The sequence below is a fragment of the Lacticaseibacillus sp. 30 genome, assembly GCF_053819265.1.
Window position 1 is genome coordinate 1 of record NZ_JBSOQX010000010.1, and the last position, 110,529, is coordinate 110,529.

Consider the following 110,529-nt stretch of genomic DNA (forward strand, 5'->3'; position numbering starts at 1 on the left):
TAGAATAATTAACCTTGAATCATTTTTCTTTAGCAAAGATAATTGGTGAACCAAGCTAATCACCGCAAACTCCCCACTACCAGCGTGTGCCTCCGTATACGATAAATCATTCTTCGTAACTAAGGCAGTATCACCCCAATTTCGGTAAAAATGGTGTCTTATTAGTTTGCCAGCCACATACCGAACACCTAGAATTTTAGAAATGAAGTGCAATTCTTCATTCGATAGTGTAACACTTTTTTGATTCTGTTCCCTTCCATTCACACGATAAATTTTCTCGTTATCATCTAAAGCCCTTTGCAACTGAGGGGAAACGGCACGCACAAACTCTTGCTTTGTAGCGGATTTTAATCCGGAAATATCTCCGAAATAAAAAAACTTATCGTATGCACTCAGTTCTTGGCGAAAGTCTATATAAAGGTTATTCCACTCAATTGGCGGACAACGTTTCATAATCTGCATACGATACTTTTTACGAGGTTTATCGGTTTCCCAATAATCAGGATCTCGTCGCTTGGTTTTAGTCCCAGGACGTGAGGAACGCTTCATAATTACTTGATTGTAAATACCCGAGTCGTGATATGAGTACACAAAACTTTGCGACATGTTTTTCCCGTTGCCATCTTGTATTGGATCCGTTGCACTTGAGAACCAATACTTCGAGGGCGTATTGTTCAGTGGACATCCATAAAGTGCATGCAGAATAGAACTCTTACCGCTCCCATTTTTCCCAACAATAACTGTTAATGGGTACTCAAAAGTAATTTTACTGAATTGAACAAAGTTTTTATAAAAAGGGAAATATATTTCATCAATATATTTTTTAAAATCACCCGTTTCTTTCATTTCCCCAACTTCTTTTACTGCCTTATTAAGTTCCATTTTTGAATTGTCCATCATAAAGACTACCCCACTCATTGATCTCAATCCGAATTAGTGACTGATCATTCCTAAAGGCCACCATCAGTTAGTAAACACATAATACAATAAACAATGAACTTTAGAAAGCTCCGAACATTCTGTATTATTGTAGTTCAGCACCATTAGGTCAACTTGCCAATCAACAAAGCCAAAATGATCTCCTGCAACATAATCTGCGGCGTAACTCTTCTTTCCTTTGCCAACTTTCTGATGTTAGCCAAAAACTGCTTTTGGTCAACAAACCCCAGTTTCATAACAGAACCTCCATGTACATTCTAACTTCTTCCTCAACTTTGAATGTTCTTGCGTAAGTCATCAACTGACGGAGATTCTTACCTTTCTGGTGGGCATAACTATTCATAGCTTGTTTAATTGTCTCAGCATCAGACCTGTCGCGCGTTCGTAGAATATCACACAAAGTGCGCTCAATGTCATAAACTTTGACTAGATGTCCCCCTGGAGTTTTAGTGGACGTTATACCAATTTCATAAAGCTCCTGTTTCTGTCGATATATCTTAACTGGTGCATTTGTTTTAGTACTATACGCGTAAGGCAACGGGAAGTTCATTTCGTAGGTGCTTGGTGTCCGGTCAATCATCCCATAAAGGAATAAAGCTGTGTCCTTGAAAAAGATGCCTTTAGAAAGGCTATACTGCAATGCAGCAATATCGTCTCCAAACTCAAGTGGATCAATATAAACACCCGGTGCCAATCTTTCGAGCAGACCATGGGCATACATATTACGCAGTACTCTGGACGAGATTCCCATTGACTCGGATGTCTTAGATGTAATTTGACAGCCGTTTTTATTCAGGTATTTAATGATTTCATCTTGTTGACTCATTTAAATCACCTCACGGAAAAATCCGTTTTGTACTCAAATCATACCATCCATTGAGTATAAAACGGATAATTTGCTTGCATTTTAGCTCGAAATAATTTCTTACAATTTTATATTTTCCACTATTAGCACGTAAGCAAGTCAAATCTAAAAGCAGTTCACATATGGTCCACTCAATTCACCTTTTTCTCTTGCGTTTAGCAAACGTATGTTCGATAATGATTTCGAGGTGATTATTATGATTGAAAAACTTGAAGATTATCAATTTCCACTGCATGGAGAAGCAGCCACAAGCTACCTTGATTTAGTTATTCAGCAACGAACCGGGCGAAAAACCAAAAGTCACTCAATCGTTAACGCAAATTTCACGCTAACTTCGTCGCAGGACGTTGAGAATATTGTCAATGCGCTCCGGCATCCAATCGGTATCGCCGATTGCACGAGGTAATCACGATGACACAACTTGAATATCCGTTAGTCGGTTACGAAGCCCAAGCAGCTGCTCAACAGCGCATTTTTGAGCGCTACAAGGCACAGATCCATCTCTGTATTATCGATCCTGACAAGTTCAGGATTGATTCAGAAGAACGCATGCAGGCGCTAGTTGACGACTATGCGCCACTTTTTACCGAGATGAATTTTGAACAAAACATCGAGGATAGTGGTATCGATCCGAATGCCATTCATGTCGAAGTTGCCGATCCAAACGGCAATGAAGTGACCTATGCAAGAGAAGCGCTTCGAAAATTGACACGAGGGTTGCACTTAGATCTTGGTTTTTACCCAGCGCGAAATCGTCCGATGAGTTCCGGCAAGCTTGTAATCAAAGACTCACCACGCACACATCGAATTGCTTTTGAGTTTAGTCATAGTCTCAAAGACGAGAGACCAGCTACGCTAAACCCCACCGATTTTGTGATTCAAAATTTTCAGGCGTGCATTGATGAGATTACAGGAACTGAATCTTCAAAAATGACAAAGTAAAATAAACCATTTGATCTGCTCGAAAGTGTATATGGGGCGTCCGCAATGTGTGGTTGTCTGTTTTTCCTCGTCATCAAACAGTTTCATGGTCACTCCGGTTTTTATACCCTCAATTAACTGACATAATGTGCATAAAACACAAAAATAGCGGCGAATAATTCCGACGGCCAGCAGGTCATGGCTGGAATTATTTGCCGCTTTCGGCTGGTATGCTGTTGGGATAGAGCGTGTGGCGACATCGTTCATTACCACGATCTTGCCACCGCTTGGCAAAGGTCGTGACATCCCGTTTTTGATCTGCTCCTTCATGAAACAGCCTCGATTCATCTGTATTATGTTTCGCGTATCCTGCATCAACCATATAAAGAAAAGCGCAAGTCTCGAAAGTTCCGAAAACTGACGCTCACAAACATTGTGACGTCTCTATATCTTAAGTGAATTCAACTTTGAGCTTCTTCCCCAGTGCAAAAGCAATCTTGCTCATGGTATCAAAACTAATATTCTGTCCGTGTTCAATCCGTGCAATCGTTGATTGTGGAACATCTGCTCGTTCTGCCAGCTCCCGTTGCGTCAAGCCAGCACGTTCACGCTCGCTCATCAGTGCCACCGCACTCTCAAGTTTTGGCAGATTCGGAATCAAAGCCTGCCTTAAATTCAGGGTCTTTAAGTTGTTCAGCGAGATAATCGTCAAAAAGAATGTTCTTTGCCATGTTACTTACCTCCCAAATTATCGTAGTATTCTGTCCTGAGTTTTTTAGCATGATTAAGCTCGGGCACCGGAGTCTTCTGGGTCGTCTTCGTGAAACCATGTGTGATCACATAACGTGGGCCTTCAATATGAAAGTACAAGCCGTGCTGGATATTCGAGCCTGTTGTCCGAAGCTCAAAGATACAATCCGAGATTTTTCTGATCCACATTTGGCGTGCTGCCGCTTGCAAGCCAAACTTCTGCGTTTTAGCAATTACAGTGACTAATTTCTGCTTTTCCACCGGCTTCAGATTGTCCAAGAATTCCTGGAATTCATTATGTCCATTTGGACGCGTGTAAAACTCGAACTTATGATTTCCCATTAGTTCTGTATATACCTAGTCAGCGATAATATCAATATATGCTATCAGGCTGTGAAATCTAAATTCAAAATACGCTTCATTCTTTAAGATACACCAACAAAAGCTTACTTTGCCCAGGAACTCTTGTTCGTAAAAAGAACCATGTAGGTCTTCTATTCTGCTATAATACGGCTGAATCAATTAAACTTATAGACAAGGCGGAACAAATATGAAAAAAAGCCTCCCACGAAAAATCATCTACTTTGATGAAACCTCTGCTGTAGATTTATTACAGGTTCGTCAGAAAGGACATCTGACGAGAACTGAGGAAACCATTCGATCTATGTCTGGGAAAATTGGCGCAGATGCTGACATAAATGCAAAACTAGAAGAAGATGGCGGAATCAGCAAACTAGCAAGACATATCTCCGGCTTGTCTGCTGGTATCAACTCAATGATGGGAGCAAACGGATCTCTCAACGGAAGTAAAATTGCCAGAACCGTCATTGAGAATTCGTTGCTTTATGATTTCTTAGAGTCGGCCGAATCAAAACGAGGAACGCCATTATTAGACATTGAGGAAGGCTATTCACTCTCCATCCCCAAAGATTCAATGACTTACTTTGCAACCATAGCACCCTTAACTGAAATGATGGAAGGACACCAACAACTCGATAATCCGGATATTACCATGGCAATTTCAAAAATGAATAGTGGTATCCGAAATTCTAAAGGTTACTACGAAATAGTCGGCGACAAAACTGATTCAAAGTTTCGCACGAACGACACCACCACTCAAAAAGTATTTCGTTTTAACATTGATGCGTTTAAGAACAATTATCGTATTCAGGATCTGCCGAAAATGACCTTGGTTCTATATGCTATCCACGTCGGTACAACTAAATTATCCCAACTCGACTTTGAAACAGAGTTCGATCTCGATACCCACCAATCCGAAGTCGGATTTAGCGGCTTAGCCAAACAAGCTCAGACCCATCAGCATAATGATTCTAATAACGAAAAATCACTTGACGTATTCGATGTCGTATTGGCGGGGGTTCGTTAATGACAAATATTCGACTATTTTACGGATCAAGCAAAGACTTCCATTCTCTACTTATTCAAAACCAAGTAGAGAATCCCACACCATTTATGGAACTGATCCGTCAATACAATGTAAAGGTTCGCGCCAACGATACTATGGGCAACAAAGATGCCGAATTTATCCGTGATGAAATTGGAAACGTAGTAATTTCTACTGACGATTTTGCTTCGGTCACAGAACACGTAATTTCAAATTTCTCAAACATTGTGCTACTTGGGCACGACATCGAAAACTTATATATTCAGAATCCTCCAAAACGAGTTGAATATTCCATTCGGGCCAACTTTGATGAAGAGGAGATTACTGAAGCAAAATCTCCATATTTTTCGCCAAATACAACCGAGGTCACAAAACTTTACTCTCAGCTATTAACCGGAAAAGTTGTAGGGCAAAACAATGCTAAACGTGAATCATGTGTAGGATTATATAAAGCAGCGTACCATCACCAGAAAAGGCCTACGGTAATGATGTTCTATGGTCCCTCGGGCGTAGGAAAAACTGAATTAGCTAAGAATATCAGCAGTTTCTATCATGGTAAATTAACAAGGATTCAATTTTCTATGATGCAAACGGAAGAAGCCTTCAAGTATGTTTTCGGCGATGAGCACGCTCGGCCATCCATGGCTCGGGATTTACTATCTCGCGAATCAAACATCGTCTTAATTGACGAGTTCGACAAGGTATCCCCAAGCTTATATAATGTCTTTTATCAAATGTTTGATGAAGGTATTTTCGAGGATATCAACTATAGGGTGGACGTATCTAGTTGCATGTTCATCTTAACGTCTAATTTCAACAACGAAGAAACTATCGCATCAACAGTAGGTCTTCCGATATTTTCGAGAATTGATCAAAAAATTAAGTTTGAAAAACTAACCAAGGATGAAATTTCGATAGTCATCTCAAGTGCCTTCAAGCGAATCATGTCAGAACTCACCCCAACGGATCAAACATTTATTCGCAACTCTGAGCTGGAGGATCATTATCAAGAAAACTTACAGATTTTTTCAAACATTCGCATGCTTGATTCATTCATTGAAAATGATGTATACACCATGTTGCTTGAGCGACAAATAACAATTAACTCAAGCTCCGATGAATAGAGGACAAACATCACGTAAAAAGAGCCATATCTCAAGCAATTTGCTATGAGAATATGGCTCTTTGTTTGACAGGATCTTGGTAGGAAATCAAGTAAATTCTACCTATTTCAACCCGCTTCACTTCGTCTAGAATGCCGTTAAATCAAGCATTCCACTTCACATGATACCTGTATTTTATTCCCACTCAATCGTTGCCGGCGGCTTGGAAGTAATATCATAAACCACCCGATTAACGTTCTTAACCTCATTCACAATCCGGCTTGAGATCTCCTGTAAGACATCCCAGTTGATCCGGGCGAAATCGGCGGTCATGCCGTCAATTGAGGTGATGGCGCGGATGCCGATGGTGTAATCGTAGGTTCGGCCATCGCCCATGACACCGACGGATCGGAAGCCTGGTAAGACGGTAAAGTATTGCCAAATGTCCTTGTCCAAGCCGTGCTTAGCGATTTCTTCACGGAGGATATAATCGGAATCGCGCACGATTTCGAGTTTATCTTCGGTAACTTCGCCGATGACGCGGATGCCGAGGCCTGGGCCTGGGAATGGTTGGCGCCAGACGAGGGCGTGGGGCATGCCGAGTTTTTCGCCGAGTTCACGGACCTCATCCTTGAAGAGTTTGTTCAGCGGTTCGATTAGCTTGAACTTGAGGTCTTCTGGCAGGCCGCCAACGTTGTGGTGAGACTTGATGGTCTGGGCGGTGTCGGTACCAGATTCAACCACGTCGGTGTAGAGCGTGCCTTGGGCTAAGAAATCGATGCCGTTGAGCTTGGCTGCTTCTTCATTGAAAACTTCGATGAAGTCGCGACCGATGATTTTACGTTTCTTTTCAGGATCGGTAACCCCTTTGAGGTCGCCAAGGAAGCGATCTTTGGCGTTGACCTTGATGATGTTCAGACCAAACTTGCCTTTGAGGCTCTCCATGACTTGATCAGCCTCGCCTTTACGCAGCAAGCCGTGATCAACAAAAATACTGGTCAGCTGGGTGCCGATGGCTTTGTGCAGGAGCACGCCGACTACGGATGAATCAACCCCGCCAGAAAGACCGAGGAGAACGCGCTTGTCGCCGACTTCTGCCCGAATCTTGTCGATTTGTTTGGTGATGAAGTCGTCCATGCTCCAGTTAGCTTCAGCCTTGCAGATGTCGAAGGCAAAATGGTGGAGGATTTCATGGCCATATTGCGTATTTTGAACTTCAGCATGGAATTGGATGCCGTAGAATTTACGATCATCGTCATCCATGGCACTGATTGGACAGTTGATGCTGGTTGCGGTTCGCCGGAAGCCTTCTGGTACGCGGGTCACGAGGTCGCCGTGGCTCATCCAAACGGTTTGATCTTTTGGCAAATCGCGGAAAAGCTTGGCGCTGTCATCGGTGACTTCAATGTCCGCTTTGCCGTATTCACGGTTATCAGCCGGTTCAACATCCCCACCGAGCCGTTGTGCCATCAGCTGCATGCCATAACAGACACCCAGAATCGGAATGCCGAGCTTGAAAAGATCCTCATCAACACCTAACGCGCCTTCGTCATACACACTGTTAGGGCCGCCTGAGAAGATAATGCCTTTAGGCGCAATCTTCTTGACTTCCGCTGCCGTGATCGTATGAGGCTTTAATTCAGAGTAAATCCCAAATTCCCGGATTCGCCGGGTGATCAATTGATTATACTGACTGCCATAATCGAGGACGATGATCTTGTCGTAATCCTTGTTCTGGTCATTTGCCACAGTCCGCCACACTCCCTTGTTTGAATGCACTAATTTTACAGAGTTTTCACATGTCGGTCAATCACGGGTGAGAAGCCTCTCATCTAAGCGTTACCAGCGATAAGCTTCAGAAAAGCCAGGCGTGTCCGACACTGCTAGCCAGTTGTTTATCAACTGACTTATCAGCCATATCTTACCATTTTCGCAGCGAAACTTGGTCAATTTCATGTCCCGTTGTTTTGTGCAAAATAATATCAGCACGATTTTTGGTTGGCAGGATGTACTCATTCAGGTTCTTGAGGTTCACATCGCGCCAAACTTGCCGCGCCATTGCGAAGGCATCGGCTCGGTCGCCAATCGCGTATTGATAGTAATAGTTGTTCGGATCCGTGAAGGCCGTGTCGAGCAGGATGCCGAAACGCTCCAGATACCATTGTTCAATGAGGTCAGGATTGGCATCAACGTAAATCGAGAAATCAAAGTAGTCGCTGACGTAGATTGGCTGCTTGCTTGGCAGCTGGAGCACGTTGATCCCTTCGACAATCAGAATATCTGGTCGATCGATCAGCTCATATTCGCCTGGGACAATGTCGTAAATCTGGTGGCTATACTTTGGTGCACGCAAAGCGCCGCTCGCATTTTTGACGTTGTTCATGAAATGGATTAAAAGTTCCATATCATAGCTTTCAGGGAAGCCTTTACGATCAAGAATTCCCCGACGTTCTAACTCAGCATTAGGATATAAAAAGCCGTCTGTCGTCATCTGTTGCACGCGTTTTTCCGGATAAGCCCGGCTCAGCAACAGTTGCAGCAAGCGCGCGGTGGTGCTTTTACCAACTGCCACCGATCCAGCAATACCAATGATGAATGGTGTGTGCGGATTTCGTTGCATCCCTAAAAAGCGGCTCAAGGTGAACATATCGCCTTGATAATCCTCATAGCGGATGTGAATCAGATGTCGCAATGGTGAGTAGATCATTTTGACATCATCAAGACTGATTTCATCATTCAATGATCGCAACTGCGCCAACTCTTCATCAGTGACATTGGTGAAGTTCTGGGAATGGAATTGCGACCATTCTGCACGATCAAATTTATAGTAATTCATTTCGGATTGCATAACTTACCGTTTCCTTGCGTTTAATGTTCTCATTTTAGCATAGAAAGCCCCAGTTGTTCGGCCAATCCTTTTCTTGACAACAAAGAAAAAAATCTTCACAATCAACCTATCAAAACGACGCGATGCCAGCTCGAACACTGACGGAGGTGCCAGCAATGCTTGAACTAGTAGGCGAGTTTCTTCTTTCCTTTTTCATTGAACCGATTTTAGATGGCGTAATTGCCCCACTTTTAGCGCCCACTTTTAAACAAGAAAGTTCCTTACGAACTAATTCAATCAGACTGGTCATCACGCTCATCCTTAATAGCGCGATTGCAGGCAGTGGCGGCTGGTTGTTGTTCGAATCCGCGACGGCCTCACCGGTTTCTGGGGTGGCGATCATCGTCGGACTAAGCATTTTCTCGCTTGGCTTCGTCTTAATCGTGCGTGCTATCATTAAATACGGTGCTTACATTCGCAAGTTGCGTCATATTCGGACGGCCAAGCGTGATGCCGAAAAGCCTTATCAGGAACTTTAACATTGAGGGAGTACGCATTTGCCTAACATCCAAGGAGGCACGCTGAATGCTTAACCAAATTGGAAAATTTATTTTATCGATTTTGCTGGCTCTTTTCCTCGTGCCAACATTCCGCCGCAGTCCATCGGCGTTTTGGTACTGGGCATGGTATGTGTTACTGGTCATTTTTTGTGTCAGTGGCACTGGCTTTGGTATCTGGCTGCTTGTCCTCGCGCGGTTTCGCACCACGGCCGGCATTATCGTCTTTGTTGGCATCTTATTGATAGTGTTGATGCCACTCTTCTTAATTCGCGCGACCACCCAATTTAATCGGTATCGCCATCGTAGTCAAAAATAGGCAAACAAAGAGCGCTCTTCATCGAGCGCTTTTTGTCTGCCTTCAATTGGTGCCAGTCATCACCTAGTCGTGCAAGGTGAACTGTAACTTCATTTTTGGCGCAGCTGCCGCCACCATTTGACCTAACAACTCATTGCTGTTGGCCATGGCGATCGTTGCCATCTGCTCATTGGCAGCTGTCAGATGATCGGCAATATCTTTGGCATCTTTGACAGCTTCATCAGTTGTAAGCTGCAAGTGCCGGCAAGCGGCGACTGTTTTTTGTTCAAAAACATCTTCCTGATCCTTAAATAAGGAAAAGTCGTAGTCACCAAACGTTGCTAACAGGTTGCTTAGCCAGTACATTTTCGTCACATCGAACTTGTCGCCGGTTTCGCGGTATGCTGCTGGTGTGTCATTGACATTAGCGTAAAACGGCACAACAGCATTAAAGGTGTTCGGGCCAAACGCCAACCAGTGAATGCCGGCAACTGCAGCTGGCACATTGTTGCGAATCTGCAAAATGTGAAGTTCCTGATTACGGTTGATGCCGATTGGCCGATAAAGCTTCTTCTGTGCTGGCGTGCCTGTCGTGCCGTAAACATCGTATGACGTATTTTCATAGTGGGAACTTTCCACAAACTTCACGTCTTCGATGCTGATTTTTTTGCTAGTCCGGCAAATGAATGGCAGATCCTGATCGATCGGTGTCGTATCGAATTCAGGGTTGAAGTACTTCTGACCGTACCAGGCACGTGGGTTGTTGTAACGGGTATCCTTGATCGTAGCGGAGCCGAAAATGTGGCGCAAGTTGTACCCTTCCGCATCTGGATTGAGATGATAGGTTTCAATCAGATCGCGCAGATCGGCACTACTCATCGTGTCATCGCTAGCAAAATCGAAATCGGTGATATTGAAGCGGTTCGGCGCCACCACATAGGCATCGTCGGGAATTCGGATGGCTGCCCAATGATGGCCGCCTATACTTTCAAAGTACCAAACCTCATCTTTGTCAGCAAATGCGATCCCGTTGCTTTCGTATGTGCCATATTGTTCAAGCAAACTGCCCAAGCGTTGAACCCCATCCCGCGCGCTATGAATGTATGGTAGAACGATCGTTGGCATGTCTTCTTCGCCAATCCCCGCTGCCACCAGCGGATCAACACCAAGGACACGGCTATTGGTTGTAATCGTTTCGGTTGAGGTCATGGCAATATTTTCGCTATTAATCCCTGCTGCCGCCCAGATACCGTGGCCGTCTTCTGCTTCCGGGGTGGCCGTGTAGCCCAAGGGATCGGCCGGCAAATCAATCGCGAACTTGCTGAGCACGGATTGATAGTGACGCGGCTGATCTTCAGGTTTCACGTACACGAATTTCTGCGGATGCAATGGTGACTCACCGTCTTCGTTTCGGGCAATGATTGTGGAACCATCAATTGAAGCTTTCTTGCCAACAAGCACCGTGGTACATGAACCGACATATCGTTTTGCCAAAATAATCGTCCTTCTTTCAAAATGAATCCGCATATGTGCAGCACTGTGCGGGAGTTGATTTATGGTTTACTTTACCGCGCGAAAACGGGTTTGCCAAGCGTGCCCGAAAACAAATAACAAAAATAGCCATCCCTAAAGTTTAACCGCCTTGGGATGGCTATTTGTAAATTCAGAGCCGCTGTTGACGGCGTTGTTGGTTCATAGAGGCTAGTGACTGGAAAACGGTAGCTTTTTTACAGACTCATTTATCATGCATTTTAATGGTGCGTCTAGTCAAACTTTTCTGGTCTCTGGACTGACGATCTTTTTTAAACTTTTCAAAATCCAAGCTTTCAATCCAACGGCACCTCGCCGAAGCTAGCATTGATTTTTCGATAGTCGGCGCGTCGTTCGTCGTAACCGGCTAGCAAGCGCTTTTCAAACTCAGATTCTGCTTCGACCGGCGGCAGTGGGCCGTCTTCTTTGTGGCGGGCTACAAAGGTTGCAAAGGCGGTGCCGACTTGGAAGCGTTCGCCAGTGGCTAGATGTTCACCAATTAACTGAATGAAAACTTCCAGTGAACGGTGACCCACGCCGCTGACCATGCACCTAATGACCAGTGCATCCCCCATTTTAACCGGTGCTGCCAGATGCACCATGTCCAATGAGCCAGTCGCTAAACCACGGCGGCCGAGTCGTTGTGCGGCAATTGAACTAACGTCATCGATCCAAGTAAAGATCTGACCGCCAAACAATGTCTGATGCGCATTCAGCATACCTGGAAAAACACGATAACTAGAAACAGCTAAGGTGTCATGCATTTTGACCATCTGTTTACCCCCGCTCGTACAAGTCAGCCGGTACTTTGTCTAACAACGGCGTCACATCAGGACTAGCCAGCATGGTTAGTCGATGCATGGCCCGGGACGCCACCGTGTACAACAACTCACGTTCATCCTCTTCATGGTAATTGGCCGCATTGATTTGCCAAAGGACAACGGCATCGAATTCAAGCCCCTTAGCCAAAAAGCTTGGAACAACGATAACGCCGGCTGCGAGTCGTTGATTTTCAGACTTGATCAAAGTTACTTTGATACCAGCCGCCTTCATTTGTTCATAAATGGCTTCTGCGGCTTCCAGCGTTTTCGCAATGACCGCAGTTGTCTGCTTCGCTTCATTGTTAATTTTCAATTGATCCTGCAAAGCCGCCATCAACCCGGCTTCATCTGGACGAACGACCAACTTTGGCAATGGTCCTTGGCGATTGAACGCCACGATTTTTTGACCAGATGTGAGAATCGCTTTCGTAAAGTCGGTGACCTGTTTAGTAGACCGATAACTTTGGGTTAACTGCACGACGCGGGTTTTTTCTGGATCAAACAGCTTGCTGGTTTCGTTAATCAGCGTCCGCGAATCGTCTTTTGTGAAAATAGCTTGATTGAGATCGCCTAGCAACGTAAACTTCGCCCGCGGGAAGCTGTCCTTGAGGTAGGCGAGCTGGTATGGTGTGTAATCTTGAATTTCATCAATGAAAACATACCGCATCTCGCGTTCACCATGGCGACCAGTGATCAAATCATACAAGTGCAGATATGGCGTTGCGTCTGCCATTGGTAGTTGGCGTTCCTTAAATAAGGTAATAAAATGATCGACTTCTGCCTGCCAGTCATCAGCACTAATGCCCTCGGCTTCGAGGTCATAAATAGCTGGTACTTCACGCAAGAAACTAACATACTGTCCGCGAATATTAAGGAAGCGATTACGGACAATATCTTGTTGAATTTCGTTGAAGCCACGCATCACCAGTTGGCGGGCGAAGAACCGATATTCGTCATCACTATTTTTAAACTCTTTCGGGCCGTCTTGTTGCATGGAGCGAATCTCTTCACCGCTTAGATTTTCAACGGCTTCTTGCACCCACTGCGATTTCATTTCGGATTCAATTTTCCGATTGAGCATTTTGATCAGCCGTTCCTTGGTGGCGGTCAGGCGATTGCCCATGTGATAATTTTCGTTGTAGCTATAAAAGATTTCATGAATCCGCCGGCGTGAAAAGAATACCTCACCACGGAAGCGAATGTCACGGAAGCGCAAGCCTGATTTTTCAAGACTTGTCGCATATTTCTTGGCTGTCTCAAAAAAGTCTAAGCTGCCTTTGACACGTGCAATTTTCTTTTGAACTGGGGTTAGTTGTTGCTCGAACTGAGAGAAAAGGTTTTGGACATCAATGTGTGGTAACCGTCGCGTGACATATTGGTAATAAGTGAATTGCACCATGTTCTGTTCGCCAAGTTCTGGCAAAACATTGCTGATGTAGTCAGAGAAAAGTTGGTTAGGACTGAACATAATCACCTGACTACTACTCAAGTTGCCCCGGTACCGATAAAGCAGATAAGCGACCCGCTGCAACACGGCACTGGTTTTCCCGGAGCCAGCTGCGCCTTGCACAAACAATAAGTCCGCTTTGGTATCACGGATAATCTGGTTCTGTTCGCGCTGGATCGTGGTCACAATCGTCTTCATTTGGGTGTCTGACTTTTCACCTAACACTTCCAGCAGCATCTGATCGCCGATGGTTTCGGTAGTATCGAACATCGTCTGAATTTTGCCGTTTTTAATGACAAATTGACGCTTCAAAGAAACCGTGACCTGTTGCGGGCCATCAGGCGTTTGATAGGTAACCTTGCCCAAACCGCCATCATAGTAAATCGAGCTGATCGGCGCGCGCCAGTCGTAGATGAGAAACTTACCAGCTTCATTGGTGAAGGAACCTAAGCCGATATAAATCGTCTCCGGCTTTTCCCGGCCTTCTTGGAAATCAATCCGCGCAAAATACGGATTGCCCATCAACCGCTTAACAGTCGCGAGTTGCTGCGCGCTTTGTTTCCACGCATTGGTTCGCTCATCAAGCACGCGTTGCTGTTGCTGAATTGAGGCCGCAGTTTCAATCGTTTCAGCGTAGTCGGTGAAGTTCAAGGAAAAATCATTGAAGAAGTTGTCACTGATGTTCTTCTCTTCAGACTTTGTCTTAGCCATCTCTTTTGAAAGACGGCTTTCGGCACCGGAGAGCTCCTTCATGATGCCTGTCAAATGTGTCTGCTCTTTTGCTTGTTCGTTCTCAGCCACGACGTCATCCCCTTTAACGGTTACTAAATAATCGTTATAACATCTTATCACTTATGCGTCTTTGTAGCAAAAGAGCTTGAGTAGAAGAGACTGTAGCGCAATCTGATTCTATTTTAGGCGTCAGAACACCGTAAGTCCGAGTTGGCTACGCGGCGATTGGGCTGGAACGCCATGGGCACAGCTTTGAACTCGCGCAAAACCCGCGCGATTTCAAAGTCTGGCCTTGTTGTAGGCGGTAAACCGCCAACAACAATTTCACGGCTGAGCCCATCGCCGCTCCGCCAACTCGGACTATCGGGCATCCTCCGACTGAGATAGAAAGACAATTGCACATGGCCTTACTCAAACTAGCCATCAATGGAAGCGGTCTAAAGCCTTCCCCGCAACAACGGCGTCCATGCTTCAAGCACGTACCCAACCGCCAAGCCAATCGCGACGCCTAATAATATTTGCTTGAATGGTAAGCTAATCAAAAGACCCAGCAACACGCATGTACCAACGATGATGGAGCGCCGATTGAAGAACCCCTGGCCTTGTTTTTTTGATTTATTATTTTGTGACATGATATTTCCTTTCTTTTATCCGCACTTTTCGTTACCATTGACCCATCTATTATCGCTGATTGGAGGACATTATGGAATCCATTTCGTTATTAATTGTGCTCACAGCGGCGTTTTTGACGCCGCTGCTGATGGCACATTTTCATATTAATAGTATCCCGACTGCTGTTGCGGAAATTTTGGTTGGCATTGTGCTGGGCAAAAGTGTTTTAGGCTGGGTCAGGACTGGTGGTGAGATGGGCTCGCTGAGTGAGTTGGGTGTCACCATTCTGATTTTTCTTTCCGGCATGGAAATTGACTTCTCGTTGTTCAAGCCCCAGCCCAAAACAACTGATGGACCCAAGCAGCCCAACCCGGTCATGCTAGCAATCACGGGATTTTTGACTGTCATCGTGCTTAGTCTCGGGTTTAGCTACTTCCTGCAACTCATTCACTTCTTTAACTATCCGATTTTTGCTACGATTTTGTTCACCACCATCGCACTGGGTGTCGTGATTGCCGCGCTGAAGGAAAAGGAGTTGCTGCATCAGCCGATTGGCCAAACTATTTTATTAATTGCCGCCCTTGGTGAAGTGGTGCCGTTGGTAAGTTTGACGGTTTACTCAGCGTTAGCAGGCAAATCGGATCGTAATTTGTGGCTATTATTATTGTTGCTGCTTGCCGCCTTATTCCTTCTAAGCCGGTTTAAGCGCATCTACGGCTTCCTTGCCACCATTGATAAAAGTACGACGCAGTTAGACATTCGGCTGGCCTTCTTTCTGGTTTTTGCCTTAGTCACCGTGGCATCACGGGTCGGCGCCGAATCAATTCTCGGTGCTTTCCTAGCTGGCATGGTGATGAAACTGCTCGGTCCCCGGCAAGAAACGCAGGATAAGTTGACCTCATTAGGTTATGGGTTCTTCATTCCTATTTTCTTCATTGTCACCGGCGCTAATCTTGATCTAAAAGCACTGGTTGCCGACCCAAAAAGTCTTTCATTAATTCCGCTAGTTCTGATCGGCTTCTTTATTGCTAAGATTGGCTTGATCCCAGTGCTGCGCCGGCGGTTTAAGCCTCAAAATGCCTTGGCTGGCGGTTTCTTGCTGACAACAACCATCACGCTGGTCATCCCGACCCTGACAGTTGGCCGCAATCTCGATATTTTATCAGACCAGCAATCCGGCGCGTTCACCCTCGCCGCTGTCATTGCCTGTGTCGCCGGTCCAATTCTCTTCAACACCTTTTTCCAGCCAGAACCGGAACATTTTAAAAAGACAAAAGTGACCTTCATCGGTGGCAATCTGCTGACAGTACCGATTGCCCAACATCTCAGTCCTGATCGCTATGAAGTAAAACTGTTGACAGATAAGCCAGAAAATTACCACACGTATAATTCAGAAATCAACATTGCCTTGGCAGCCTATACCGAATCCGCTTTGAAAGCCGCTGGTGCTTATGACTGTGACATCATGGTTCTTGGCGATTTCGATGCGGACACCAACTACGATCTCGCGACCATGGCATTAGCCGAAAAAGTGCCACGGATCATTGCGCGATTCGCTCCAAAAGATGCTACCAGTGATCGCTATGATCGCTTGCGAGCCCAAGGTGTCGAAGTGTTTAACACCTTAGAGGCAAATGTTGCTTTGTTGCGGAGTCTCATTGAAACGCCGTCAACCTTGCAAATTCTGGATGACACCGTTGCTGGCATTTACGAAATCACCGTGCGCAACTCGCGATTTGCTGGCCTTGAATTGAAAAATCTGCCATTTATTGATGACATTACCGTTAGTCAAATCTATCGCAATAAAAAGTTCGTCGCACCGCATGGCGACACCCAAATTCATCTCGGCGATCATTTAATCTTTTCCGGTGACAAACACGTGATTCGCGACATTCGCGAACAAGTCGAGAAATTGAATTAAAGCTCACCGCATCGCGTGGTACAATGAGATTATTCTAAGAAAAAAAGGTGATCAAATGAAACAAGGGACAACAATCCTGACCTTAGACAATGGGTATCATTTGTGGACCAACACACAAGGTGAAGGCGATATCCATCTTCTTTGCTTGCATGGCGGCCCTGGTGGCACTCATGAGTATTGGGAAAACTTTGGCGAAGAGCTGGCCGATCTTGGCGTTCAGGTACATATGTACGACCAACTTGGCTCGTTTTATTCCGATCAGCCGGATTATACCGACCCGGAAATCGCTAAAAAATACCTGACCACTGACTACTTTCTTGGCGAAGTAGAAGAAGTTCGCCAAAAGCTGGGTCTGGATCATTTTTACCTCATCGGCCAAAGCTGGGGCGGTGCCTTAACCCAGCTGTATGCCCTGAAATATGGTCAGCATCTTAAAGGCGCAATTATCTCTTCAATGGTCGACAACATCAACGAATACGTTGATCATATCAACCTCGTCCGTGAAGAGGCTTTGCCGCCGTCTGCGGTTAAGTACATGAAGAAAATTGAAAAAGCTGGTAACTGGGACGACCCGCAGTATCAAAAATATGTGGATGTCCTCAATCGCGGTTATGTTGATCGCAAACAGCCACCAGCAATTTCACACCTGATTAGCACCATGGCCACGCCTGTCTACAATGCTTTCCAAGGCGACAATGAGTTTGTTGTGACCGGTAAGTTGAAGAACTGGGATATCAGTGATCAGATTCACAATATCAAGGTGCCAACCTTGCTCACATTCGGCGAACATGAAACCATGCCACTGAAGTCAGCCCAACGTATGGCTGAGGTCATCCCACATGCCCGACTGGTCACCACCCCAGACGGCGGCCACCATCACATGATTGATAACGCCCCAGTTTACTTCAAACATTTGAAGCAATTTATCTCCGATGTTGAAAATGGGACTTTTAACGACTAATATCACCGAACGCGCCGCAGTTAGCGACGCGTTTTTCTGACGAAGGAGTATGAAAGCATGGCTTATACAGTTGATTTTAAAACGGTCAGCACCATTGGTCTTGAAAGCTCGCCTGTTGCTGCAGCATTGGCAGGATTGCGCGCAAATGAAGCGCGTTACATCTGGAATAAGTATAAGGAACCTTATATCACTTATCCGGCTGCCGAAAAACCTGACAGTCTCGCGTGGGTTAATGAAATTCTCGCCGAACGCGACTTGCAAATTTCCGCCAAGCCCTTGGAAGTCAGCGATTTGAACTTACCGGATTTGCACTGGGTTGAGGTTTACTATCAAGACGGATTAGCCATCAACGTGATGTATAGCTTGTCCGACCCCAAAAAACGCGCGGTTGGCTTTAAACTTAGCGATGGCATGGCGGTGCCGACTGAGCTTGAAGGCAAGTTTAAATTTGCCCGGCAAAAGTCGAAGCTTGCTGGCACCATTCGGGGATCTTTTTTCGTCATCAAGGGCAGCCATTGAAAAAAGACAACTTTTTAACTTGATAAGCTTACACATACAAAAGACGGCCACGGTGATGTTCCTCAATAATGGAGGTATGACATCACCGTGGCCATTTTTGCGTATAATCGTTTAAACAAAGACTGAAATGGCCAGCTGAATATTTAGAACGGTGATCACACCCGTCAGAAAATAGCCGACCCACCGCACGAGTTGCGAATTAACGTGGATACCCATCAAATCACGCCGATTCGTCAAGGCCACCAGCGGGAAAAGCGTAAATGGCAAGGCAATGCTCAATGACACCTGCGCATAGACAATAACTTGCTCAAAGTTGTGTTCGCTAAAACCGATCATGAAGCCAATCACCATGATGGGAATGAGCGTCACAAGCCGCGTCAGCAACCTCCGCTCCCACAATGGCATGCGAATGTTCAGATAACCTTCCATCACAATCTGCCCTGCTAAGGTGCTTGCAATCGAGCTAATCAAGCCCGTGATGAGCAACGCAAATGCGAATAATGTACTCATTAACGGACTAGCCAGCCCGCCAACAATCATCGGATTTTTCAACCCATTATAGACACCTTGAAAAGCCGTCACATGGCCGCCCACGCCATAAAACAGTGCTGCCCCAAGAATCAATAGCAAGGCATTAATCAGAAAAGCGGCGACTAGATGCACATTGGAATCCCACTTACCAAACCGCAGTGCCTCGGTCACCTGTGCCGGAATATGCTCGTCGTATTTGCGACTCTGGGCTAGTGAAGAGTGCAGGTAAATGTTATGTGGCATGATCGTGGCGCCCATGATGCCGAGACTAAGCAGCAACATGCCATGATTCGTCAGGATGTCCGTATGTGGCACAAAACCGCCAGCAATCCCGCCAATTGACGGATCGGCTCGCGCAACTTCAATGCCGAAAATGATGCCGACTGTGAGAATCGATACCAGCACAATCAACTCAATTCGGCGAATGCCAAATCGTAAGAATAATAAAACAACCAGCACATCAGCGATGGTTAGGAGCATTCCCCACATCAAGGGCAGGCCAAACAGCAGTTTTAGCGCAATCGCCGTCCCCACAACGCCAGTCATATCCGTGGCCATCATAGCTGCCTCATTGATCAACCATAAGCAGATGCGGCTCCAGTGCGGAATAAATGCGGCAATTGCTTGGGCCAGATCTAATCGTGCGACCACGCCAAGTTTAATCGCCAGCGTTTGCATGAACATGGCCACCAAAATCGACATCAAGAGTACCGATAGCAAGGCGTAGTGATACCGACTGCCCCCTTCAAGTGCCGTTAGCCAGTTACCCGGATCCATATAACCAACAGCAACCAAGGCACCCGGCCCGCTGTATGCCAGAAACTTCTGAAAAAACGAAGATTCATAAACACTCGGCACCTGCACGCTGCGGTTAATGTCATCAAGACTGCGTTTTTCGCGTTGCACTGTTAAGCGTTCATCAGGACTTGCCATGGTTCGCCTCCGCCGCAATCTTATCCTCAGCCAACTTAGCTAAAAAGTCACAAAACGGCTCGCAACCATTCATCGGTCGGACAGTCGCAAAGTTTTTGCCGCCATTAGCACGAAATGTTTGATAATTCTGGACATTATTTTCTTCCAGTGTTTCCAAACAATCAGCCACAAAACTTGGGGTTGCCACTAACACATTGCGCTTACCCAAAGCAGCCAGTTCCATTAACCGATTGCGTAAATATGGCTTCAACCAAGGAACCGGGCCAAACTTTGACTGATAACACATCTCAACCTTAGTCTGGGGCACTTTCTTAAGATACTGCTTCACACCTGCTGTGGTCGTTTCACATTCCTGCTGATACGGATCACCATGCCGCACCATCGCTGTCGGAATGCCATGATAGCTCAGAATAACGGTATCATACGCCCCCGCTTCATAAGCATCGTCGATCTGTTGCGCAAGAATCTTTTGATAGTCTGAATGATCATAAAAACGGTCAATAACCACGGTCTTCACGCCTGAAGCCGCGACCTTATCCAAAATAGTCTTCGTCGTACTTTGCGTGTATTCAGGAAACAGCGGGATCACCACAATCGGCGCATCACCACGCGCCGCCATCGTCTGCAGCGTTTCGCCAATCGGATACTCGCCGCCATAGTTCATCGCCATCTGCACATCCCAGTCAGGCAGCCGCTCGCGAAGCCGATCCCGGGTCACCTGCGTATAGGCAATCAATGGCGAGCCAGCTTGGGTCCACTCATGCTTATAGAAAGTTGCCGACCGCCAGCTGCGAAAGGGTAAAATAAAACCGCGCAAAATCGGTTGCCACAGGGCTTTAGGCATTGTGATGACGTTCTGATCACTCAGAAACTCCCGTAAATACCGCCGTACATCCTTTGTCTCCGGCGAAACCGGCGATCCCAAATTAACAATCAACAACCCTTTTGCCATCTTGCTACCTCCGCATGTGATCCACTGAATAATTAAAGAATAGCACACGTTGGGACTGATTGCGGCGTTGTTCAAGATGCTCTTTAAGCATAACCACCATGCTTTTCTATGCTAAACTAGTCTTAGCAATTAACTTCCGAGGAGGCAGATGAATACAATGAAAGGCATCACAGTCTATCTGGTGCGCCATGGTCAGACATGGTTCAACCATTTTAATAAAATGCAGGGTTGGTGTGACTCGCCATTAACCGATAATGGGATTAAAGATGGTACTAAAACGGGTGTCATTCTACGCAACGTGGCCTTCACACACGCTTATTGCAGCGACACCATGCGAGCTACTCGCACGGCTGATCTGATTCTCAGCAAAAACGTCACTGGCAAGATTCCGCTAACCGTCACCCAATACTTTCGCGAACAATTTTATGGCTATTTTGAGGGTGAAGATTCTAGCAAAACTTGGTATGAAGTCGGCTTCCCGCATGGTGCCAAGACCTATCCGGAAATTTTGGAAAAATATGGGGTTGACGCCTCAAAAGACTTCATGCACGATGCTGATCCTTTCCACGAAGCCGAAGATGCGCGCACTTACTGGACTCGGCTGATGAAAGGCTTCCGCCAGTTGCGGGCCGAAAACCATGAAGGCGATAAAGTCCTGATGGTCAGCCACGGCACGACCATTCGCAGCATCGTCGATAAGTTCGGCAAAAATGATGGGTATGTGGTCACCGATTCGCCTCGCAACGGCTCCATTAGTAAAATTCTTTTAACTGATGAAGGAATTAAAGTATTGAGTTATAACGAGTTTGAAGCTTAGTTTGTCCAAACCGAACTTTTTGCCACTTTTGTATTGTCGAGCAAATAAAAATGCCCTTTCAGACAAAACCAGTCTCTAAGGGCATTTTTATGTTGTTCATCTGTCAATAGATGTCTGCCCACGACGTTTTAGCCGGCTAACTTTATGCGTTCAAACCTGCTATTTTTCAAGAAAACAAAGATGGTAGGCTCAAACTTCTTGCCGTGCCAAACTCCGGTCTTTAAAATCACAATAATAATCCATGAACAGGTAAAAGCGAACAACTTCCCGATATTAGGGAAATTGTTCGCTTTTAATTGTCAGCTGAGAATTATGTTCCAGCCTATAGTGCGACCTAAAGGATCTTTCCTTTAGGCTTTTTCCGCTAAGTTCTTATTGATCACAATGCTCTGGTACATCCAAACTGTCGCCAGATAATAGAGTGCATACAGAACGATGAACAAACCGAATGGTAACGCAAGATGCCCGTATGGTGCGCGCAACATGGTCTTAAAAAGCTGAAGGCCAAACAAGACGTGGATAATGCCAACGAAACCTGGGAGTAAGAACAAGGCTCCGATTTCTTGCCGAATTGAGCGTCGCAATGCACGCGGTCGTGCCCCGATTTTCTGCAACATCAGATAACGACTCTTGTCATAATTGGCCCCAGATAGAATCTTGAACATCAGCGTCGAAGCTAACATGCCGAGGAAAGCAATGCCGAGGAAGAAGCCCATAAAGGCGAGGCCAGAGAACATGCTGTTCACTAGCGCATAAATCATAAACTTCTGATCGCCGTTACTGCTCCATAATCGCGGATATTGCTTGCTTTGCAGCTCGACAATTTTCTGAATCGTGTCGTAGTTTTGACCGAAATCCTTAACTTTAAACGTGGTCAAAGTTTCTGCATTCCCGAGCTTCGCGAAGGTCGCGGCATCTGCGACTTTCATTTGTTTACCTCGATTATTGCCGATAAAAATACCAAAAGAACTTGGATAACGTTCAGTCATCTCCGCAAAGTTGCGGCTCGTGACTTTAATATTCGGCGTATCAAGTCCTCCGTCATTGGCTTTGATTTCAAGCGGATGAGCGTCGAGAGCTTGCTGGCTGATGTAAACCGTTTTGGCATCCGATTTAATCGTATAGTCTTGCTTAGCAGTGACATCCTGCAACCGACTGATTTGCGCACGGGTCGCGGCATTTGGCGAGGCAACTGTTAAATCGTAGGCGGTCGCCTGACTCGCCAAATCCGGAATATCATGCGTAAAGCCAAGGCCAACAGTAATCGCCCCTAAAGCTAAAGCAAACAGCATGGCAACCACGGATAAAATCCGCGTATAGTCCCGAATCCGGAAACTCAGCTGCGACAAGGTAAACGTATGCAACTGTTTGGCCGCAAACTTGTGGTTTCGCTTCAATAAGCCAATCAGCGCGACAAAGACTGAGTTAAACAGGAAATAGGTTCCTAGAACAATGGTAACCAAGGCCAATGGAATCGCCATAATCCCGATTTTAGCGATGGCATACATGCTGTAGTAGCCAACCGCAAGCAAAATCAGTCCCAAGACAATCTGTAAGACGAAAATCCCTTTGCGTTGTTTGATTCGATTTGGTGTCTGCGCTTGATGCAACAACCTTAACATTGGTGTTTTCAATAGCTTTCCAGCATTATAGAACGCCGACAGAATGAATAAGACAATGAAGAAGCCTAATGTCCACAATACGGCTGGTAGCCAAAACGCTGAGAAGCCAGTTGCCGGTGCATGTAGGGTGTTAATGAGCCATTGTCCCACAAAGGTTGTGCCGACCATCCCGACCAAAATACCGGCAACTGTTGCTAAAAGACCAATTGCCACGGTTTCAAGGAAAATCAGTTGCGCAATCTTTCGCCCTTTTGCACCGAGCATCATAAACATCGCATAGTCGCGTTGGCGCATGCTAAGTAGAAAACTATTGGCATAGACGATATAAACCAACGTGATAATGGCCAGTAGCACCGCGCCGAAACCAAAAATAAATGGTGTAAAGCCAATCGGCGAATTTTTCTTTAAAAAGCTTGTGTTTGTGGCAAGTGACATGAACATGTAGAAAACGGCGCTGGCGATAACCAGACCGGAAAATAAAACCGCATAGTCGCGGAAGCGGTTCTTCAGGCCGCCGAGTGCAAGTTTCGTTAACATAGACGACGCCCCTTACTTTTGAAATGTGCCGAGTGTGTCAAGAATCTCCTGATAGAAGGCTTCCTGACTCTTATCACCATGGACCAGCTCGGAACCGATTTGCCCATCTTTAATGAACAAAATACGGCTGGCATAACTAGCCGAAAACGGATCGTGGGTGACCAACAAGATAGAGACATCCTGTTCCTTATTCAACTGTTCCATGGTATCCAATAACTCACGGGCTGACTTGGAATCCAAAGCACCCGTCGGCTCATCCCCGAACAGGATATCTGGCTTCTGCACCAATGCCCGGGCAGCGGCAACTCGTTGTTTTTGACCACCAGATAACTCCGTTGGATAGTGGTCGAGCACTTCATTGATTCCTAATGTTTGGGCAATGCTATCAACAGCCGCCGCCTGCTTCTTCGCACTCACATTTTGCAACGCGAGCGGTAGGGCAATATTTTCGCGGCCAGTTAGGTTCTCCAACAAATTAAAATCTTGGAAAATGAAACCGATTTTTTTAGCTCGAAAATCTGATAAGGCATCCCCTTTTAATTTTGTGACGTCAGCACCTTTGATCAAAACGGAGCCAGAAGTCGGTGTATCTAACGTACTAAGGATATTAAGCAAGGTCGTTTTCCCTGAACCTGATGCGCCCATGATGCCGACGAATTCACCGGGTTGTACTTCGAAACTGACACCTTTCAATGCGGGTGTTTGTTTTTCCCCTTTTTTACCATAGGTTTTCGTAACGTTGTCAACAGTTACGACAGGTTGCTTGTCCATAATAGACCTCCATTTGTATCTTTGTGTTTTGTTTACAAACTTTATGATAGCGGGTTAGGCTGCCTTTTTCCTGATAATGGCCTAACGGATGGTTGTTTGTAACTTACGGCTTTGTAAGCTGCTTTAGTCTTTCTTTACCTTTTGCCGCAAAACCGCTGCAATCCCTGATATAATCACTAATGGCTTTTGAAAATATACATGAAAGTTGGGTCGCAGTGGGAAAACTCCGTAATAAGGCGCCGGGGATGAGTTTAAAAACCAGTCGTTTTTAAACCTTCAGATATTTAAGGAGCCTTTTATATGAATGAATTAGATAAACCACAGAAACAATATATTCCTTGGGTAGTTGTCGGCCTCATGGACTTTGTCACAGTCATTGGGTTCGATGACATCATTTATAACTTCCAGAATCAAGGACTGGTCGCCTTCACCAGTTGGATCATCATGACTTTCTTCTATGTGATTCCTTACAACCTGATTGTCGCGCACATGGGCTCGACTTTTTCCGAGCATGGCGGTGGCATCACCAGCTGGATGCGTGAAACCAACGGCGACACTGTCGGCTACTATGCGGCTTGGTTCTACTGGATTACCGGCCTGCCCTACGTCGTCGATGTCGCCAACTCTGTCGTCATCTCATTTGGCTGGATCGCAAATGGCAATGGCAACATTCAAGCCAACCTTGGCAATGCTTGGTTTGGAATTCTGACCGCCGTCATTTTCGTCATCTTCATCTGGCTTCAGCATTTCTTCAAAAATAAAAGTCTGGAAATCATGTCAACGATCGGCGGTGGCGCGATGTTTATCATGACCGTTCTCTTCGTGGTGATGACCTTTGTCGGTTTGTCCAAAGGTGCACCAATTGCCACGCGACCCTTTGATTTCAAAGCTTTTATTCCCAAAGATTTCTTCTCACTTAGTTTCTTATCAACTTTCGGCCTGTTCGTTTTTGCGATGAACGGCTCCGAACTTGCAGCGCCATACACCAAAGACATGCGCCATCCAGCCCGCGACTTCCCCAAGGCATTGAAAATGATTGCCATCATGACCATGTTTCTCACATTATTCGGCACTTTCTCGCTCGGCGTTTATTTCAACGCTCATCACTTGCCGAATGACTTGAAAATGAATGGTTCCTATTATGCTTTTCAGGCAATCGGTCGCCAGTTTGGATTAGGTAACAGCCTGATGTATCTTTTCGCTGTTGTCCAAGGCATCTACATGTTGGCCCAACTAGCTGTTATTCTTGACGCTTCAACCCGTGTCTTTCTATCTGACGTCGCCAAACGCTTTATGCCACGGCAATTAACGAAAATGAATGAAGACGGCTTGCCAATCAACGGCTATTGGATGACCACGATCCTTTGTGCTTTGATCATGGCGTTAGGTGCTTTGCTACCAAAAATCAACGACATCTTTAATTGGTTGTTGAACCTCAATGGCATTGTCAGCCCGTTGTCAACCTGCTTCCTTTTCTGGTCTTACACCATGGTTCGCTTACATCAGGATCGCTTCCCGACGCCAGCCTATGCTTATCTAAAAAATCGGAAGGTTGGCTTATTCGTTGGGATTTGGATGTTGGGGATTACGTTCCTGCTTGGCACGCTTGGCTTCTTCCCGACAGATGCGACTGCGGAGACGTTCGCTTTAATGCTGGTTTTAAACATTGTCGTTCCGATTGGCATGGTGGCCCTTGGTGTTTTGATGCCATGGATCGCCCAACGTCAACGAAAAGCGAGAAACGGTCTCGCATTTGGCAGAACAACTTGGCTCGGCTTCACCGTGATCATTTTGCTCGGATTGGTCAGTGCCGCCACATATGGCATGCATGTCAACCTGCTCAACCATCTCAATCCAATCTTGCAATGGAGCATCATTTTTGTCGTTGATCTCGTCATCATTGGTGTCGTTGCCAAGGTCACCGCCAACGGCCGCCGTCAAATTAGCACTGACTAACCGTTTTTAATTGAATCGTCACTAGCTGCGACCGTCAAAATCATACAGGCGGTCGTCTTTTTATCCTTAAAATTATCACCGGCCAGCATGCGCTATCGTTCACCGTGATAAACTAGTTAATAGGAGGTGCCGCCATGCTCAGCTATACGATTATCTACAACCCGGCGTCCGGGCATTCTAAAGGACCAACTGCTGCCGAACAACTCAAAACAAAACTGGAAGATCGCCAGCACCAGGTCACGATGGCGCCAACCAAAAGTGCCGATGACGCGCGCGAGTTCGCCTATCACGCCCAAGCAGACATTGTGGTGGCTGTCGGTGGTGACGGCACCATCAATCAAGTTGTCGCTGGTCTCGCACCGCGCAAAAATCCGCCACTGTTGGCCATTTTGCCTGAAGGAACCGTTAATAATCTCGCCAAGGTTTTGCATATTCCGTTACTGTTGCCGTTAGCCATCAAAAACATTTTTGAAGCTGCCCCACAGCCACTCGACGTTGCTCAGGTCAATAATCACTACATGGTCAGCACGTTGACCCTCGGTGTCTTAGCAAATGCAGCTTTATCTGTGACCCAGAAAGAAAAACAGCACTTCGGCCCGATCATCTACCTCATGAAGGGCTTTAAAGTTCTGGCTCAACATCAACATTGGATCCTGCAGTTGGATAGCGCCGATGGTAAGTGGCAAAAAGACACGCAGTTCCTATTAATCACGATGACAAACTCAGTCGGCGGCTTCACCAACGCCGTCCCTGATGCTGCCCCTGATGATGGTCGGCTGCACGTTTTCCTCGCCCCCAAACTGACCTTGTGGCGATCACTACTAGCAATCCCGTACTTCATCACCGGCAACTTCCAAAAACTGCCCGGCATGACCTACTTTGCAACCAAAGAGTTGACCATCAAGACGCCGAAAACCTTACAAAGCAGGATTGACGGCGATCCTAGTACCAAAACGCCATTGACGCTGAAAGTGATTAGCGATCATATTCAGGTCCTGGCACCGAATGTTGGGTAGATTTGGGCTACCGTGTTACACTTGGTCTAATGAATCGAAAGGGGTGAATCGCCATGCGGTTACGTCAGGCGCACCATGAATGATGATCTACTAGCACCGATCCGCGGCGACCAAGCCCGGATCAATGAAAGGAATTTATGACTGAACAATTATCCAATGAACCTCAATCAGAAAATGTTTTAATTACCGGTATCTCGCGTCAGCAGCCCGACTTCGATTACACCATGACCGAACTCGGCGAACTTGCCAAAGCGGATAACTACACCGTCGTCGGCGAAGTCCGCCAAAGTCTCGATCGCGCCGCAGCCGCCACCTATTTTGGCAGTGGCAAAGTCGACGAGATTCGCGAACTTGCTGACGTCAAAAACGCAACGACTATCATCATCAACGATGAACTGTCGCCATCACAACTCCGCAATCTCGAAAAGCAAACCAAACTGCACGTGATTGATCGAACCCAGCTGATCTTAGATATCTTCGCTGATCGTGCCCGTAGCAAGGCAGCCAAAACCCAAGTTGAAATTGCCCAACTGCAATACGCCTTACCGCGGCTGCATCCCAGCGCCAACCGGCTTGATCAGCAGGTTGGTGGTGGTGCTGGTTTTGCCACACGTGGTTCAGGGGAAACGCAACTTGAACTTGATCGACGGGTTCTCAACAAGCGGATCAGCCATCTGCGTCGCGAACTCAAAGACGCGAGTGTTGGTGATCAGGTCCGCCGCGCCCGGCGCGAAGGTAATGACATCCCCGTCGTTGCACTAGTCGGTTACACCAACGCTGGCAAAAGCACCACGATGAATGGCTTACTCAATCTTTTTGCCGACCGTCCGGAAGACAAACAAGTTTTTGAAAAAGACATGCTCTTTGCCACCTTGGACACCAGTGTCCGGCAACTCACCTTGCCAGACAATCGCAAGTTCCTGCTCAGCGACACAGTCGGCTTCGTCTCAAAACTGCCACATAATTTGATTGACAGTTTTAAAGCCACCCTCGCTGAAGCAGCCAACGCCGATCTTTTGATTCAAGTCGTGGACTACTCCGACGAAAACTATCCGGAAATGATGGCTATCACTGAAAAGACGTTGAAAGAAGTCGGCATCGAAAATATTCCGATGATCGAAGCTTACAACAAAGCCGATTTGCGTGAAGGCACCCGCTATCCTGAAGTCACTGGCCAACGCATCGTGTATTCCGCCCGCGACAAAAACTCGTTGGAAGCCCTGACCCGTCTGATCAAAGCCGACATCTTCGGCCAAGACGAAGAACACACCTACCTGATTCCATTTGATCAAGGTCAACTCGTCAGTTATCTGAATCAGGAAACTGTCGTCAAGGCCACTGACTACCGCGAAGATGGCACGCTCATTACCGCTGTCGTCAACCCAGTACAAAAAGGTAAGTTGGCCCGATTCGCTGTAAAAGAAGAAGTTTAACCCCCTTTTGCTGGGAAAGCACAAAAGAAGAGCACCAACAGCAATCAGATTGCCGTTGGTGCTCTTTTCTTTTTTTGTCTAGGTTGCTCCGGTTAGATGCATCACTAGCTGTCCGGCAAAGAAACACCTGTCTGCGTCTTTATTCCAAAACGCCAAATTTATAACCATTGTCACGATAATATTGAATGATCCGCGGCAACGTCTTGACCGTCAGATCTTTACCAAGGGCATCATGCATTAAGACAACTCGCACGTTACTGGCCGGATAAACATTCAGGGAACGTAGATGGTATTGCAGCATCGCATCCTCAGTCTTCGGCTCCTGCGCCGGACTAAGTGCATCGCCGACTGCCGCATCCCAATCAATCCAATCGAGACCAAGCCGACTAAGCGCGGCATCTGCGGCAGCCAAGCCCTTCCAGCTAAAATGACCACCCGGATATCGCCAAATATGACTGCGAAAATCCGATCCCAAAACCTGTTGGACAGCGGCTTGGGCACCCTTCGCTTCATTCTCGATTACTGCCGTGGCTCCCACCCGACTAGGATAAAGCAAACTATAATCGTGCGTCATGCTATGTAATCCAATTGCATGCCCAGCATCATATTCCGCCTTAAGAACCGGCGCTGTCTCTGGACTAACCTGCTTGCCAACGACGAAAAAAGTCCCATGAACGCCAGCCTGACTGAGAATATCCAAAACCTTAGGCGAATTAACCGTATTCGGACCATCATCGAAAGTTAAAAATACCACCTTCTCTTTAATTGGACTTGTATACGGTGCATCCATCTCTTGTTTGACTTGGGCAACTGGATAAGCATATTGATTGGCACTTTCGATGTGATTCTGTCCCATTTTGGTCGCTGCAACTTTTTCCATCTCTCGATGTTTAGCCACCCTCGCTGCAGTGCGTAAACGCTCCTTTGATGCTTGCCGCTGTGACTCGGCTATCTTTGACTTTTGCTTACTAATACGAACAGCATGGCGTTTAATTTGTTCATCGTGGAAATAACGCGTAGTTGTATAAATACCGCCAACGATCAACAATAGTGCTAAGAAAACCACCGATACTCTTGTAACTTTGCGAAGACTCACCGATCCACCTCAATATCTTTATCCGTCAATTTCAAAAATATTTTAACATGAATCGGATAAAGTATGGTTTAAAATTGATTCGAAAAAGAGATAAATCCAAAAATGAATGTCTTCCAGACCATTAAAATCATGAAAAATTAAGTGCTGATGGTCTCACAAATTAGCCGATTAAAAAAATTCTCAACGAGAGACTCATCCCACCTCAACAGCTTTTCAGCAACATTTTAGTGAGCTTGAAAATCTACAATTTGTCTATTAACCATTTGCCAGACCGATCAATCAATGCCAAGCCTTGATTAATATGAAGTAGTTTAAAAATTAATAAACGCACAAAATCTAGTAATGCGAAAACAAGGTACATTAACAAAGAAATACCCAGTATTCTAAGTGCAAAATAGGTTGGTTGCTCACGAATCATACTTGTGAACATTCTTGGCAGAATAACATCATAAAAATTTGACTCATCTATTAAGTAAACACCAAAGGAAATTGGGGCGAAAAATTTCAATATTGCCCTTAATAATCGATTCTTAATTCGCAATCGTACACCCCAAATAAAGATCGCGATAGCTTCCACAATTACAAATGGCGAAGTATATCGAATAAACCACCATTTATCCGTATGAAACCATCCTGCATTCCATTGTAGATATGTTGACAAACAAGCCATTAAGAAATAAATGCCCAGAAAAGCAACTGGTTTCCATCTAATAGCATCAGGATATAACTGGATATAAGCGCCAACCAAGTACATCACGACAAGCCAATAAGCTGTATAACCGTTCAGCAGGAAAAAGTGACTGCCGGCATCAAGGCCCGCCGAAACAATAAGCAAAACGACAAGCAGACGTTTAAAAGTCCTCCTCGAAACATGTTTGACACCAAAAGCAAGAACAGGTGAAAGCAAAAACAGACCAATATATGCATTAACATACCAAAACTGAGCAAGAGGGTAGAAACTAGCTTTAACCGTTTCTACGGAAATTGGCATTCTCAGTTGATATAACGTGACTGAGACAGTGACTGACCAAAAAATTGTCTGAAAAACCACCTGCAAAACTCGATCACTTTTAAATCTATGCATCATGGAAACATAGCCCGTAATCATCGCAAAAACGTTAACAGCTACTATTGCCAAGTTTTCCAACAACCAAAACTGCCACCAATTTGGATTATTTGTTTTTAACTGCGGTAAAATACCACCTTGATACAGATTGTGGAGAATAACAACCGATACCATTGAAAAAATCCGTAGTAAATCGATACCATAGTTTCTTTCATTATTCGTTTTCATTTTTACTTTACCCCAATATCATCTAGCAAAAAAGGCTCGCAATTTGCGAGCCTCTGATGCTTTGTTCAAGAAGTTTCACCTAGTAGCCCCAAAACAAGTGTCAAACTTATTTATTATTTGGGTTGAAGGATTAGTCACACTTTAAAAGTTTATAAGCACAGCCTAAGCTGACGCTTAAAACGCAATTGCCCGTTTAACTGCTTCGGACCCATACTGATGCGCATATTCACTTTCAAAGCTTGAGAGTGAGATCCAATAAACAGGACCATGATCAAAGCGACTGTTCCCGCCAGCGCTTCCAGCACGATCAAACTGCGTATTATAACCTGGATCCATAATTTCGAAGCCACGGTTTGGATCAAAACCTGCAATGACATGGCAATGGTTACGATTATAGTCTCCACTCTTTTGATATGGTGAGAAACCATAATACAGAACAGGATGCCCTGTAACAACCTCTGCAATAATCTGTGTGGTTGATGCACCGGAAATATTCCGAGCATTTTTATCCCAGTTCTGGGCATAAACGGTTAATGCAGCTGGCGTGATAACATACTGGAACCCACCACCATAAATACTACCAGCCTGACCACCAGGAACCGATCCGGCCATAGGCAAGTTATTCATCAAGTAAGACAGTGATGGATTAACGCCAACAGCTTGTAACGCCATACTCAGCGCTGCTGGTGCACATCCGTCTGGAGCCATAATTGGTCGGAATTGGCTGACATAAGGCACATTTAAGAATCGTAATTCGTAAGGTACGGTTGCCCAAGAAGCAAGATATCCTAACCAACGATTCCCGTCGTACAGGGAGTAGTAAGTGGTCCCATTAACATGACTATACTTGCCGCTGACCTGATAAACACCGCCATACAACGATGACGTATCACGGGTCATATTAAAGAAAGAACTATACAGTGCTGCGTTTGAAGCTGTAATGAGCACGTTGGCGTTATAGTTCATCCAAACCCCTTGTGCTTCTTTACTCTCGCTTCCAAGTGCTGAATTGAGATAACCCATCCAGTTGCCGTTGCCGTCATAAAGTGAATAATAAGTTGCACCATTATAGTGCTTATATTCGCCCATGATCCGGAAGGTTCTTTGATAATTTGCCGTGGTCGTCCGCCCACCTGCAAAACTATCCAAGTTCGTGTAAATCATTTGACCACTTTGGGTGGTTGTCAAATAACCATCGTGTGGCAACCATAGTCCAGCTGCACTTGATGTCGTTTTCACTTGACTAGCATCCACATAGCCCAACCATTTGCCACGAACGTCATAGATCGAATAATAAACAACGCCACCGAAGGCATGATATTGACCCGAAATATTAACCGTTTGGTTAACCAATCCAGCACCTGAAGTAGCGACTTTTTGTTGATTAAAGTCCGCATAGGCATTCACGTTTGCCGCTGTAAAGGTCGTATAAGCATTAGCAGGCAACCATGCCCCGCCATCAGAAACCCCAGCTGTGATTGATTGTTGATTGATATAACCACGCCAGTTTCCATCCTTGTCATACAGGGACAAATAGGTCAGACCGTTTAGATTATGGTACTTACCGGTTGACTTGAAGGTCTGCAACATAACATCTGTTGCCGCTTGCTTCTTAGTCCAATTAAAGTCTGAGTACAAGGTGGCTCGGTTATCAGTAACCGTCACATAACGGTCATCTGCCTGCCAAGTGCCTTCAGGGTTGGCAATCGTCACATTTTGAACAGCCGCACTATTTACATAGCCAAGCCAATGACCGAATAGGTCAAAGACTGAATAATAAACAGCTCCATTGACATGATGGTATTGGCCAACCTTCTTAAAGTACTGCTGATAGTAATGGTCTGTACTACCCGTGGCGTCAAACTTAAAGCTATTGTAGATCGCATAGTTCTTATCCACGACCTTAGCATAACCAGAAGCTGCTGCCCAAGCGCCTTCGGCACTATTGACCGTTTCGAAACCTGAACCGGCCATATAGCCGAGCCAGTTGTTATGACTGTCATAGAGTGAATAGTAAACTTGACCATCAAGATGATGATAGGCCCCAGAAATAAAGTACGTATTGTCTAAGACGTCATCACTTTTCTTAATGACCTGCTTAGTATCAAGATTGCCATAAACATCTTGGCCAGGTTTAGTTAAACTAGCATAGCCACTAGCGTTGGTCCAAACACCACCAGCACCTGCCGCAACTTTGATCGACGCTTGATTCATGTAACCCTGCAACGTCTGATTGGCATCATACAAGGCCAAATAAGTAACGCCATCTTTTTGATACTTAGCTTGCGATTTAAAGGTCCGCTGGTAAACAGCTGCGCCTTCCTGCTTCTTGGTACCATTTAAATCTGCATATAACACCGCATTTTTGTCAGTTACGGAAACATAACGATTATCCGTAACCGGTGCAGGTGTAGCTGCCGCACTAGCCGCCTCATTTTTAGCCGGTGCAGCTTCTGGCTTGCTTTGACTGCTACTAGAGGCCGCCGCCGAAGAACTGCTTGATGAAGCAGCTGCACTCGAGGCCGCAGAACTTGGGTTCTGCGCAGAAGCATTGCTTGCCTGATTCGAAGCATCACTTTCAGCACTTGGTGCAGCCGCTTTAGGTGCTGGCACCACAATCTTGGTTTCATTGTACAAGATAACCTGTTCACGATGACTCGTGGACAAATCCTGATCTGCAACGCGCTTAGCAACTGTCAACCACGCTTCTTGTTGATCTGAAGGAACCCCGTCTTTCATCTTCAGGATATCCTGTGTCGGTGTCGCATCAGAGCGATCAATCAACTTTTCAAGATCATCGTCAGACAACGTGTCCGCCTTGCGATCGGTTGCTGCTGCCTGTTCTTGTTGCGAAGTAGCGCTACTCTGTACTGATTCGTTCACTGCAGGCGTTTTATCAGTGTTGTCAGAAGCATGAACGGTTGTAACCCCTGATAAAGCAACCGCCGCCAACAATGTCAATAACGGTGAAACGACCTGTCGTGTCCGAATAATTTTAGCTTTTCTCATTTTTTCCCCTCCCCAATTTGAAAACATCAGTAATTATAACACGGAGCCTTGATAACAGAAACTTAATTTTAAACAAAAACAATTTTTAAGAAACAATTGAATAACAAACGTTGTCCCGCCGCGAATACTACATCCTCATAGCCAATTGTCATCCTTAAATTTTTTGAGGAAAAGGCTAAAAAAAAGGTATATCTAGGTATTGGCGGATTCGTCAATGTTTAGATATACCTTTAAGACTGTGTCCATGGGCTTCATAACATACTTTGAAAAAAACACTAACAAACTACTTAAGCGAAATTGCCCCTGAATTAACATAACCAATCCACTGGCCGTTTAAATCATAGACAGAGTAGTAGATAGCCCCGTTAACATGATGATAGACACCGTTAATCCTTACTGATTGGCCATAAAGCATGTTTGAGTTTTTGCCAATATAGTTCCAGTTAAAGTTACTCCAGAAATAATATCCTGGTTGAGATACCGTAGCGCCAGATGAAAAGTTCAGCCACGCACCTTGACTCTCTGATGAATATGTGCCTGCACCAGCATTCACGTAACCCAACCAGCTACCATTGTTTCTGTACAACGAGTAGTAAACAGTGCCGTCAGCATGATGATATGCACCGCCGATTTGAAAGGTCTGCTGGAAAAACTGATCGGTATTCGCAATCTGTCCTCCAGAAAAGTTACTTGAAATCGGACTATTTCGTTGTGTCAAAGTTAAATAACCACTCTGACTTTGCCAAGCGCCTTCTGGATGGGTGGTAAAGATACCTGCAGCAGCATCAAGATAACCGACCCATTTTCTTTGCGCCGTATATACAGAATAATAGGTATGTCCATTAGAGTGTTTGTACTGGCCATCAACAACTAGCGTCTGGTGAAGATAAGCATTAGCGTTAGCAGTTGGATTGTTGAAACTAAAATTACTCCAGAAGTTAGCTGAAGCATCCGTCATGGTGACATAACCAGATTTAGGCAACCAAGGTCCTTCCGGGCGATCTTTCGTTAACCCATCGGCATTCATATAGCCGATCCAAGTGGAGCCTTGGTATAGAGAATAATACGTTGCACCATTAAAATGATGATACATACCGGTCGCCTGAACTGTTTGTCCAGTATACTTGTTGTCATCCTGTTTTTCCGTCCAAGAATTCAAATCAGTCCAAATTGGGTATGATCCCTTAATTTGATATGAATCTTGAAATGGCAGCCAAGCGCCTTGAGCACCACTAGCAACTGTTGCCCCAGCAGCATTCATATATCCCTGCCAATTGCCTTTCGCATCATAAAGAGAATAGTAAGTGCTGCCATTTTGATGATTATAGTGGCCCTCAGCACGGAATGTTTTCTGGAACAATTCTGCTCCAGAGTGAGTGGTAGAAGTGAAGTCAAAACTCGACCATAGATCATAATCTTTGCTGGTAATTGTTACATAACGGCCGTCAGAAATATATGGGCCTTGAGGTGCACTATTAGAAAAAATGCCTGTATAATCAGCGGAAATATCAAACTGCCGGGGACTACCAGTAAAGTCAGTCACCCCAGGAAATTTCAAGTCCGATGCCCACTGCCAAGCGCCATAATCAGAATAGTCAGCTCTATTGGCATAAAGTGAACTATCATTTGGATAAGCCGCAATCCACATATTCTTCTTGCCAAGACTAGCCGTATTCATATTAGTTTTGGAAATAACCCATGGACCCGTGTATACCCTGACATTGTTGTATCCGAGGCGCTTTACTTCATCAATAAATGCCTGCATATTTTGGGTATGATCCACTGATTGCCCAATGACTTTTGGTTCTTCAAAATCAAGTACCATGGTATCTGAACGACCAATGCCATCTGCAGCTGCATTATTAACAAAATAATCTGCTTCACTTCTAGCATCTGTGGTTGAATTCATCCAACCATAATGATAAGCGGATACCTTTAAACCAGCAGCTCGTGCGTTTGCAATTTGTGATGTGGCAAATGGATTATGATAACTTGATGCTTCTGTGACCTTAACGACAACGCCAGTAACACCACTGCTCTTCATCTTTTGATAATCAGAGACAGAAACGGATCCGTTGTTAGAAGAAACATCGACAAAATCTTTTCGTGGTGTGTTGGTATTAGTCGACATCACCGCTTGAACTGAATGTGTTGGCGATACCCCAAATGTTATAAGTGTACTGCCTAAAATCCCCACGCCAATGAAAAAAAAGAACCCCAATTTACTAACTTTTTTCAAAATTCGTCATTACCTCCTCAGTTTTAACTTAGTTTTAGCTACTCCGTTAGTCTATGATATTTCCGCATCGCTTGTCAAAGAAGAAAGATTAAAAATATGTGACAAAAAAGTCGGTGAGAATGCTTCTTGCAAACTCAACCGGCTTAAAAATGGTTAACGATCAATTTATCCTGAGGCAACGCTTGAAAGAGGGCATTGCATGTCAACGCAGATGCTTAAGAAAGTGCACTTTGCCGCTGGCGGAATTGAAAATACATATTCCCTAGAACCATCCAGAAGATGAAACTGCATACATCATTTGTAAAGAAAATGACATTGACGAAGAACGTGAAGCCAATCAGCGATGCAACGATTAGGAATTGGACATTAGAATCAGCCGAGAGCATCTTTTTGCCAAATTGAAGTGAACGCAAAGCCATAAAAGCACTCTTGATAGAAAACCCGATCATCGTCACAAAACCGACCAAACCAGTAGATGCCAGTACATCAATCCAAGCGTTATGAGTCTTGAATCCTTGCTGGGCAATTAGACTTTTAGGAAGCATGTCTTTTGCATAGGCAACCATATTACGTGGAGAAACGCCAAAAATCCATTTTGTCTTGAAGATTTCGATGGCACTCGACCAAATTGAAAAACGCATATTGGAAATATCACTGTTATCAGCTACGTCCGCACGTTTTAGTGATACAACCTCGCGCCCATGCGGTCGATGAATTTGTAAGAATTCAAACAGTGGTGGTAATTTTTCAAGCAGCCATTTTAGACTAGCAACAAAGAACGTCAATGCCACAACACTGACAGCCAATGTAATAACGCTAGCTACAATATTGACTAATAAATTGGTGCCACGAGCCGCCAAATATCTAGCCACCAGAGCCACGAAAACAACAGCTGCTAAGGCTTCACCAATTAATATTGCTGATCGTGACCCTGTTAAAACTAAAACAAAGGTTTGTAAAAAAAGGTTTGTAAATAGGAACCATCTAGGAAAAACATGACTTTTTACGACAATGCCGTAAATACAAACGATGACCAATATCAGTGCAAACATACCACCGAAGTTTGGATCCCCAAATGCTCCAAAAAGTCGACCTTCCAGGAAACCGATACGGATACGTGTTTCAATGGTGCCAGGGCGAAGATAACTATATTGAATTAAATACATGCCGAAACTGACTAGCGACACGAAGAAATACGCCCATCCAAAAATTCTAATAACTGTTTGATAAAAATACTTGCTAAGCCGTCCGTTGGCTGCAAGAGCATATATGAGAAAAAAGTAGATAGCACTCCACACAATTGTTTTAAAATTGCCAGAAACACCATAATGTCTGTTCAACAGACTAGAAATAAACATCACGATCAAGAATCCTATAAGCCACCAATCGTAAGAAACGAATGACTTATGACGTAAAAAGTCTAAGCAATTCCAAGCAATCATGGCACCTCCGGCAACTGCCAACAGTGCAAACACAATAGAATCAAAGACTGACGGTATAAGGCTATAGTAGTTAATCGACCGCAAAATCAAAAAAACGAACAGTATGTAAAGGTAGTACTCAGTAATTACTGACCCAGCTCTGGAACCTTCTCGAATGTTTTCCAAAATACTCTCCCCTAGTTGTCATTAAGAATCTGATACCATCTTTGAATGATGGTTTGAGTTTTAAAATCTTGATAGCGTCCTATGGATTTTACACCAAATTGCTGTCTGAGGTCCAGATCACCTATAAGTTTCATCAAGTGCTCATGAACGCTCCCAGTATCGCCAATTGGACTAAGCAGCCCAACTTGCCCCTTTTCTAGGATTTCCTGTGCCCCAGGATGATCAAAACTTACAATTGGCAGGCCGAAAGAAAGTGCTTCAATCATCACAAGTGGAAGAGCTTCAGTGCGTGAGGTCGACAAGAAAATAGAACTACTCTCATAATGCTTTACTAGTTCCTGCCCTTTCTTGGCACCAACAAAATCTAACTTATCGCCAACTCCAGATTCATCTATCAACTTTTTAAAAGCTCGAACATCCTCAGCAGATCCTTCCCCAGCAACCCGGACCTTCCAACCGCTAGGCAGATCAGCAGCAATCTGACAAAGATAATCAAGCCCTTTAATATGCACGTTTAACCTCGCAGTAAACGAAATAATGTGTTCACTTAGATTGGCAAGACCATGATCAGGCAAATCAATCGGGTTATAGATGATTCGAATATTATTGTTAAACTGCTTATAATAGTTGAGGGCTTCATGTGTCAAGCAAACTAACACATCGGAGTTTTTAACGGCAAATAAAAATCGGTTGCGATAATACCTTGTCAAATGCTTGCCAAATTCGACAGATTCATGTAACCAAGTAATGACTTTCGCATCAGGAATTTCTTTCTTGATTGCCTCACAGAAAAGTGTTCCTGCAATAAACGAATTTAAAATCACCGTCTTGATTCTTTCCCGTTTCAGTAGTTCAATCGTCGTCTCTATCTCTTGTTTAAAATACTTTGCAGGAGAAAAGTTGTGCGTAATTAATACGCTCAAGCCTTTTTCAAACTTTTGAATTGTACGAGTTGCTCTATCACGATGTTTACCGACGAAATAAAAATGGTCTGAATGCAAAGGCTCTCGATCAAATTGATAAGCTATGAAAAAAACTTCATTTTCCTTCTCTAATTGTTGCCCTACATTACGAGCAACCATATTCGATCCGCCAAAACCAAACTCAGGACTAATAATAGCAAGCCTCATTTAAGCACCAACTTTCAAGATCCGTTTTACAATGCTAAGTAGATATTTCGTGCCATCATTGCGCCAATACAAAACAGCATAGAGGACAACGGTTACCAATAGCGCAATAACTGCGCGAAGTGCCAAGCCAACAATGCCAGTTAAATTTGTCAAACTCAATGCATAATTTGTGACACTGTAAACAATCGTAGTTGCGACTGCTAATTGGATCATGTTGGTTAACAACATCTTGGCAAATTCTGCAAGGTTTCGATGAAAAGCATGTTTGAACACAACATATGCCTCATACCAAATGACAAATCCAAATGAAGAAACAATGGTGCCTAACAAGACGCCGTTGATCCCCAATTTAAACCAACCTAACAAAATTAAAGAAACTGATAAATTGATGGCAGCTTCAATAAATGCCTTGGTTCTTTGATACCAAAAAAGTCCAAAAGATTCAATAAACGCAAAACCGGTATTTCGATAAACCTGAATTGCATAATTAGCAACAATCAACACAACCGTCAAAAATGTCAGATTATATTTTCCACCAACCCACCACGTAATAAATGGATTAATCATTGTCAATAACATAGTTGTTGTGAAAAATACTAGTGTGTGGTTAATAAAAAAATGTCTTTTGAAAAGGACATAGCTTGATTGAGCATCTCTTTCTGCCGCATAATTACCGATACTCGCTGTAATTGAGTTAGTAATTTGTGTACATACATTCTGTATAGCATTAACAATCAACGTGTAATTAGAATACAACCCAACAGCAGATAGATTAACGAACGCCGAAATCAGAATGTTGTCGGTACCCATCACAATCTGTCCGCCGATTTTTGATGAAACATTCCCAATAACATTTCGTTTAATTTCTTTAACTGACCCCGCATCTAGTTTTTGAACATCTTTTTCCTTAATATATGGATATCTTCGATCAGCAATAATCGAAATTGTAATATTTGAAGCGATGGTCGAAATGATTTGGATAATCAGATAGACAATGAAATTAGATGTTAATATTAAAAAGACAATTTGGAAAACATTTGTCACCAGCAAAAACAGAAAATCATTAAGCGAAACAATATAAGCCTTTTGGTCAGCCGTGATTAGCGATCTTTTATAAGTAAAGAAGTAACTGACAACAGAATTAGCCAAAAAAAGCAAGAATATTAAATACAAATTTTCAAAATGTTGATCTTTATTAACAATCAGCTTTAAGAACGGCATGATTGCCAATCCGACAGCGGCTATTGCAAGTCCGATTGCTTCATAAGCTCTTTTATAAAGCCTCATTAATGACTTGACCTGCTCATGATCTTGGACCGCTAAGGGTTTGTATAAAGCAAAAATAATTGAAGTCCCAATGCCAAGTTCTGCCACTGATAAAAGACTAAGGATATTTGTGAACAAACCATTGAGCCCTAAATAAACTTCGCCCAAGTATCGAATAAAAAAGCTTCGGGCAACGAATTGGATGACCAACCGAAGCACATATATCAATGTGGAAATGCCAGAATTCATAATTGAGTAATCCAAACGACTGCGTTTCAAGTTCTCGCCACCTCTATTATTCGAGCCTTTAATCAATTTAATCTCCTAAAGTTGTTTTCGTTTGAAGAATGATCTGTCTATATAAGACTTCATTAATCACTAAAGCTAGAAACGCTAACTTTCTGCCCTTAGTTAGCCGGTTGTTCTTGATGATGAACCGCCAATTCTTCTTTAAAAACAGAATAATCTTCTTTCTAACCGCAATCGTTCGCCAGTTCTTACTTACCATGATCTTGTCTAAAACCAAGAAATTAGCCCAACAAACACGTGTGTGACATGCATATGCCAACGCTGGGAAGGTGCGTTTAACTATTTCCTCATTTCTCTCCCATACGTTAATCGTATCTAGATCACGATCAGAAAACGAACGAGACGAAATTGTTCCAACGTGATGAACATAATAATACTGCTGCTTTGTATTGATAACCACTTTTTTACAGGCTTGCAAAATGGGAATGATAACCGCCGCATCCTCAGTAATGACATTGACTGGATATCTGATTTTGGAAAAAATCTCTCTTCTATAAAGTTTATTAACTGCATGGACTGAAATAAGTTTCGCATCCAAAATCATTTTCAAGGTTTGCTCTGGGGTCAAAACTTTTCTTACTTCCGGAAGCTGTTTTGGGTCCTTGTTTTCATAGATATCGTAAATACCGCAGATGGCAAGATCTGCCTGCCCATCAATCATATCAAAATATAGTTGTTCATACATATCTGGGGCAATATAGTCGTCACTGTCAATAAATCCCAGAAATGGAGCGCTGGCAACATCAATACCCGCGTTGCGCGCGTCACTGAGCCCACCATTTTGCTTGTGGATGACTTTCACTCGTTGATCTTTCTCCGCATAATCGTCGCAAATGCTGGGGCTTGCATCCGTGGCTCCGTCATCAACCAAGATAAGCTCATAATCACGAAACGACTGTGCCAAAATAGAATCAACACATTTCTGCAAATACTTTTCAACATTATAGACGGGAACGATAATGCTAATTTTGGGCATCGGTTTCCAACTCACTTCTCAGAATTTCAACAGTGTGTTTCAATGACTCATTGCGATCAAACAAAGGCTGCCACCCTAAAGCGTTGATTTTACTAGTATCAAGCAGGGCCTTTGTCGCTTTCGAATAACCGGCAGCTTCAACATCGTCTGGTAAATCAAAGACTAGCTTTCGACCGACCATTGTGGCAAGTGCACCCGCAAACTCTTGCAAATGCAAATCTAGGTCAGGATTAGCCACGTTATAGGCCTCTCCAGTTTTGCCTTGAACTATTAAAAACAGAAGGGCAGAAACAACATCCCCAACGTAAGCGTAAGAATAATGTTGCGTCCCTTTACCTTTAAGGACAATATCTTCCTGATTGACGGCTTTTAAGATGAACTGGGACGATGCTTTAGAGTCGTCCAGCTTCATGCTAGGACCGAATGCGCGACTTAGTCTGGGAATGACAATGTCGAGATGATGCGCAGCAATATATGCCTGACATAATGCTTCACTGACCCGTTTACTCTCTGGGTAACCAGCGCGCAATGTATTGGGATCGAGATAACCGGAATAATCTTCCGCAAACTTTTCAACATCCCCACGGTTCTCACCGTAAACTTCTACACTCGAAAGAAACAAGATTCTCTGTTCAGGATGTGCAACCGCATGCTTAAGAACCTGTTCGTTGCCTAAAAAATTGGTTGTGATGGTACCAATTGGATCAGTTGCGTATGCCCGTGGATGCGTATTGCTGGCTGCATTGATCACATAATCTGTTTGCAAATCATCAGGCAGGGCATCGGTCACATCACCGACAACCAAATGGAAGTTCGACATGGTTTGATAATGCAAGAACCGTTGCGTTAAATGTTCTCTGCTGCGGCCCATGGCATAGACCTCGATACGAGCATTTGCTTGACTATTCCGACGCATCAAAACGTCAATCAAAAAAGTGCCAATCATGCCGGATGCGCCAATTATCAAAAAAGACCGGCCATCTAAGGCAGACCAGTCCTTTTGACCCTTGATGACCTTATCTAAGTCACTTAGATACATGGCATTCTGGGTTAACATTCAGCTCACAGCTCCTTCTCGCGTAAATAGGCTTTGAACAACGCCAGATCGTCTGTATTTGTTAATTTAATATTCTTATCAGACCCAGCGGCAAAATGTAGCGTATGGCCAAGATCAACCATCATCGTATTCGTATAAGAAGAATCAGTCATGCCGATATTTTTGGCAATGGCTTCGTTGTATGCATCTCGTAACATGCCGTATTTGTAAGCTTGTGGTGTGCCAACTCGACGCAGTGTATTACGATCAATATATTTCTCAGTTGTTTCTTCTGTTTTCTTGATAAAGATCTGTTCATTGTATGGCAGCGAAGTAACTGCTGTGCCATACTCTTGGCACTTAACAATCACATCCGACAGAACCAATTCATCAACAAGTGGTCGAATACCATCATGAATAACAACCGTCTCTTCATCCTCACACTTATCATTGAGGAACTGGACCCCATTATTAATGGATTCCTGACCAATTTTACCACCAGGAATCACCCACTTGACTTTCTTGATACCAAATTCGTGTATGTATCCCCACATGGTATCTTCCCAGCCATGTTTGCAAACGACCACGACTTGGTCAATTTTTGGATGGCGGTCGAATGATTCTAATGTATAGATAATAATGGGTTTTTCATTTACCATGATAAATTGCTTAGGGATTTCCATGCCCATTCGTTTACCAACGCCACCTGCGATAACAATTGCTGTTGCCATTTTATTTTTCTCCTTTTGTCAAATAGTAAATGCCACGATACTTAGTATATGGAGTGTCTGGATCAACAAACACCGCATCATGGTGTGGAACTTGCTGACTAACCTTAGGACGCCTCATATAGTCACCAAACACGTGACGGAGGTATCGGTCATAACCAACAGGTACTGGTAATTTAACGTCTTCAAAAGGCAACCACACGGCGGAAGCAAAGTCCTCTGTTGGGTAACGATTGCCCATATATTTAGGTCCAACACACAATTCAGTAACCCAAGGTGTGTTCTTGTCGTCATACCGCATCATCTGTTTTTCAGCGTACTTCCAAATATGATAACGCTGATTCGGAGATCTGAATGTACTGAGTAATAAACGACTACCACCTGTGACAAGACCACCATGGCTAACAGGGACAATCTGTTCATTAAACAGAGCGTAAATTAATGCCCATAACTTTTGACGCTTTTGTTGAAATTTGCCAATTGGTGCTCGATCAAGTGGAAAAACGTCTACTGTAATGCCATGAACAATGTCTAAATTTCTTTGATATGTTTTAACAAATGTTGTCTCTGGATCGCGAATCGTCGTAAAGTTATTATGGTTAATAAAGTGTTGTGATGTTCGCTCCAACACATAACCCTTAGGCTTTTCCATCTGCCAAAGTTGGCAAAAACGCTCATAATCTTTTCTTGGCATGAAGAAGTCTAGATCATCATCCCAAGGAACAAACCCCTTTTCGCGAATCGCACCAATAGCACCACCGCCACAAAGGTAACACAACAAATTATGCTTTTGACAAAAATCGGCGATAGTTTTAGCAATCTTTAGGGTTCGTTCTTGAACTTTCTTAAGCTGTGAATCCTGACTATACAAGAGACTCCCTCCCACCACGTTATTAGTGCAATGCTTCTTGATAAAACCTCGCTCGGATTCTGTTTGGCATCAGACTTACGACGATATGCACCCCAGTAGTGATTATAAAATCAAAGAAATTCCCCAACCCGGCGTGATAAACAGCAATACGCCCTCGAACGCCGTTGATCAAATATTGCCACCCTCCACGCCGCTTATACATGTCTTTCCCCACACGAGCTTTAACCAAGAAGTCTTGAATGTTATATGCCTTGTAACCTGCCTTCAAGAGTCTTGCCCACAAATAATAATCTTCAAACCCCTGCATCGGTTGATAATTACCAACCTTCAAGATATCAGAACGTCTGAACATCACTGTCATGTGGTTAAATGGGTTACGTTTTTTGGAAAATTGACGAATTGCTTGATTTGATTCTGGCACAAGCCTCCTACTGATGATATTGGATGAGTCTTCAATAAACTCTTCAATATTTGTGCCACAAATTGCCAGATCAGTATTCTGATTAAAACAGTTAGCTTGCTCCTCTAACCTTGTCGGTAACATTAAATCATCTGTATCCATTCGCGCAACCAGCTCATATTGACAAGCTTCAACCCCAATTGCCAAAGTGTATCCTAATCCCTTATTTTCTTTTTGTGGCAACAATCGCAAAAGCCCGCTCTTAGATTGATATTCGTCAAGCACTTGCTGCAATTTGGATGTGATTGGCCCATCAATGACGATAACGATTTCCTTTGGTAACAACGTTTGTGCTAACACACTATCCAAGCAAGCAACTAAAAAAGCAGGATTTTCTTTTTTATACAGTGACATCAATACGCTGATTTCATTTCTCTGCATTTTTAAATCTCCCACTTAGTCGAGATGCTTAATATCTTGGTCCACAACAATCTCGTGCAGTTTTGCCATTTGTGGTGTTTGATCTTCATCTAGCCCCTGTGAAGAGACTTTGTCAAAAAGGATCTTCACAGTTTGCAGTAGAATACGAAAATCAAGAAAAACGCTATATGCCTTGATGTAAAGCAAATCAAATTTTAATTTACTATGATAATCAGACGCATATTTGCCATAGACTTGTGCATAGCCTGTAATTCCAGCTCGAACATTGTGCCGCAGATAATAATGAGGATCCTCACGATTAAACTGGTTAACAAAAAACGGTCGTTCTGGACGAGGTCCAACAACGGACATATCGCCCCTCAGCACATTAAATATCTGTGGAAGTTCATCCAAGCGGAATTTTCTTAAATACTTGCCCACGGAAGTAATCCGCGGATCATGGTCTTTAGCGAGCTCCGGTCCCGTTTTAGCTTCTGCATCTGCCTTCATAGTCCGAAATTTATAAATTTTAAACTCTCGTTGATTCAACGTGATTCGGGTTTGTTTGTAAATAACTGGGCCGCGAGATGTTGCTTTGACAAGGATGGCAGTAATCAACATCAGCGGTGATGTGACAACTAATAACAACAGTGCTACCAAAATATCAAAAAAGCGCTTGACAGCGGCATCTTCTGCCGTAATTCTGAACTCACTGATACCCATAATGCTCTCGTCTTCAAAGTTCATCATGTTTGGCCGGAGCATCAACAAGTTATCAAATGTTGAAGGCAACATGATATGCTTTTCATGTTTGATCACCATGTCAATAATTGTCCGTCGTTGGTCATCAGAAAGACTTGTCGTCAAGTAGAATATGTCAACTTTATCTAATATTTTTTTGGTGTTTTCAACAAAATGATCCGTGATAACATAAGTCACTTTGTGTTTGTTGTTCTTTGCTGAATCAAAGTTCTCTAAAATCGATGGTAGTTCCTCTTTATAAGAAACAACTGCCACGTGTTTATCTGCGGTAAAATGCACGTAAAGGTAGTAAACCGCAACCCGATAAACTGCCAAAACAACAACACTAACGAGGAATGAAATCGCCAGAATCGTCCGGGGAAATGCAAACCATCGACCAATAAAGGTAATCATAGTCAGGCCGAGCACTGTGACTCCCTGCCCGAGCACTGTGTTGAAAACGATGTCGCTAATTCGGCGGTTATAATAAACATAAACACCGATAAGAAAGTTAACTAAGAGAAATAACGCCGAAATATAAACAGCGGAACGCTCATAAGTATAGAAATTTCGATCTGGAATTTGCGGCCAGAACCGCACATAAAATGAAAACCACATGCTGAAATTAAACAGAGCAACGTCAACAATGATTGTTAACCATCGACGAACTCCGCTCCAATCAGTTTTCTGCTTCATACAATAACCCTCTCAAACTGGATTCAAACATACTGCTGCAAGCCATTTCTTGAACACATCAGCAAATTATACCATAATTCTATATTTGGCGGGCAGTGATACAAACTTGTAACAACTCTTGCGACTATGAATTTTCCTTAGAAAAGTTCAAAATAATCCTGTAGAACAAAATCTAAGATTCTTTAAAGTTTAGACTTCTATGAAATTTTTTGTATAAACTGAAACGACACGTTTTTTATGGCATAATGTTAATAGATTTAGCCTATTAGGGGGATATTTATGAAAAAAAGATATTGGATCATCGCCGTCTTAGTTGTCGCTATTGCAGGATTGGGTGGCTGGTGGTGGCATGTCGCAGCATCAACAAATAACGTTCCCACTTCGCAGGTACAGAAGGATTCAAGCTCTAAAACGAAGACTACGAAATCCAAGCGTTCTTCTTCTAAACGTGCGAGTTCGCAGTCTATAGTTAGCTCATCAAAGTCGTCAACGAACACCGTCAGTGCTGAAAGTAATTCTAAGTCGAGCGCTTCGGATGCTTCAAGCTCAACCACAGGTCAAACGTCGAGTTATAAGCCTAAGACAGTGGATGTTAGCAATTCACAAATTGCAATGATGGTTTACGCAGCCCGTGGGGGTTCCGAAATGCTTCAAGAACCAAGCACCATCGTTTATGGGAAAGACTCTGAGGGTAAGCTATACATTTCCCGTCATAATGGTGAGTCAAAAATGACTTTCACTATAGAAGGCAACAACGTTAAAGTATTCAGTTTTGCACAGTCTAACATCGAGCAAAATTATACGGTTGACGCACTGGTCCAAAAATTTTACCAAACACCAAGTGAAAAGCAACTTGTTGATAACGCTGTAGCAGGCGCAACAGTTCAGTAAACCGCTCTAAATTTAATGTTTACTATATTTTTTACAACTCGACCATTAAAAAGAGGACTCGTTATTTGAGTCCTCTTTTAGTGTTCATTTATGACAACCACTTTTATGTTAATAGATGTAAACTGGCGTTCCCACTTTAATATGAGCATTAATCCACTGCGCATCAGGAATTGTCAAACGAACGCATCCATGTGACCCGGGTTGTTTGCCAAGCATTTTGGCTTGAGAAACAATGTAATTGCCGTTCGCATCCGTTGGCACAGAGTGGAACAGGTACACGCCATGGTCTAGAAAACTAGTCCAGTAACGGGCCCCCATTCCTTCATTGGCATTATAAAAACTATACCCGCGTTCGGTTTGAATCGCAAAATGTCCACGTGGTGTTGAATTATCGATACCCGTCGAGGCATACATAGTATATAGGTTTGTTGAGCCATTCTTTATATAAACTCTTTGCTTGGCAATATCGACTTCAATGCTTAAATTAGGATACATATTAACATCTGGATACGGTTTAGATTGAGAAGGCTTCGTCCAATCATAATAGTCCATATAAGGTGTTGTTGCCCAAGAAGCAAGATATCCTAACCAACGATTCCCGTCGTACAGGGAGTAGTAAGTGGTCCCATTAACATGACTATACTTGCCGCTGACCTGATAAACACCGCCATACAACGATGACGTATCACGGGTCATATTAAAGAAAGAACTATACAGTGCTGCGTTTGAAGCTGTAATGAGCACGTTGGCGTTATAGTTCATCCAAACCCCTTGTGCTTCTTTACTCTCGCTTCCAAGTGCTGAATTGAGATAACCCATCCAGTTGCCGTTGCCGTCATAAAGTGAATAATAAGTTGCACCATTATAGTGCTTATATTCGCCCATGATCCGGAAGGTTCTTTGATAATTTGCCGTGGTCGTCCGCCCACCTGCAAAACTATCCAAGTTCGTGTAAATCATTTGACCACTTTGGGTGGTTGTCAAATAACCATCGTGTGGCAACCATAGTCCAGCTGCACTTGATGTCGTTTTCACTTGACTAGCATCCACATAGCCCAACCATTTGCCACGAACGTCATAGATCGAATAATAAACAACGCCACCGAAGGCATGATATTGACCCGAAATATTAACCGTTTGGTTAACCAATCCAGCACCTGAAGTAGCGACTTTTTGTTGATTAAAGTCCGCATAGGCATTCACGTTTGCCGCTGTAAAGGTCGTATAAGCATTAGCAGGCAACCATGCCCCGCCATCAGAAACCCCAGCTGTGATTGATTGTTGATTGATATAACCACGCCAGTTTCCATCCTTGTCATACAGGGACAAATAGGTCAGACCGTTTAGATTATGGTACTTACCGGTTGACTTGAAGGTCTGCAACATAACATCTGTTGCCGCTTGCTTCTTAGTCCAATTAAAGTCTGAGTACAAGGTGGCTCGGTTATCAGTAACCGTCACATAACGGTCATCTGCCTGCCAAGTGCCTTCAGGGTTGGCAATCGTCACATTTTGAACAGCCGCACTATTTACATAGCCAAGCCAATGACCGAATAGGTCAAAGACTGAATAATAAACAGCTCCATTGACATGATGGTATTGGCCAACCTTCTTAAAGTACTGCTGATAGTAATGGTCTGTACTACCCGTGGCGTCAAACTTAAAGCTATTGTAGATCGCATAGTTCTTATCCACGACCTTAGCATAACCAGAAGCTGCTGCCCAAGCGCCTTCGGCACTATTGACCGTTTCGAAACCTGAACCGGCCATATAGCCGAGCCAGTTGTTATGACTGTCATAGAGTGAATAGTAAACTTGACCATCAAGATGATGATAGGCCCCAGAAATAAAGTACGTATTGTCTAAGACGTCATCACTTTTCTTAATGACCTGCTTAGTATCAAGATTGCCATAAACATCTTGGCCAGGTTTAGTTAAACTAGCATAGCCACTAGCGTTGGTCCAAACACCACCAGCACCTGCCGCAACTTTGATCGACGCTTGATTCATGTAACCCTGCAACGTCTGATTGGCATCATACAAGGCCAAATAAGTAACGCCATCTTTTTGATACTTAGCTTGCGATTTAAAGGTCCGCTGGTAAACAGCTGCGCCTTCCTGCTTCTTGGTACCATTTAAATCTGCATATAACACCGCATTTTTGTCAGTTACGGAAACATAACGATTATCCGTAACCGGTGCAGGTGTAGCTGCCGCACTAGCCGCCTCATTTTTAGCCGGTGCAGCTTCTGGCTTGCTTTGACTGCTACTAGAGGCCGCCGCCGAAGAACTGCTTGATGAAGCAGCTGCACTCGAGGCCGCAGAACTTGGGTTCTGCGCAGAAGCATTGCTTGCCTGATTCGAAGCATCACTTTCAGCACTTGGTGCAGCCGCTTTAGGTGCTGGCACCACAATCTTGGTTTCATTGTACAAGATAACCTGTTCACGATGACTCGTGGACAAATCCTGATCTGCAACGCGCTTAGCAACTGTCAACCACGCTTCTTGTTGATCTGAAGGAACCCCGTCTTTCATCTTCAGGATATCCTGTGTCGGTGTCGCATCAGAGCGATCAATCAACTTTTCAAGATCATCGTCAGACAACGTGTCCGCCTTGCGATCGGTTGCTGCTGCCTGTTCTTGTTGCGAAGTAGCGCTACTCTGTACTGATTCGTTCACTGCAGGCGTTTTATCAGTGTTGTCAGAAGCATGAACGGTTGTAACCCCTGATAAAGCAACCGCCGCCAACAATGTCAATAACGGTGAAACGACCTGTCGTGTCCGAATAATTTTAGCTTTTCTCATTTTTTCCCCTCCCCAATTTGAAAGCATCAGTTATTATAGCATCAATGGTTCATCATTTCACAAGGCCATCAACGATTAATTAATTTTCGATGTTTTTTTCAGTGTTGACATACCATCCCCAAGCGGATAAGGGTATTAGCGTTGGCAAATATTGAATAAGATACCTGGAGCGGCCACCTTCAAATAAGAGCAAGTATAAGAAAGCCCCCAGCATGCTAAGAATTAAGATGCTAACCCACTTGTCTTTCACCGGATTCACCTTCACCAAACTCAACAAAATACCTACCAATGCTAACAGCCAAACAACCTGATAATAAAAGCTCATATCAACCTGATGCCTGCCCCCAATTAAATAGACACTTCGAATGCGATCTTGAAGTGACCCTTTTGTTCGATTAAAAGGTGGTTGCGGGATGCCTTCCTGCCCCCAAGAAAAATCACCTCTGTCGGTATTCCTTATCTGCTTGCCAGCCAAAAACTGAAGATAAGAAACAAATCCCAAAGTATTTAATCGCTTCGAAATTTGTTGTGAAGAATATTGAGCCATTTTTTTAGTCGTCACAAAATCCAAGGTTGTGTGCCTAATAGGTGAATTATACCCACCATTGCCGGTCATCCCAATCAAGACAAAATGCTGCCAAGGTAAAGCTCTATTTTTTACTACTCGTACGGGAGAATGTGTTTCCACAAATTTATTAGCAACATATTGCCCTCCAACAAAACTTAACATTACCACTAGCACAACAATTAAATTTAACGTCTTCCGAGATTTATGCTTATTGAGCAATTCTCGCGTTATATCATCAAGTGTCCAAGCAATCAGCAAAACAATCCCCGATGGCTTTGTCTCATAAACGACCACAAAAAGAAAACCAATTAAGATTGCAAAAAGAAGTTTCAAATAGACATGAGTCGCTGTTTCCAAACCGGCAAAGCATAGCAAGGCGAGTGAAATAGGCACCAAAACTGCGATATCTGAATATGGTGTTTGAATATAAGGTGTTAGCATAAAAAGGAAAAAGAAAAGTAGATAGGCATTAAGTGCTACTCTCCTGTTGAAAACTTTATATGTGAAGAGGACGATGCAAATTATCGAAAAATCCAATTCGATCGCAGTCAATATTTGAAAAAAAAGCCAAGTGGTGGCTAAAGAGGTTCCTTGGGACAAAAAGAGCTGATAAAGACTATGGTGAATAGATATCAAGAATAAGTTATTCGGGTTAATGGACACATACTCTATTCCACTTCTAGGATGTATAACAGCGTTCATGACATCCCCGACATCCCAACCAATCGGGGTTTGGGTATTTAGCAATATTAAAACTTGAAGAGCAACAATCATGATCATCGAAGTACAAACTACAATACCAATATGCTTAAGCAGTATCTTATAAACAATGGAAAAAAAGGCTTTAGATTTGTTACGAAAAAGGCACATAGTCACGACAATAACAGTAGTTAAAACAATAATTATACTAAATAACCAATGCGAAACAAGCGTAAAATCGAATTGCTGTACACGAATCGCCCCAAAAAGAGTCAAAAAGAAAAGTGGAAATACTAGTATTTTTATGAAATCATGGTAGCCATCAAAAAGTTTTTGCACCGTTTACGCCCCATTAAAAACGACCAAAATTTATATTCTGTCAAAAAGTCCTGAAATAATATACCAAACCATCTGTCAATACAAAGAGCTGGAAACTACTTTGCATCTGCAAAAGATGATCATCTTGAACACTCCGTTCTTGATAGCTCTAATGGCTTAATCTTAACCATTTGAAAAACGGAACTTTTTCTAAACGTAAAATTAGAAGCGTAAGCAACCAACTCACGAAAACAGTCACAAACCAAACTAATAACGACTCACGAAAACGTTGAACTGGCATACCCGCGGTCATTAACAGATACTTCAAAACAACCGCAAATGACGCGTGAAAACAATATGCGATCGTACTAAATGCACGAAGATGCCGACTTCCAGGAACAGACCAATGAGTCGAAAGAATCCAGCCGAAAAAGAAAGTACAGAGGGGGATGAGCATAAAAAAACAATCTGTGTACAGAGAAGACGCTGCTTTGTACGTGCCATATTCTTCAAAATAAAGCAAAACGAGAAACAATCCCACAAAATATTTTGATCGTTTATTAACCAGTGCTTTTAGGTCGCCATCTGCAAATAGCTTGCCTATCATTAACCACAGCAGACCAACAATAAAGCTTAAATAAGGCGAGTATCCGAAAAAGTGATTTTGAGTCCAGCTCCAAAGCAACTTTCCGACCACTGTCTGTCCATAATTTGTTAGTAAAACACAATAAACATTTAATGCCAGAGTAATAGTACACAGTAACCATTTGTTTATAAACTTGCTTAATAAATATATGATTGGAATACCAATGATCAAACCCATGATGTACCAAGAGGCAATAAACGTTGAACCAAGAAAGAAATTACTAATAATGGTTAGAATTCCTTGAGTAAGACCATGCTGAAAGTATTTTCGTACCTCGACTGTAACCGGAAACGTAATAACAAACCAAATACCATAAAGTTGTAAATATCTTATGATATTCCGCTTCAAAAATGGTAGCTGCTCTGTTGCTGGTATTTTGTCCATTTTTTTAAAGAAGAAGTAACCGCTAAACAAGAAGAAAACCGGTACCGCCGTTCGGACCAAAGGTAATAGCATTAATCCAATTTTTGTGCTACTACTCAACAAGAGTGTGTGAATTGCAATAACAAAAAGGGCCATAATGCTTTTAACTAGATCAAAACCTTCGTTGTATGCATTTTTATTCTTCAAGACTGCTCTCCCTTTCAATCATTGGCTTAGAGGATGTCTGCTGCCCTAAAGATTTTCCGATCATTATTAAGGCAATCGGGAATATTCCGATTGCATATCTGGGGTTCACCTCCCAAAGTAACAGGAATGCAAAATATCCACTCAGAAAGATCGAACCAAATAACAATACCGGCTCTTTCTTATTCCAACTCTTTATAAGCGCCATTATAACACCAAGATAAAGTATGAGCTGACTGACTGTCATTATAAGGTATATCACTAAACCACTAACACCCTCTGAAAATATCTTGTTGGTTCGTTCTTGATTATGTGTTCCTCTTATCAGACTAAATGATGTTTTGAGATCACCCGATCCCCAAGCTACTGAGACTTTATTGTTCAAGGCGTCGCATAATTGGACTGGGGTCATAGCTAACAACCGCTGCTTATAAACTGCAATTTGTTTTTGAGTAATTGCTGATTTTGAAAGGTGACGATTATAAAAAAGATTCCAGGAATAATCCTGATCTTTTGCTGCATATGTACCAACAGACCAATTTGCAGCCTCTCGAGCGCTAAGGTTATCAGGGATTGGCGTATTGCTTAATCCCATCATGACATAATGCGTATTGGGTTGCCCATAATTTGTATCAACGTAGACGCCTGAATAATTGATTGCTTGAGTCCATCCAAAGTTTCCTAATAATAATACAAGTATTGGAATAAATCCTGTCAGCTTTTTAATACGGTGATTATACACAAAAATGAATATCGAAAGTGCGATGATTAATACTAAACTCGTTCCTTTGCTGAGAAATGCGAAAAACGAAGATAAACTGATTAGACCAAGCCAAAAAAATTGGAGTTTTCCATGAGTCACTAAGTAGCGCGCAAAGCAATAAACGGTCAGGGAGGTAAAAAAGAAAGCCAAAATATCCGTGTAAGCAATAGCCGCATGAAATGTTACTTGAATTGAAATTAGAAGCAGTTGAATTATTATCAAGGAAATCCAGTTGTCAAGTTTCAGAGCACGCATTGTGCAAAACAAAAGAACGATTGATAATACATAGATGGCAAGAAATGTAATGACTATTCCCCCAAAACCATTTCCTAGAAAAAGGTTAACCATCTTATAGGTAAGAGCCAAAAACAAGTTTTGAGGATTCGCGTATAAATAGTGCATTAGCCAAGAAGGGTGCGTCCATGGATCTATAACCGTATAGTGTGTAACCCAGTTATAAACAACTTGCGCATCATCTACTGTTTTATAGTACCCAATGTATTTCAAAAAAATTAGTATGCCCCCGCTGTAAAGAATCATTTCTAAAAGCAGCAGCACCCATGCAGTTTTATCCGACAAATCTTTCTTATTCTTGACAAGCCTTGTAAACTGACGAATACCCAAAAGTACCATTAACGCTATTAAAGCAGCAACAAAATTGAGGATTATGGTGTGCAACACTGAATGACTCATCCGAAATGGTGAATAAATCGCACCCATCCTTGGCATTAATAAAAAAGTAAAGATAACCCACGTAAAGCAAAAAACGACGATACTACTAAAAAAACGCCGTAGGAAGATTTTAGAATTTCGCATGAAAACTCCTTCCATTTCTCTATACCGGATCATAGATTTCAAGCTTAAAAGACATCTTACGTGATTCTGTCTATATATGGGACATAAATATGGAATCTAACTTTTTGAAGAAGGAAAAAAAGACCTCCTAGTTTACTGACAAGTTATACCAGAACAACAGATCAATCATCTTTTCAAACCTGTAATTGACCTTCAAAAATTAAAAAAAGTCGCAATGTGCTTTACAATTTATATGGTGTGAAGACCACTTATTACGCGTACTATTCAACCATCACCGACCAAAATTCATATATTTTCAATTTCAACTTTGCGAAGGCTCTTCAAAGTCCATATCGTGACATTAGTTTGTTTTCATAATCGTTTCCAAAAATGGCTGCGCGTAGTTGTGTAATACCATGCCTTGTAAAATGTTATTGCTCATCAAGACAACCGCATTCTTACCACTGTTGTCAATTGCTGTTGTTGCCGCTTGGGCACCGACAACTCCTTGACTCATCGTGTACGTGTCGTAGTTATAAACTCCAGCAGTATATTGTCCATCACCACGATCACGTAATTTAGCAAGATTAGATTTTTTAAAAACCTGGCCTTGATCAATACCGTTTAACATTTTAAACAGATCCCCAGTTGTCGCATAAATGTTGCCTGTTCCAAGTTCTCGATTATACCCAACTTCGGATTGTGTATAGGGATTTGTGTAGACAGCCTTTTCACCAGAGCCAGTATAACTAATCGCCCTATTTGGTTCTTTCAACAGTCCCGGCATGAAGCCAGTATTATACAATCCAATTTTATTAATGATTTCCTTTTGAACAAGCTCATTGTACGATTTTCCAGAAACTTTTTCGATGACGCCGGCCAAAAGGGCAAAATTAACAGGTTGATAAGAGTACTCTTGGGGATAATACTGCATATTTTCGATGGACCACCGCACAATCCCGTCATCAGACAACACTTGATTCTGCAAAGTGGAAAGTCGAAAGCCACTTCGCATATCAAGCATCATTCTCAACGTCACTTGATTTCCTGTACGAATACCAGAAAGATATTTTCCAACGGGATCTGATAGCTTCACCTTGCCCTGTTCAACCAGTTTCATTAACAGGGCCGCCGTCAGCCCTTTCTGGATTGAGCCAATTTGAAATAGTGTTTGTGGCCCATTCTTTCTTCCTTGATTAGCATCTGCATAACCAAATCCTTTATTTAAAATAATCTGGCCATTTTTAATAATAAGAGCGGACCCCACAAAGCCCTTATTCTCTAACTGCTGCTCAAAGGTTTTACCCTCAGTCGTTGATACTTCCTTTTGATAAGCAGTGTCTTGTGAATTATCTTTTTTGGCGGCATTTTTGTAACGCTGCGCTTGCGCCCGTTGAACAACAAGTTCCGCCTCATACTTTTGACGTATTTTTTCTACTTCTTGTTGTTTTCGTGGAACGATTTCAAAATGATAATAGGCAAAGCTGCACAAACCACCGATAAGAATACCAATGAGCATCGCGAGAAGAAATTTGAATCTAAAGTTACGAGCCTGATGTTTTGCCATGAACAAATCTCCAAAGTTATCAATTATAGTGGCCAAATACAACTGTTAAAGTAAATTTATTGATGATGCATACCGGTCTGTAAATTAAGGAAATTAAAATACCTACAGTGACATAAAAACATCTCTGAAAGCTGTCATCAATCAGAGATGTTGAAAAACCCCTTACATATCACCAGCAATTAATAATTAAGCCTTATCTTGAACAGACGCAACATATTTCGCTAAGCCTTCACTTAATGACGTATGTTGCATAAAATCAAAGTGATCGATCTTACTTGCATCTGCATATGAGTCTCGAATATCACCAAGACGAGGAGCCTTATGAGTTGCGTCTAGTTTTTTGCCGGTCAAATTTTCTAGCGCGGCAGCCACCTGATTTAATGTTGTTTGCTGGCCATTGGCAACGTTAAACACATCATCACGAGCATCTGGCGTCTCCACTAAACCGCGAATTGCCCTGACAACATCGCCAACATAGATAAAGTCGCGTGTTTGTTCGCCGTCGCCGAAAAAAGTGAATGGCTTACCATCTTTAAGAGAATCCATCATGATTGACAAAACACCACTGTATGGTGATTTTGGATTTTGTTTAGGGCCATAAACATTGAAGAAACGCGTGCAAACAACAGGCATGTTGTATAGACGACCATAATTAAGGACTTCACGTTCTGTTGCAAACTTATCAACTGCATATTGAGTTAATGGTTTAACCGCCATTGTTTCTTTCTTCGGTAGCTCTGGTGAGTCACCATAAACAGCTGCAGAACTTGCAAAATATAGTTTCTTAAATGGGATCTTATTGACACGCAGCGTTTCTAGCATACTTAGATTAGCTTCTTGATTAACCTGATGCGTCTCATAAGGTCGCTCAACGGAATCAGCAACACTAGCAATCGCCGCCAATAAGACAATATAATCAAAGTGCTCATCGATCAACAACTTTGACATAAAATCATGATCGGTAATGCTGTGCTCAAAGAAAGTCACCCGATCAGATTTTGGGATATTTCGTTTTAACCCCATTGATAAATCATCCACAATAACAACTTTATTAGATGGATCCGTTAGCAAAAGTTCGGTTAAGTTAGCTCCAATAAAACCGGCTCCGCCAGTCACTAAGTAGCTGCTCAAAGTAGTAGCCTCCATTACTTCAATTTAAACACATCAACATCATATCACAGCTAAAACATACAACCACGTCATTAGCCGTTTGTTCACAAAATACTAAAAAACGCCGCCACGTGTGCGACGTTTAAAAGTCTAACATAAACCTAATTCGACTGCACGAGCCGCCGATCCAACCAACGACTTGCCAGTGACAAGGCATAGTTGACCACGAAGTACATCACTGCCAGCGCCACAAACATCGGAATCATATAGTTGATATTCTGCCCATAAATAATTTGCGCGTGGTAGGTTGCTTCTGGCAAGAGAATGATGGTGGCCAGCGATGTGTCCTTGACCAGCGAGATAAACTGGCTGACGATTGGCGGAATCATTTTCTTCAAAGCTTGTGGCATGATGATGTAGCGCATGGCTTGATAGAACGTGAGCCCATTGCTGCGAGCGGCTTCCATCTGGCCACGCGGCACCGCGTTAATGCCGGACCGGACGATTTCGGCGAGCATGGCCGATTCGAAAATGCTCATGGCGATAATCGCCGCAGCGACAACATTCAAGCGAATGCCAATGTCAGGTAAGGCAAAATAAGTGAAGAACAAAATCAGCAGTAATGGCAGATTTCGAATCAAATCAATCACAAAACCTACAATTGCTGAAAAATATTTAATTTTCACGTAACGTGCTAGGCCAAGAATCACGCCCAGAATAAAGCTAAAAAATATCGAGACAATCGAAACTTCCAGTGTCACCCCTAGTCCTTGAAGCAGGTAACGCAGGTTAATCCATGAATACGCGTCAATAAAATTATGCATAAGCCCTGCTCCTTTCTAGGCGGTGACCCATTTTTTCTCAAGATATCGCATCAGATAACTTAGTGGCATCGTCAACACGAGGTAGAATACCCCAACGATCAGGTACGTATCGAAGGTGGAAAACGTCGTGGCGGCGATCAGTTTGCCTTGGTACATCAGGTCAAACCCAGCAACAAAAGCGAGGACAGAACTGTTCTTGACCAAGTTGATGAACTGATTGCCCAATGGCGGAATAACCATTTTAAAAGCCTGCGGGAAAATAATCTGGATCATCGCTTGATTGTACGTCATACCAATGCTACGAGCGCCTTCCATTTGCCCGCCTGGCACAGCTTCGATGCCGGCACGCACCGTTTCTGCGATGAATGCACTGGTGTAAATCAGCAAACCAATCGTCCCAGCCGTAAAACCGTCAATTTTAACGATGAACTGCGGTACGATCACGTAAAAAGCCAATGTAATAACTAGCAGCGGGATATTCCGCACTATTTCAACGTAAATGCGCCCGATCACCCGCAAACTCTTGAATGGCGAAATTTCTAGGAGTGCGAACAAGGTACCAACAATTAAACTGCCAATCAAGCCGAGAATGCTGGAAGCCAGTGTGTAACCGACACCGGACATAAAGGTTCCCCAGTTATTGGTGAGAATTGACCACATGCTATTCCACCTCCTTGAGACTGAAGCCTGGCACGTCGCCAAACCACTTCTTAATTAACTTGGCATAGGTGCCGTTTTGCTTAAGTTGCTTAATCGCCTTATTGACAGCCCGCACAAATGGTTTTTGACCCTTGTTGATCGCAATCCCATAAGGCTCCTTCGTAAAGGTACCGCCTGTGACGATATAATTTGGATCTTGTTCGGACATCCCATAAAGAATGCCATTGTCAGTCGTGAGTGCATCGCCTTGCCCTGACTTCAGCGCAGTAAAAGCCTGCGCATAATCAGACAACTGCAAAACGGTGGTATCTGGTGCGGCCTTTTTAACGTTGTCAACGGAATTGGAGCCTTGCACCCCGATGACCTTTGTCCCCTTCTTCAAGTCTTTGACGGACTTAATCGGGCTGCCTTTTTTAACCAAAATACTTTGGCCAGCGTTGAAGTAAACATCGGAAAAATCCAAAATCTTTTGACGTTCTGGCGTAATTGTCATCGTTGCAATCACCGCATCGACGTTGCCGCCTTTGATCATCGGCACCCGAGTATCACTGGTGACCTGGACCAGTTGGGCCTTGCCTTTGCTACCAAGGATCTGCTTCGTGATTGCCTTAGCCATATCGACATCAAAACCTTCAATTTTACCGGTTTTGATATCCATCAGTCCAAACAAACGGGTGTCAGCTTTAACACCCCAGACAATCGTATTTGTCGTCTTGGCAGTTGTTAAAATATCGCGATCGGCGACACTTTTGCCGCAACTACTTAGTGGCATCATTAACAACACTAAGAGCAACGGCAGGAGCATGCGTTTCCACAATTTTGCCATTCAACTTCCTCCTCTTTAAACGCGATCGCTGGCGTAGAAATCTGCGCATAAGGAACTTGATCGTAGTGGCCAAGGCCATCACTTTCAAGGCCGTTTATACGCCATTTTCACCGCCCAGCTCACGCCCTTAGTGGTTAATAATTTTACTGAGAAATTCCTTGGCCCGTGGTTCTTGAGGATCATCAAAGAATTGATCGACATTGGCCGAGTCAACCAGAATCTGGCCGTCATCCATAAAGACAATCCGATTACCGACGTGACGAGCAAAGCCCATTTCGTGAGTGACAACCACCATGGTCATCCCCTGTTCGGCAATTTTCTGCATCACATCCAGCACATCGCCGATCATTTCCGGATCCAGTGCACTGGTCGGTTCGTCAAACAAAATAGCTTTAGGTTTCATCGCCAAACTGCGGGCGATAGCTACCCGCTGTTGCTGTCCACCAGAAAGCTCACCTGGGAAACTGTCGGCTTTATTTTCGAGGCCAACCATTTTCAACAGATCATGCGCTTCCTGCTCAACTTCTTGCTTATTTCGTTTCAGAACCAAATCTGGTCCTAAGGTCACGTTTTGCAACACATTCTTATTGGCATACAGGTTAAAATGCTGGAAAACCATCCCCACATTTTTGCGAATGCGGTTCATATCGGTTTTCTTGTCAGCTAGGTCAAAATCATTCACGATTAGTTGTCCAGATGTGATCCGCTCCAGCCCATTGATGCAACGAAGTAAGGTACTTTTGCCGGATCCAGACGGCCCAATGATGGTGACAACTTCACCACGATCAACTGTGAGATTGATATTCTTTAAAGCATGAAATTTACCAAAGTACTTATTAACGTCATGAAATTCGATCATTGACATGTTCGAGGACCTCCTTGGGTTCACTGATGCTTATCATGGATTTTACAGAGAAACTTAATAATGCGCAAATATTTCTTATTCATTATGACAACCTTTTTGCTTTGAAGAGCTTCTCATCGCCTTTATTTGGGACTTCTGAGCGTTCTATGAAGTTTTAAAAGGTCTTGTGATCACTGGTATCTAAAACCGCTCAGACGTCAGTAGCTACCCTTCTATGACAAATGAATCAGTCCTAAAACGTTATGATTGCCTTGCTACCATTCAAAAGGACAGTTATCTTGATTGCCCGCCGCTGGTTAATCACCGAACGCACACTCAAAAAAATCAGGCCAACGTCACTTTTGCGTTTCTAGAAAAGTAACGTCGTCCTGACTGTAGCCTTTTTTCAATTGATGGCACAACTATTTCATAACAGTTTATTCATCGTGGCGATGCCGTCTGCTTTCGCGAGTCGGCAAGGGCTTGGATGCAGCCTGCGAGGTTGACGGGGCTGGCTCATTGGTCATCTTAGCAGTTTCGCGTTGGCTTTCGCGCGTTGTGTGTTGTGAATCCAAAGGCTCCGCCTCATGCTCAGGCTGCCGATCACCAGTAGTTGCCTTGTCCTGATACGCCAACTGCACGGTTAAACTGTAAGGTTGCGCTTCCTTGCGTAAGCCGCTTCGACCCAGCAGCTTCTGTTCACCACCGATCAAAAAGACATTGGCAACCACAAGATGATAGTCACGCTGCGCCGCTTTGACCGGCAACAAACCAACCCGATCAACGGTGGCCAGTGGCTTGGCCATTAAGGCATTCAAGCCGCCCGTGATGACAAGCTTACTGTCTAGGTGCTGTAGATCAAAGAATGGCAACGGGAACGGTGCGCCAATCGCCAGAACCGGTTGTTGCGTCTCCTGCGCCACACGACCAACGGCTTTGTCATCTAGTCCTTGATAATTCAAACTCAGCACACCTTGTTTAACGAGGCTATCGACAAGCGTATCCAAATTGGCTTGCTGTTCCTCCGTCATGGTGACATCGGCCGTCAGCAATTGATCTTGTGAAAAAACGCCTTGGGCCGGTGCTGCACCCAATTGTGTGCGCAATTCATTTTCGACAGCGGTTTTTTTGGCAGCGTTACTGCCAAGCCATTTTTCAACCTTGGGTGAAATGTCAAACTTCGTTGTCTTATTTGTAAAATAATATAAGAAGTTCAAGCCAATAAAATACAAAAAGACAACAAATGCAAGCATAAACAGTGCGCCGCGAATGCGAAAGTCCGGATAGCGCAGGTTTTGAATCGCCACATATAGTAAATAGAAGTTGGCAATGAGTGCCACCCACGTGAAGGCTTTCCCCTTGGGTTTGTCGGCAACGTTAAAATAGCCCAACACGCGGTTGATTATATCAATAACAGTTAACATGATCTCATCCTTTCCGCGAGTTACTGACCACCAGAGCCGGTTGTGTCTGTTTCTTGACTATTTTGATTATTATTCTGCTCACTAGGCGTTGTTGCGCTTGTTGAGGCAGAAGCAGACGGGGTTGACGTTGTGTCTGAGCTGCTTGGTTCCTGCGTTGAAGCAGCCGAACTCACGGTGCTGTTATCATCATTTTGATCTTGATTGCTAGTTTCAGCCTGCGATTGGCTAGCCTCTGGTTGCCGCGACGCCGAAGCTTGACTCGGTGCAACATGTGACGACGCGGACTGACCAGCACGCGAGGCAGATTCTGATTTTATTTTTGATACCAATTCACTTTGCTCAGTCGCCGATTTTGGTTGGTTCACCGGATTAATCGTGTTCACAATGTTATATGCACTGATCAAAACAATGAGTGACACAATCGCAGTCGGTGGTAATAATGGCGGGGTACGATAAGCCATGAAGCCAGCTCCTTTCATCCATCGTTTAATTGTACCTCAATAACTAGATGATACCATTTAAGTTCTTGCTAAGATGACAAGGTTGCCATTTCCGGGGTCTTTAAATGGTGGTCATGTCTGGCCTGATAACACGCTCCCATTCAAAGATGGAAGAAGCCGACAACGTACACCTAAACGTCTTCCACCTCAACTCATTCGGGGCGCATTCCGCTGACGCCGTGTCTTCAAAGCGCTGCCGCCTGCGTTCATAAAAAAAGCACATACATCAACATGTACATGCTCGCCTGTCGCTTAGGCATTTTTAAGGCGGTCTGCATGTTGCTGGCATTCCGCACACAGCCCATAAAGTTCAAAATTATGACTTTGAATTTTTGCACCCGGCACTTGTTTCTCGAAGTAATTGAGTGGACACATTTTCAACTCGATCACTTTCCCGCAATTTGTACAAATAAAGTGGTGGTGATGCGGATGCTGGAAATCACACTGTAATTTCACAACAATCTGATCATCTTGCATCCGGCTTTCAACAATGCCCATCTCAATAAATGATTTGACATTTCGATAAATAGTATCGTGAGAGACTCCCGGAAATTGGGTACGCATATAACGATCCAGTATCGTCACCGCCGTGTAGCGATGCTGATTCCTGCCGAGATAATCAACCATCGATTCACGCTGCTTGGTCACGCGATAACCGTGCTGTTTCAATTCTTCTAATGCAATCGTTGTGTTATCCATGCGAACTCCTTTAGCTTGACACTTTGATTAATGGCGTGTAGACTATTAAATCGTATTGATTACGATTAATCAATCATTAGTGTACCACGCAAAACAGGAGGAAGCAATATGGCAGAAAAAACTGACTACGCATCCGCAGCACGGCGGTTGAAGAGTAAAAACCCGAAAACCCGTTCACGGGCAAAACGCGTGATTAAAGCCGTTAAGAAACCAGTCAAGTAATTTTATCGCATTATTCAAACAAAATGTAGCAAGGCGCGAGCCACGGTGATGATCACCGGTGCTCGCGCCTTATTTTTGTTCTAAATCGATGCGGGCAAGGCCGCAACTTTTCAAAGCCAAGGTTTTCATAAATTGATCCACTTGCTCGCGCGCCTCATCCCAACTGTCATTTTTGATCACAGTGGCAAACGGCTTTAGTTCGTCTGGCAAGGTTAAATCGCGTTTATATTCCGGACTTTTCAACCGCGCAGCAACCATGGCAGGATCATCACCACGGCTCAACAACCGATCTTTTAATACCGTTGGGTTATCAATTGTTAAAAATAAGACCACGACCTCCTTTGGCAACTCACGCACATAGGTAATGGCACCTTTTGTGTCTAGAACAATACTAAGGAAGGGATGCTTGGTCCAGTTTTTTTCAAGCGATTCATGGGAGGAACCGTACTCATAACCAGCATAAGTGACTTTTTCGATAAAATGTTTGGTCGCAAAACTCGCCGGTGTTTCGAAATAGTAATCGACCCCATTCTTTTCCCCTGTGCGCGCCGGACGGGTGGTGTGCGTCATCACGCGGTGGATGCGATAATTATCGCGAAGATAACCACTCACCGTCGTTTTGCCAGTCCCTGTTGCCCCAGTGATCACAATCAACTTATGCGCAGCTTTCATGATCAGCCTCCTCTTAAATGATTGCCTCGATTGTACCAAATCAGCGCGGATTCGTCAGCTTGAAAACAGGTTGATTGATTCGGTTTATCAATAACGCTGTTGCCAACTAAGAATGGCTAATGCTGATCATGATAAAAAGCAATCACGCCCATTTGTTGACTCTCCACAAACCCAGCGGCTTTATAAAAGCTTCGCGTTTTCGGATCATCGTCCGTCAATAAAACCCGCTGCCGCACTTCAGGGAACCGCGCCAGCAAAGCTTCTATTAATTGTTTGCCGATACCTCGACGCTGATATTCTGGCAAAACCAACAGATCCTGAATAAAAAGAATGGTTTCGCCGTCACCGACTGCCCGGATTAAGCCAACTAACTGTTTGCCCTCATAGGCACTTAACACCGTCAATGAATGGGTCAGTGCCCGTTCAAGTCGCGCAGGATCGCGAGTATACATGCTCCAACCGACACTTTTATAAAGTGCCAAAACCTCGGGCATAGTTGGTTTTTGATCAGTAATTGTCACCATGGCGTGTGTCCTCCTTTATAAAAGAATGCTTTGCTTAGAGTAGAAAAAAAGATCGATCACGCTTGATCGACCTTTCAAATGCTATTGCAGGATGTGAACGATATTTTTACAGACGACGACCAAAGCTTGGTGCGAAGTATGCCATGCTCTGAATTGTAACGTTTTGACCAGGAGCTGGTGCGTGCAGATATTGGCCACCGCCAATGTAAATACCAACGTGGTAAGCACTACCAACGCCGCCCCAGAAGACCAAGTCACCGGCCTTTAAGTCAGAAACGGAAACGTATGAGCCAAGCGTACTTTGAGCTTGCGAAGTCCGTGGCAAGCTGATCCCAGCTTCTTTAGCTGCATAGTAGATCAAACCTGAGCAGTCAAAGCCTGATGGTGAAGTGCCGCCATAAACGTACGGAACACCGATATACTTAGCAGCGTTGCTAGCAATACTGCCACCGGAAACTGAAACTGAGCTATTGTTTGAAGCAGGTGCCTGTGAAGCGCTGGCGCTTGAAGAAGCACTGGTGGTGCTGGTATTGGTGCTGGTGTTAACACTACTTGAAGCTGCACTGCTTGAGGCGGTGCTGGTTGAAGAAGCAGATGGTGTTGCGGCAACAGCAGCGGTTGCTGCGGCAGCTTTAGCAGCATCTTCGCTGGCGGCCAACTGAGCCAACTTATCTTTGTTAGCTTCAAGTGTTTGCTGTAAATCGGATGCAGATTTTTCAGCATCACTCTTTAAGCTTTCGATTTTAGCCTTGTCGCTTTCCAACTGGCTCTTTGTCGCAACAAGTGTTTCTTGCTTGGCTTCTTGTTCAGTTTGCAGGGTCTTAACTTTGGCCTGTGAATCCTTAACCGCCTGCAATGCTTCTGCACTGGCTTGGCTAAGTTTGTTGACCGTCAGTGAACGACCAACAAGATCTGTAAGGCTGTTTGAATTCAAAACAAAGTCAAAATAGATATTGCCTGTAACTGAATTACCAACCTGCTTTTGCAATGAAATCAATTGTTCCTTCAGATTGTCTTTACGCTTGCCGACTTCGACTTGCGCCTTAACAATTTGTTGGTTGTAAGAGGCAATTTTAGCCTGACTAGCACTAATTTTTTCTTCAGCATTCTTAATGTCTAATGCTTTGTTAGAAACATCATTGCTCAACTTCGCGGTTTTTTCATTTGCCGTTTGGATTTGCTTGAGCAAGGCATCATTCTTGGCAGTCAAACTAGACTTATCGTCATCAGCTTTAACTGTTGTGGCAGCCACCCCTGAAACCCCAACCCCAGCCAATGTTGCAACTGTGATAAAGCCTGTAACTAATTGCTTTAATTTCATCTTTATCGTCACTCCTGCTTTCGTTTTGTTCACAACTGCTACATTAACACTGGACTGTTACAGTCTCGTTACAGCATGTTTACTATCAGAATACTTTCTTCAACATATTGTCATGGTTTGATATAAGGAAGTTCATAAAGATTTTTTATTTCAGTAATTTTCAAGAGGAAAAAGAGCGTCGAACGCACAAAAAAAGACCAGTGATAAACGTTTGTTTTATCACTGGCCTAAATCGCTAGTCGTCATTTTTATTAACAGTTATTGTTTAATAGTCAATTGGCTATACCAATCATGCGACTTACGGGGTTACTTTGCCGCCTTGATATCGACTAAAAAGTACCGCTTTTTACCACGCCGAACGATGACATATTGGCCATCAAAATGAGTGCTCGGATCAACCTCGAAATCGAGCTCCCGCTGACGTGTACCGTTGATCGTGATCGCACCATTTTGAATGTCTTCGCGGGCTTGACGGCGGCTTGGTTCGATTTTGGTAGTGTCGACTAACCAAGTCACAATGTTTTCTGCAGTTTCTGGTGCCTCAACTGTTGGAAACTGCTTGAATCCCTGCTTGATATCATCAGCACTCAGCTCAGCGACATCACCGGAAAAAAGGGCAGCACTGATGTTTTCGGCCTGATCAACCGCTTTTTGACCGTGGACAAACTTTGTCACCGCACGCGCCAATTCACGCTGTGCTTCACGTTTTTCCGGGTGTGTTTTCGTTGCTTCAACCAATTCGGCAATAGCATCGCGCGACAAGAACGTGAAGAACTTGAGGAACTTCTCGACATCGGCATCATCCTGATTGAACCAGAACTGATAGAACTCGTAAGGTGACGTCTTCTCCGGATCAAGCCAAACGGCGCCGCCAGCAGACTTACCGAACTTGGTACCGTCAGCCTTCAACATCAATGGATTGGTTAGACCATAAGCACGGGCTTCTGGTCCCTCGATGCGATGAATCAAATCGATCCCAGCCGTAATATTGCCCCACTGATCGGCCCCGCCAATTTGCAATTGAACATCTTCGTGTTTGAACAAGTGCAGGAAATCGACCGACTGCAGAATCTGATACGTGAATTCCGTGTACGAGATGCCGTTTTCCAAACGACTGGCGACGACTTCTTTATTTAGCATACTGTTAACGGAAAAAAGCTTGCCATAATCCCGCAGAAAATCAAGCATGGATAATTTCGATAACCAATCATAATTATCGACAATCCGAAAATCATCGGTTCCGAATAGGTTCTCCATTTGGGCGGTCAATTTCTTTTTATTTGCAGCAATCGTGTCCATGGTTTGCAAGACCCGCTCGGAATTACGCCCGGATGGATCGCCAATCGAGCCAGTGCCCCCACCAATGACAATCACGGGACGATGGCCCAGAAGTTGAAACCGTTTGAGAATCATGAACGGAATCAAATGGCCAACATGTAGTGAATCACCAGTCGGATCGGTGCCACAGTAGACACTGACTGCTTTTTCCTCGGTCAGTTTCCGCAGACCATCTTCATCGGTTAATTGATTCAACGCCCCACGCCACTTTAATTCGTCTAAAATTTTGCCTCTGTCTGTCATGTTACTTGTTCCTCCCTAAACACATTTGCTGGCACAGCAACCGCTGTGTAAGCGCCTTGGGGCTATTATGGCCAAAAGGCGCTTACATTTAACTTTTAAGCACGCCAGTTCACGCTCTTGACTAAAATTTGTCTTTGCCAGAATTTACCGCTACCTGTGAGCTGAGATGCAGGATGGCAACGTCTAGATCGTTGGTCAAGGTCATTCACAATGGCATAAAAAAAGCCCCTGATCTTCAACGATCAGGGACGATTTTCACCGCGGTACCACCCACATTATGCTTTGCATCACTCTAATGGATATCGGCATGACCCGTTAACCAGGCTTTCATTGAGGTGTAATTCGTGATCAAAGGCGGAACGGTTTGCAGCAACCACCGTTTTTCTTAGACCTGCCTAGGACCACTACTGCGGCTCATCTGGTGACTTTATGGTTTAGATCTTAACACATGTAGGCGAACGGTTCTATTCTTTTTAGACATTCTTCCGGAGTTCGCGCTAATGACGCAGCACTTCTGAAGTGCGTCTAACTTTTCACTTTTGCGGGTCTTGTGGTGCTTCTTTTGGATCTCGATCGGCTGGATAGGCTTTGACGTCAGCGTCTAGAATATCGTATTCATCCATGAGCCTGCGTTCGACGCGCTCTCCTAGATCATAGGAATCGGCTACGGTCATATTGGGATTGACACGAATACCGATGGTTAGCAAGACAGCATCGCCTGCATATCGTGCTTCAATACTTTGAACGCCTTTGACACCTGGGACTGCACTGATGGTTTGGCGGTAGGCAGCAATTTTTTTGGTGTCGAATCCATCTGTTAATTCAAAAATGGACTCTCGCAGGATAGTCCAAGCCGCATATAAAATCAAACAACCAACGGCCACCGCTGCGCCACCATCCAGCCAAAGCCAGCCAGCTTTGGCACCTAAGATGGCGAGTAACGTGCCACCGCTGGTCACAGCGTCGGCAAAGCTGTCCTTGGCCGCCGCTCGCAAAACACTGCTGTCCAATTGCTTCGCCCTAATATGGTTAATCAGTGAAACGGTGCCCATTGCCAATCCTGCCGCTAAGCTAACATAAACCGCAAGTTCTCCGGGAACCTGCAGCTTACCTTGATACCAAGCTTGCAGACCGTGATAGCCGTCAATGACAACATCTAGACCGACGACGAGCATGATTAAGCCAGAAAAGAGTGTTGCGATGGTTTGAAAGCGCCAGTGGCCAAATCGGTGTTCACTGTCAGGCCGTTGTTGGGAAATCTGCAAACCCCAAAGTAAAATCAACGCAGAGGCCACACCAGTCAGGTTATTCAACCCATCCGCAGCCAATGCCCGAGAATGAGCTACCTGCGCGATCCACAATTCTGCCACGGTCAACCCGCCATATACAATCAGATTCAGTGCAGCAGCATGCTGGGCACTTTTCAGGCGGGCAAACCGGCGTTGTTCATCTTTTAAAATATTTCGACCAGCATCCATGCGACATCCTCCTGAATAAATTAATTTGTTTATTAAAGGCTATTATAATTCAAATAACGCACCGGTGACTGGTTATAACTTTACAAAATGATAGCGAGAGCGCTTTCTTACAAAATTTTTCATAACAATAAAAAAAGCCCAGCAATAGCCGGGTTTTATCAAGCATCGTTCATATCAGCCGTTTTCGTTTTGCCGCTTCAAAGCGCTTGTCAATCGTTCCAATCGAGCAATGGTGTCATCTAAGGTCAGATAATAATAAACCATATTGCCTTCGCGACGTGAGCCAACCATGCCAATGTCTTTGAGATGCTTCAGATGGTGCGAGGTCGCTGGCTGTGACAAACCGATAGCATCAGCCAAGTCGTTGACTTTTAAGCCTGTATCATTGTCTGCCGTTCCCAAAATCATAATCAATTTTTGTCGACTTGAATTCGATAACGCATTGAGATGTCCAATATCTTGCTTAAACTCTTTTAAAGCCTCTTGTTGCGCAGAGCTATATGCCGCCATTATGATGGCCTCCTTATAAACGCGTTTACGATTGCGGAAACTTGCGTCTTTAGAACACGGTATGCATCAAATTTCACTCATAACGAATATTACCTGAAATCGTAACGATTGCAACCAATATGCAAACCGTTCATACTGAATGCATGTCAATCGATTATTTTTGGAGGTGCCAATATGACCACGACGACCACTTTTCATGGTTTGGGTGCGGATAACACGCTTACCGTTTATGCAGATGGTGCTAATGAACTATTGAATCAAAGCATCAGCATGATCAATGCTTATGCCCATTTATTATCGCTGTATGATGAAGCATCCCTGCTGACTTTGATCAACAAGCAGGCCGGCAAAGAACCTGTTCACATTCCGGTTCGCCCTGTGTTCAATCTGATTGCTCAAGCGATCGCCTGGAGCAAACGCGGATTAGGTTACAACGCCTTAATCGGCCCGATCGTCAAACTTTGGCGCATCGGTTTCGATGATGCCCATGTTCCGACTGCCGAAGAAGTCACTGCCGCGCTTGCTTTGACTGATCCCGATCTTGTCGAGCTTGATTCAGAAAATCAAACTGTTTTTCTGACCAAACCCGGCATGGCCCTTGATCTTGGCGGTATCGCCAAAGGTTTCATTGTCGATCAAGTCTATGATCTTTGGGACAAAACCGGCGTTGAAGGTGGGCTGATTGACTTAGGTGGTAATCAGCGGCTCGTCGGTAATGCAGCCAGCGGTGTACCGTTATGGCAGTGGCCAATCACTGACCCGCGGACACCGGGAAAACGCAGTATCGCCACCTTGACAACCACCCCTAAAGCCGTCGTGACGACTGGTATTTATGAGCGGCACTCAGAGATCAACGGCAAAGAATATCACCATTTGCTTGATCCCAACACAGGCTATCCCGTCGAATCAGACATGGCCAGCATTACCGTCGTGGCCGATAGTGGCCTGATCGGTGATGTGTTATCCTCCATTGGATTCTATGCTGGTATCCCTGCCGGTTACGATGCCGTTGAAGCCGAGGGTGAGGAAGCCATCTTCGTTACTAAAGATACCCGCGTTTACCAAACCAGCGGCCTGCGCGAAACCTTGGCCGTCACCATGTAAACCTTAGCCACCGTTGTCTTCAGACATAATAGTTTGGGACATCACTCATAATCATCAAAAAGGCAAACAAATTCCACTGTAAAGCGGAAACTGTTTGCCTTTTCTTATTGTAATCTATTGGAATTTTAAAGATATTAGTGCCAAGGCGGAGCAATCGTAGGCCAGATGGGGCTCAGCCGTGCAAACAACACAGCGACCGGGCTTTGTCGCTGATGTTGTTAGGCGACTTCGAGACCGGTTTTTGGGCTCGAAGCGCCGTCACAGCATTCATAACAATAACATAAGCGTTAAATTTGCTGCCAAATCACACCGCCTGCCGGTACCATCGTGCCTACTGGTAATAAAGCGCGCAAACTTTTTGGCACTAATTCAGCATGCGGATCCTGTAACACTTGCGGTGATCCAGTTGGATTGGCCAGAACTACCAGCGTTTGGGTATCATTTTGGCGGACGAAGCCAAAACTGTCTTCAAACGTAAATGGGAAAAAAGCGGCACCTGCAGCCAAGGCTGGCTGATCAATGCGGGTCTGAAGCGCGATTTGATAAATATCCAAAACAGCCTGATCTTCATGGCCCCACGGATAAAAGGCGCGGTTATCCGGGTCTTTACCGCCAGTTAACCCGGCCTCATCCCCGTAGTAAAGGCACGGCACCCCAGGCAGCCAGTAAAATAGCGAGACGATAAACTGCAACTTACGCCGATCACCATCCAACATCGTTAAAATCCGTGGTGTATCATGACTGCCAATGTTGTTGAAATTGAACGCAAACGCATTTGTTGGATAATTCTCTTTCAACGTCATCAATTGACGCACAAATCCTGCCGCGTTTAACTGCCCATTTGTCAAGGCAATCAACATGGATCGCAGCGGATAATTCATGACTGCATTCAATTCGCCGCCTTCAAAATATTGCCGCCGCTTGCCATAAGCCTGTTTATTGGAGGCATCCTCCCAGACTTCGCCGATCAGCACCCGCTCCGGAAATTGATCAAGCGTGCTGCGAATCTGCCGGATAAAATCGTCCATCAATTCATCGGCAACATCCAAGCGCCACCCATCAACGCCTAAGTCAGTCCAATAACTGATCACCGAACCTTTTTTAGCCGCAATGAAGTCATGAAAGTCTTGATTATCCTTATTAATGGCTGGCAGATCCTTCACGCCCCACCAGCTATTGTAGTCATCAGGAAATCGCTTGAATGAAAACCACGAGGCATATGGGGAATCCAAGCTATTGGCCGCACCCACGTCTGAATATTCATTGACGGCATTGAAGTAGCGGCTATCAGCGCCGACGTGGTTAAACACGCCATCAAGAATGACATGCATCCCCAACTGATGCGCTGCCGCCAAAAACTGCTTAAAGTCATGCAGCGAACCTAAAACTTCATCAATTGCGAAATAATCGCCGGTGTCATACCGATGATTGCTCCGCGCCTGAAAAATTGGACTTAAATATAAGGCGTTGATGCCACGGGCTGCCAATAATGGCAGCTTTTGTTGAATGCCAGTCAGATTACCGCCGTAAAAATCCCAGCGAATGATCTCGCCATCGTTCCCGCGAATATACATGGGCCGATCGGTTTTTCGCCCATACAGAAAAGAGTTTTCCTTCGGAGCATTCACGTGACCGTCAGCATTCCCATTATTGAAGCGATCTACGAAGATGTGATAAAAACGGGCATTTTGATACCACGCCGGAACGGGATCAAATGCGGTCACAACGGTCATCTGATAATTAACCACATCCACATTTTCCGGGTAAAGCTGACCAAGCCCGCCAAAGCCACCGCCGACTGCACCAAAGCGTTCCCGGCCATTGTCGCTTTGCAACTCAAAATGATAAAACCAAAGACCGTCATTAGGAGGCGTAAACGTCACTGTGTAGCCGTTAGGGCTTTTCGTCATCGGCAAGGATTGCGTTTGATCGCAATGTTCGTCTGGCATGATGACAAGTGTGGCTTGTGTCACCGCACCATCAGCCTGTGCCGTCAATGTGACAGCCGTGCCTTTTTGCACCGCGCCAAAAGGTCGGCGATCGGTAAATGAATCAAATTGAAACATTGTGTTCCTCCATGTGTCATGTACACGAAACGTTCTCAAAACCGATAAATGAACCTTCATTAATCACGCAACCGATAGCTGGATTGATAACAATGAGCGCCAAGGCATGCTGATCAGATGCTATTCTACATCGAGTGTTTCCGATAAGTCCGAGCTGGCGTCGCGGCGATTCAGGCTGGTGGCTGCGCGGCCAACTTTCTGCATGTTATCTAAAAAACAATCATCAAAAGTAGCCTCTGTATGACCGCTTTAAGCCTCGTGATCATCTTCTGGTGTCTTTGCCACCACATGCCAAATCTCGCGACCATAACGTTGAACCGTAAAGTCAGCCGAGAATCGGCCACTTTCGGCAATATTAGCCAACGCCTTTTTGGCCCAAATGCGCGGTTGTTGATAAAGCTTATCCAGTCTTTCGTTCGCAGCCAGATAACTTTCAAAATCGGCCAACACGAAGTATTCATCGTTGTAAGTCAACAACGAATTGAAAATGTCACGACCTTCTGTTTCAATCCCCGGGATCTGCCCATTGACCAGCATATCCAGTGCGGCGTGCAAGCGTGAATCTTGATCGTAAAAGTCGCGAGCATGATAATCGCCACGCTGGTAATAACCGGCAATTTCTTCCTCTGTCAACCCAAAAATCTCAACGTTGTCATCACCCACGGCATCCTTGATCTCGATATTTGCGCCATCAAGCGTCGCCAAGGTCAAGGCACCAGCACTCATCAGCTTCATGTTACTGGTGCCGCTGGCTTCCTTACCGGCTGTGGAAATTTGTTCAGAAATATCGGCCGCAGGAATAATCTTTTCAGCCATGGTGACACCATAATTCGGCAAGAAAACAACTTGCAAGTACTTGCTGACATCTGGATCACCGTTGACCAAATCGGCAACTGCATTCATAACCTTAATGATTTCCTTGGCATAAACGTAACTTGGCGCAGCTTTAGCGCCAAAAATGTGCAAACGCTTTGGTCGTTTTTCGCCACGTTTGATCGCCAAGTAAGCATCGAGAATCCCTAAGACATGCAATAATTGCCGTTTATACGCGTGCAGACGTTTGATCTGCACATCAAAAATGGCATCAGGATCAACTTTGACGCGCACAACTTGATCAATATACTTCGCCAATGCTCGTTTATTTTCGGCCTTAGCAGCATTCAAATCGTCGAGAAACCGGGTATCATCGGCGAAGTCATGCAACTGCCGCAATGCCAACGGGTTTTTCCGCCAAGTTGTCCCAATTTTTTTATCCAAAAGGTGGGAAAGCGGTCGATCGCCAATTTGAATCCAACGCCGCGGCGTGATGCCGTTTGTCTTGTTATTGAACCGTTCTGGAAAGATTTGATACAAGTCATGCAGGACGTCTTTTTTAAGCAACTCACTATGAATTGGGGCCACGCCATTGATCGCATGGGAACCAATTGATGCGAGATAGGCCATCCGCACCTGTCCGTTACCAAGCGGCGCAATCCGATCAATCATTGCTTGACCAAATTGCGGCACGAAAACCAGCCGGAAGCGGCGATCGATTTCCTGAATGATTTGATAGATTCGCGGTACCATGCCGCTGAACATATCAATTGGCCAAACTTCCAGCGCCTCTGACAACAACGTATGGTTCGTGTAGCTCATCACCTTGAGCGTAATGCGCCAAGCTTCGTCCCAGCTAACATGCTCATCATCCATTAACACCCGCATCAGCTCCGGAATTGCCATTGCCGGATGGGTATCATTGATATGAATGGCAACGCGATCTGCAAACCCGGCCATGCTGTTGTGGGTTCGGCGATAATGGCGGACGATGCTTTGAATCCCAGCACTGGTAAAGAAGTACTCCTGCCGCAATCGCAGCTGCTTGCCGGATGCATCGGAATCGTCAGGATAAAGAATCTGTGTAATCTGATTGATCCGTTCTTTTTGTTCCAACGTAAAATCGGTGCCGGCATTGATCGGTGCTTCAGCAGACCACAGACGCAGGTTATTCACCACCTGATTGTGGTACCCCACCATGGCCACATCGTATGGTACAGCCAATACATCGTCAGTATTGTGATAGGTCACCCGCAGATTGCCGCTACGACTTGGGCGTAACTCAACCCAGCCGCCGAATTTAACCGTGACTGCGCGATTTTCTTTACGGGTTTCCCACGCAAAACCATTCCGCATCCAATCATCTGGCAGCTCCACTTGATAGCCGTTAACAAATGCCTGCTTAAACAAGCCATACTGGTAGCGAATACCATTGCCGTTGCCAGCCATGCCGACACTAGCCATGGCATCCATAAACGCTGATGCCAACCGACCTAAACCACCATTGCCTAAACCTGGATCTGCTTCAGCATCAAAAATTTTCTGCGGTCGCAGTCCCAACTCATTCAACCCTGCTTCAACTTCACTCAGAATGCCAAGATTTAGCAAATTCGACTGCAGCAGTCGGCCTGGCAGAAACTCAATTGAAAAGTAGAAGACCTGTTTCGTCTCCTCCTGATCGTAACGTTTCTTGGTTTCGGCCCAAGGTTGGCCAATATATGACCGCGTTAATAGTGCCAACGCCTGATAAAGCTGTTGGGTGGACAGGTCATCGAGCGGTGCTGCATACAGCTTCAAAGCAATATCTTTGAATTCTGTAATGAATTGTTCCTTTGTTAATGACATAAACACACCTCACCAAATTAAATACAGCAACTTTTAAACGCAACGCACCCCGGGAGTGACACCATGTCGTCGTACCCACGGCGACTCCAAAACGAGCCGAAACTCATTTTGATAAACAAAACGAGGTCGGATCGGGTCACCTTGCCAGCCGGTTTGACGCATCTACGCCTCGCCTGCCTTCCGACTGATCCCGACACGACCTCGCTGTTGTCACCTCATGCTTTGCCCAGAATGCGTTGATAACCTTTCAAATACTCAGCTGCGGAATGGTGCCAGTCAAAGTCCTTCACCATCGCATGTTGTTGCAACTTAGCATAGACTTTTGGCTGATCCGCATAAACACTCTTCGCCATGCGCAGAATGTTTGTGAGCACGCCTGCGTTGTAATCCCAGAAACTAAACCCATCACCAGCGCCAGTTTCAGCGTTATAGGCTAGAACTGAGTCACGTAAACCACCAGTTTCATGCACAATTGGCAGCGTGCCATAGCGCATCGCCATCATTTGTGCCAAGCCGCTTGGTTCAAAGGCGCTTGGCATCATGAAGTAATCGGCGCCGGCATAAATCCGCTGCGCTAAGCCTTCATCAAAATCAATCCGCACCGCCAATTGGCCAGGGAACCGATCCTGCAATGATGACAAATCTTCTTCCAGATCTTGATCGCCAGTACCAAGAACCACGACCTGTACATTATTTTGAACTAAGAAATTCTCCAAAGCATCAACTAAGAGATCAGCCCCTTTTTGCCGGGTCAAGCGACTGACCATCGCAAAAAGCGGATCAGTCCTCTTTGGTAAATGCATCTCGTCTTGCAAAGCCTTTTTATCTTTGGCCTTGCCAGCCAAATTCTTGGCGTCGTAATTATAAGCCAGATTCTGATCAGTGGCTGGATTATAGACTTCAGAATCAATCCCATTCAGAATCCCGACCAGTTTACCACTTTGTTTTCGTAAGGTGCCATCCAAATGCTCGCCAAAGGCTGGTGTTTGAATTTCTTTGGCGTAACTCGGGCTAACCGTCGACACAAGATCGGCGTAATTAATCCCGCCCTTAAGCCAATTGATTGACCCGTCTTGACCAAAGCCATCGTCGTTGAAACCTTCACGGCCAATACCAAAAACGGTCGCTAACGTTGACGGCGGGAACCAGCCTTGGAATTGCAGATTGTGAATCGTCAGTTGTGTCTTAATCTGTTGATACGGCTTGATCCAACCATACTTTTCTTTTAATAGCACCGGAATGAAAGCTGTGTGCCAATCGTTGGCATGAATGACATCTGGAATCCATTCAATCACCTGAAGCATTTCAATCACGGCCATTTGGAAATAACCAAACCGGCCGCCGTCATCCCAGTAACCGTACAAGCCATCCCGATCAAAATACTGCCGATTATCAATGAGATAGTACGTGACATCCCCGAGTTTAATTGTTTTAAGGCCAACGTAAACTGGACGGCCACCCATCTCCAAGGTGAAATGGGTCAAATCCTTCACCTTAGGCAGATACTTCGCCGGGAACTTCTTTTCATAAAATGGAATGGCAACCCGAATGTCCACACCTTGCTTCTTAATTGCTTTAGGCAAGGCATAGCTTACATCCCCTAAACCGCCTGTTTTATAAAACGGCGCACTTTCCGCAGCTGTAAAGAGTACTTTAAGCACGGGCCGTCACCCCCTGGCCATCTGGCTGAAAGACTTTCTGATTCTTCGAAAAGACCAATGGCTCCTCAGGGGTCCCTTCCAACGCAAGGTTTGGCCCAATGACCACACCTTTGTCTAGGATCGCATACTTCACACTGGAGCCTGTGCCAATCTTACTGCCTTGCATCACAATACTGTGATCAACCACTGCATCACGATGAATATGCACATTTCTGAAGAGAATCGAATTATCGACCGTACCTTCAATGAAGTCACCAGTACCTAACAAGCTGTTGGTCACCTTGGATTCGGTTGAATAGAAGGTCGGAATTTCATTCTTATTCTTCGTTTCAATCGAATTAGCACTATAAAGCAACGCTTGATAGTTTTGGTCTTCCAACATGCTCATGTTCGCGTCAAAATACCGCTGAATCGTATTCAGTTTCGCCAGAAAACCAGTATATTCAAACGCGTTAGCATTATTTTCCAGTACGGCTTCACGTAGAATTTGCGGCAACCGTTTGAATGTTGGCGCTTCGGAGGCATCCGTCAGAAGATCAATCAAGTCAATCGTCCCGATCAGATAAATATCCATGAACGCCGGGATCTTACCTTCCTTGAGATGCCCACGATTTTCCGATGCTGGGACAACTGAGCTAGCCGTGCCAAGCTCCGTCATATCCAACGTTAAATCTTCCGGCTTCATCGCTTCTTCCGGCAAATTCTTGTAAACCGCCGTCACCGGACTCTCACCAGCTTGGTGATAGGCAACGATGGCATCGACATCGACATTGGCCACATTTTGCGTACCCATGATAATCGTGTACTGCGCGCTGCTTTTGCGCAGAAATTGCAGATAGTCGTCAAAATACCGCGCGCGTAATTTTGGATCTTCATAGTCGCGGCCAGCCATATACGGATACGTGAAAATACCACCAGTAATCTGATCCATGTTCCAAGTCGACCCGCTACGAATGTGGTCCGTGACACTACGACCGGACTTTGGCAGGAAAATCGCCACGCTGCGCACATTGGCATGATCCAATGATGACAGTGGAAAATCGATGAGACGGTAGCGGCCAGCAAACGGCAAGGTACCGATCGGGCGGGCTGCTGTCAGCGGCTGAATTTGGTCGTCTGGTTCATTCAGATCAATAATTGCTGCTAAATCGCCTTTTCTCATTCTTTTTCAGTCCTTCCTAAAACTTCCCCATAACCAACAACGCTAATTTCATTCGGTTTGCCGACAACTTTACCATTGTCCCCAATAATCGCATTTTCACCGACAATGGCATGATCGACAGTCACGTTCTTACCAATAACGGCGTTTGGCATGATCATGCTGTCCTTGATCACGGAGCCTTCACCGATTTTAACGTTTTGACTCAAAATACTGTGCTGAATTGAACCTGCGACATAGCAGCCGTCAACAATCATGGAGCCAGCAACTTTGGCGGTCTTGGTCAGGAACATTGGCGGCAGCGCCTCGTTTTGACTGAAGATCCGCCAGTTGCGATTGCCAATGTTCAATGGATTGTTAGGATTCAAGAATTCCATGTTAGCTTCCCACAGACTCTGAATCGTCCCGACATCCTTCCAGTAACCGCGGAAGGCATAAGCATAGCTGGCTTCATTATGCGTCAGGTAAGCTGGAATCACGTCATGACCAAAGTCTTCCATGGCACCATCTGTTGCATAACTTTCGGTCAAATATTGTTTCAACGTCGGCCAGTTGAAAATGTAAATCCCCATCGAAGCTAAGTTACTCTTTGGCTTGGCTGGCTTCTCTTCAAATTCAATAATCCGGTCCGTGTCATCGGTGTTCATGATGCCGAAGCGTTTGGCTTCTTCTTTTTCAACCGGCATGACAGCAACGGTCAATGAAGCCTTCTTGGCCTTGTGATAATCCAGCATCGCTTGATAATCCATTTTATAAATGTGATCCCCTGAAAGGATTAACAAATATTGCGGATTGTAGGAGTCAATATAAGCGATATTTTGATAAATCGCATGCGCCGTGCCTTCAAAGAACTTTTCGCCTTCACTTGAAGCGTAAGGCTGCAGGATGGTCACACCGGCACCGCGTTCATTAAGCCCCCAGCTGGCACCATTTTGAATATGGCGATTCAGCTCAAGCGGTTGATACTGGGTAATGACCCCCGCGGTGTTGACCCCTGAATTAGCTAAATTACTCAGAGTAAAATCAATAATCCGATATCTACCTCCGAATGGCACCGAAGGCTTAGCCGTCGTTTTGGTCAGTTTCCCTAAACGGGTTCCCTGCCCTCCGGCTAAAATCATTCCCAACATTTCAGTACTCATGATTGCGGCGCATTGTGCGCCTTCCCCCCTAACTTCTTCGATTGCTGATGGTTAACTTTGCTAATGTCACGTGGTTGCGACCGCGCTGGCGATGTGCCCCAGTCTTCTTGATGACTAATCGGTTGCCGTTGATGACCGGCGAGTGACAACGGTGTTTCGTGTTTCGGTAATGCCTTGGTTGGCTGCTTGCCTTTAAGTGCCAACGGTTTTTTCGGCAACGGCTTCAGCTGTTTTGGTTTAATCAACAAAGCGCCCATTGCTGGTAAAATGACGTCAAGCCATGCAGGAACGTCATGGTTTTCGCCAATCTCAGCAGTCAAGGTCTGCTGCCACTTGGTCCATGTACCGCCAAAAGCCGCATCCTCAGTATTTAAAATAATCTCGTACGTTCCCGGACTAGGAACTGGCACGCGGAAATGATCTTTTTGAACTGGCACCAGATTCATGGCCACTACCGTAAAGTCATCATTTTGTTTGCCATAACGGATGTAACTCAGCACATCCGGTTCATCGGCAATCGTGATTTTGATGCCGTCGGGTTCATGATCTTGTTGCCACAAACTTGGCCGAGCTTTATAAAGATGATTTAGTGTGGTGGTGAAATGCTGCATCTTCTTATTCATTGGGTCTTTAAGATCGGTCCACTCCAGCTCGCTCCAGTCGCGCCATTCAAGAAACTGCCCCCACTCGCTGCCCATGAATAATAGCTGTTTACCAGGGAATGTTGCCTGCCACACATACATCGTCCGGAGATTAGCAAACTGGTTATACCGATCTCCCGGCATTTTGTGCATCAGGCTCTTTTTGCCATGGACAACTTCATCGTGTGAAAACGGTAAGACGAATTGCTCGTTATACATATACATGAATGAAAACGTCAATAAATTCATATCACTGTGGCGATAAACCGGATCCTGCTCGAAGAACTTCAGCGTGTCATTCATCCAGCCCATGTTCCACTTGTAGTTAAACCCTAAGCCGCCAGTATCAATCGGTGCTGAAACTTGCGGATAGGCGGAGCTTTCTTCAGCCATCATGAGCACATCTGGATGTTTGGCAAAAATCTTTGTATTCAATTGCTTGATAAAGGCAATGCCTTCAAGGTTGTCACGCCCGCCATCCTTGTTGCGATCGTTTTCCTTGCCAGCGTCATAATCCATGTACAACATGTTCGAGACAGCATCGACCCGCAAGCCATCAAGGTGGCAGTGATCCAACCAATACATCGCACTGGAAATTAAGAAACTCTGCACTTGTGCCTTGCCAAGATCGAAGTTCCAAGTCCCCCAGCGGACATTTTCTGCGCGGTGCGGATCGGTGTATTCGAAGGTTGGCGTGCCATCAAATTGGGCCAACATATCGGTGTTTTTGATAAAATGCCCCGGTACCCAGTCCATGATGACGCCTAATCCTGCTGTGTGAGCCGCATCTACCAACCGCAAGAAGTCTTGCGGATCGCCGAACCGGCTCGTCGGCGCGAAGTAACCCATTAACTGATAGCCCCATGAAGCGTCAAGCGGATGCTCCATCAACGGTAAAAACTCAATGTGGGTGTAGCCCAACTCCTGCACATAAGGGATCAGCTTGTCGATGGCGTCTTGATACGCCATATAACCACCATCTGGACCGGCATTCGTGTCGCGAATGAAGGAGCCTAAGTGGACTTCGTAAATATTAAGCGGTTCATCATACGGACGCCATTTTGCCCGCTTGGCTAGCCAATCTTCATCATGCCAAGTAATACGCGGCACATCGACCAACTTAGCCGCACTGCCTGGCTTGCGTTCAAACCCAAACCCGTATGGATCAATCTTCTCATGGGCTATCCCATCAGGACCGATAATCCGATACTTGTATAACTGATTTTTTTCGGCTGCAAGCTCACCGTACCAACAACCGGTGGTGCCTTGCAGTTTCAACGGACTGCCTTGCCAGTCGTTGAAGTCGCCTTCGACTTTGACTTGTTGGGCATGCGGTGCCCAAACGAGGAAGGACCACTTGCCTGGTTCGACTTCATGGGCGCCAAACCGATTGTAACTTTGAAAATCTTGCCCGGAGTTGAAGAGGTATAACCAATCTTTTAATCCCTGAATCATGATCACTCCCCCAATCAAACGATACCGTCGTACATGTGAAGGCTTCTCATTCACTGTACGGCCGGACTTTTACCTACCAATCCCAGTGTAACAGTAAGACTATCAAAAGGCTCAAGAAACGCTCACCAAAAACCTTCACGCACGCCAACATAAATTTTTTGATAAGGCATATACTCCCAGTCCTCATCTCAATTGTAACCGCTTACTGTTGATATTAACAGCGATTACAATCTTTTCTGTTGAGTTCTTTGTGAGAATACTCTAACATGATAGGTATATTATTTAATGAAACCGCAATGTTCACGCAACGTTACTCTGAAATCAACCTCAGCCGGCTGTTTTCAGTCAGACGCACACAAATACTGGAGGTACTGCCATGAGTGTCAATATTGATTGGAACAATCTAGGCTTCGATTATATGCAACTGCCATACCGTTATGTTGCCCACTGGAAAGACGGGGCATGGGATGAAGGTAAGCTGTCCACCGATCCCAACCTGACGATGAATGAAGGCTCCCCGATTTTGCATTATGGTCAAGGCGCTTTTGAAGGTATGAAGGCATACCGGACCAAATCAGGAAAAATCCAACTTTTCCGGCCTGACCAAAATGCCCATCGACTGCACAACTCTGCTGACAAACTACTGATGCCGCCATTTCCTGAAGATCGCTTTATTGATGCGGTCAAGCAAGTCGTTGCCGCTAATCATGAATACGTACCGCCATATGGCACCGGTGCTACCTTATACTTACGCCCGATTTTGATTGGTGTCGGCCCCAATATCGGGGTTGCTCCGGCTAAGGAATACATTTTCGATGTCTTCGCCATGCCAGTCGGCCCCTACTTCAAAGGCGGCATGGTGCCAACCAAGTTCATCGTTGCCGATCAATTCGACCGAGCGGCGCATTACGGCACTGGCCAATCGAAAGTCGGCGGGAACTACGCCGCATCCTTGCAAGCCGGCAAATTCGCCCACGAGCACGGTTATGGCGATGCGATCTATCTGGACCCAATTGAACATAAATATATTGAAGAAGTTGGGTCAGCTAACTTCTTCGGCATTAGCAAAGATGGTAAAACTTTGAAAACACCGAAGTCACCATCCATCCTGCCAAGTATCACCAAGTATTCGATTTTGGCACTGGCGCATGATCGGTTTGGCATGACCACTGAAGAAACTAAGATTGCGATTACCGATTTGGACCAATTTGGTGAAGCCGGGGCCTGTGGCACTGCGGCGGTCATCACCCCGATTGCCAGCATCACCTACGAAGACCACGAACATGTCTTTTATTCGGAAACCAAAGTCGGTCCATATACACAGAAACTGTATGATGAACTGACGGGTATCCAGTTTGGCGATGTACCGGCACCTGAAGGCTGGGTCGTTGACGTTCCGTTTAATTAATTTAAAAATCATTTATCACTCGGAAACTGTGAGAACTTGCACGCGCTATAACGCATCTGCAATCGCGTACGCCCGCTCACGCTTCCACAAAAAAAGCAGCTGCCCGTTTTACCGGCGGCTGCTTTTTTGTGAGGAAAGTCATTTTGCCTAATTCAACAATATAACAGTCAATAAATTCAAAACTTACTAAGCAACTTTACGAAAAAGCCTGGAACCTGACAACCTGAAATTGAAAGCCAAAAAACAATGATGATCACTCAACAGCCTTAACGTGCAAAGGCAATCAAGCGCCAGTAGTTACCTACGCAAGTTTGTAAGGTAATGCGCTGACCGCCGCCAGTACCCGTGATTGCGTTCCATAAATCTTGTCCACTGGCAGTGACGGCATTTGGATTCACTGTCGCCAATTGATAAACATGATACGTGCGCGGGTTACCAGCAGCGTCGGTCACTGTGATCGGCGAACCAATGCCAAGTGATAGCATCGCGGCAAAAGAACCAGGATTGTGGCCAATAAAATGCGTGTTTTGACCGCTATTGTTACTATAATTTGCTTGACCGCCCCACGTTGCAGCTCCAGTGCCCGGTGCTGCAGTCATACTTTCATTTCCAATGATATAAGGCACTGTCACACCTGCAAACATTAGGACGCGGCTCGCGTAAGCAGGTGCTTGCTGTGCTTGCGGTTGTGCTGGTTGTTGAGCAGGTTGAGTTGCCGGTTGTTGAGCCGGTTGTTGTTGCGCCGGTTGTTGTTGCGCCGGTTGGGCAGCAGTCGCGGTTTGTGCTGCAGACGGTGCTGCCGATACAGTCACTTCGGCAGTAGAAGTCGAAGCCCCTGTATTTGAATCAGATGAATCAGAAGTAGCAACAGCTTGTTGACTAGCCGGTGCGCTTGAAGCAACGGATGTACTTGCCGCCGTCTGTGATGATGATGCAGCAGACGTTGGTTTAGTCACTGAAACAGTGCGAACGCTCCATTGCGGATGTGCTGCAGCCTGTGATGCAGGTGCCTTGGCAGCAGTGGCATCGAGCAAATCGTTAGAACTACTTACAGTATTAACTTTCTCCCTCGTGCTTGTGCGCGATCCGGCCAAGTCTTGACGCTGAATGGTGGTGCCTGCTGCAGTGGTGATAAGCAGCCCACTCACGACAAGAGCGAAAGTGATGAGACTTCTGCGTAACATATAGACTCCCCCAGTCCATATCGGCAAAATGACTTACCACATATTCTTTTCGAGATGGCCATCTCATGCTTTTCATTATGGCGCATTAGTTTTGTAGGTAAACATATATGCTTACCGATTGTAAGTGCTTAACGTTATTTTTAAGTTAAATAATCCTTATTTCATGCATTTATCAGTGTTTAACGCCATATTTGCTAAACATTCTTTTCAAAAGTTGGTTAAAACCGTTAGCATTCAAACCGACTTTTGAGATTTAACCGTCTGATTTCTAACCAAGCGACTCACGCTTATCAAAAAACTGCGACAACGTCCGAATTTTTTCGGGAACGCTGTCGCAGTTTAATACCATGATGAAGCTTAAATACTGCCGCCATGAACCTCAGTTGCTGCCATGGTCAAGATGAAAGCATTGGGATCAATTGCGTGGACTAAGTCAATCAGATGGCGGAAGTTGGCTTGTTCGACCACGACCATCAACATCTCCTTTGACTCATCCGAGAAACCGCCAACGACGCGTTGCACCGTTAAGCCATGCGGCGTTTCGTCGCGGACTTGCTGTTTAATCGTCGCCAATTGCGGACTCATGATGTAAACTGCCTTTTTCCGGTCAAAACCGGTTTCGACATAATTCATGACCAGTCCGGTAATCGCCAAAGCGAACACGGCCAAGATGAAGGCCTCGACGCCGGATACGGGGATGTTAAAAAGTGACACGATCACATCAGTGGCTAGTAGCATGACTGATGGTTTCAAGCCAAAGTATTTTTTGAAAATGAGCGGTGGAACCGTGGTCCCACCGCTTGAGGCATCCATTTGGTACAGGAACCCAACACCAAAGGCAAACACAACACTGCCGACGATGATCGCCAGCAACCGATCTGTGACCAGGTTGATTTCTGGCGTCAGCCATAGCAGCAATGGCAACATGAAGCTGCCGAATAAAATGCGTTTTAAGGTGCTGCGATCCAAGAAGAACCAAGCTAAAAGCAGCATGAGCAAGTTGACGCCCATGGTGGTGATACCGACTTGAATGCCGGCAACTTCTTGAACCAAAATGGCAATTCCGGTTGCGCCGCCAGCTGCGACAGCGTGAGGTGCATAGAACATGTTAATACTGATCGCGATCAGCTCCAACGCTGCCACGATCCAAAACCATTTGAATATCGGATGACGCATCGTTTTCTGCATCAAGCCACCCTTTCTGTTAATCATGTTTAAACCGACTCTTATCGTAGTAATAACTATACTGGAAAAGTGGTGGTGTGACAAACAGGCGTTATTTGGCGTGTGGTTTGGTTTTTTTATGTTCTATTTCTGTTAGGAAATTTCCGAAAGCCCGGGCTGGCTACGCGGCGATTCGGGGTGGCGACCGCGAAGCTAGCGCACTGGGCACGACTTCAAGCCCGCAAAGCCCCCGCGGTCTTGAAGCTCGGCCTTGGTCTGGGCGGAGAAAACCACGCCACCAAGACCAATTTCAGTGCTGAGCCCATCGCCGCTCCGCCAGCCCTCATCATTCTATTCTAGAATTCGAGAAAAGTTGACGCTCGCACTGTTAATGAAATGATGCGAAATAACACCTGCTTAAGACAGCCAACCCAAGATATAACCGCCAATTTAAAAATTAGGGAACCACACCTAGACAATACCCACGCTTTCTAGTCCTCTTCCCGCAATTCACCCAAGCGCCGCTTCAATACCTCAACCTCATCCTGTAGCTCAGTGCCGATGTCGGTTTCCGCCACTGTTCGGCGGCGGGCTTCGGTTTCGACGACGCGGCGGGTTGAAATGATATCGGTGAGGTTGGCGATGGCGTCGGCTTTTGTGGTGAATGGTTGGTGCGTCACTAGTTGCATACCATAGGAATTATCCAAAAGCGTGTAGCCGCCGATCCCGGTGGTTTTTTGATACGGTTTAGAAAAGCCGCCGTCGATGACGATCATTTTGTTGTTTGCCATAATGGGATCGGTGCCTTTTTTGACTGGCGTATGCCCATTAATGACATGGCCGACTTCAGGATCGAGGACAAATTCCGCCAAGATTTTTTTGATAAATTCCGGGTCCTTACGCAAGTGATAATACGGATTACGGCCTTCGACATGGGCCTTCGACATGGGCTTTCGGATCGCTAATGAAATAGCGTTCAAAGGTCGTCATGTCGTGCTTGCCAAAAAGCGGTGAATTTGGACCGGTCCAGAGATACCACATCAGATCGGTTGCTAAGTCAGCATTCTCCGTTGGTTGACTGTATGCCAACCGAAGATTTGCTTCCAGCATGTCAAATAGTTGACGGCCAGTATAAGTCGTCCCTTTAATGGTCAAGCCAATAAAATTGCCATCCTCGTCCACCGGCACACACCCGTGCAGCAACAAATTCCGGTTGTACCGTAAATACATACTGCCGTGATCAAGTAAAAAATCCATGTGGCGATGCAACTTTTCAGAGTGCGTAAAGGACTCAACCAGCGAGTCAATGACCTCTTGCTCCTCTGGCAACAACTTGTAAGGATCAGCTGGATCAACCGTCGCAAAACAGCCGTTTTCAATCGTATAAGTACCACCATTCAACTTGATGGTTGAGAAATCAGGCGCCAGTTTCTCCAGCACTAGCCGATGATCCATGTCAAATTCAGGCCGACGTTTAATCACTGGTCCTTCCAACTTAAATTGAATCATCGCAATCGCCTGATGAATCTGGGTAATTTGAAGTCGCTCCGCCTCAGTAATTGGTCGATCTGATCGCTCCATTTTTGGTGAAAAGGCGGGATTATCTTGATAGTATTGTTCCGCTAATCGGGCCAAATGCCGCAAATTAATCCCATAAACATCTTCGAGAATACTTAAATTGTTATACCGCGCGGAAATCCGCACCAAATTGGCAATGCACAAAGCCGAGCCCGCGGCGCCGCCGATCCAAAGAATATCATGGTTGCCCCATTGAATATCCACTGAATGACGCCGATCACGTCTAATCAAGCTTTCAACCACCTGATCCGGCGCCGGTCCTCGATCATAGATATCGCCTACCACGTGAAAGTGATCTACCGTTAAACGTTGAATCGTTTGACATGTTGCCGCAATCCACTGATCGGCCTGTTCAAGAACGATTAAATTACGAATGATTTGCCAATAATAAGCCAGCTTGTCAGGCGTATCGGCATCATTGTACAGCAACTCTTCGGTGATGTAGACAAACTCCGGTGCCATCGCCTTGCGAACTTTCGAACGCGTGTATTTGGTCGCGGTGAACGCCAGCAAGCGAATCAACCGGCGAAAAGTCGTCAAATACCACTGTTGCAAGTCATCCCCCGCCATCTCCCGATGAATTGCCGCCATTCGCTCAGACGGATAGTACACCAAAAAAGCGAAGCGCTGCAGGGTCGCCTCCGTCATTTCATCGCGAAAACAGGAACGAATTTTGCTTTTCACATTCCCGCTGCCGTTCCGCAAAACATGCTGAAAAGCGTTATACTCCCCGTGGATATCGCTCATAAACGCTTCCGTCGGCTTAGGCAAATTCAAAATGGCTTCCAGATTAATGATTTCAGTCGCAATCGCTGGCACCGTTTGATACTTCGCCGTCAGTTCACTGTACAAGTCCATGAAACAGCTTCCTTTCACATATACCAATTTTGGCTCATGGCAATATCATAGCATAATCCTCTAGATTGTATACGGTTTCAGCCAATTTCACCATTTCCGCTTGAAAAATGACCTCTGATTCAGCTCTGTCGTCACTATCATGTCCTAACATTCATACAAAAAACGTCCAAATGATCCTTAGCTAATAGTCAATGATGAATGTCCAACAGTAAACAGCGACCAGTTCTCGCTCCACCATCATCCTGCGATTGTCAATTGCTCATCAAAACCAATTCGGTAACACCTAAAGCATACGCACCAAGGTCTCCTCACCCATAACTGGGGCCACCATACGCTAATCACCAATCGCATCAAAAAGCACAAAAAAACCGTCTAACCATAGACGGCTTTCATTGAAACAACTAGCAAAACTAACTTAACTGTGCGCGTTTTTAAACACTTGAGGTACTGAGCAACGCCGCCCACAACTTCTGGCGCCGAACTTCGCGTGGTAAAAATACCCGCACCGAGTCCTGATTAAACCCAAATAACAGACGACGATCGTCCACAATGATCGGCCGGCGCAAAATCGCTGGATGCTCGGACAAAAGGGCGACCGCTTCCTTCAACGACAACGCATCAAAGTCAATATCAAGGGCCTGAAACGCCTTTGAACGACGGGAAACTAAACTATCAATGCCATCTTCCGAACGAGCGAGCAATTCCAAAATCTGCGGCTTGCTAATACCTTGCTTTGAAAGCGAAATCTCTTGAAACGGTAATCCGTTCGCTTCAAGCCAAGCTCTAGCTTCACGACTCGATTTTGACGAGCCCGATGTATACAACTTGATCATCCAATCACCTCTCAACGAAACAACAATTATTTATTATTGTTTCTTTGCCAATACCACCCACACATTAGATGCCAATCACATTCACAAGTCAAAAAGATTTACTCACGACACGTTTTTATTCTCTTTATAATAACTTACCATAGTCAGATGATTTTCACAATAATGGTACTCATAATTTCGCTCATAGCCATCAGTGACAGCTAATCATTGAAAAGCCATCTAAATCATCTTTCAAAATGAGAAGTCCCTCCTGAATAAAAGTAGTAAAGCCCATAAATAACAATTGCACGAACATAAAAATCGTCATGATTTCTTGTGAATTACTAGCACAATCCTTGATACATTATTTTTGCATCAGCGGTTAGTACACAACAAACTTAGCACAAGCTTATATCGCTTTCAATAACATTTTTTCGAAAATTTAATTTCAAATACTAACAATTAAATAAAATCGATGACAGGAAAACAGCAAATTCCTTAGAGGCTCATGGCATTTCGAATTGATTCAAAATCATCGACTGCCAAAATTCACAAGAAAAGCTGTGCACAATTTATTTTAAATTTTATTATACGACTTATTGTAGACCAAAAAAACCGCCAAGTGCATGTGCACTTGACGGCAGACGCGAACATTACTTCGCACCATCGGCTACTTTCTTTGATTTACCAGCTGTCGGTTGCTTCTCACTAATCACAATTGCATCATCAACCAGATCAGCTTGCAACTTCTTAGCCTTTAAATGATCCAAATAGAAGTCAGTCACCTTATCACGAATGTTGCGTTCGATCACACGCCGTAATGGCCGTGCTCCCATTGCTTCATCATAACCTTGTTCAATCAACCAATCTTTAGCTGCTGCGGTGACAGTTAACGTAATCCCCTTCTTGGTCAAGGTGGCGTTAACGTCATCAAGCATCAAGTCAACAATCTTACCTAAATCTTTCTTGGTCAGATGACTAAACTCAACGATCCCGTTAAACCGGTTCAGGAATTCAGGACGGAAGTAAGGTGCCAACCGCTTCATCAGATCCTCGTCTTGCTCCTTCTTGCCAGTCAGCGTCTCGTTGCCAAAGCCAGCATTGGAAGTCGCGATGATCACTGTGTTCTTAAAGTCAACCACGTTACCTTGGCCATCCGTCAACCGACCGTCGTCCAGCACCTGAAGTAACAGAGTCAAAACTTGCGGATCAGCCTTTTCGATTTCATCAAGTAAAACAATCGAATACGGATTGCGACGTACTTGTTCGGTCAAGGTGTTGTTGTTGTCGTTATAGCCAACATACCCGGCACTGGTACCGATCAACTTGGAAACTGCCGTGCGATCACTGTATTCAGACATATCCAAGCGAATGATCGCATCCTTGCTGCCAAAAAGATCTAACGCCAATTGCTTAGCCAATTCAGTCTTGCCGACACCGGTAGGCCCGACAAAGAGGAAACTGCCAATTGGCCGATTGCCTTCATCAAAACCGGCTCGGTTGCGGCGAATGGCGCGAGCGACCATCTCAACGGCTTCATCCTGACCAATGACCTTGCCCTTCAGACGCTTACCAATACCCTTCAGACGTTCAATATCGGAAGCGCCAAGTTTGGAAACTGGCACACCTGTCAAGCGTTCAACCGCAGCCGCTACATCATTAGGCGTTGCAACGACAGGCTTCTCGTCTTTCGTACCATCAAGCTGATGTTGCTTGTCGGCAATCGTCTTCTTAAGGTTAGCGGCTTTTTCGAAGTCCTCCGCCTTGGCTGCAGCATCCTTTTGTGTGTTCAGATCCTTAATCTGTTTCTCGAGTTCAACCTTATCAACAATCGGATGCTTGCTTGCCAAATGCGCCGCCGTCATGTCAATCAAATCAATGGCTTTATCCGGCAATGACCGCTGTGGTATATATTGGATACTGTAATCAACCGCAGCCTTCAAAACATTTTCTGGCAATTGAACGTGATGATGCTGTTCATAAAGCTTCTTGATGCCTTCCAAAATCTTAACGGTATCAGCCGCAGTCGGTTCATTAATGGTGACATCGTTGAACCGCCGTGCCAACGCGCTGTCCTTCATGATCGTGTTGCGATACTCATCTTGCGTCGTTGCGCCAATCACGGTAATCTCACCGCGAGATAGCGCCGGCTTAATGATATCGGCCAACCCTTTGCCGCCAGACTCTTCGCCGCCAGTCGCACCGGCACCAAGAATTTGATGGATTTCATCAAAGAACAGAATCACGTTGCCTGCCGCTTTGACTTCTTTGATCAGATTCTGAATCTTCTCTTCAAAACTGCCACGATACTGCGTGCCAGCTTCAAGGTTCGACAAATCAATTGACCAAATCTGCTTGTCCTTGATCGACTCGGGTACATTGCCTTTGACAATCGCCTGCGCCAAACCTTCAACAACCGCCGTCTTGCCGACACCGGCATCCCCGACCAAAATCGGGTTATTCTTCGTCCGACGACTCAAAATTTCTGCTGTTTCTTGAATTTCATGCTCACGACCGATCACAGGATCAAGCAAACCATCTTTAGCTTCCTGCGTTAAATTACGCCCAAGCTTTTCAAGAATGCCACCTTTTTTAACCGCTTGTTCACCAGTCGTTTCAACTGGAATTTCGTCACCTTGCTTCGGCAACTGCCCAGTTGCCCGATACTGTGCGAATTCATCTGGCGTCATTTCGTGACCATTTACCACATAACGGGCAGATTCACCTTTGCCCATGCCTTGTAACATTTGATTAAAAACATCATCCATATCATGATTGAAAAACGGATCGTTAAAGTTTGCCATAACTTCATTCCTCCTTGTTGGGAAAGTGCTCGGAAAAGGCGTGGATGCTGAGAAAGTGCTGTGCAACTTTCTAAAACGCGCTCGCTCGCGCTCTGCTGCATAGCAAAAAGTACTCCCAGGCGCACTGGCAGTACTTTTATGTCGAACTTACTCACTTGTTGGCACGTTTGCCGTTGCGCCTTTTTCTTGTTTACATAAAGTAGTATAGCATGATTTTAGCACTCATGCAAGGAGAGTGCTAAAATTTTTCAAAACTATTTTCATAGGCAAACAAACAGACCGTCTAATACCGTGACAAAAGCCGCTTTTCAACTTTATGCTCATTAAAACGCACCAACGGATCCCCGTTAACAAGTGCTCGGGCATTCTCTTCAAAAATGTGTGCCTTCTTCTCACCACGCTTGCGAGTTAACCGCTTGAAGGCATCACTCATTTCGTAGCTCCGGCCCGGCAAATGATGGGCGTCGGACGCAAAAACATGTGCCAACCCTGCATCAATGATGTCTTCAGAAAATTGCTGCACCTTTTTGCCAAACGTGCCAACATAACTGCTGGCCGTCACTTGGGCAAACGCACCGCGTTCAATCATCTGGTAAAGCAACCCCGGATGCTTCATCAAACGAGTATTGCGCTCAGGATGGACAATCACAGGAATCATCCCACGCTGCATCACCTCAAACAACATGTTCTGGGTATACAGCGGCACATCATCAGACGGAAATTCGATCAACACATAATGACCCGACGCGTCGCAAGTCAAAATATCCCCATGATCAATCGCGTCCAACAACTGGCCATTAATCCGAACCTCTTGGCATGGATAAATCGTCAACGGAATGTTGTTGCGATCCAACTCTCCTTGAAACTCGTCTGTCATACGAATCACATCCGCAGCGTGATTCGTATACCGTCCATTCATGTGGTGCGGGGTCATCAACGCATGCGTGATCCCGTCCGCAACCGCCGCTTGTGCTAAATCTAATGAAGTCATCAAGTCTTTCGACCCATCGTCAATGCCCGGTAGCATATGACAGTGTACATCAATCATCTTTCAGTTCCCCTTCCAATATGTACTAGTATCTAATGAAGCGCTGACAAGGTCAAATCGTTTTTTGTAACAGTTTGTTAACGATTTGCAATAAAGCCCCATCAACCGCGCGAGATTCTAAACTTTGCGGTATAATATTTGAATATTGAGACATTATGGAGGAAATGAGGTTTAGAAATGAAAAAGATTCTAGTACGCGTTTTACTCGTGCTACTCGTTGCCGCTCTTGGGTTTGGCGGTTTCGTGTATTACATGGTACATAATTCCACGTCCCAGATTTATTCTTATAATAAGAAGACGAATAAGTCGTCGGATGATAAAACAGCTAGCAAAAAACCTGTTGCTTACTTGTTACTCGGTACAGATACCGGGGAACTAGGAAGATCATATAAAGGTCGAACAGACACCATGATTGTCGTTGTTGTCAATCCTAAATCAAAAACAACGACGATGGTCTCCGTACCACGTGACACTAAAGTCAATTTTGACGATGTCACGATTAAAATTAACGCAGCCTACTCTTATGGCTCTTCCGATACAGCCATGGCTGCGGTTGAGAAGCTTCTAAACATTAAATTAGACGGTTATCTGCTCGTGAACATGAAAGGGCTTGAACAGCTCGTTGATGCCGTTGGCGGCGTCACAGTGACATCTCCGCTTAGCTTCGATTATGAAGGCAAGTCATTCGTTAAAGGTCAATCCTATGACCTCTCAGGTAGTGATGCACTGAAGTTTTCTCGGATGCGTTATGATGATCCGCAAGGTGACTACGGCCGTCAGATGCGTCAACAGCAAATTCTTACCGCGGTTATCGGTAAAGTTAAGTCCAACCCAACAACCGTCATGAGTCAGAAATTCTTAGATGCAGTTGGTAAGAACGTTCGAACAGACGTATCTTTGGGTTCCGTTAAGAACTTAGCAACTGACTACCGTGATGCTGGTAATACGATTAAGAGCGATCAGTTGCATGGTACGGGTCAGAACATTGATGGTCAGGCTTATGAAGTCATGTCCGACTCGGAAATTACGCGCGTGCATAATGTGATTCAAAGCGCAATTGATGCAAAATAGTCAAAACCAAGAGCTGCCCACCAATGTTGATTTGTCAACATTGGTGGGCAGCTCTTTTTAAATCTACATTAGACGATTTAGAAATTTATTTTTCGATTATCTGCAAAAATTCCTTCAAAGCATCCTGCCAAGTCTCAATCTTGAAGCCTGTCGCTTTGGTCTTGCTTAGATCCAAGATTGAATGCCGCGGGCGCCAAGCCTTTTGCGGGTACTCTGCAGAGGAGACGGGCTTCACCGTCACGTCTTTGTCGGCAAGAATCGCACTCGCAAATTCATACCAGTTACAGCTGTTGTCATTGGATAAATGATAAATCCCATAGGCCAACTTTTGATCCACTGCGAAGGTCATGAATTCGGCTAGATTTTTGGTCCATGATGGTCGACCATATTGATCATCGACAACCGTCAGCTCCTTATGCGTCTTAGCGAGATCCAGCATGGTATAAACAAAGTTGTGACCATATTCGCCAAACACCCATGAAGTGCGGATAATATAATACTTCTTGAGGTATTTCTGAACCTGCTGTTCGCCTTCATACTTGGCCCGACCGTACTCATTACGCGGTGCCGGCTGATCATCAACAGTGTAAATATCTTTTTTGTCGCCATCAAAAACATAATCCGTGCTGATATAAACTAAAGTGGCGTCAATGGCCGCTGCTGCCTTAGCCAAAATACGGGTGCCGTCAACGTTGACCTTCTGATTCAACGCCTTGCCTTCATCTTCAGCCTTGTCCACGGCTGTATAAGCAGCACAGTGGTAAATCAGATCAGGCTGACAATCCTTGAAATAGTGATCAACCGCCTTTTCATCAGTGATATCCAAGTCATGGGCATCTGTCCCGCGATAGGCAATATCGCGTGAATCAAGCAAATGTCGTAATTCGGTGCCGAGTTGACCTTGTGCACCGGTAATCAAAATCTTCATTTCTCTTCCCCTTTACATCTACAAACTAACGAAGCAACGATTAAAGATAATCATCAGTCTTGATCTAGCAGGGATCATTGACCGTGTTCCTGATACTTTTCTTCAACAGCAGCTTTCTCAGCTTGCCACCAATCACGGTGTTCGGTGTACCACTTGATGGTATCGGCCAAACCTTCTTCAAAATCGGTGTATTGCGGCTTCCAGCCGAGTTCTTCACGAGTTTTGGAGGCATCAATAGCATACCGCATATCATGACCGGGACGATCCTTTACCTGATCGTAATAATCGGTTGGCTTGTCCATCAACTTCAAAATGAGTTCAAGAACGGTCTTATTGTCCTTTTCGCCGTTGGCACCAATGAGGTAGGTTTCACCAATCTTACCTTTGGTCAAAATGTCCCAAATGGCAGATGAATGATCATTAGTGTGAACCCAATCACGGACATTCTTGCCGGTACCGTAAAGCTTGGGTTTGATCCCGCTCAGGATATTTGTGATTTGCCGAGGAATGAACTTTTCAATGTGCTGGTAGGGACCATAGTTGTTTGAGCAATTTGAGATTGTGGCCCGCACACCGAATGAGCGTGCCCACGCATGTACCAACATGTCACTAGCAGCCTTCGTTGAGGAGTATGGGCTAGAAGGATTGTAACGGCTGTTAACTGTGAATTTCTCGCCAGGGCCTTCGCCATGTCCTGGCAAATCCTCACGCAACGGCAAGTCACCATAAACTTCATCCGTTGAGATGTGATGGAATCGCACATCATATTTTCTGGCCGCTTCAAGCAAGGTGTAAGTACCGATCACATTACTATGCAGGAATGGATCTGGATTAATCAAGGAATTGTCGTTGTGGCTTTCAGCGGCAAAGTTAACCACCGTGTCAACTTTTGCCATCCATTTGTCAACCACTTCTTTATCGGCAATATCGCCAACCACCAACTGTACCCGGTCGCCAAGCAAATCGGCAATGTTAGCCTTGTTGCCAGCATAAGTCAGCTTATCAAGCACAATCATCTGAACCTCTGGATGGTGACGATAGACAAAATGAACAAAGTTGGAGCCGATGAAGCCGGCACCGCCAGTAATCATAAGTTTCATTATTAAATCTCCCCGTAAACAAAATTATTTTCAGCATCTTTGAGTTGCGGATGCTTCTTGTCTTTATCAGACATAATTAAGTGATCTGTCGACATTGGCCATTGAATCCCGATATCCGGATCATCAAACGCGATCCCGCGATCAGATTGCGGGGCATAAAAGCCTTCAACTTTGTAGCAGAAATTGACATTAGGCGTCAACGTAATAAACCCATGGGCAAAACCCTTTGGCACGAAGAGTTGCCGATGATTGAACTCGCTTAAAATGTACCCTTCCCACTGGCCATAGGTCGGTGAGCCTTTACGAATATCAACCAAAACATCTTCAACCACACCAGTTACAACCCGAACCAGCTTGGTCTGGGCATCAGGCGCCATTTGATAATGCATGCCGCGTAAAACGCCGGCTTCGGCTGAAAGTGACTGGTTGTCTTGGTTAAAATCATTTGTGATGCCTGCAGCAACAAACTTATCACGCGTGTAGGTCTCGGTGAAGAAGCCGCGATTGTCGCCAAAAACATCTGTTTCGACTAATTTAACATCTTGTAATTTGGTTGGAATAACTTTTAAACTCAAGGTTCTGCCTCCTATGCTTTCTCATCTGCTAAGCGCAGGATATATTGACCATAATCATTCTTTTTAAGTGGCTGTGCGAGTTCGCGCAATTGATCGCGATTAATATAACCCATCCGATAGGCAACTTCTTCAAGACAGGCAATTTTTAGATTTTGACGTTTTTGAACCGTTTCAATAAAACCTGCTGCTTCATGAAGCGACTCATGTGTGCCGGTATCAAGCCAAGCATAGCCGCGACCAAGTAATTCAACATCTAGCTGGCCACGTTCCAGATAGGCTTTATTCACATCGGTGATCTCCAACTCGCCTCGCGGTGACGGCTTCATATTTTTGGCAATGTCGACAACCTGATTGTCATAAAAATACATGCCAGTCACGGCAAAATTGCTGGCTGGATGTTCCGGCTTTTCAACAATCGACTTCACGTGATGTTCGTCGTCAAACGAAACGACCCCAAATCGTTCCGGATCGTTGACTTGATAGCCGAAGACGGTTGCCCTCGAGGTCTTCGCCGCTGAGCGCTGAACCAACTTGGACAACCCACTACCGTAAAAGATATTGTCGCCAAGAATCAGGCACACAGAATCATCGCCAATAAAGTCCGCGCCAACTATGAAGGCCTCCGCAAGACCGTTTGGCTTGTCTTGTACCTTATAAGTAATGTTAAGCCCCAGTTGTGAGCCGTCTTTCAACAGATCTTGAAAACGGTCAATATCTCTTGGCGTCGAAATGACCAAGATATCCCGGATGCCCGCTAGCATCATGGTTGATAAGGGATAGTAGATCATTGGCTTGTCATAAACCGGAACGAGTTGTTTCGATATAGACTCCGTTATCGGATACAAGCGCGTACCTGATCCACCGGCTAATACAATACCCTTCATGAAAATAATCCTCCTCAAGTAAACTAGTCAAACAATAAACAAGTCTAAAATCAAAACTTATGTATAAGAAACCCAGAACTAATAATATAAGCCAACTATCGACAAAGAATGAAATAAAATATTTCAAAAAACAAGTGCCTGTTCGAAAATCAAATTGATTTTCAGACAGACACTCTTTTTACACTGCGATAAAAATCTCAATAGGCACCAGTTGGATGAATCACAACCATTACCGTTTTCAGAAGAATCTTGAGATCCCCAAAGAAAGACGCACTGTTGATATAATGAATGTCCAACGCAACCATCTCAGAAAAGCCAAGCTCATTTCGACCCGAGATTTGCCACAAACCTGTACAGCCCGGAATAACGGCAAGTCGTTGAAGATCGTAATCAGTATACTTAATAACCTCTCGAGGTAGCGGCGGTCGAGGTCCAACCAAACTCATATCCCCAACCAGAACATTATACAGCTGAGGTAACTCGTCAAGACTATACTTCCGGAGAACACGACCAATACGTGTAATGCGAGGATCATTCTTAATCTTAAACATGGCACCTTGAACATCATTATGCCGAAGCAGCTTATCAACCATCTTGTCAGCGCCGCTCACCATCGAACGAAACTTCCACATCTGAAATTCTCGGCCACCTTTGCCAAGCCGAGTCTGTGAATAGAAAATCTTTCCGTGTGGATCATCAACTTTAATTAGGATTCCAATAATCAGAAAAACCCAGCTAAGTAATATCAACCCAATCAAACTAGCCAAAAAATCAAAGCAACGCTTTGAGAATATGTAGCTCGGCGTCAAGCCCCCAAGGTCAACCTGCTCGGCATTAGCTTGTTTACGACTAGATGTTGTCTCCAATTTCACCCCTCCAATACATTGCCAAAATGCGGCAGAAGCAATCCCCAAATACTGCTGGTTCCTTTGCATATTACAATATTTTTAACGTTTGGGCAAGCAGTACCGTGAAATAGTATTACGTCCGAACGCGTGTCAGCAAAGCCTTTCAATTCTTACCTAAAAAACGGTCACCACTCAAGACGTCTTCAAACTTAATAGTCCAGTCATAAAAACGAAGAGCAAACTTTCCGGCGTGTAAGTATTGTATTAAAAGATATCGTCTACTCTGTTGATAATACCCCAGAACTTTCCTAGAAGCTAATTGCGTTGACCCTTGTCCCTGGTGCACATAGCTTGAAGTCAGCAGCAAATAATTTTGATATCCTTGCGCTTGGAGCTTGAATGTCAGTGCTTGTTCTTCGTAATAGAGGAAGGTTGCTGAATCGAAATACCCGACTTTTGAGAAAACCGTCTGTCGTATGGCAAAAAAAGCACCAGAATTAACATCTACCTTAATTTTTTTCGCATCCTCGTGGTTTATTTGGTACGGAACGGCTTCTTCTTTTCCGAAATACCGAACAATCTTGGAAAAAATTCTCGAATTATACAAGAGTGCTCTTTTCTTGGTGATGTTGTGCCAAGCTGTCTTCTGATTCCCTTTTTGTAAAACAGTGACTGTTCCCGCATCCTCATGACTTAAACAGAAATTGGTAACCTGTTCGATATTTTCTGATTTGAGCAAACTATCAGGATTAACAATGATTAGAATGTGATCGTCTGCTAACCCAATCTTCCTTTCAATTGCTCGCAGTCCAACATTATTTCCACCTGCGTATCCCAAATTAGCCTTTGTACTAAAAATACTCACCTGTTTATACCGGTCAAATGCAACATGAAGCTGGTGCACGGAGTCATTCGGTGAATCATTGTCAACGATGGTGACTAGGTCAACACCAGCCTCAATTAGATTGTGACAACAAAGGATCGTTTGTTGATAGTTGCGATAATTAAGAATTAATCCAATTTTCAACATTGAACTTTTTCACTCCCAGAATTGATCTATGTTCGGTGGCGCACGTGATCTATATACGGCGCTATATAGCCGAATAGAATACGCGGACGCAATAATAACAAAACAATAAAGTAGACGACCATACCGAGCAAAACCTCTACTATCAATGCAGTCATGCTCATTTTCCAAGTAAGCTGCCATCCCTTTATGACAACAAACATGATTAATGCACTCAAACAATACTTCCATGACTCGCTGAATAGCTCACCGAGGGACAGTTGATTTTTAATAGAGTAAATCTGATAGAGGGTTACTACGGATTCAGAAAGAATTGTTCCTATCACGGCACCCATCGTCCCCAACCAAAGGATCAATGGCACATTAACAATGATATTAACCAGTGAACCCAAGATAACTGAAACTGTGTATTGTTTAACTTGATCAGTTGGTAACAAGTATTGTACACCAATAGCACTTGCAATCGAAATTGGAATCACAACAATGGCCTCAACTGCCATTAACGGAGCCACCGGCATGAACTTGATACTGAAAAAGTAATAAGTGAATGGCGTCGAAACAGCAGCTATTCCAAAAGCAAGAGGAAATGCTAAAACTAAAATCACATGCATTGAAGATGCTAATGAACGCTTAACCGCTTCATGGTTGCCGCTAGCAAAATAATGGGCGACATGTGGTAAAAGGACTGTGCCAGTTGCGGTCACTAAGGCTAGCAACATTTTAATAATTTTGTCAGAATTTTCGTAAAAGCCCGTTGCAGTGACGCCTTGAAGAAGCCCGAGCATCGTTTTGTTTAACTGTACATATATCTGTATTGCCAGCTGCGGAATAAGTAAAAAGAAAGCTGGCTTCATATGGTGCCAAACTTTTAACGATGAAAATTTGGGAAAATGGGTTAAATTGTCACGTAAAGATGGCCAGAAAGTCAAATTCCCCAGTAATTGTGAACCTGACAATATTAAAATATAGAGCGCGGTGTCATTGGCCTTATGCACTAACAAAAAGATTAAAATAAGTGAGGCAATCCTAACCAAAACGTTTCGAATCACTGTAACACGAAAGTTTTCTAGTCCTTGAAAGAACCAAGAAATATCAAATGCAGCACCTACAAGCATACATCCTTGCGCCAGATAAAATATTCGATACCTGTCCATAGAAAATGTAAATGCCAGATACGCAACAACGGCTATGCCCACCGAAATAAAACGAAGGAACGATACTTCCCAAAAATACTTCGTCAAAGCTACCTTGTCATCTCTTCTATACGCAGTTCCTCGATTACCATACAGGTTAATGCCTAGACTGCCAAAAAGAATAAAATATTGAACAACTGAATTAGTAAAAGCATTTATTCCTACTCCTGTAGGTCCTAAAACACGATTAATATAGGGTACCGTTACCAGAGGAACAATCAGAACAAATATCTGATATCCTGCATTCCAAACAAAGTTTTTGATGACTTTCATAAAAGTTCTCCAATAGCTACATTTTGCTTGACTTTGAAATATCCAACAAATATAAATGGGAAATGATTAATGACCTCCAAAATTAACAGATCTTACCAGTGTCGAACAGCATAGATAGTTAGTGCAACAACACGACATTTAGGTAAAACAGTTTAATATTTCGTGTCAAAGAGACCCAGTACTGAATATTTCTCGCGAAGTTAGGCAGTTGCGATAGTTTTGACATCATCATGAGATTCCGAATTATCCGTGCAAGTGATTTTTCCTCAATCAAAACATAAAAGTTGAGTGCTTTGTCATCTTAATATATGTTTTATCTTTAATCACTTGTTGCTTACACAACGACAACTGGCAAGTCATCACGCCTGTCAGCCTCGAATTATTTAATTATCTGAATATAATACCAGTATCTGGATACATTCCAACACTCTCAAAATCAACTGCACTTGCTAAAGATGCTTCAAAAAAAATACTGTTTTTCTGCTGACAGTACTTCTCTCGTGCTTGACAGGATGAAGCAAGCGGAACCGCAACATGTCGAAAACACTGCTCAAATCCTTAAAACGAATTTAGCATAAATTCGATGTATATAAAAACTCGTCCGTTCTTCGGTAATAAAAGGTTAAAAACTTTTGTTTAAGAAGCCTTGAAAATTGGATCATGTCATTCAATTTATTTCCTCTGAAAAGTTAGTTTCTCACGATCTCTAAGGTCAAAGTTCACAGACCTAGAAGATTTATCTGTCTCATCATGCTAAAATCTTCCCATTATTCAGGTGCTTTGGAGCCAAACTCCTGTGCAATACTATTGTTTTCACCGCCTTTATAGTTCTCATAACGCGCAATCGTGGCTGGAAAAACTCGCCGAATAAAACCTTTTACACTTGTTCTGAGTCCTTGAGGCCGTTCATTGATTCTTTCGTGCTTTTCTTGCCAGCTTCCAGCCGCTTGATGGGTTGCGAAGGTACCTGTCTCAAACAACATTGCAGGAATTTCGAAATACTGTTTTGGTAAAATCAGAGCACCATTTTTAAGTCTTTGTTTGGAGTTTCCAAAGGTAAAACCAGTATGTTGGTTTATAAGATATCTCGTAAAGATACCATTACTTACCTTATCAACGGTTTTATCTTGTAGTTTACTCGAAGGGAAATTATTATAAATTTCAGTCAAGTCGCTCATCATGCTATTATTCTTTTCTGCAAGAATAGTAGCAGTTCCCAAGGCATTATTATAAATTCGGCTGAAAACCAGTTTCTCTCCCAACAATGAATCGAAGGGTTTGTATACTTCCACATCTGTGTCCAAATATATGCCACCAATACGCCTCAGCACATCGACTCGGATAGGGTCGCCAACAAATCCAAACTTCCTCTTATCATAAAAATACTTGGCAAATTTATTGCTGGAAATATCCCAATTCGTGTCATTCCATTCCCGAAATGAATAATCCGGTAACATACGTTTCCAGCTATCAATATTCTTTTGGACTACATCAGGTTTTGAGCTGCCAATCCACACATAGTGCACAATCTTCGGTACCATATTTGTCCTCCCCCAAAAACTCTATTCAATTCTAACCTAAAACACTTCTAATACAGATTAGCTTCTCTCTTCTTCACGACTCAGGAATCATGCAGTAGAACCACCAAGAAGTTGTGGCAGCCCACCCATCGTTTTAGAGCATGCCAAGAGGCTAGATTTACAATCACGATCCTGTATTCAATCAAAGTACAACCAACCATAATCAGATCTTTTATTAATTCGATTATGAATACCAAGAAATCTGAATTTCGAACTGAATGATCTGAGCTAATGATTAACCATATAAGATCGTCATATTAAATGGTGCAAGTCTTTTGAATCGACAACCCGATTAATTTACCTTTACCTGCGTGGTTAATCTGATTTGATTAATCATGAGAGACTCTGTTTCTCAAAACTGGAGTTAGTTTATCAGTCAAAATTACGTTAGGGTACGTCTTTTGTAATAATTGCACCAGCTCAGATAACAGTACCACTTGCAATCGTTACTCCTTCTAGAATGGTAACATTAGTCCCAATCCAAACATCGTCATAAATGAATATTCCTTTCTGATAAGCTCCTTGCTCCCTTATAGATTTATTTAAACTCCAAAAATGATGCTTTTCAGCAATAATTGTAACATTTGGTCCAATCAAAACGTTTTTATCAATTTTAACCTTACCAGCACAACCAATAAATTCGCCTAGACCGATTGAACTATTTTCTCCAATACTGAAACCATAGCCAATATGCCCTACGCCATAATAGCTAATAGGCTTAATTTGAAAGCTTCGGCCAATAGTGACGGCTTTCCCAAAATAAAGCCCATTCGTCTATAGTTCCTGAATTTCACAATAATCTTCAAATTTTACCTTAGCTTCTACGTGTATCTGCTGTCGATTCTTGATTTGAACGTGTCGTTCCAGAATAATTAAGGGTTTTGCGTGAGGTGTTGTTATGGATAACAAAAAACCACGAATTATTTTAACCAAAGCTGAAGAATATATTTGAATTTTATCAAAGGTTGTTGCGAAACTCGAAACTGATGGCATCCTTTCTTTTCTAGCTTATCGTAATATAAACTTCTAAAAATGTAATAGTCACAGAAAAAGCATGTCTCGTAATTATTTCTCATCAAAATAAAATTGTAGTTAGTCTTTGCTTCACGGGACAAACTAATCAACTATCCTTTAACATACTATCTCTTAGATTAACGTGATCTCTGAACCCGATGAGGAAACCAAGGGCCATCGGAAAAATCAAAATTCTACTAATATCGAATGATGAGAGTGAAATCCACTGGCCAAAAATATAAACGATCACAATAGTTTTTACCGAAAAATCTCCAAAGCTCCGTAAAAATCGAATAAAAATTAATAGGAATAGAATCACGAAAAACACACCCAAAGCTCCGAATATTGCAACAAGGCCAATCATACCGACGTCACTGGTATAAAACACACCTCCATCTACTCCCTGACCGCCGCCACCGATTTGATCAAAAAAGGGAGTAAACCCAAATCCAAACCACTTGTTGAGTCCTAGATTATTCAAGTAATAAGTAATTGCCTGAATTCGAACTTGCCCACTGGCTGCCCTATCCCCGGAAAAAAAACTCATTTTTGCTATCAACATATTCATTAGGGCTAAAATACCGACTGAACAGAAGGAATAGAAGAGCAAACGTACAGGTGTTGTGAATTTTTTAGAAGAATTAAAGAAAATCGCGACTGTCATGATAGCTACAACAAGTAGAAGGATCATTCTACTTTTTGCAAAAAAGAACAGATGAAATACTAGGCCTGAAAAAAACACAACTTCAATATATGATGGAAGTGTGTGATTAAGTTTTCTCGCCAAAATGATCACGAAACAAGCAAATAAAAGAAAGTCTGTTCCCGCAACAATCCTCCCAGTATTCATAAACATTTGTTGTCCGAAAGGGTCAAGACTAAGAAATAATCTCCCGCCAAAGCTAAGCACAAGGTCCTGTATCAGCATAAATAGAAGGTCAATATATGCAAAAATCTTCAGTGACTTGAGTACAAAGGAAAAATCAATTTTCACAAGCCAAGCAAACGGAAAGAAATATGCAACAATTGGATAGTAATAACTGAGGTTAATAGTTTTTCTCAGTGAAATTTGATACACGCTTGAACTACCAAAAAGAACAGCAACCCAGCAAAGCAAAAAACTAATGATCAACCAGTTAAAAGGGGTTTTTACGTAACCTTTGGCCTTAAAAAAAGTACTGAATGCAACAGGAGCCCAAAGGACACAAGATGCGGCAACCAAAAATAGAATTATTATCTTCGAATTGTCCGCGTTTAATTGGTAAAAATCTTGGTTACCAAATAAATTAAAAAAATTGACTTGAAGTAAAAGAAGAATCAGATACAAAATCTTTTGAAAAATAATGTTGATTTTAAAGGATAACACTGGCCAGCCCCCAATCTAGATGATCTTTTCGATGATTTCATGATGCATCATTATGGCTAGATTTCCGCCTAATCCAATATGAGCCTAAAGAAAGCAAAGCCAACAGGAATTTAATTCTATTCTTGATTGTTGCTTTAAATAAATTGTACAAAATAAACCTTCTACTAATCATCCTATTAGCAGCCTCAGTTCTATCGTCAGAATCGAGTGGATGCCAATAATGATTTAAAACTATCATTTGTAGTGGAACATCCAAGTATTGTTTAGAGTCCTCGAATCCATGATCAACAATCATCTTTCGAATTGTTAAATAGACATCTAAATCTTGAATTAAACTAGTTTTTGAGGTGAACAAAGAGCTCTTCGGATGTTTGATATAGTGGTATGTAATTTCACCTTGACAAGAAACTTGTTGACAATGAACCAAATACGCCACGACAAACTTATGATCCTCATATTTAGGAATGGTTGGGTCAAATTGTGTTTTCCACTGGTCTATTATTGACTTTTTGAAAATCTTATTACAAACAATTCCTTGAATTCCTTTAAAATCATAGGTTGATCGTATCGCTTCTTCTGCACTCATCTTTGATTTTAAAACTGAAATTGTCTTCAAAGCTTTCCCATTTTCAGCTTCGTAAGAAAATCCAGTGACTCCCATGTCGGTTTCTTTGTCTCTCATACTATCCATCAAAGTCTGAATGTGGTTATTCGATATGTAATCATCAGCATCAACAAAAGTTACAAACTTTGACTGCGTTTCCTTCAAAGCTAAGTTTCTTGCGTTACTGACGCCAAAAACCGAATTTCGCAATAGTCTGAACCGTTTATCCATCGAAATAAAAGGTAATATTTTTTCGACGGTGTGATCCGTTGAGCCATTCTCCACCACTAAAACCTGAAAGTTATGAAAACTTTGCCGTTGAATGCTTTGGAGGCACCTTGTAATAAAAGGCTCTGCATTATAGGCGGGAATAATGATAGAAACGTCCGTTTTTAGATTCACTGTCACAATGACTGACACTCCTTCAATTCTGAGATGTGCTTGTTTTCACTTGGTAAGCCGTCCAATGAAGATTGATAAACGTTCAATCCGAGATGATGTTAAGGTTGTAGTACTTAAAAAGTAAAAAAACTATTTTATCAGGTCGAGGTAAACTTTCGTCATTCTTTTCACAAATTGATCTAAACTAAACTCAGCTTCTTGGCGAGCTCTGGCTTTTTGTCCCATTTCTATCCGAAGTGAAGGATCTCCAACCAATAAGTCTAATTTTCGGCTTAATTCAGAGACGTCCAAAGCATTGCACAGATAACCGGTCTCATTATCCACAATCATCTCACTAGCTCCCCCGTGATCATATGCGACAACTGGCAATGAATTTGACATAGCCTCTAAGACAACTGTTGGAAAAGGATCCGGCTGGATGCTAGGAAGTACGAAAATGTTGAAGGCCGCATAGTAATCAGCAATCTGCTCGGTAAAAGGACAGAGATGGATACGTTCCTTTGTATCCAAAGAAGCTACTTTATCGAACAGTTTTTGCTCATAAGCTTCTTCTCCCTGATAAGCACTCCCCACGAGGAGAGCATGAACATTTTGATTTCTTCGCAAAATGGGGTCTACCGCATCGAGGAAATCCCCTTGACCTTTCCAAGCGTTCACTCTTCCAACCATTCCAATGACAACTGCATCTAGGGGGATGCTCAAAGATTTTCGCACATAATCCGGCTCATTTTGCGGGTAATCTTTACTTATACCGTTATGAATGGTAATTACTTTCATCTTATCAACGATTCCGGAATCAATGAGTCTTTGTTTTGTTGCATCTGATACAGCAACTGCCTGATCAGAAAAGTGCTGTATGAGAAAACAAATCAGTTTGTAAATAAATTTGGGCTTCATGATGATTTCGTGAACATGCCAAACAATTTTAGCCTTTGTAAAAAGTTTTAGCCAAACACCTTCTAAAACGGCTGTCGTATTGACGTGAACAAGTCTAATGTTCTCTTTATTGACAATTTTTTTCAAGCGTCTGGAGAACCTAATATAGTTAAAGATGTAGTTACCGATACCTCGTATGTTGAAAAACTTTCGCCGAAGAATCGGATATGGCAAGACGCTAACTTCGGCCCCTGCTTCTCTCATCTTTGAAACCAATGGACCGTCTTCCGGCAAAACAACGATTGGCTCGAAAGTTTTACGGTCTATATTCTCTACTACCTCCAATAAAATCTTATCTGCACCATATAATTCTGCACCTGCATGAAGAAAGAGAATCTTATATTTTTCCATCGATAAATTGTCTTTCATTTTGACTTACTATCTTATCCCAGGAAAAGTTTTTGTCAATGATCTGCTTGGCCTTTTTGCCAAGGGTTTGACGTTCTTCTTCCGACATTTGATCCACTCTATTAATAATATGGGCTAAATTGCCAGCCTGCTTATTCCAGTAAATAGCAGCATCCTGACCCACTTCTTTGTTGAACCCAACATCGAACAGCAAGTTTAGATTTGTGGTTCCCAAAGCTTCCAATAAAGAGGGATTAGTTCCGCCCACTTCATGCCCATGGATGTATCCAAATGCATTTCTCCGGATTGCAGATAAAAGGTCTTTGTCATACACAGTGCCAACAAATTTAATTCTGTTATCTAGTTCAAAGCCAGTTTGGTCTTTAAGTGATTTCAAGAACTTGGTATTATCAGGATTTGTTATGATTACCAAATCCTTTTTGGTTTTGGATTTTTCAAATTCAGCAACAATTGTTTGGTAATTATTTTCTGGTACAAATCTACCCACAACTAGATAGTACTGACCTGAACTGATCTGCTTTTTATTAAACCAGTTTTGAAGATCTTGTGCTTTCACGTCTTGTGAGGTGGCAACATCGGCGCCATATGATGAATATATCGTCTTTGGTTTGTAACTGCGATATTTTTCCCGAATATACAGTTCAATGTGTTTACTGTCACAGATGATCAAATCTGCATCTTTAATCATTAACCGTTCAGATAATTTCCAGTATTTCCTAACAAAAAATCCCCACTTGGCTCTCATCCATTCGTGACCATCCGGATTCACAAAAATTTGTGTGTCGTAAAGTTTAAGCTGTTTACTATAATGCTTTAAGAAAGGACCAACCCGACAAGCAAGAATATAAACAATTGCTCCCCTAATGTTATTCTTCTGAATATAGTCTAACGTCCAAGACAAAGCACGAAGATCATACAAAATTGCTTTGGCAGGTCCTATATTAGGAACATCAACATTAAAACAAGTTGCTTTTTTATAGTCATATAAATCCGCTTTATTGTCGGACAAGTCTCTTCGACAGGCAATAAAGTATTTAATTTGACTGCTATTCTGACGAGAAACTAAATTGTCTACGAACGTCTCAAAGCCACCATATTTTGCAGGTGTACCTTTTGATCCAATGATAAATACCTTACGCTTCTCTGTCACGACAGATTCCCCCCAACCATACTCAATCTAAGTATTCTGCTATAAGTTAAAAACATTTTGCCAGGATTTATAGCCAGCCATTGATTAATAACTGCCTAATTATTTTACCCCAAACTATCCGCATTCAAAAACAAGCTACTACCGCCCATCGTTACTTTGATACCCGTAACCATAACCATAGCCATAACTGCGATCGCCCTTCGTAGCGCGCACTCGTTCGACAGACCCAAGAATTTTTGCCTTTGCCAGCTTCAAGACCTCAACAGTTCTCTTCAAATCACCTTTTAAGGTTTTTCCCATGTTTGTTATGACAACAACCCCGTCAGTCTTTGGAACTAACACCTGTACATCTGATACTGCCAAAACTGGAGGAGCGTCTAAAACAATGATGTCATAATTTGCTCGACCCCATTCCAACAAATTTGCCATACGCTTTGAATTTAAAAGTTCTGAGGGATTTGGTGGCACTGGACCGGATGTAATAATGTCGAGATTGTCGACAAATGTTTTTTCTACAACATCTGATGGTTTAGTTTTCCCCGTTAATACAGTCGTAACCCCTTCAAGGTTGAGCGTTCTAAAAGTAGCATGAACTGTCGGTCTACGTAAATCTGCATCAATCAGTAAAACTTTTTCCCCCGTTTGAGCCCAAGTTACAGCAACGTTTGCCGAAACAGTTGACTTCCCTTCAGACATGCTTGAAGAAGTGAACATTACGACTTCACACCGATCTAATGCAGCCCCAGCAAACTCGATATTCGTTCTCACTGTTCGAAACTGTTCCGCAACAACATGTTTTGGCTCTGCAAAAGTAACCAACATAACACCGTTTTTCTGTGTTTCATTATCTTCTTCATCACGATGCGTGAATTTTTTAAAAATCCCATTCAAGCTCATTTCTATTTTCTCCTTCAAATCCGGCGACGTCTGCGCTGAGGTAAATCCTGCATATTGAATTCTTCAAAAGATTCATCGTCTTTTGACTCTTCATTTTCATATTTAACCTTCGCAATCGCTTGGTCCATGTCTTTCATGCGCTTAACATAATTTACGATGCCAAGATTGACTAAACCCAAATCATCAGTAATAAAGTCAAGGTCTTTAATGGTTTGGTCTGTAAGCTCTCGAATTAATCCCCAGATGAATGCAACCAGTATGCCTAAAAGTAACCCTACAAGGGCAATCAATGGTAACTTCGGTGAAACCGGTGATAGGTTAGCCGAAGCCTCCGAAACAATAGAGACGTTGGAAATACTCATGATTTGGGCAATTTTTTGTTTAAATACCTTGGCAACTTCATTTGCTATATCACGCGCTCGAATTGGATCAGTATCCTTGACACTAACCGTAAACACTTGAGAATTTTGTTGGGTTGATACCGAAACCATTTTGGCTAGATCATCCGCTGTTAAGTTTGAATATTTTGCTGGTTTTAGTTTGTACTGAGCTGGTTTGGCTTTTTCCACAACATACCGTTCACGAATGCCGGTCGTCGCATTATATCTCGTACCATAAACTGCTTTTTCAGCTTTCTTGGTTATCACGCGCCGCGGACTTGTCAAATCACCAGCAACGGCCTGTAATACAACCGGACGCGTAATAATATCTTTATAAGTATTAATGATCTGCACATCAGCTTGTTGTGCATTCAACTGCATATTTGGATCATTATCCTGCTTGCGGTTGACCAACAGCGAAGTATCAGCTTCGTATTTTGGTACAATAAAAGTCTTCGCACCAAAATAAGCCGCACCCATACATAAAATGCCAAGGATAACCATTGCAATAAAGCTGCGTTTAAACACATTCCACAGCCGTGAAAGGTCGATTTGCTCGTTCATTAACTCTTTCCCCACCTAATCCCTTGATTTGTTGAAACTAACTAAAATACGGACTGCAAGCAGCGCAGCCCGCAACTAAAAAAGAAGTTTCAATAATGCTACTCCAAAGCATAATACCCTAGCTTGTGTAATCAAGTCCACCCATAATTGGTTAATTCACATATTCTAATACTTTTATTGCTAGTGTCGTAAGTTGAAAGAGTCCCCTTTTGACGTTGTTGTAACCCACAAAAGACGTTTTATTACAGTCTCTTTACAATTTCCTATAAACCCGTCAGAATGACCCTAACTTGTAACCAGACTAACCTGATTTTTAGTTTAAAATATAAGCAATGCAACTTTTGGGGGTTCACTAAACTATGAAAAAAAACAAGCTACGTCTACGTGACTGGCTATTAAGTATCGCGTTGGGATTGGCAATTGCTGGTGTCGCGGGGTTTTTCTACGTCAAGCATTATCAGTCTGAGCAGGCGATTGCGGTTAACCAATCGACGCGTCAGCGCATTCAGAAGGATTCTAAGGCGAAGGTGAAGAAGGAAAAGGTACTGAATCAGTATCGGCTTTATGGCTTAACTGACAGCGAGATTAATGCAGCCAAAACGTTGCCGGTGTCGGCGATTGGCGATTCGATTATGCTGGGGAGTTCGGCATATTTGAAGGTGCTTTTTCCGGAGATGTCGATTGATGCTGAGGTTGGCCGGCAAGTGCAGGCAGCCCCAGCGATTATTAGTCAGCTGAAGTCTAGCGGTAAGTTGGCTAACACGGTTGTGATCAGTTTGGGTACGAACGGACCGATGACAGAGGCCGACATTAACGGGATTCTGGATCAGCTTGGGACTGAGCGCCAGGTCTTCTGGGTGACGGCGTATGCTCCCGGGAAGGCGTGGATTGATCCAGTTAACAAGTTGATTCATGCAGCAGCGAAAACCCATGCCAATCTGCATGTGGTGGATTGGTATTATCTGGCTGGTGGCAATGACGACTGGTTTGCTGATGACGGTGTCCATCCGAACGACGCTGGCCGGCCGCATTACTACACGTTGATTGCTAAGAATGTCATGCAGACATTAAAAAAGTAACAGTGAAAAGACCATCATTACCTAGGATTAGCATCTTGCTTAAAAAAGATTTAGGGTGTATCCCTTCCATTTAAAAAGACATCGAGACCATTGCCTCGGTGTCTTTTTGTATTTAACCAATATTTGGCAAAAATCAGGT

91 protein-coding genes and 3 pseudogenes are annotated in these 110,529 nt (G+C 44.0%); 19 read left to right on the forward strand and 75 right to left on the reverse strand.

Features of this window, described 5'->3' with window-relative positions; all coding sequences use genetic code 11:
• The 3 genes from ACWPAB_RS07955 to ACWPAB_RS07965 all read right to left on the reverse strand — a co-directional run.
• The coding region (locus ACWPAB_RS07955; RefSeq protein WP_337455241.1) for an ATP-binding protein at positions 1-900 on the reverse strand (900 nt) is incomplete at its 3' end.
• 143 nt (positions 901-1,043) lie between these two features.
• Positions 1,044-1,175, reverse strand: a complete 132-nt coding sequence (locus tag ACWPAB_RS07960; protein WP_003584968.1) for a hypothetical protein — start codon at positions 1,173-1,175, stop codon at positions 1,044-1,046.
• On the reverse strand, positions 1,172-1,765 hold the full coding sequence (locus tag ACWPAB_RS07965; RefSeq protein WP_016382088.1) for a type IV toxin-antitoxin system AbiEi family antitoxin domain-containing protein: 594 nt from the start codon (positions 1,763-1,765) through the stop codon (positions 1,172-1,174). The genes ACWPAB_RS07960 and ACWPAB_RS07965 overlap by 4 nt, the downstream gene beginning before the upstream one ends.
• 235 nt (positions 1,766-2,000) lie before the next feature.
• On the opposite strand from ACWPAB_RS07965, the gene ACWPAB_RS07970 reads away from it, so the two are divergent.
• Positions 2,001-2,210 carry a hypothetical protein gene (locus ACWPAB_RS07970; protein WP_003584969.1) on the forward strand — a complete coding sequence of 70 codons (210 nt, stop codon included), beginning with the start codon at positions 2,001-2,003 and terminating at the stop codon, positions 2,208-2,210.
• 5 nt (positions 2,211-2,215) lie between these two features.
• Entirely contained in the window at positions 2,216-2,746 is a 531-nt protein-coding gene (locus ACWPAB_RS07975; protein WP_016382087.1) for a hypothetical protein, read from the forward strand.
• Here the strand turns inward: ACWPAB_RS07975 and ACWPAB_RS07980 are convergent.
• From ACWPAB_RS07980 to ACWPAB_RS07990, 3 genes and pseudogenes are all read right to left on the reverse strand, one after another.
• Positions 2,729-3,055 carry a hypothetical protein gene (locus ACWPAB_RS07980; RefSeq protein WP_016382086.1) on the reverse strand — a complete coding sequence of 109 codons (327 nt, stop codon included), beginning with the start codon at positions 3,053-3,055 and terminating at the stop codon, positions 2,729-2,731. The genes ACWPAB_RS07975 and ACWPAB_RS07980 overlap by 18 nt on opposite strands.
• A gap of 121 nt (positions 3,056-3,176) precedes the next feature.
• Positions 3,177-3,456: pseudogene (locus ACWPAB_RS07985) on the reverse strand (helix-turn-helix domain-containing protein).
• Between the two features lies 1 nt (position 3,457).
• Complete coding sequence (locus tag ACWPAB_RS07990) at positions 3,458-3,817, reverse strand: type II toxin-antitoxin system RelE/ParE family toxin (protein WP_003585097.1); 360 nt, start codon at positions 3,815-3,817, stop codon at positions 3,458-3,460.
• A 208-nt stretch (positions 3,818-4,025) separates the two neighbouring features.
• Between ACWPAB_RS07990 and ACWPAB_RS07995 the strand changes: the two genes are divergently transcribed.
• Together ACWPAB_RS07995 and ACWPAB_RS08000 are read left to right on the forward strand one after the other, a co-directional pair.
• The gene (locus ACWPAB_RS07995; RefSeq protein ID WP_003585099.1) at positions 4,026-4,862 is read left to right on the forward strand and encodes a DUF6414 family protein; all 837 of its coding nucleotides are present in this window, start codon (positions 4,026-4,028) and stop codon (positions 4,860-4,862) included.
• Positions 4,862-6,004 carry an AAA family ATPase gene (locus ACWPAB_RS08000; protein ID WP_016382085.1) on the forward strand — a complete coding sequence of 381 codons (1,143 nt, stop codon included), beginning with the start codon at positions 4,862-4,864 and terminating at the stop codon, positions 6,002-6,004. Before ACWPAB_RS07995 ends, ACWPAB_RS08000 begins: the two co-directional genes overlap by 1 nt.
• Positions 6,005-6,178: 174 nt before the next feature.
• On the opposite strand, the gene guaA is transcribed toward ACWPAB_RS08000, so the two are convergent.
• Both guaA and coaA read right to left on the reverse strand, forming a co-directional pair.
• A complete protein-coding gene (gene guaA, locus ACWPAB_RS08005; RefSeq protein ID WP_003566292.1) occupies positions 6,179-7,732 on the reverse strand; it encodes a glutamine-hydrolyzing GMP synthase in 1,554 nt (517 codons plus the stop codon).
• Between the two features lie 172 nt (positions 7,733-7,904).
• Complete coding sequence (coaA, locus tag ACWPAB_RS08010; protein WP_003566294.1) at positions 7,905-8,831, reverse strand: type I pantothenate kinase; 927 nt, start codon at positions 8,829-8,831, stop codon at positions 7,905-7,907.
• Between the two features lie 155 nt (positions 8,832-8,986).
• Between coaA and ACWPAB_RS08015 the strand changes: the two genes are divergently transcribed.
• Positions 8,987-9,349: a hypothetical protein gene (locus tag ACWPAB_RS08015; protein WP_003585103.1), complete on the forward strand. Its 363-nt coding sequence runs from the start codon at positions 8,987-8,989 to the stop codon at positions 9,347-9,349.
• Positions 9,350-9,395: 46 nt separating this feature from the next.
• Positions 9,396-9,686: a hypothetical protein gene (locus ACWPAB_RS08020; protein ID WP_003566298.1), complete on the forward strand. Its 291-nt coding sequence runs from the start codon at positions 9,396-9,398 to the stop codon at positions 9,684-9,686.
• Between the two features lie 63 nt (positions 9,687-9,749).
• Here the strand turns inward: ACWPAB_RS08020 and ACWPAB_RS08025 are convergent, their stop codons facing one another.
• From ACWPAB_RS08025 to ACWPAB_RS08040, 4 genes are all read right to left on the reverse strand, one after another.
• Positions 9,750-11,159: a C69 family dipeptidase gene (locus ACWPAB_RS08025; RefSeq protein WP_003585106.1), complete on the reverse strand. Its 1,410-nt coding sequence runs from the start codon at positions 11,157-11,159 to the stop codon at positions 9,750-9,752.
• A 332-nt stretch (positions 11,160-11,491) separates the two neighbouring features.
• Positions 11,492-11,968, reverse strand: coding sequence for an acyl-CoA thioesterase (locus ACWPAB_RS08030; RefSeq protein ID WP_003566302.1), 477 nt, complete (start codon positions 11,966-11,968; stop codon positions 11,492-11,494).
• Between the two features lie 4 nt (positions 11,969-11,972).
• Positions 11,973-14,264, reverse strand: coding sequence for an RNA polymerase recycling motor HelD (helD, locus tag ACWPAB_RS08035; protein ID WP_003566303.1), 2,292 nt, complete (start codon positions 14,262-14,264; stop codon positions 11,973-11,975).
• Between the two features lie 368 nt (positions 14,265-14,632).
• A complete protein-coding gene (locus ACWPAB_RS08040) occupies positions 14,633-14,827 on the reverse strand; it encodes a hypothetical protein (protein WP_003585108.1) in 195 nt (64 codons plus the stop codon).
• 71 nt (positions 14,828-14,898) lie between these two features.
• Here ACWPAB_RS08040 and ACWPAB_RS08045 point away from each other — a divergent pair, with 71 nt between their 5' ends.
• From ACWPAB_RS08045 to ACWPAB_RS08055, 3 genes are read left to right on the forward strand one after another with little or no spacing between them, the layout of a single operon-like run.
• Positions 14,899-16,728: a monovalent cation:proton antiporter family protein gene (locus ACWPAB_RS08045; protein ID WP_003585110.1), complete on the forward strand. Its 1,830-nt coding sequence runs from the start codon at positions 14,899-14,901 to the stop codon at positions 16,726-16,728.
• Positions 16,729-16,783: 55 nt separating this feature from the next.
• Positions 16,784-17,689: a proline-specific peptidase family protein gene (locus ACWPAB_RS08050; RefSeq protein ID WP_003566310.1), complete on the forward strand. Its 906-nt coding sequence runs from the start codon at positions 16,784-16,786 to the stop codon at positions 17,687-17,689.
• A 57-nt stretch (positions 17,690-17,746) separates the two neighbouring features.
• Positions 17,747-18,208, forward strand: a complete 462-nt coding sequence (locus ACWPAB_RS08055; RefSeq protein ID WP_003575724.1) for a hypothetical protein — start codon at positions 17,747-17,749, stop codon at positions 18,206-18,208.
• Positions 18,209-18,319: 111 nt separating this feature from the next.
• On the opposite strand, the gene ACWPAB_RS08060 is transcribed toward ACWPAB_RS08055, so the two are convergent.
• Complete coding sequence (locus tag ACWPAB_RS08060; RefSeq protein WP_076665447.1) at positions 18,320-19,672, reverse strand: Nramp family divalent metal transporter; 1,353 nt, start codon at positions 19,670-19,672, stop codon at positions 18,320-18,322.
• Complete coding sequence (hemH, locus tag ACWPAB_RS08065) at positions 19,659-20,624, reverse strand: ferrochelatase (RefSeq protein WP_016382251.1); 966 nt, start codon at positions 20,622-20,624, stop codon at positions 19,659-19,661. Before hemH ends, ACWPAB_RS08060 begins: the two co-directional genes overlap by 14 nt.
• 157 nt (positions 20,625-20,781) lie before the next feature.
• On the opposite strand from hemH, the gene ACWPAB_RS08070 reads away from it, so the two are divergent.
• The gene (locus tag ACWPAB_RS08070) at positions 20,782-21,441 is read left to right on the forward strand and encodes a histidine phosphatase family protein (protein ID WP_003566320.1); all 660 of its coding nucleotides are present in this window, start codon (positions 20,782-20,784) and stop codon (positions 21,439-21,441) included.
• A 350-nt stretch (positions 21,442-21,791) separates the two neighbouring features.
• Here ACWPAB_RS08070 and ACWPAB_RS08075 read toward each other — a convergent pair whose 3' ends face one another.
• Both ACWPAB_RS08075 and ACWPAB_RS08080 read right to left on the reverse strand, forming a co-directional pair.
• Positions 21,792-23,600 carry an FtsX-like permease family protein gene (locus ACWPAB_RS08075; RefSeq protein WP_003585113.1) on the reverse strand — a complete coding sequence of 603 codons (1,809 nt, stop codon included), beginning with the start codon at positions 23,598-23,600 and terminating at the stop codon, positions 21,792-21,794.
• 12 nt (positions 23,601-23,612) lie between these two features.
• A complete protein-coding gene (locus ACWPAB_RS08080) occupies positions 23,613-24,371 on the reverse strand; it encodes an ABC transporter ATP-binding protein (protein WP_003566323.1) in 759 nt (252 codons plus the stop codon).
• A gap of 300 nt (positions 24,372-24,671) precedes the next feature.
• Here ACWPAB_RS08080 and ACWPAB_RS08085 point away from each other — a divergent pair, with 300 nt between their 5' ends.
• The 3 genes from ACWPAB_RS08085 (at position 24,672) to hflX (ending at position 28,776) form a co-directional block, all read left to right on the forward strand.
• Positions 24,672-26,327 carry an APC family permease gene (locus ACWPAB_RS08085; protein ID WP_003585115.1) on the forward strand — a complete coding sequence of 552 codons (1,656 nt, stop codon included), beginning with the start codon at positions 24,672-24,674 and terminating at the stop codon, positions 26,325-26,327.
• Between the two features lie 134 nt (positions 26,328-26,461).
• Positions 26,462-27,343 (forward strand): diacylglycerol/lipid kinase family protein, encoded by an 882-nt coding sequence (locus tag ACWPAB_RS08090; protein ID WP_003585117.1) that lies wholly within the window; start codon positions 26,462-26,464, stop codon positions 27,341-27,343.
• A gap of 137 nt (positions 27,344-27,480) precedes the next feature.
• Complete coding sequence (gene hflX, locus ACWPAB_RS08095; protein WP_003566329.1) at positions 27,481-28,776, forward strand: GTPase HflX; 1,296 nt, start codon at positions 27,481-27,483, stop codon at positions 28,774-28,776.
• Between the two features lie 139 nt (positions 28,777-28,915).
• Here hflX and ACWPAB_RS08100 read toward each other — a convergent pair whose 3' ends face one another.
• The 13 genes from ACWPAB_RS08100 to ACWPAB_RS08160 form a co-directional block, all read right to left on the reverse strand.
• Entirely contained in the window at positions 28,916-29,872 is a 957-nt protein-coding gene (locus tag ACWPAB_RS08100) for a polysaccharide deacetylase family protein (protein ID WP_003585119.1), read from the reverse strand.
• Positions 29,873-30,113: 241 nt separating this feature from the next.
• The gene (locus ACWPAB_RS08105; RefSeq protein WP_003585120.1) at positions 30,114-31,166 is read right to left on the reverse strand and encodes an acyltransferase; all 1,053 of its coding nucleotides are present in this window, start codon (positions 31,164-31,166) and stop codon (positions 30,114-30,116) included.
• A gap of 174 nt (positions 31,167-31,340) precedes the next feature.
• Complete coding sequence (locus ACWPAB_RS08110; protein WP_225366402.1) at positions 31,341-34,175, reverse strand: C39 family peptidase; 2,835 nt, start codon at positions 34,173-34,175, stop codon at positions 31,341-31,343.
• A 283-nt stretch (positions 34,176-34,458) separates the two neighbouring features.
• Positions 34,459-36,414 (reverse strand): GH25 family lysozyme, encoded by a 1,956-nt coding sequence (locus ACWPAB_RS08115; protein ID WP_003587622.1) that lies wholly within the window; start codon positions 36,412-36,414, stop codon positions 34,459-34,461.
• Positions 36,415-36,629: 215 nt separating this feature from the next.
• Entirely contained in the window at positions 36,630-38,021 is a 1,392-nt protein-coding gene (locus ACWPAB_RS08120; protein ID WP_003585150.1) for an O-antigen ligase family protein, read from the reverse strand.
• 11 nt (positions 38,022-38,032) lie between these two features.
• The gene (locus ACWPAB_RS08125; RefSeq protein ID WP_016382140.1) at positions 38,033-39,151 is read right to left on the reverse strand and encodes a glycosyltransferase; all 1,119 of its coding nucleotides are present in this window, start codon (positions 39,149-39,151) and stop codon (positions 38,033-38,035) included.
• Positions 39,152-40,696, reverse strand: a complete 1,545-nt coding sequence (locus ACWPAB_RS08130; protein WP_016379500.1) for a lipopolysaccharide biosynthesis protein — start codon at positions 40,694-40,696, stop codon at positions 39,152-39,154.
• Positions 40,697-40,733: 37 nt separating this feature from the next.
• Positions 40,734-41,702, reverse strand: a complete 969-nt coding sequence (locus ACWPAB_RS08135) for a glycosyltransferase (RefSeq protein ID WP_003585155.1) — start codon at positions 41,700-41,702, stop codon at positions 40,734-40,736.
• On the reverse strand, positions 41,689-42,759 hold the full coding sequence (locus ACWPAB_RS08140) for an NAD-dependent epimerase/dehydratase family protein (protein ID WP_016382141.1): 1,071 nt from the start codon (positions 42,757-42,759) through the stop codon (positions 41,689-41,691). Before ACWPAB_RS08140 ends, ACWPAB_RS08135 begins: the two co-directional genes overlap by 14 nt.
• A gap of 5 nt (positions 42,760-42,764) precedes the next feature.
• Positions 42,765-43,469 carry an IspD/TarI family cytidylyltransferase gene (locus ACWPAB_RS08145; protein ID WP_003585138.1) on the reverse strand — a complete coding sequence of 235 codons (705 nt, stop codon included), beginning with the start codon at positions 43,467-43,469 and terminating at the stop codon, positions 42,765-42,767.
• A gap of 1 nt (position 43,470) precedes the next feature.
• Positions 43,471-44,337 carry a LicD family protein gene (locus ACWPAB_RS08150; protein ID WP_003585140.1) on the reverse strand — a complete coding sequence of 289 codons (867 nt, stop codon included), beginning with the start codon at positions 44,335-44,337 and terminating at the stop codon, positions 43,471-43,473.
• A 22-nt stretch (positions 44,338-44,359) separates the two neighbouring features.
• Positions 44,360-45,178: a glycosyltransferase gene (locus ACWPAB_RS08155; protein WP_003585142.1), complete on the reverse strand. Its 819-nt coding sequence runs from the start codon at positions 45,176-45,178 to the stop codon at positions 44,360-44,362.
• 15 nt (positions 45,179-45,193) lie between these two features.
• Positions 45,194-46,594, reverse strand: coding sequence for a sugar transferase (locus tag ACWPAB_RS08160; protein ID WP_003585144.1), 1,401 nt, complete (start codon positions 46,592-46,594; stop codon positions 45,194-45,196).
• A gap of 279 nt (positions 46,595-46,873) precedes the next feature.
• Here ACWPAB_RS08160 and ACWPAB_RS08165 point away from each other — a divergent pair, with 279 nt between their 5' ends.
• A complete protein-coding gene (locus tag ACWPAB_RS08165) occupies positions 46,874-47,485 on the forward strand; it encodes a hypothetical protein (RefSeq protein ID WP_016382142.1) in 612 nt (203 codons plus the stop codon).
• Positions 47,486-47,593: 108 nt separating this feature from the next.
• Here ACWPAB_RS08165 and ACWPAB_RS08170 read toward each other — a convergent pair whose 3' ends face one another.
• The 13 genes from ACWPAB_RS08170 to ACWPAB_RS08230 form a co-directional block, all read right to left on the reverse strand.
• Positions 47,594-50,290, reverse strand: a complete 2,697-nt coding sequence (locus ACWPAB_RS08170) for a L,D-transpeptidase (RefSeq protein ID WP_003585148.1) — start codon at positions 50,288-50,290, stop codon at positions 47,594-47,596.
• 79 nt (positions 50,291-50,369) lie between these two features.
• On the reverse strand, positions 50,370-51,896 hold the full coding sequence (locus ACWPAB_RS08175) for a glycosyltransferase family protein (protein ID WP_016382160.1): 1,527 nt from the start codon (positions 51,894-51,896) through the stop codon (positions 50,370-50,372).
• A gap of 148 nt (positions 51,897-52,044) precedes the next feature.
• Positions 52,045-53,091, reverse strand: a complete 1,047-nt coding sequence (locus ACWPAB_RS08180; protein WP_003585169.1) for an acyltransferase family protein — start codon at positions 53,089-53,091, stop codon at positions 52,045-52,047.
• The gene (locus ACWPAB_RS08185) at positions 53,081-54,667 is read right to left on the reverse strand and encodes a glycosyltransferase family 39 protein (RefSeq protein WP_003589520.1); all 1,587 of its coding nucleotides are present in this window, start codon (positions 54,665-54,667) and stop codon (positions 53,081-53,083) included. The genes ACWPAB_RS08180 and ACWPAB_RS08185 overlap by 11 nt, the downstream gene beginning before the upstream one ends.
• Before the next feature lie 340 nt (positions 54,668-55,007).
• The gene (locus ACWPAB_RS08190) at positions 55,008-56,213 is read right to left on the reverse strand and encodes a serine hydrolase domain-containing protein (RefSeq protein ID WP_016382161.1); all 1,206 of its coding nucleotides are present in this window, start codon (positions 56,211-56,213) and stop codon (positions 55,008-55,010) included.
• A 186-nt stretch (positions 56,214-56,399) separates the two neighbouring features.
• Complete coding sequence (locus ACWPAB_RS08195) at positions 56,400-57,359, reverse strand: NAD-dependent epimerase/dehydratase family protein (protein ID WP_172618962.1); 960 nt, start codon at positions 57,357-57,359, stop codon at positions 56,400-56,402.
• A gap of 125 nt (positions 57,360-57,484) precedes the next feature.
• Positions 57,485-58,147 (reverse strand): amino acid ABC transporter permease, encoded by a 663-nt coding sequence (locus ACWPAB_RS08200; protein WP_003575766.1) that lies wholly within the window; start codon positions 58,145-58,147, stop codon positions 57,485-57,487.
• 15 nt (positions 58,148-58,162) lie between these two features.
• Positions 58,163-58,807: an amino acid ABC transporter permease gene (locus tag ACWPAB_RS08205; RefSeq protein ID WP_003580078.1), complete on the reverse strand. Its 645-nt coding sequence runs from the start codon at positions 58,805-58,807 to the stop codon at positions 58,163-58,165.
• 1 nt (position 58,808) lies between these two features.
• Positions 58,809-59,633 (reverse strand): glutamate ABC transporter substrate-binding protein, encoded by an 825-nt coding sequence (locus ACWPAB_RS08210; RefSeq protein ID WP_003585179.1) that lies wholly within the window; start codon positions 59,631-59,633, stop codon positions 58,809-58,811.
• Between the two features lie 127 nt (positions 59,634-59,760).
• Positions 59,761-60,498 carry an amino acid ABC transporter ATP-binding protein gene (locus ACWPAB_RS08215; RefSeq protein WP_003566570.1) on the reverse strand — a complete coding sequence of 246 codons (738 nt, stop codon included), beginning with the start codon at positions 60,496-60,498 and terminating at the stop codon, positions 59,761-59,763.
• A 416-nt stretch (positions 60,499-60,914) separates the two neighbouring features.
• The gene (locus ACWPAB_RS08220; RefSeq protein ID WP_003580083.1) at positions 60,915-61,901 is read right to left on the reverse strand and encodes a DUF6681 family protein; all 987 of its coding nucleotides are present in this window, start codon (positions 61,899-61,901) and stop codon (positions 60,915-60,917) included.
• Positions 61,902-61,921: 20 nt separating this feature from the next.
• Positions 61,922-62,362 carry a hypothetical protein gene (locus tag ACWPAB_RS08225; protein ID WP_003580085.1) on the reverse strand — a complete coding sequence of 147 codons (441 nt, stop codon included), beginning with the start codon at positions 62,360-62,362 and terminating at the stop codon, positions 61,922-61,924.
• A 291-nt stretch (positions 62,363-62,653) separates the two neighbouring features.
• Positions 62,654-63,100: a Fur family transcriptional regulator gene (locus ACWPAB_RS08230; RefSeq protein WP_003566577.1), complete on the reverse strand. Its 447-nt coding sequence runs from the start codon at positions 63,098-63,100 to the stop codon at positions 62,654-62,656.
• 108 nt (positions 63,101-63,208) lie between these two features.
• Here ACWPAB_RS08230 and ACWPAB_RS08235 point away from each other — a divergent pair, with 108 nt between their 5' ends.
• The gene (locus ACWPAB_RS08235) at positions 63,209-63,322 is read left to right on the forward strand and encodes a putative metal homeostasis protein (RefSeq protein WP_003566579.1); all 114 of its coding nucleotides are present in this window, start codon (positions 63,209-63,211) and stop codon (positions 63,320-63,322) included.
• 69 nt (positions 63,323-63,391) lie between these two features.
• Here the strand turns inward: ACWPAB_RS08235 and ACWPAB_RS08240 are convergent, their stop codons facing one another.
• The 6 genes from ACWPAB_RS08240 to ACWPAB_RS08265 form a co-directional block, all read right to left on the reverse strand.
• A complete protein-coding gene (locus ACWPAB_RS08240; protein ID WP_003585182.1) occupies positions 63,392-63,994 on the reverse strand; it encodes a nucleoside/nucleotide kinase family protein in 603 nt (200 codons plus the stop codon).
• A 116-nt stretch (positions 63,995-64,110) separates the two neighbouring features.
• Positions 64,111-64,518 (reverse strand): GNAT family N-acetyltransferase, encoded by a 408-nt coding sequence (locus tag ACWPAB_RS08245; RefSeq protein WP_003580091.1) that lies wholly within the window; start codon positions 64,516-64,518, stop codon positions 64,111-64,113.
• Positions 64,519-64,624: 106 nt separating this feature from the next.
• Complete coding sequence (locus ACWPAB_RS08250; protein WP_003580093.1) at positions 64,625-65,839, reverse strand: C40 family peptidase; 1,215 nt, start codon at positions 65,837-65,839, stop codon at positions 64,625-64,627.
• Positions 65,840-66,145: 306 nt separating this feature from the next.
• Positions 66,146-67,420: a tyrosine--tRNA ligase gene (gene tyrS, locus ACWPAB_RS08255; protein ID WP_003570829.1), complete on the reverse strand. Its 1,275-nt coding sequence runs from the start codon at positions 67,418-67,420 to the stop codon at positions 66,146-66,148.
• A 533-nt stretch (positions 67,421-67,953) separates the two neighbouring features.
• Entirely contained in the window at positions 67,954-68,898 is a 945-nt protein-coding gene (locus ACWPAB_RS08260) for a cation diffusion facilitator family transporter (RefSeq protein WP_016381891.1), read from the reverse strand.
• Between the two features lie 174 nt (positions 68,899-69,072).
• Positions 69,073-69,408, reverse strand: a complete 336-nt coding sequence (locus ACWPAB_RS08265) for an ArsR/SmtB family transcription factor (protein WP_003566600.1) — start codon at positions 69,406-69,408, stop codon at positions 69,073-69,075.
• A gap of 174 nt (positions 69,409-69,582) precedes the next feature.
• On the opposite strand from ACWPAB_RS08265, the gene ACWPAB_RS08270 reads away from it, so the two are divergent.
• The gene (locus tag ACWPAB_RS08270; protein ID WP_003580097.1) at positions 69,583-70,512 is read left to right on the forward strand and encodes an FAD:protein FMN transferase; all 930 of its coding nucleotides are present in this window, start codon (positions 69,583-69,585) and stop codon (positions 70,510-70,512) included.
• A gap of 287 nt (positions 70,513-70,799) precedes the next feature.
• On the opposite strand, the gene ACWPAB_RS08275 is transcribed toward ACWPAB_RS08270, so the two are convergent.
• The 6 genes from ACWPAB_RS08275 to glgB all read right to left on the reverse strand — a co-directional run bounded on the left by ACWPAB_RS08275 (position 70,800) and on the right by glgB (position 81,294).
• Positions 70,800-72,578 (reverse strand): glycoside hydrolase family 13 protein, encoded by a 1,779-nt coding sequence (locus ACWPAB_RS08275; RefSeq protein WP_003580099.1) that lies wholly within the window; start codon positions 72,576-72,578, stop codon positions 70,800-70,802.
• 249 nt (positions 72,579-72,827) lie between these two features.
• Positions 72,828-75,236, reverse strand: a complete 2,409-nt coding sequence (locus tag ACWPAB_RS08280) for a glycogen/starch/alpha-glucan phosphorylase (protein WP_016381890.1) — start codon at positions 75,234-75,236, stop codon at positions 72,828-72,830.
• Between the two features lie 215 nt (positions 75,237-75,451).
• Positions 75,452-76,897 (reverse strand): glycogen synthase GlgA, encoded by a 1,446-nt coding sequence (gene glgA, locus ACWPAB_RS08285; RefSeq protein ID WP_003580102.1) that lies wholly within the window; start codon positions 76,895-76,897, stop codon positions 75,452-75,454.
• Positions 76,890-78,059, reverse strand: coding sequence for a glucose-1-phosphate adenylyltransferase subunit GlgD (gene glgD, locus ACWPAB_RS08290; RefSeq protein ID WP_003580106.1), 1,170 nt, complete (start codon positions 78,057-78,059; stop codon positions 76,890-76,892). Before glgD ends, glgA begins: the two co-directional genes overlap by 8 nt.
• On the reverse strand, positions 78,056-79,198 hold the full coding sequence (locus tag ACWPAB_RS08295) for a glucose-1-phosphate adenylyltransferase (protein WP_003659327.1): 1,143 nt from the start codon (positions 79,196-79,198) through the stop codon (positions 78,056-78,058). Before ACWPAB_RS08295 ends, glgD begins: the two co-directional genes overlap by 4 nt.
• Positions 79,195-81,294, reverse strand: a complete 2,100-nt coding sequence (gene glgB, locus ACWPAB_RS08300; RefSeq protein WP_016381889.1) for a 1,4-alpha-glucan branching protein GlgB — start codon at positions 81,292-81,294, stop codon at positions 79,195-79,197. The genes ACWPAB_RS08295 and glgB overlap by 4 nt, the downstream gene beginning before the upstream one ends.
• 361 nt (positions 81,295-81,655) lie before the next feature.
• On the opposite strand from glgB, the pseudogene ACWPAB_RS08305 reads away from it, so the two are divergent.
• Positions 81,656-82,702: pseudogene (locus ACWPAB_RS08305) on the forward strand (branched-chain amino acid aminotransferase); the annotation flags it as partial.
• A gap of 266 nt (positions 82,703-82,968) precedes the next feature.
• Here the strand turns inward: ACWPAB_RS08305 and ACWPAB_RS08310 are convergent.
• The 6 genes and pseudogenes from ACWPAB_RS08310 to ACWPAB_RS08335 all read right to left on the reverse strand — a co-directional run bounded on the left by ACWPAB_RS08310 (position 82,969) and on the right by ACWPAB_RS08335 (position 92,150).
• The gene (locus ACWPAB_RS08310; RefSeq protein ID WP_003580109.1) at positions 82,969-83,886 is read right to left on the reverse strand and encodes a sortase domain-containing protein; all 918 of its coding nucleotides are present in this window, start codon (positions 83,884-83,886) and stop codon (positions 82,969-82,971) included.
• A 357-nt stretch (positions 83,887-84,243) separates the two neighbouring features.
• The gene (locus ACWPAB_RS08315; RefSeq protein ID WP_003580111.1) at positions 84,244-85,074 is read right to left on the reverse strand and encodes a YitT family protein; all 831 of its coding nucleotides are present in this window, start codon (positions 85,072-85,074) and stop codon (positions 84,244-84,246) included.
• 467 nt (positions 85,075-85,541) lie between these two features.
• Positions 85,542-87,486: pseudogene (locus ACWPAB_RS08320) on the reverse strand (fructose-1,6-bisphosphatase).
• A gap of 431 nt (positions 87,487-87,917) precedes the next feature.
• Positions 87,918-88,319, reverse strand: coding sequence for a Spx/MgsR family RNA polymerase-binding regulatory protein (locus tag ACWPAB_RS08325; RefSeq protein ID WP_003570841.1), 402 nt, complete (start codon positions 88,317-88,319; stop codon positions 87,918-87,920).
• A gap of 632 nt (positions 88,320-88,951) precedes the next feature.
• Positions 88,952-91,102: an AAA family ATPase gene (locus tag ACWPAB_RS08330; RefSeq protein WP_016381887.1), complete on the reverse strand. Its 2,151-nt coding sequence runs from the start codon at positions 91,100-91,102 to the stop codon at positions 88,952-88,954.
• A gap of 283 nt (positions 91,103-91,385) precedes the next feature.
• Positions 91,386-92,150, reverse strand: coding sequence for a tyrosine-protein phosphatase (locus tag ACWPAB_RS08335; protein ID WP_003570845.1), 765 nt, complete (start codon positions 92,148-92,150; stop codon positions 91,386-91,388).
• Between the two features lie 177 nt (positions 92,151-92,327).
• On the opposite strand from ACWPAB_RS08335, the gene ACWPAB_RS08340 reads away from it, so the two are divergent.
• Positions 92,328-93,221 (forward strand): LCP family protein, encoded by an 894-nt coding sequence (locus ACWPAB_RS08340; RefSeq protein ID WP_016381886.1) that lies wholly within the window; start codon positions 92,328-92,330, stop codon positions 93,219-93,221.
• A gap of 85 nt (positions 93,222-93,306) precedes the next feature.
• On the opposite strand, the gene rfbD is transcribed toward ACWPAB_RS08340, so the two are convergent.
• The 15 genes from rfbD to ACWPAB_RS08415 all read right to left on the reverse strand — a co-directional run bounded on the left by rfbD (position 93,307) and on the right by ACWPAB_RS08415 (position 109,311).
• Positions 93,307-94,149, reverse strand: coding sequence for a dTDP-4-dehydrorhamnose reductase (rfbD, locus tag ACWPAB_RS08345; RefSeq protein ID WP_016381885.1), 843 nt, complete (start codon positions 94,147-94,149; stop codon positions 93,307-93,309).
• 74 nt (positions 94,150-94,223) lie between these two features.
• Entirely contained in the window at positions 94,224-95,249 is a 1,026-nt protein-coding gene (gene rfbB, locus ACWPAB_RS08350; protein ID WP_016381884.1) for a dTDP-glucose 4,6-dehydratase, read from the reverse strand.
• A 2-nt stretch (positions 95,250-95,251) separates the two neighbouring features.
• The gene (gene rfbC, locus ACWPAB_RS08355) at positions 95,252-95,824 is read right to left on the reverse strand and encodes a dTDP-4-dehydrorhamnose 3,5-epimerase (protein ID WP_003575756.1); all 573 of its coding nucleotides are present in this window, start codon (positions 95,822-95,824) and stop codon (positions 95,252-95,254) included.
• Between the two features lie 11 nt (positions 95,825-95,835).
• The gene (gene rfbA / locus ACWPAB_RS08360; RefSeq protein WP_016381883.1) at positions 95,836-96,708 is read right to left on the reverse strand and encodes a glucose-1-phosphate thymidylyltransferase RfbA; all 873 of its coding nucleotides are present in this window, start codon (positions 96,706-96,708) and stop codon (positions 95,836-95,838) included.
• A 197-nt stretch (positions 96,709-96,905) separates the two neighbouring features.
• Positions 96,906-97,574 (reverse strand): sugar transferase, encoded by a 669-nt coding sequence (locus tag ACWPAB_RS08365; protein WP_016366548.1) that lies wholly within the window; start codon positions 97,572-97,574, stop codon positions 96,906-96,908.
• Positions 97,575-97,719: 145 nt separating this feature from the next.
• Positions 97,720-98,586 carry a glycosyltransferase gene (locus tag ACWPAB_RS08370; protein WP_016381882.1) on the reverse strand — a complete coding sequence of 289 codons (867 nt, stop codon included), beginning with the start codon at positions 98,584-98,586 and terminating at the stop codon, positions 97,720-97,722.
• A 26-nt stretch (positions 98,587-98,612) separates the two neighbouring features.
• Positions 98,613-100,049: an oligosaccharide flippase family protein gene (locus tag ACWPAB_RS08375; RefSeq protein WP_016381881.1), complete on the reverse strand. Its 1,437-nt coding sequence runs from the start codon at positions 100,047-100,049 to the stop codon at positions 98,613-98,615.
• A 767-nt stretch (positions 100,050-100,816) separates the two neighbouring features.
• On the reverse strand, positions 100,817-101,590 hold the full coding sequence (locus ACWPAB_RS08380; RefSeq protein WP_016381880.1) for a glycosyltransferase family 32 protein: 774 nt from the start codon (positions 101,588-101,590) through the stop codon (positions 100,817-100,819).
• A gap of 459 nt (positions 101,591-102,049) precedes the next feature.
• Entirely contained in the window at positions 102,050-102,226 is a 177-nt protein-coding gene (locus tag ACWPAB_RS08385; protein WP_225437619.1) for an LbetaH domain-containing protein, read from the reverse strand.
• 523 nt (positions 102,227-102,749) lie between these two features.
• On the reverse strand, positions 102,750-104,009 hold the full coding sequence (locus ACWPAB_RS08390; protein ID WP_016381879.1) for a hypothetical protein: 1,260 nt from the start codon (positions 104,007-104,009) through the stop codon (positions 102,750-102,752).
• A 37-nt stretch (positions 104,010-104,046) separates the two neighbouring features.
• On the reverse strand, positions 104,047-105,021 hold the full coding sequence (locus ACWPAB_RS08395) for a glycosyltransferase family 2 protein (RefSeq protein ID WP_016381878.1): 975 nt from the start codon (positions 105,019-105,021) through the stop codon (positions 104,047-104,049).
• 123 nt (positions 105,022-105,144) lie between these two features.
• Positions 105,145-106,302, reverse strand: coding sequence for a glycosyltransferase family 4 protein (locus ACWPAB_RS08400; protein ID WP_016381877.1), 1,158 nt, complete (start codon positions 106,300-106,302; stop codon positions 105,145-105,147).
• Positions 106,289-107,470 carry a beta 1-4 rhamnosyltransferase Cps2T gene (gene cps2T, locus ACWPAB_RS08405; RefSeq protein ID WP_016381876.1) on the reverse strand — a complete coding sequence of 394 codons (1,182 nt, stop codon included), beginning with the start codon at positions 107,468-107,470 and terminating at the stop codon, positions 106,289-106,291. Before cps2T ends, ACWPAB_RS08400 begins: the two co-directional genes overlap by 14 nt.
• A 138-nt stretch (positions 107,471-107,608) precedes the next feature.
• The gene (locus ACWPAB_RS08410) at positions 107,609-108,367 is read right to left on the reverse strand and encodes a CpsD/CapB family tyrosine-protein kinase (RefSeq protein ID WP_016381875.1); all 759 of its coding nucleotides are present in this window, start codon (positions 108,365-108,367) and stop codon (positions 107,609-107,611) included.
• A gap of 14 nt (positions 108,368-108,381) precedes the next feature.
• On the reverse strand, positions 108,382-109,311 hold the full coding sequence (locus ACWPAB_RS08415) for a YveK family protein (RefSeq protein WP_016381874.1): 930 nt from the start codon (positions 109,309-109,311) through the stop codon (positions 108,382-108,384).
• 359 nt (positions 109,312-109,670) lie between these two features.
• Here ACWPAB_RS08415 and ACWPAB_RS08420 point away from each other — a divergent pair, with 359 nt between their 5' ends.
• A complete protein-coding gene (locus tag ACWPAB_RS08420; RefSeq protein ID WP_016381873.1) occupies positions 109,671-110,390 on the forward strand; it encodes an SGNH/GDSL hydrolase family protein in 720 nt (239 codons plus the stop codon).
• Positions 110,391-110,529 lie beyond the last annotated feature (139 nt).

Bases quoted from the DNA above. Each gene is read 5' to 3' on its own strand.
- ACWPAB_RS08050 (WP_003566310.1), top strand. From the start codon at position 16,784: ATGAAACAAGGGACAACAATCCTGACCTTAGACAATGGGTATCATTTG.
- coaA (WP_003566294.1), bottom strand. From the start codon at position 8,831: ATGCAATCCGAAATGAATTACTATAAATTTGATCGTGCAGAATGGTCG.
- ACWPAB_RS08015 (WP_003585103.1), top strand. From the start codon at position 8,987: ATGCTTGAACTAGTAGGCGAGTTTCTTCTTTCCTTTTTCATTGAACCG.
- glgD (WP_003580106.1), bottom strand. From the start codon at position 78,059: ATGAGAAAAGGCGATTTAGCAGCAATTATTGATCTGAATGAACCAGAC.
- ACWPAB_RS07975 (WP_016382087.1), top strand. From the start codon at position 2,216: ATGACACAACTTGAATATCCGTTAGTCGGTTACGAAGCCCAAGCAGCT.
- ACWPAB_RS08195 (WP_172618962.1), bottom strand. From the start codon at position 57,359: ATGGAGGCTACTACTTTGAGCAGCTACTTAGTGACTGGCGGAGCCGGT.
- ACWPAB_RS08400 (WP_016381877.1), bottom strand. From the start codon at position 106,302: ATGGAAAAATATAAGATTCTCTTTCTTCATGCAGGTGCAGAATTATAT.
- ACWPAB_RS08200 (WP_003575766.1), bottom strand. From the start codon at position 58,147: ATGCATAATTTTATTGACGCGTATTCATGGATTAACCTGCGTTACCTG.
- ACWPAB_RS08220 (WP_003580083.1), bottom strand. From the start codon at position 61,901: ATGTTAACTGTTATTGATATAATCAACCGCGTGTTGGGCTATTTTAAC.
- ACWPAB_RS07995 (WP_003585099.1), top strand. From the start codon at position 4,026: ATGAAAAAAAGCCTCCCACGAAAAATCATCTACTTTGATGAAACCTCT.
- ACWPAB_RS07990 (WP_003585097.1), bottom strand. From the start codon at position 3,817: ATGGGAAATCATAAGTTCGAGTTTTACACGCGTCCAAATGGACATAAT.
- ACWPAB_RS08135 (WP_003585155.1), bottom strand. From the start codon at position 41,702: ATGCCCAAAATTAGCATTATCGTTCCCGTCTATAATGTTGAAAAGTAT.
- ACWPAB_RS08205 (WP_003580078.1), bottom strand. From the start codon at position 58,807: ATGTGGTCAATTCTCACCAATAACTGGGGAACCTTTATGTCCGGTGTC.
- glgB (WP_016381889.1), bottom strand. From the start codon at position 81,294: ATGATTCAGGGATTAAAAGATTGGTTATACCTCTTCAACTCCGGGCAA.
- ACWPAB_RS08055 (WP_003575724.1), top strand. From the start codon at position 17,747: ATGGCTTATACAGTTGATTTTAAAACGGTCAGCACCATTGGTCTTGAA.
- ACWPAB_RS08215 (WP_003566570.1), bottom strand. From the start codon at position 60,498: ATGTCAATGATCGAATTTCATGACGTTAATAAGTACTTTGGTAAATTT.
- ACWPAB_RS08335 (WP_003570845.1), bottom strand. From the start codon at position 92,150: ATGATTGATGTACACTGTCATATGCTACCGGGCATTGACGATGGGTCG.
- rfbA (WP_016381883.1), bottom strand. From the start codon at position 96,708: ATGAAGGGTATTGTATTAGCCGGTGGATCAGGTACGCGCTTGTATCCG.
- ACWPAB_RS08185 (WP_003589520.1), bottom strand. From the start codon at position 54,667: ATGCGAAATTCTAAAATCTTCCTACGGCGTTTTTTTAGTAGTATCGTC.
- ACWPAB_RS07980 (WP_016382086.1), bottom strand. From the start codon at position 3,055: ATGAAGGAGCAGATCAAAAACGGGATGTCACGACCTTTGCCAAGCGGT.
- ACWPAB_RS08315 (WP_003580111.1), bottom strand. From the start codon at position 85,074: ATGCAGAAAACGATGCGTCATCCGATATTCAAATGGTTTTGGATCGTG.
- ACWPAB_RS08125 (WP_016382140.1), bottom strand. From the start codon at position 39,151: ATGAGGCTTGCTATTATTAGTCCTGAGTTTGGTTTTGGCGGATCGAAT.
- ACWPAB_RS08190 (WP_016382161.1), bottom strand. From the start codon at position 56,213: ATGGCAAAACATCAGGCTCGTAACTTTAGATTCAAATTTCTTCTCGCG.
- ACWPAB_RS08160 (WP_003585144.1), bottom strand. From the start codon at position 46,594: ATGAAGCAGAAAACTGATTGGAGCGGAGTTCGTCGATGGTTAACAATC.
- ACWPAB_RS08165 (WP_016382142.1), top strand. From the start codon at position 46,874: ATGAAAAAAAGATATTGGATCATCGCCGTCTTAGTTGTCGCTATTGCA.
- ACWPAB_RS08075 (WP_003585113.1), bottom strand. From the start codon at position 23,600: ATGTTAACGAAACTTGCACTCGGCGGCCTGAAGAACCGCTTCCGCGAC.
- ACWPAB_RS08070 (WP_003566320.1), top strand. From the start codon at position 20,782: ATGAAAGGCATCACAGTCTATCTGGTGCGCCATGGTCAGACATGGTTC.
- ACWPAB_RS08080 (WP_003566323.1), bottom strand. From the start codon at position 24,371: ATGGACAAGCAACCTGTCGTAACTGTTGACAACGTTACGAAAACCTAT.
- ACWPAB_RS08210 (WP_003585179.1), bottom strand. From the start codon at position 59,633: ATGGCAAAATTGTGGAAACGCATGCTCCTGCCGTTGCTCTTAGTGTTG.
- ACWPAB_RS08245 (WP_003580091.1), bottom strand. From the start codon at position 64,518: ATGGTGACAATTACTGATCAAAAACCAACTATGCCCGAGGTTTTGGCA.
- ACWPAB_RS08270 (WP_003580097.1), top strand. From the start codon at position 69,583: ATGACCACGACGACCACTTTTCATGGTTTGGGTGCGGATAACACGCTT.
- ACWPAB_RS08155 (WP_003585142.1), bottom strand. From the start codon at position 45,178: ATGCAGAGAAATGAAATCAGCGTATTGATGTCACTGTATAAAAAAGAA.
- ACWPAB_RS07970 (WP_003584969.1), top strand. From the start codon at position 2,001: ATGATTGAAAAACTTGAAGATTATCAATTTCCACTGCATGGAGAAGCA.
- ACWPAB_RS08105 (WP_003585120.1), bottom strand. From the start codon at position 31,166: ATGAAAACGAATAATGAAAGAAACTATGGTATCGATTTACTACGGATT.
- hflX (WP_003566329.1), top strand. From the start codon at position 27,481: ATGACTGAACAATTATCCAATGAACCTCAATCAGAAAATGTTTTAATT.
- ACWPAB_RS08230 (WP_003566577.1), bottom strand. From the start codon at position 63,100: ATGGATAACACAACGATTGCATTAGAAGAATTGAAACAGCACGGTTAT.
- ACWPAB_RS07965 (WP_016382088.1), bottom strand. From the start codon at position 1,765: ATGAGTCAACAAGATGAAATCATTAAATACCTGAATAAAAACGGCTGT.
- ACWPAB_RS08370 (WP_016381882.1), bottom strand. From the start codon at position 98,586: ATGTTGAAAATTGGATTAATTCTTAATTATCGCAACTATCAACAAACG.
- ACWPAB_RS08415 (WP_016381874.1), bottom strand. From the start codon at position 109,311: ATGAACGAGCAAATCGACCTTTCACGGCTGTGGAATGTGTTTAAACGC.
- ACWPAB_RS08140 (WP_016382141.1), bottom strand. From the start codon at position 42,759: ATGTTAACCCAGAATGCCATGTATCTAAGTGACTTAGATAAGGTCATC.
- ACWPAB_RS08260 (WP_016381891.1), bottom strand. From the start codon at position 68,898: ATGGATGCTGGTCGAAATATTTTAAAAGATGAACAACGCCGGTTTGCC.
- ACWPAB_RS08170 (WP_003585148.1), bottom strand. From the start codon at position 50,290: ATGAGAAAAGCTAAAATTATTCGGACACGACAGGTCGTTTCACCGTTA.
- hemH (WP_016382251.1), bottom strand. From the start codon at position 20,624: ATGGCAAAAGGGTTGTTGATTGTTAATTTGGGATCGCCGGTTTCGCCG.
- ACWPAB_RS08235 (WP_003566579.1), top strand. From the start codon at position 63,209: ATGGCAGAAAAAACTGACTACGCATCCGCAGCACGGCGGTTGAAGAGT.
- ACWPAB_RS08040 (WP_003585108.1), bottom strand. From the start codon at position 14,827: ATGTCACAAAATAATAAATCAAAAAAACAAGGCCAGGGGTTCTTCAAT.
- ACWPAB_RS08265 (WP_003566600.1), bottom strand. From the start codon at position 69,408: ATGGCGGCATATAGCTCTGCGCAACAAGAGGCTTTAAAAGAGTTTAAG.
- ACWPAB_RS08110 (WP_225366402.1), bottom strand. From the start codon at position 34,175: ATGAGAAAAGCTAAAATTATTCGGACACGACAGGTCGTTTCACCGTTA.
- ACWPAB_RS08085 (WP_003585115.1), top strand. From the start codon at position 24,672: ATGAATGAATTAGATAAACCACAGAAACAATATATTCCTTGGGTAGTT.
- ACWPAB_RS08275 (WP_003580099.1), bottom strand. From the start codon at position 72,578: ATGTTTCAATTTGATTCATTTACCGATCGCCGACCTTTTGGCGCGGTG.
- ACWPAB_RS08410 (WP_016381875.1), bottom strand. From the start codon at position 108,367: ATGAGCTTGAATGGGATTTTTAAAAAATTCACGCATCGTGATGAAGAA.
- ACWPAB_RS08145 (WP_003585138.1), bottom strand. From the start codon at position 43,469: ATGGCAACAGCAATTGTTATCGCAGGTGGCGTTGGTAAACGAATGGGC.
- ACWPAB_RS08420 (WP_016381873.1), top strand. From the start codon at position 109,671: ATGAAAAAAAACAAGCTACGTCTACGTGACTGGCTATTAAGTATCGCG.
- ACWPAB_RS08225 (WP_003580085.1), bottom strand. From the start codon at position 62,362: ATGGCTTATCGTACCCCGCCATTATTACCACCGACTGCGATTGTGTCA.
- ACWPAB_RS08090 (WP_003585117.1), top strand. From the start codon at position 26,462: ATGCTCAGCTATACGATTATCTACAACCCGGCGTCCGGGCATTCTAAA.
- ACWPAB_RS08340 (WP_016381886.1), top strand. From the start codon at position 92,328: ATGAAAAAGATTCTAGTACGCGTTTTACTCGTGCTACTCGTTGCCGCT.
- rfbB (WP_016381884.1), bottom strand. From the start codon at position 95,249: ATGAAACTTATGATTACTGGCGGTGCCGGCTTCATCGGCTCCAACTTT.
- ACWPAB_RS08280 (WP_016381890.1), bottom strand. From the start codon at position 75,236: ATGTCATTAACAAAGGAACAATTCATTACAGAATTCAAAGATATTGCT.
- ACWPAB_RS08030 (WP_003566302.1), bottom strand. From the start codon at position 11,968: ATGGTCAAAATGCATGACACCTTAGCTGTTTCTAGTTATCGTGTTTTT.
- ACWPAB_RS08000 (WP_016382085.1), top strand. From the start codon at position 4,862: ATGACAAATATTCGACTATTTTACGGATCAAGCAAAGACTTCCATTCT.
- ACWPAB_RS08060 (WP_076665447.1), bottom strand. From the start codon at position 19,672: ATGGCAAGTCCTGATGAACGCTTAACAGTGCAACGCGAAAAACGCAGT.
- ACWPAB_RS08375 (WP_016381881.1), bottom strand. From the start codon at position 100,049: ATGAAAGTCATCAAAAACTTTGTTTGGAATGCAGGATATCAGATATTT.
- ACWPAB_RS08020 (WP_003566298.1), top strand. From the start codon at position 9,396: ATGCTTAACCAAATTGGAAAATTTATTTTATCGATTTTGCTGGCTCTT.
- rfbD (WP_016381885.1), bottom strand. From the start codon at position 94,149: ATGAAGATTTTGATTACCGGTGCACAAGGTCAACTCGGCACCGAATTA.
- ACWPAB_RS08325 (WP_003570841.1), bottom strand. From the start codon at position 88,319: ATGATCAAGTTGTATACATCGGGCTCGTCAAAATCGAGTCGTGAAGCT.
- ACWPAB_RS08250 (WP_003580093.1), bottom strand. From the start codon at position 65,839: ATGAAATTAAAGCAATTAGTTACAGGCTTTATCACAGTTGCAACATTG.
- ACWPAB_RS08380 (WP_016381880.1), bottom strand. From the start codon at position 101,590: ATGGTACCGAAGATTGTGCACTATGTGTGGATTGGCAGCTCAAAACCT.
- ACWPAB_RS08330 (WP_016381887.1), bottom strand. From the start codon at position 91,102: ATGGCAAACTTTAACGATCCGTTTTTCAATCATGATATGGATGATGTT.
- ACWPAB_RS08045 (WP_003585110.1), top strand. From the start codon at position 14,899: ATGGAATCCATTTCGTTATTAATTGTGCTCACAGCGGCGTTTTTGACG.
- ACWPAB_RS07960 (WP_003584968.1), bottom strand. From the start codon at position 1,175: ATGAAACTGGGGTTTGTTGACCAAAAGCAGTTTTTGGCTAACATCAGA.
- ACWPAB_RS08310 (WP_003580109.1), bottom strand. From the start codon at position 83,886: ATGTTACGCAGAAGTCTCATCACTTTCGCTCTTGTCGTGAGTGGGCTG.
- ACWPAB_RS08295 (WP_003659327.1), bottom strand. From the start codon at position 79,198: ATGAGTACTGAAATGTTGGGAATGATTTTAGCCGGAGGGCAGGGAACC.
- ACWPAB_RS08240 (WP_003585182.1), bottom strand. From the start codon at position 63,994: ATGAAAGCTGCGCATAAGTTGATTGTGATCACTGGGGCAACAGGGACT.
- tyrS (WP_003570829.1), bottom strand. From the start codon at position 67,420: ATGACAGACAGAGGCAAAATTTTAGACGAATTAAAGTGGCGTGGGGCG.